Raw genomic sequence first — 114,342 nt, 5'->3', positions numbered from 1 at the left:
GGTCCTGCGGGTCGAGCGGCGCCGCGGTGTGCGGCCCGCCCGGCTGCAGCCACCACTGCACGTCGTGCTCCAGGCCGAAGACGGCGAGCGCTTTCAGGTCCGCCGCGGCGAGGGGTTCGAGGTGGCGCAGCACGAACACGGTTTGCGCCTCGCCCACGGCGAGTTCGATCTGCGGCAGCCGATCCGGGCAGGACAGGCCGGCGATGAGCGCGCGCAAGGGCAGCAGCAAGGCGGACACATGCGGCGGCAGGATGGCGCAGGAGCGCATGTCGGCCACGTAGGTGGAACCGCGCTCATGAAAGCCCACCAGCACGCCGCCCTTCTTGTGCACCAGGCGCACGGTGAGGCGGGCCCGGTGCCGGTAGCCCCAGCTGGGACCGGCCAGCGGACGCAGCATGGTTTGCGGACGCACCTGGGCGAGGTGCCAGAGGTCGTCTTCCAGGGTGCGCTGCTTGAAGGCGACCTGCGCTTGCGGATCGATGTGCTGCATGCTGCAGCCGCCGCAGACACCGAAGTGCGGGCAGCGCGGCTGCACGCGGGTGAAGGCGGCGCGGCGCCATGCCACAGCCTCGCCCTGCTCCCATTTGGCCTTGCTGCGGGTGATGCGCACGCGCACCTCCTCGCCGGGCAGGGCGCCGGCGGCGAACACCACCTTGCCGTCGGCCCTGTGGGCCACGCCACGTGCTTCGAGGTCGAGCGCTTCGATGCGCAGCCATTCTTCGGAATTCGTCGTCGTGTTCATGGGCCATGCAAGTTCGCCGCGCCAGCCTGGGCGAGCCGGGGCGCGTCGGGGTGGAAACAAACCGTCAAGCCTTGGAGGGTTCCGGCGGGTGCCAGGCCTGGAGGTATTCGGCCCAGTGCGGCTCGGTGGCGCCCCATTCGGCCAGGGTCTGGCGCACGAGGGCGATCTCGTCGTCGTAGGCCTGCGGGGAGGCGATGCCGCCGCGCATGAGCTGGAAGCGGCAATACAACAGGTAGGTGTTGAGCACGTCGGTTTCGCAGTAGCGGCGCACCGCGTCCACCTGGCCCTGCCGCCAGGCGTCGTAAACCTGGCTGCCGTCCATGCCGAGCTTGCCGGGCAGGCCGCAGAGCTGGGCCAGCACGTCCATGCCCGCGTTGGCGCGCGGCTGGTAGAGCGCGAGCAGGTCCATCAGGTCGAGGTGGCGGGTGTGGTAGCGCGAGATGTAGTTGTTCCACTTGAACTCGCGGTCGTCCTCGCCCATGTCCCAGTACTTGTTGGCCTGCACGCCGTGCACCAGGCCGCGATAGTGCAGCACGGGCAGGTCGAAACCGCCGCCGTTCCAGGACACGAGCTGGGGTTCGTGCTTGTCGACGATGCGGTAGAACCCCTGCACCACCGCCCCCTCCTGGCCGCCGTGGTCGACGAAGGAGTGCACCTTGAGGCCCTTGTGCGGATCGCGGAACAGGCAGGAGACGACCAGTACGCGCTGGCAGACGACGGGGAGGAAGTCGCTGCCGGTCTGCTCCTTGCGCCGCACCTGGGCTTGGGCAATGGTGGCGTCGTCGTCCAGCCCGGGGTCGGCCAGGCCGGCGGCGCGCACGGCCTGCGCGTCGGGGATGGTCTCGATGTCGAAGACGACGACGGGCGCGGCCATTCAGAGCACCGAGGACTTGTCGACCCCGCCCTTGGACAACCTGCGCTTGAGCTTGAGCAGGGCTTCCTGCTGAATCTGGCGCACGCGCTCGCGGGTCAGGTCCAGGCGCTTGGCCAGGGATTCGAGGGTTTCGGTGTCGCGCCCGTAGAGACCGAAGCGCGCCTCGATGACCTCGCGCTCGCGCTCGACCAGGGTTTGCAGCCAGGTGTCGAGCAGATGCGCGACTTCATGCGCCTGGGTGGTGTCCTCGGGGCCCGGGGCCTGCTGGTCGGCGAACTGTTCCTGGTAGCTGTCGCCCGCGCTGCTTTCGTGCATGAGGTCGAGCGAGGCAGGCAGCTCGCCGAGCGTGAGCAGGTCCGACACCTCGTCGGCGGTGCGGCCGATGAGGCTGGCGATGTCTTCCACCGAGGCCGTGCCGTTGGGGCTGGACTCCTCCAGGTGGCGGCGCGCGCGCAGCACCTGGTTGAGTTCGCGGATGACGTGCACCGGCAGGCGGATGGTGCGCGCCTGCTGCATGATGGCGCGCTCGACGTTCTGGCGGATCCACCAGCTGGCATAGGTGGAGAAACGAAAACCGCGTTCGGGCTCGAATTTTTCGATGGCGTGCATCAGCCCCAGGTTTCCTTCCTCGATGAGGTCGGCCAGCGCCACGCCGCGGCCGGCATAGGCCTTGGCGATGCTGACCACCAGCCGCAGGTTGTGCTCGACCATGGCCTGGCGGGCTTCGAAGTCGCCCTGGCGGGCGCGGGTGGCGGTGTCGAACTCCTGCTGCGGAGTCAGCAACGGCTTGATGCGGATCTGGTTGAGATAGGCCTGCAGCACGCTCTGGCTGGCGGCGTCGACACTGTCACCAGCCAGGTCGGCGAGATCGCGCACCGGGGCCGTCTCGGGCGCCTCATCGTCGCGCCCGCCGCCTGCATCCTCGGCAGACGACGGCGGCAACGGCTTTCTGGGCGGGCGCGGCATGGCGGCGGAGCTAGGGCTGCGCGCTTCAGCGCGGCGGGAGGACCTGCATGGGGTCGATGGGCTTGCCGCGCAGGCGCACCTCGAAATGCAACTCCACGCGCGGCGCATCGGTCGCGCCCATGAGGGCGATCTGCTGCCCGCGCTTGATGTCCTGCCCGTCCTTGACCAGCAGTTTTTCGTTGTGCGCGTAGACGGAGATGTAGTCGGCGTTGTGCTTGATGATGACCAGATTGCCGAAGCCGCGCAGTTCGTTGCCGGCATACACGACCTTGCCGCTCGCCGCGGCGAGGATGGGATCGCCCTGCTTGCCGGCGATGTCGATGCCCTTGCTCGTGCTGCCGTTGTAGACCTGGATGACCTTGCCCTGCGTCGGCCAGGACCACGCCAGGCCGCCATTCTCGGCCACCGCCTTGGGCGGCGTGACCGCCGTGGTGGCAGGTCCCGCCGCCGGCTGGACCTGCGGCGCGACGGGCTTCGCCACCGAAGCCGGCGCGGCCGAGGAAGCGGGAGCAGACGTGGCGGCGGGAATGGGGGCCAGCGGATAGGCCTGGACCACCTGGCTTGCGGCCGGCGCGGCCGGGAGTGCCTGCGGCGCAGCGGGCGATGCGGCGACGGCGCCGGGGTTCGCGCCAGGCGGCGCAACCCGCAGCACCTGACCGACCTCGATCACATTGGCGTCGCTCAGATTGTTCCAGCGCACGATGTTGTGCCAGTCCTGCCCGAACTGGAGCGCGATGCGCCGCACCGTGTCGCCGGGCTGCACGGTGTAGTAGCCAGGCTGCCCGGCGTAGGGGGCGTTGGGCCCGGCTGCCGCCGCGCCCGAGGCCGATTGCGCTGGCGTGACAGCAGACTGCCCCATGATGGAGCCGACGGGCGTGAAGTTCTTGCTGACCACGGGTGCCGGGGACAGCGAAACGGTCGAACAGGCGGCAAGCAGCGAAGTGAGCAGGAGCGGCAGGATCAGTCGCATGGTGGTGCCGAGGCGTCCAGGTGGCGTCAAAGAACGCCCGATTTTAGGGGGACGAAGCGCGCATCCTCCACGCACCAGGACTCGACCCTGCCCGTGCCGAGCTTGCGGTAGGCCATCAGCCGCTGGGGTTGCCCGACCGGCGCCAACAGCACGCCGCCTGGACGCAGTTGCTCTAGCCAGGCCTGCGGCGGCTCGTTGCAGGCCGCGGCGCTGAGCACGGCGTCGAACGGCGCGCCGGAGGATGCGCCGGCCGAACCGTCGCCAAGCAGCAGGCGCAGATTGGCCAGCCGCAAGGCGCGCAGATTGCGACGCGCCAGTTCATGCAGGGCACGGATGCGCTCGACGCTGTAGACCTCGCCCGCAACGCGGCTGAGCACCGCCGCCTGGTAACCGCAGCCGGTGCCGATTTCCAGCACGCGCGCGGGCTTCGCGCCCAGGCTTTGCAACAACACGGAAGCACAGCGCGCCACGACCGAGGGCTTGGAAATGGTCTGGCCGTGGCCGATGGGCAGGGCATTGTCGAGATAGGCCTGCGCCGCCAGACCGGGTTCGAGAAAGATGTGCCGTGGGACCGCGAGCATGGCGTCGAGCACGGCCGGCTCGATACCGCCCAGTGCGCGCAACCGCTCCACCATGCTGGCGCGCACGGCCTGCGAATCCATGCCAATGCCCGTTGGCCTCGCGGGCGCAAGGGCTTGCGCGGCCTTGGGCGCCCTGCTTCCCGCAGCGCGTCGTGTCGCGTCACTGGCAGGCCGCGCGCCCGATGCCGCAGTACCCGGCAAGCTTGCCGGAAAGCGCGCACGCGGCGGGCGGGACGGATCAGCGCTCACCGGCCATGCACGCAAAGCGCGCCTTGCAGTCGTCCAGCATCTGGTAGTGGGTCAGGTCCAGTTGCAGCGGCGTCAGCGACGCATAACCCTGGGCGATGGCGTGGAAATCGGTGCCCGGCTGGTCGTCCAGCGCCTCGCCCGCGGAGCCGATCCAGTAAATGGGCTCGCCATGCGGGTTGCGCTGCACGATGACCGGCTGGCTGGGATGGCGCTTGCCCAGACGCGCCACCTGCACGCCACGCAATGCCGCACGCGGCACGTTGGGCACGTTGAGGTTGAAGAGCGCGGGCCGCGCCGGGGGTTGCTGCAGCAGGTTGCGCGCCACGTCCACCGCCACCTGCACGGCGGTGTCGAGATGCTCCCAACCCTTGTGCACAAGGGACACGGCCAGGGCCGGCATGCCGAACAGGTAGCCCTCGGTCGCGGCGGCCACGGTTCCCGAGTAGATGGTGTCGTCGCCCAGGTTCGCGCCGTTGTTCACGCCGCTGACCACCAGGTCCGGCCTGAAGTCCAGCAAGCCGGTCAGTGCGATGTGCACGCAATCGGACGGGGTGCCGTTGATGTAGAGAAAACCGTTGTCGGCCTTGTACACCGTCAGCGGCCGGCTGAGCGTGAGCGCATTGGACGCCGCGCTGGCATTCTGTTCGGGCGCCACCACCGTCACGTCGGCCAGGCGGCTCAAGCCGGCATGCAGAGCGTGCAAACCGGGAGCGAGATAACCATCATCGTTGGCGAGCAGGATGCGCATCATGGCTGCATCTTATCGGGGTCCAGGCGCCGCTCCGGCAAACCGTGCCAAGCGCCGTCGCGCCGAACATCGCCGCATGCCGCGGCAAAAAGGCCTCCGCGCGTCGATGCCGCAGCGCAGCGCGTTTGACAGGTCCGTTGAATCCTGCGCGGTCTCTTCGATGCAGGCGAGCAGCGAAGCTCAAGACCCGGCGTGAGGCCCTGCTGCGCGACATCGGCGGCGCCAAGCCGCCGGGCAAGACGGGCTGGACACGCTGAGCCCAGCCACGATGGACGCCTTTGCCAAGGTCGTGCGCAAGCGCCTGCTCGACCCCGACGGCTGGCCAAAGCACCACTTGCACGGTGGCGACCGAGATCCCCTTCGACGGGCAGGTGATGCCCATGCAAGGCCGCAACGCCGCGCTGCTTGCGGCCGCTGCGGGCAAAAAAGTGGGCACCGCTCGGGTGCCCACTTTTTTCATTGCTTGGGGTGGCTGATGGGACTCGAACCCACGACGACAGGAATCACAATCCTGGACTCTACCAACTGAGCTACAGCCACCGCAGAACTGGACATTATATGCGGGATGACGCGCGCATCATTCCGCATCCGATGCGGCTGCTCAAGAGTTGGCCTGTGCCGGGATCTTGTAGAGAACCTCGACGCCGTAGTGCTTTTTCAGGCTGTCGATATAGGCGTCGGTCACGGCCTGGGACAGCAACTGGTTCATCGTGCCCTGCTGCGCGCGCAGTTGCTCGGGGTCGGGCTGGCCGTTGGTGACGCCGTCGAGCGAGACGACGGCATAGCCCTGGTCGGGCAGCACCACACCGGTCAGCGCAGGCAACTTGTCGGTGGGCAGATGAAAGACCGCATTCACCACGGCGGCCGGAACGCCATTGGCTTGTGCGGCCTGGGTCTGGCTCACCTCGACCGGCGCGCCCCATGCCGGCTGCGCCTTGCCCTCGCGCGCGGCTTGAAGCGCGTCCTCGCCGGCCTTCGCCGCGAGGGCTGCGGCCTGCTGCTGCACCAGCAGTTCACGGGCCTTGTCCTGGGCCTGCGCGAAGGGCAATGTGCGCGCGGCCCGATAGCTGACGATGCGGCCTGAAGCCATCACGTTGGGGGCAATCTCCACGGCGGCGATATTGCGTTTGTCGCGGATGCTGTTGTTGCTGAACAGCGCTTGGAGAAAGCGCGCGCTGGCGAGCGGATCGAGCTTGGGATTGCCCGACGCGTCGGGCGTGGGGGTCACGTTCTGCGCCGTTTCAACCTTGAGGTGGAGCTTGGCCGCCACCTGGTCGAAACTGCGGCTGTCTTCGTAGACCATGCTGCTGAACTTGTCGGACAGCTCGGGAAAGCGCTTCTGCGCCTCCTGGTTCTGCAGCTGCGCCTGGATCTCGCCTTCGACCTGCGCAAAAGGTTTTTGCTCGGCGGGCTTGATGCCGGTGAGTTCGATGATGTGGTAGCCGTACTGCGACCGCACGGGGCCGACGATCTCGCCGACCTTCTTCATGGCGAACACCGCATCGGCGAACGGCTTGACCATGCCGCTGCGCGTGAAATAACCGAGGTCGCCGCCCTGGGGCGCCGAGCCTGGATCCTGCGATTCGCGTCTGGCGATGGCGGCGAACTGCGCCGGATCCTTGCGCACTTCGGCGAGGATGGCTTCGGCCTTGGCCTTGGCGGCCTGCTCCTGGGCCGGCGTGGCTTGCGGGGGCAGCGCGATCAGGATATGGCTGGCCTTGCGTTCCTCGGGCGTACCGAACTGCGCGATGTGCTGCGTGTAATAGGCCTTGGCCTGCGCCGGTGTGACAGTGATGCCCTTGCGCACGGCGTTCATGTCCAGCACCACGTACTGGATGTCGGCCTGCGGCGGGACCTGGAACAGCTTGGCATGGTCCTTGTAGAACGCTTCGACCTGGGCCGGCGTGGGTTGCACCTGCGCGGCAAAATCCTTGGCCTGATAGAGCGCCACGCGCACCCGGCGCTTCTGGTTCTGCCATGCGTAGAGTTGAGCCGCGATGGCCTTGCTCTCGATCACGGGCTCGCCGATGCCGCTCATCGCCTGCTGCAGCAGCAGTTGCTCGCGCACTTGCGCTTCGAACTGGGCGGTGGTCATGCCTTGCGCGGCGATGAGCTGGCGGTAGGCCTCCACGTCGAAGCTGCCATCGGGCTTGCGCAACGCGGCGATCTGCGGAATTTGCAGAATGGCCTGCTGCACCTGGCTGTCGCTCACCATCAGGTGTTGCTTGCGCACGGCCACCTGCAGCAGGGTCTGGCGAATCAGCCCGTCGAGCGTGCGCAGCTTGGCCTGCGGCGTGTCCAGGGACTTGACGTCGGCGGCCGGGCCCAGGATCTGCTGCATGCGGGCCACTTCGTTGCGCTGGGCCTCGTCGAGCTGCTGCATGCTGATGGGGACGCCGTCGACCTTGGCCGCCAGGCCGCCGTTGCCGCTGAAGCGGTCATAGCCCTGGATGCCGAACAGCACGAAGGACGGGAAGATCAGCAGGAACAGGATGACCTGCAAGAGCTTGGTGTGCTTGCGGACGAAATCAAACATGGAGCGGCTCGTCGTGTGCGATCACATCGCGGAATAAAGAAAAATACCGGAAAAACAAAAGGCGAACAGCGTAACCGTTCGCCTTTGAAGACCGTTGCACGGGTTTCGTGCTCCGGCATGCAACTGGTGGGTGCTGAGGGGTTCGAACCCCCGACCTACGCCTTGTAAGGGCGCCGCTCTACCAACTGAGCTAAGCACCCGCAAACCTAGTCTGAATGCCGTGCTATGGGCGCCGCTTAGTTCAAAGCGTCTTTCAAGCCCTTGCCGGGACGGAACTTGGGCACCTTGGCCGCCTTGATCTTGATCGACGCGCCGGTGCGGGGATTGCGTCCGGTGCGGGCCGGGCGCTTGGTGACGGCGAAGGTGCCGAAGCCGATGAGGGTGACGGTGCCGCCCTTCTTCAGGGTGACCTTGACACCCTCGATCATCGAATCCAGAGCGCGCGCAGCGGCCGCCTTGGAGATGTCGGACTTCTTGGCGATGTATTCGATCAATTCTGTTTTGTTCACTCTAGCCCCCTGGAGAGGATCATGCAAAAAAGGAAACGCCGGCTTGCCGAATGGCGCAGGCCAGCTCGCAAGTGTCAAACGCGGGCAGGCGCGCCTGCCGGTGGGTGTACTGCTGGGTTCGCAACCGCCCAGATCTTACCGGCGGCAGCTGGATGCCATTAGAACGATGCGCCCAGGCCATGTCAATCAAGGTTAGCTGCAATCACGGCCTGGGCCACGGCCCGGCCCATGTCCTGGGTGCTGGCAGAGCCGCCCAGATCGGGCGTGCGCGGGGCGCCGCTGCGCGGGTCGAGCACGCCCTCGATGGCCTGCACGATGGCGTCGTGCGCCTTCGGGTGACCGAGGAAATCGAACATCAGCGCGGCGCTCCAGATCTGCCCGATCGGGTTGGCGAGGCCGCGCCCGGCGATGTCCGGCGCCGACCCGTGCACCGGCTCGAACAGCGAGGGATGCAGGCGCTCGGGGTTGAGGTTGGCGGACGGCGCGATGCCCAGCGTGCCGCACAGCGCGGGAGCCAGATCGCTCAGGATGTCGCCGAACAGATTGCTGCCGACGATGACGTCGAACTCCTGCGGACGCTGCACGAGCCGGGCGCACAGCGCGTCGATATGGAACTGGTTCCAGCGCACCTGCGGGTGTTCGGCCGCGACGGCGCGCACGCGCTCGTCCCAGTAGGGCATGGTGATGGAGATGCCGTTGGACTTGGTAGCGGAGGTCAGCAACTTGCGCGGCCGGCGCGCGGCTTGATTGAATGCGTCATGCAGCACGCGATCCACGCCGACGCGGGTCATCACGGTTTCCTGCATCGCCATTTCGCGCGGCGTGCCTGCAAACAGCCGGCCACCGGCGTTCGAATACTCGCCTTCGGTGTTCTCGCGCACGATGAGAAGGTCGATGTCCCCCGGCTGCAGGCCGGCGAGCGGTGAACGCAGCCCGGGCATGAGGCGGGCCGGGCGCAGGTTGACGTATTGGTCGAACTCGCGCCGGAACTGCAGCAGCGAACCCCACAGCGAGATGTGATCGGGCACTTTCTCGGGCCAGCCCACGGCGCCGAAAAAGATGGCGTCGAATCCGTCGAGCTGCTCCTTCCAGTCTTCCGGCAGCATGCTGCCGTGGCGCAGGTAGTAGTCGCACGAGGCAAAATCGAAATGCTCGATTTGCAGGGCGATGTCGAAGCGCGTCGCCGCGGCCTCGATCACGCGCAGGCCTTGCGGGACAACCTCCTGGCCGATGCCGTCGCCCGGGATCACCGCGATGCGCCAGGGTCTTTTCTGTGGGGTTTGCATGGGTTCGTCTCCTGTATTTATGGGTGTGGATCTCGTGTGTCGATGCTGCTTGTCTGCTGCCTCTGTTCCGACTGACTGCTCCGCCCGGATCGGGTCACCGTCAACACGCCTGCGGCCACCAAGGCCATGCCCGCCCAGGTGCCGGGACCGATCCGTTCATCGAACAGCCACCAGCCCATCAGCGCGGTGACGGGAGGAACCCAGTAGATCAGGCTCGTGACCTGCACCGCCGCGCCGCGCTGGATCAGCAGATAGAGCAGCGAGCTGGCCCCCAGGGTGATGGCCAGGACCGACCAGGCCAGCGCACCGATGAGTTGGATATTGAACACCACGGGCTCCGTCTCCCATAAGGCGATCGGCAGACTGACCAGCAAAGCCGCCCCGATCTGCACGGCGGCGGCGGTCCACACCGGAGTGGTGACGACGTAGCGTTTTTGCCACAAGGTTCCGCTGGTGATGCACAGCAGCGCGAACAGCGCCAGCGCGAGATTGACACCGGACAACGTGCCCTGTTCGAGCTGCCGCGCCACCACCAGCCCAAGCCCGAGAAACCCCAGGCCAAGGCCCAGCCATTGCGCCGCCCTCACCTTGTGGCCGGCCAGCGACACCAGCACGGCGGTCAGCAGGGGCTGCAGCCCGACGATCAGCGCCACGGTCCCGGCGCCGATGCCCTGTTTGACGGCGGCCCACACGCCGCCGAGATAGCCCGCCTGCATCAGCACCCCCACGACGGCCAGATGCAGCCATTGCGTGCGCGACTGCGGCCAGCGCACTCGCAAGGCGAACGCCACGAGCAGCAGCAGGATGAGGGAGGCGCCATAGCGCAGGCAGAGGAATTTGAGCGGCGGCGCATACGGCATGCCGTAGCGCGCGACGATGAACCCGGTGCTCCAGATCACCACGAACAGCACAGGCATGAGCCGCAGCCCCAAGAGAGCCAAGGAACTGCGCCTGCTTTCGGCCACGGGCGCATCGGCTTGCGGTTGGGGCGCCCGCGCGCTGTCGGGGTTCATTCGGAGAGGTTGATCCCGCTCAGTGCCAACTTGAAGTAATACAGCATGGACCACAACGTGAGCAAAGCCGCGATGCCGAGCAGCCAACTGCCCCACACCGCCGTCGGCAGCAGCCCGAACAGACGGCCATCGAACAAGAGAAAGGGAATGGCCACCATCTGCGTGGCGGTCTTGACCTTGCCGAGCCAGTTCACCGCCACCTTGCCGGACTGGCCGATGCGCGCCATCCATTCGCGCAGCGCCGAGATGGCGATTTCGCGGCCGATGATGATCAGCGCCACCAGCGCGCCGATGCGCGAGAGCTCCAGCAGCACCAGCAGCGCGGCGGACACCATGAGCTTGTCGGCCACCGGGTCGAGGAAGGCGCCGAAGGCCGAGGTCTGGTTCCAGCGCCGCGCGAGCCAGCCGTCGAGCCAGTCGGTGAGGGCGCTGAGCACGAACAGCGCCGTGGCGAGAAGATTCTTCTCCGGGATGGACAGCCAGGCCGCGGGGATTTGATAGACGCCGAGAATGAGCGGAATCGCCGCCACCCGCAGCCAGGTCAGAAAGGTCGGCACTGTCATGGTGCTTGCATTATTCCATCGGCACCGCGATGGCGTGCGTTCGCGCACCCGTGCGGCCGCGCAAGGCAAATCGGGGGCATCCACGCCGGGGGTCAATGCAGCGCGGCATAAATGGTCTGGGCCAGATCGCGCGAAATGCCGTCGACCGTCATCAGATCCTCCACGCTGGCCGAGGCCACGCCGCGCACGCCACCGAAACGCGACAACAGGTTGGCGCGGCGTTTCGGGCCGATGCCGGGAATGTCCTCCAGTTTCGAGCCCCCGGTGCGCGTGCGCGCCCGCTGCGCGCGCATGCCGGTGATGGCGAAGCGGTGCGCCTCGTCCCGGATCTGCGCCACCAGCAGCAAGGCCGGGCTGTCCGGCGGCAGCGCAACCTTGGGGCGGCCGTCGGCGAACACCAACTCCTCCAGGCCAACCTTGCGCCCCTCGCCCTTTTCCACGCCCACCAGGCGGCCGATGTCCAGGCCGAGTTCCTCGAACACCTCGCGCGCCGCGGCGATCTGGCCGCGGCCACCGTCGATCAGGACCAGATCGGGCAAGCGGGCGTCGGCATCCTCGGCCAGCTTCGCGTAACGCCGGGTCAGAACCTGGCGCATCGCGGCGTAGTCGTCGCCGGGGGTGACGCCGTCGATGCGGTAGCGCCGGTACTGCGCCGACTGCATCGCATGGTGCTGGAACACCACGCAGGAAGCTTGCGTGGCCTCCCCGGCGGTATGGCTGACGTCGAAGCATTCGATGCGCAGCGCGTCCAGATCCTCGATCTCCAGCGCCAGCGCCTCGACCAGGGCGCGCGTGCGGTGATGCTGCGCGCCCTCCTCGGCGAGCAGGCGCGCCAGCGCGAGCTGCGCGCCCTGCACCGCCATGTCCAGCCAGCTCCGGCGCGTGCCGCGCGGATTCGGCACGGCGACGCAGCGCTGCCCGGTGTGCTCCTGCAGGGCGGCGACGAGTTCGGCATCGATCGGCACATTCGTCACCAGCACGGGTGGCAAAGGCAGGTCCAGATAGTGCTGCGCGACGAAGGCATCGAGCACGGCCTGCAGCGCCGGCTGGGTGGATGGTGGCGCCGCAGGCGTTCCTCCCTGCTCGTCCGCGCCGGCGCGCGCCAACCCCGATTCGGCGGCGGCTTGCGGCGCTGCGGGCCACGCATCGGCCGCGCCGACATCCACCGCCTCGGCCCACTGCACATGGCTCGGGAAGTAGGCGCGGTCCCCGAGATGGCGGCCGCCGCGCACCATGGCCAGGTTGACGCAGGCGCGCCCGCCCTGCATGACCACCGCCAGGATGTCGGCATCCTGGTCGCCGCCCACCTCCATGCTCTGCTGGTGCAGCACGCGCGACAGCGCGCCGATCTGATTGCGCACCGCGGCAGCCTCCTCGAAGCGCAGCTGTTCGGCCAGGTCCTGCATGCGCGCTTGCAAGTCCTTCAGCACGCCGTCGTGCTCGCCGCGCAGGAAGCGGGTCGCGGCGTCCACGTCGGCGGCGTAGGCCGCGGCCGTGATGTGGCCGACGCAGGGCGCCGAGCAGCGGTGGATCTGGTGCAGCAGGCAGGGTCGGCTGCGGTTGGCGAACACGCTGTCCTCGCAGGTGCGCAGCTGGAACACCTTCTGCAGCACGGCGATGCTTTCCTTCACCGCCCAGGCGCTGGGATAGGGCCCGAAATAGCTGTGCCTGCGGTCCATCGCGCCGCGGAAATACACCATGCGCGGGAAAGCGTGCCCGGTGGTGAGCTTGAGATAAGGGTAGGACTTGTCGTCCCGGAACAGGATGTTGTAGCGCGGCTGCTGCGTCTTGATCAGGTTGTTTTCCAGCAGCAGCGCCTCCGCCTCCGAACGCGTGACCGTGGTTTCCAGGCGCGCGATGCGCGAGACCATATGGCCCGTGCGCGTGCCGCCATGATCCTTCTGGAAATAGCTGGACACGCGCTTGCGCAGGTCGCGCGCCTTGCCCACGTACAACAGCGTGCCGTCGGCGGCGAAATAGCGGTACACCCCGGGCAAGTGCGGCAAGCCCGCCACCTGCCTGGCCAGGGCTCGCGGGTCCGCCGGCTCCGGCGCCGCGGCGGGTCGCGTGTCGGGCGGCGGAGTCATGAATGGGCCACGCCCGCCTCGCGCGCGGCTTGCGCGAACACGGCTTGGAACATGGCCGGCGTCAGACGGCCGGTGTTCTGGTTGTAGCGGCTGCAGTGGTAGCTGTCGAACAGCGTGAAACCGTCCAACGCATGCCGCGCCCCGTGCGCAAAGGGAACCGCGGCCTGCTTCAGCCCGAGCGCGGTCAGCACCGCGCCATGCGCCACCGTGCCCAGCGCGACGACGACCTTGAGCCGCGGCATGGCGGCCAGCTCGGCCCGCACGAAGCCGTTGCAGGCGCGCACCTCGGCCGGCAGGGGCTTGTTGCCGGGCGGCAGGCATTTCACGCTGTTGCAGATGCGGCAATCCAGCAGTTCCAGCCCGTCGCCGGCGGTGATGCCCGATGGGTGGTCCGTGACGGTCACCGGCGGGTCGCGCCGGGCCAGGCCCAGCGCGGTCAAAGTGCCGTAGAGCAGGGGCCCCGCGCCATCGCCCGTGAACGGCCGGTTGCTCGCATTGGCGCCGTGCAGTCCCGGCGCCAGCCCCACGACCAGCAGCGGCGCCGACAAGGACCCGAACGAGGGCACCGGCAAGCAGGCATAGGTCGGGTAGCGCTCGTGCACGGCATCGCGAAAATCCGCAAGACGCGAACAACGGCGACAATGGCTGTCGTAAACATCTGAACTACCGGCGCATGCGCCGCTTTGCTGATGAGTCAACGCGAAACCTGGGATCTGTTCTGTCATGTCGTGGACAACTTCGGCGACGTCGGCGTGGGCTGGCGGCTGGCGCGCCAGCTCGCGCACGAGCACGGCCGCAATGTGCGGCTGTTCGTCGATGATTTGAACACCTTCCGCATCATCTGCCCGCAGGTCAACCCCCGCCTTGCCCAGCAAAGCGTGGACGGCGTGCAGGTGTACAACTGGGGCCGGCAGCTGCAGCTCGATCCCGGCGACGTGGTGGTCGAGCTGTTCGGCTGCAAGCTCGCGCCGGCCTTCCTGGAGCGCATCCAGCAACGCGGCAGCGAACGCCTGGTCTGGTTCAACCTCGAGCATCTCAGCGCCGAGCCCTGGGTCGAAGGCAGCCACCTCAAGCCCTCGCCGCAGCCCGGCGGCATCAACAAATTGTTCTTCTTTCCCGGCTTCACCCCGGCCACGGGCGGTTTGATCCGCGAGACCGACCTGCTCGCGCGGCGCGATGCCTGGCAGGCCATGCCGGCGGCACGGCGCATCGCCCTGCGGTCGCTGGGCCTGCCGCCGCCGCCCGAGCATGCCACCACTGTAGCCCTGTTCAGCTATGCGCGCGACAACCTCGACACCTGGCTGCAAGGCCTGGCCGCGGCCGACCGGCCGACCGTACTGTGGATCTGCCCCGGCCCCATCCTGGAGTCCGTCAACCATTGGCTGCACATGGAACTGCTCACCGGGCAGACCACGGTGCGCGGCAGCCTGACCCTGTGCGCCCTGCCCTACATGCCGCAGGAACGCTTCGACGAACTGCTCTGGGCGGCCGACGTCTGCATCGTGCGGGGCGAAGATTCGTTCGTGCGCGCGCAATGGGCGGCACGCCCCATGGTCTGGCACGTCTACCCGCAGCACGATGGCGCCCACCTCAAGAAACTGGAGGCGTTTTTCGATGTCTACCTGGCCGACGCCGCAGCGGAGGTGCGCGACACCATCATTGCGCTGTGGACCGCCTGGAACCGCGGCCTGGACCTGGACGCGGCGTGGACCGACTTCGTGACCGCGCTGCCCCAGCTGCGCCGCCATGCCCGCACCTGGTGCAACCGCCTGGCCAGCCAGCCCGATTTGGCCAACCAGCTTCTGGCAGCGGTACGGGCGCACAAACCCCAGGGCTTGCCGATCTAGGCCGGGCCAGGGCCCGGCCGGGTAAAATGGCGCGTTGACTTTCCAACAGATCCAGATCTCCCCCGATTTATGAAACTCGCTCAAGAAATCCGCGCCGGCAATGTCATCATGGTGGGCAAGGATCCCATGGTCGTGCAAAAGACCGAATACAGCCGCGGAGGCCGCAACGCCGCCACGGTGAAGATGAAGCTGAAGAACCTGCTGACCAGCGGCGGCACCGAGGTCGTCTACAAGGCCGACGACAAGCTCGACCCCGTCATGCTCGACCGCAAGGAATGCACCTATTCCTACTTCGCCGACCCGATGTACGTGTTCATGGACACCGAGTACAACCAGTACGAAGTGGAAAAGGACAATCTCGGCGACGCCCTCAACTACCTGGAAGACGGCATGTCGGTCGAAGTGGTGTTCTACGACGGCAAGGCCATTTCGGTGGAAATGCCCAACAGCGTGGTGCGCGAGGTCATCTACACCGAGCCCGCCGTCAAGGGCGACACCTCGGGCAAGGTGCTCAAGCCGGCCAAGATCTCCACCGGCGTTGAAATCCCGGTGCCCATCTTCGTCGCCACCGGCGACCGGATCGAAATCGACACCCGCACGGGTGAATACAAGGGCCGGGTCTGAGCACCGCCGACATGCCCCGATAAAAAACCGCCCAAGGGCGGTTTTTTATCGATGGGTTCGGCGTTCCATCTCACTGCGGTAGCGCTTGACCCCGGGTCTCCATGGCGAAGGGGATGACGGCGATGCCGGCCAAGAAAGCCAGCGCCGTATAGGCCACCGGCGTGCCGAGTGTTCCGGAACTGGCGATCGCCGCCGCGAGCAGGAAGTTCACGCCGGCGCCGATGAAGCGTCCGATCGAGGTGTTGAAGGCGAAGGCGGTGGCGCGCACGCGGGTCTCGTACTGCTCCGGCAGCCAGAGGCTGAACATGGCGAAGTTGCCGCCGAAAAAGCCGAGGAAGAACAGCACGGTGATGAAGGTGTCCAGGCCGTTGGGCAGGTAGAAGGCCCAGCCGAAGCCGAGGGCGATGCACACCGCCATGCCGAGGAAATAAAACGCCAGGGTGCCCTTGCGGCCGATGCGCTCGGCCATCACCGGCAGCGCCAGGCAGCCGAGGATGGTGCCGATGGACAGGATGCCGGTGCCGATGGAGGCCATGTGCACGGCCTGGATGTGGGTCATGCCTTCCTTGAGGGCGAGCTGGATGATGGCCGCCGGCTCGTACACGGCACCCGCCCACAGACCGATGATGGCCACCGTCAGCAGCACGGAATTGACCAGGGTGCGCCGCGCATATTCGGCATTGAAAATGGTCCTCAAGGGACTGCGCTGCACCGGCTTGTCTTGGATTTTTTCCCAACGCTCGGGCTCGCGCACCTTGAGCAGGGTGAAGATGGACACCACCACCGGCACCAGGCCGCAGAGGAACATGGCGCGCCAGCCGTAGTGCGCCCCCACCGTGTAGTTGAGCGCGGCGGCGATGAAGAAACCCGCGTAATACCCGGTCTGGAGATAGCCGGCGCCCATCTTGCGCCGGTCCTCCGGCCAGGCTTCGGCCACATACGTTCCGGCCAGCGCCCATTCACCGCCGATGCCCACGCCGGCCAGCAGCCTGAACACGGCGAGTTCCCAGACGTTCTGCGACATCGCCGCCAGGCCGGTGAACAAGGCATAGCCGAAGATGGTGGCGGCGAGCACGCGGGTCCGTCCGAAGCGATCGGCGATCGGCCCCCAGATGAACGACAGGCCCCAGCCCACCAGGAACAGCGCGAAGAGGATGGAGCCCGCCAGGCCGATGTGCGCGGGCGTGGCGGTGAAGCCGGATTTCGGCAGCAGCTCGGTGAGCGCGGGCACGAGGACCAGGGCGTAGATGATCGAATCCATGCCGTCCAGGGTCCAGCCGAACCAGGCGGCCCAGAACCCGGTGATCTGGTTGCGGTTGAGTGGCGTGCGGGCCGGTCGGTCCGCTGCCGTCAGTACATTGCTCTGCATCTTGATGTCTCCTTCGGTGTGTCGCGGGGCATCGGCCCCACGAGTCGTTGCGCATGGCGGCGGGGGTCGCGAGACCTGCCGGTTCACGCCGCCAACCGGCGTGCTGTCTCATTCAAGGTTGCGGTCGTTCTCCTCATGTCGTTGCGCGCGGCGCGCGGACAGGGCGAGCGAAGCCAGATCGGCCTGCTCCGCCGCGAGTGCGTGCGCGTCGCAAAAAGCCGAACGGGCCAGTTGCGTCAGCGCCTGTCCGGGCGGCAGCTCGATGAAATGCCGCACCCCGTTCTCGAACAGCACACGGCTGGCGTCGTGCCAATGCACGGGGGTCATGACGTTGTCGGCCAGATCCGCCGCCACGGCGCGTGCCGAGCGCAGCAGACGGGCCGTGGTGTTGCCGGCATACGGCAGCTCGGGTTCGGCGAGGCGCTCGCCGGCCAGCGCCTCGCGCAATGCCGTGGCGACGCCGGCCAGCAGCGGGCAGTGCGAGGGCACGGCGACATCCAGGCGCTCGGCGCGGCGCGCGCCTTGCATCCTCGCGGCTTGCAGCACGCGCTCCAGCGCCTCGTCGGCGCCCGCGATGGCGAACTGCGCCGGCGCATTCAGATTGGCCAGATATGCGCGCCGCCGCGGTTCGAGCCCGGTGCAGGCGGCCTCGATCATGGCTTCCACCGCGCGCTGCGGCAGGCCGCCGATCACGGCCATGCCGTAGCCCTGCGGGTAGGCCTGCTCCATCAGCGTGGCGCGCAGGCGCACCAGGCGCAGGCACTGCTCGAGGGTCAGCACGCCGGCGATGACCGCCGCCGTGTAGGCGCCCACGGAAAGTCCGGCCACGGCGTCGGGGCGCACCCCCTCGTCGCGCAAGGCGCGGGCCACGCACACGCCGGCGACCACGACGGCCAGTTGCACCGCCACCGTCGAGCGCAGCGCCTCGGCGCTATCGAGCTCGCTGACATCGCGCCCCAGAACCCCGCTCGCCTCGTCCAGGGTTCGCGCCACCGCGGCGTGCTTCGGCAGGCGGTGCAGGAAACCGGCAGTCTGCGCGCCTTGCCCGGGGCATAGATAGGCCAGTTTCATGTGCCCTCGCCTACTGCGGCCGGTCCGCGGCAATCCAGTCCCACGGGTCGCGCACCAGGTGCGGGCCATGCCGGCCGCGCAGCAGGATGGCGCCGTCGCCTTGCCCGGCGAACTCCGCGAGCGCCACGACCCCGGCGGGGGTTTCCATCTGAACGTCGATGCGCGCACCGAGCGCCGGCAAGGCGTCGAGCCGCCGACGTGCTTCGGTGCGTGAGAGGGGGTTGCGGGCGTGGACGACGAGGTCGAGGTCGCTGTCCCGTCCCACCGTGGGCCAGCCCGTGGCCAGTTCGAAACCCAGACTGCCTCCCGGCCCCCAGGGCAAGGCCCAGGTCGCCCAGGCCCGTTCCACCGCGACCAAGGCCCTGGCCGCCGGCAGCGACATCCTGGCCGCGCTCAGGCAGGCGATGCGGCATCGCAGGGCGTGCGGCGACAAGACGCGATCCACGTCCTCCGGCGCCACCCATGCGGCGCAGCGCAAGTCGCGCGTCTCGCCACGAATGCCCACCGGCAACAGACCGTCGCGCGCCGCGGCGCGGCGCACCACGACCCACGGCACATGGCGCAAGGCGAGACCCACCCATGGCGGCGGTGGCGCGTCGAACTGCACCGCGTCGGGCCGGCGCAGGTGGAGCAGATCGTGCGGCTCGACACCGGACCACGGCGCCCGCCCCGGAACGGGCGAACGCGGCGGCGCATGCAGCGCAAACGGGGTTTCAGCCATCGGATTCGCCCTCTGCCGCAATGCTCCCGACCATGGCGCTCACCACTGCGCGGCGAGCCGCCGCCGCACCTCGCGCGACGCCGCGCGGCCGTCGCGCGCCTGCGCCGACTCCAGCCGCACGCCGAGTCCGCGTTCGTCGGCGCCGATGTCGGCCAGCGCCTCCAGCACGGCCTGCCGCACGACGCCGAGAGCGTTCACATCGGGGTTGTCGGCGTTCACCCCGCTCAGCAGCCTGTGCAGCAAGCCCAGGCGCGCGTAGTCGGCGAGGCGGTAGGACATGGGCGGATTCGCCGCCCCCAGCGCGTCGAGTTCGTCGACCGGGCGCCGCGTGACCCGCGCCGCCGCCTCGCGTCCCATGGCATGGACCATGACGCGCGGATCGTCCAGCGCCACGATGCGGTGCGCCTGGTAACCGTGGGCCAGGAAGGCGCCCGACATGGCCGCGCCGACCAGCAACGCCACCACAGGGTGCCCGGCCCAGCGCGCGGCGGCGTAGGCGTCCACCGCGGCGGCGCAGGCCAGGTGGATGCCGAGCATCTCCTCGCGCCGGCCGTAGGCCTGGCTCGGCACGTCGACGATGGCGAGCAGCGCGCGCTTCGGCCCCGCGGCGTCCTGCTCCATGGCCTCGCGCACGGCCTGGGCCAGGCCCCAGCCTTCGCGCAGGCCGACCTCGCCGCGCCGGGCGCGTGGATAGGGGCTGTCGGGATCGGGCACGACGGCCAGCAAGCGCGCGCGGCGGTTTCCGATCAGGCCGTCGGCCGCGCGCACCGAAGGCGGCAAACCAGGCAATGCCGGGGCTTCACCGCGCAAGGCGTCGAACCAGGCGCGGCCGCGTGTCGAAATCGTGTCCATGGGTGTCATGTCTCGCGTGGCCACAATGCCCGCAAAGCAGGGCCGTCCAGCTCGGACATGGCCGCCGCCTGTTCGATGCGCAGACGATAGACGTCGACCTGCGCGCTGCGCGGCCACGCGGCATCGGGGGCGTCGAAGGCGCCGAGCACCGCGTCGCGCACTTGGTCGGCATCGTCATCCACCAGGGCGTCGGCCAGCCCGGTGGCCCAGCGCTGCTCGCCACCGATCAGGCTCCAGATCAGCCGGCGGTCGCCGGCGTCGAGTTCCTCCAGCCCCGCTTCCTGCTCGATGACCTCGGGGCCGTTCATGCCCAACCGGCCCTGGCGGGTCATCACCAGATGACTGCACAGCGCGGCCACCAGCGACATGCCGCCGAAACAGCCGACCATGCCCGCCACCACGGCCACGACAGGCACATGGCGACGCAGGGCCACGACGGCGGACTGGATCTCGGCGATCGCCGCCAGGCCGAGATTGGCCTCCTGCAGGCGCACGCCGCCGGTCTCCAGCAGCAGCACCGGCCGCACCGGACGACCGGCCTCGCAGTCGCGCAAGGCCAGTTCCAGCGCACCGGCGATCTTGGCGCCCGAGACTTCGCCGATGCTGCCGCCCTGGAAGGCTCCCTCGATGGACAGCACCACGGCGGCCCGGCCGCCCAGGGTGCCGCGCGCCACCACCACGCCGTCGTCGGCCTGCGGCACGATGCCCTGGCGCGGCAGCCAGGGCGAGGTCAGACGGTCGAAAGGCCCGACCAGCTCGCGCAGGCTGCCGGGATCGAGCACGGCGGCGGCGCGCTCGCGCGCGCCCAACTCGACGAAGCTCGGACGGTCCAGCGCCGCATTCATGCCTGACTCGCCTCCACCGCCTGTTCCAGGCGCAGCGCGACGACGCCGGGCGTGGCGCCGAAGTCGTTGATCTCGATCCTGGCCGCGCATCGATGGCGGGCATGAAACCGCTCCAGCACCTTGCGCCAGATCGCGCCGTAGCCGTCCACGCTGGTGCGCACGCACACCGTCGTCGTCGCGCCCGAAGCCGGTTCGAGCAGCACCTCGAGATCGCCCGAGCCGACCACGCCGACATGGGCGCGGTGCGCCACCGGACGCTCGGCCTCGAATGTGAAATTCAATGTTTCCATCGTGCCCGTCCGATTTCCCCGTCCGCGCCACCGTCCTGCCGTGCGATGCCGTCGAGAAACAGCGTGACCGCCAGCAGGTCGGCGCTGCCTCCTGGCGAGGCGTTGCGCTCCAGCAGGTCGGCGTCCAGGCGCATCAATCCTTGCCAGCCCCGGGCCGTGGCCGCGCCGCCGGCATCGAGCACGGCCCACGCGCCGTGCTGCGCCGCGCGCAGCGCGGCCAGCCCGCCGCGGTGCAGCAAGCAAGTGTCGGGCAAGCGGGCCATGATGGCCAGCAGCGCGTCCAGCCTGGCGTGGCTCTCGCCGTAGCCCTGGGCGCGTGCGCGGCGCAAGGCCGGCAGGCCCAGCCGCACGGCGTGCGGAAAACCGGCGCAGGCCTCGGCCCTCGCGCCTCCCAGCCCGAAGCGGCGGCACACCCGGGCACCGTGGGAATCGAGGCCCGGGGCGTGCCGGTCCGGATGACGCGCGATCGCGGCGGCGGTCGCTGCAAGCTGTTCCGGCCCCCCGCCGTCGAGACGCATGGAGCCCGCCGCGACCAGCAGGCCAAGCGCCCAGATGGCGCCACGGTGGGCATTGCTGCCGTCGGTGGCCATCATCATGCGCTGCTCGGCGACGCGGCCGATGGCGGCCAGGCGCGCGCGCAGATCGGGCGAAGGCCTGGCACCGGCCGCCGCGCGCGCCATGTCGGCGAAGGGCAGGCGCAAGGCCTCGGCCGAGCGCAGCATGCGCGCCAGGTCGAGATCGCGATGCGCGCCGCTGCCGCGACCATCGACAAGCGCGGGCTTGGGCGTGAGCAGGGCCTCGTCGCGCAGCGCCTGCACCGCGCGGTCGGCCCAGTCGTCCGCCGTCGCCAACGCGGGGGTTTGCAAAGCGGGCCGCATCGAAGTCGCCATGACCATGCTCACCAGCTCCGAAACCGCGCCGGGGGACGATACAGGCCGCCCGACCAGGTGACGAGATCCTCGATGCTGCGCGCCGCGAGCAGGGAGCGCTTGGCCTGCAGCGGGCTGACGCCGAGATCTTCCGGATAGGCCACGATGCCGCGTTCGCGCAGGCCCCGCGTGCGCGCGGCGTCGGCGCGCTGGCCGATGGGGGTGACGCCCGCCACCGCGGCCAGCGCGGCGCGGCGTTCCTCCTGCCCCTGCGCCTTGTAGAGGTAGGCGATGCCTTCCTCGGTGACGACGTGGCTGACGTCGTCACCATAGATCATGATGGGCGCGATCGGCATGCCGCTCTTCTTGCCGACCTCGACGGCGTCCAGCGAATCGACCAACGCCGGCACGCCGCCCTTCTGGTAGGTCTCCACCAGTTGCACCACCAGCTTGCGCCCGCGCACCACCGGCGCGTCCTCCGTGATCAGCGACAGCCAGGCCGGCGACGGATGGCGACGGCCGCGCGGATCGTGCCCCATATTGGGCGCGCCGCCGAAGCCGGTCAACCGCCCCAGCGTGACGGTGGACGAATTGGCGTCGGCGTCCATCTGCAGCGTCGAGCCGATGAACAGATCCACACCGTACTGGCCGGCCAGCTGGCACAGCACGCGGTTGGAGCGCATGGAGCCGTCGCGGCCGACGAAGAACACATCCGGACGCGCCGCGATGTAGTCCTCCATGCCGACCTCGCTGCCGAAGCAATGCACGCTCTCCACCCAGCCGCTCTCGATGGCCGGAATCAGCGTGGGGTGCGGGTTGAGCGCCCAGTTGCGGCAGATCTTGCCCTTCAGCCCGAGCGATGCGCCGTAGGTCGGCAGCAGCAATTCGATGGCCGCGGTGTCGAAGCCGATGCCATGGTTCAACGCTGTGACCTGGTAGCGTTCGTAGATGCCGCGGATGGCCATCATCCCCATGAGCACCTGCAGGTCGGTGATGTGGCGCGGGTCGCGCGTGAACAGCGGCTCGATGGCGAACGGGCGATCCGCGACCACGACGAAATCCACCCAGGAGCCGGGAATGTCCACCCGCGGCAGCGCGTCCACCAGTTCGTTGACCTGGGCGATGACGATGCCTTGCCGGAACGCCGTGGCCTCGACGATGGTCGGCGTGTCCTCGGTGTTCGGTCCGGTGTACAGATTGCCCTGCGCGTCGGCCTTGTCGGCGCAGACCAGCGCCACATGCGGCGTCAGGTCGATGAACATGCGCGCATACAGCTCCACATAAGTGTGGATGGCGCCGATCTCCAGCTTGCCGTCCTCCAGCAGCTGGGCCACGCGCAGGCTTTGCGGACCGGCAAAGGCAAAGTCCACGCGCCGGGCGATGCCGTCCTCGAACAAGGACAAATGCTCGGGCCGGCTGATGCTGGAGATGAGCAGGTGCAGACCGTGGATCCGGCCCGGGTCCACCCGCGCCAGGCTGCGCGAGAGGAAGTCAGCCTGCTTCTGGTTGTTGCCTTCCAGCGCCACGCGGTCGCCCGGCGCCAGCAACAGTTCCAGTGCCTCGACCATGCGCGAGGTCGGCAAGACGCAGCCGTCCGCCAAATGCGCCACGGCGCTCAAGCGCCGCGCCTTGTCGTCGCGGCGCTGGTTCCAAACCGGCGCGCGAACGCCAGCTTGGTGTGGCGTGGCGGTGGAAGTCAAAGGTGCAAGTCTCCGAAAAATACATAAATCTGTTTTTTGTATTTTTGTTTTATTGCATTGCATGCGCAATCTGGGGTTTACCAGGACACATAACATGCCCACCGCGTCGCGCGAAGTCCAAGTAGTATTGGCGCATGGACGAACCCCTCTCCCTCGCCGACCGGCTGCGCGAGTCCATCGAAGAAGACATTGCCACCGGGAAACTGCCACCTGGGGCGCCTCTGGACGAAGCCGAACTGACCCAGCGCTTCGGTGTCTCGCGCACCCCCGTGCGCGAGGCGATGGTGCAGCTGGCCGCCGCCGGCATGGTCGACATCCGGCACCGACGCGGCGCGACCGTGGCCCAGCTCAGCCCCCAGCGCCTGATCGAAATGTTCGAGGTCATGGCCGAATTCGAGGCCATGTGCGGCCGCTACGCCGCCCGGCGCATGCAGGCGGACCAACTCGCCGCCCTGGAAGCCGCGCACCTGGCCTGCGAAACCGCGCGCAACGCCGGCGACGCCGACACCTACTACCACCTCAACGAAAACTTCCACCACCAGATCTACGCCGGAAGCCACAACGGCTTCCTGTGCGAACAGGCAACCACGCTGCATCGCAGGCTGCGCCCATATCGCCGGCTGCAGTTGCGCGTCAAAGGCCGGCTGCAGGCCTCGTTCGGCGAACATCAGGCCATCGTCGACGCCATCAAGGCGGGCGACGGCGAGCGCGCTGCGCAAGCCTTGCGCGGGCATGTCATGGTGCAAGGCGAAAGGTTCGCCGACCTGATGGCTGCGCTCTCGCAACTGCGGACCGCGACGGAACAAGCCTGACGAATCCCGACCATGCAATTCAACTGGCAGAACCCCTACCCCACCCTGCGCAGTCCGCTGATGGCGCGCAATGTCGTCGCCACCTCGCAGCCGCTGGCCGCGCAGGCCGGGTTGCGCATGCTGCTCAAGGGCGGCAACGCGGTGGATGCGGCGATTGCCACGGCCGCGGCCATGACCATCGTCGAACCCGTGTCCAACGGCCTGGGCAGCGACCTGTTCGCCATCGTCTGGGACGGCACGCAACTGCTCGGCCTCAACGCCTCGGGCGTGGCGCCGGCGGCGTGGAATCCGGACTACTTCGCCCGCAGGCACGGCGCCGCGTTGCCGGTGCGGGGCTGGGATACGGTGACGACGCCGGGGGCCATCGCCGGCTGGGTCGCGCTGTCGCGGCGCCTGGGCAAGCTGCCGTTCGCCGATCTGCTGGAGCCCGCCATCGAACTGGCCGAGCGCGGCCACGGCGTGGCCTGCATCGTGGCCGACAAATGGGCGCGGCAGGTGCCGTTGTTACAGGAACAGCCCGGTTTCGCCGAAGCCTTCATGCCGCACGGACGCGCGCCCCGGCCCGGCGAGCGTTTCGTGTTCAGCGCGGCGGGCGCCACGCTGCGGCAGATCGCGCTGACGCAGGGTGAGGCGTTCTACCGCGGCGAGGTCGCGGAGAAGATCGTGGCACACGCCAAGAACCATGGCGGGAGCATGACCCTGGCCGATCTCGCCGGCTACCAGCCCGAGTGGGTGACGCCGATCGCCAAGGATTACGCCGGCCATACCGTGCACGAGATTCCGCCCAACGGCCAGGGCATCGCGGCGCTGATGGCGCTGGGCATCGTCGACAAGCTCGACATCGGCCAATACGCGGCGGACAGCCTCGAGGCGCAGCATCTGCAGATCGAGGCGATGAAGCTGGCCTTCGCCGACACCTACCGCTGGGTCGGCGACGCGCGCGCGATGACTGCGGTGACGCCGGCCGACCTGCTCAGCGACGCCTACCTCACCGAGCGCGCCAGGCGCATCGACATGCGCCGCGCCACCGCGTTCCAGCACGGCACCCCGCCGCGCGGCGGCACCATCTACCTGAGCGCGGCCGACGAGGGCGGCATGATGGTCAGCCTGATCCAGTCCAACTACATGGGCTTCGGCAGCGGCGTGGTCGTGCCCGGCACCGGCGTCAGCCTGCAGAACCGCGGCCATGGCTTCACGCTGCAGCCCGAGCACCCCAACCTCGTGCAAGGCGGCAAGCGCCCCTTCCACACCATCATTCCCGGCTTCGTCACCAAGGACGGCAAACCGCAGATGAGCTTCGGCGTGATGGGCGGCAATATGCAGCCGCAGGGCCACTTGCAGACCCTGGTGCGCATGCTGACCTATGCCCAGCAGCCACAGGCGGCCTGCGATGCGCCGCGCTGGAAGGTCGGCACGGGACTGTCGATCGACTGCGAGGCGACGACGGCCCGGGACCGGGTCGAAGCGTTGCGCGCCATGGGCCACGCGGTCACGGCCGATCCCGACGTCTACATGGATTTCGGCGCGGGGCAGTTCATCTGGAAGCTCTCGGACGACCCGCTGGACGGCTATGTCGCAGCGAGCGACTCCAGGCGCGACGGGCAGGCCGTAGGGTTCTGACATCCACCCGCACGGAATGCGACGATGCCGCGCGGCGACGCGCAGGCGCCGGATGCTTCCCCATGCGCGAAGGGGATGTTGGGCGCACTTGCAGCGCAAGTTCTTCGAGGCGCGCAAGCTCGTCGGCAGCACCATCTCAGAAGGCTCTTGGGCGCATCGGGGCCTTGTATGGCCTTGAGCAGACCCTTCGGGAGCATTCGCCCGATACGCGCACCGCCATGCGCCAGCACAAAAGCCAACCCTTGCTCGATGCCTTGCACGCCTGGCTGGTCAGGCAACACCCGTTCCGGTCCAAGGCCGACGCCACGGCGCGGGCCATCGACGACACCCTGGGCCGCTCGAGGGCCTTGTGTGTGTTGCCAGCGATGAGCGCGTGCCAATCGAACAACCCCGTGGGAAACGCCATCCGTCCCCTCGCCCTGGGCTGTTGATTCATCGGCACAACTGAGCCAGTGATCACGTCGAATGCTGAGCCACTGGGTTGATGGATGTTTTGGCTACTCGGTTGTGGATAAGTCTATCGGGTCTGCTGTTTTTCGATCTCCTTTCTGCGCTTTGCCGCGTGGCTTTGGTGGTGCCGCGCCAGCGGCACTGGAATGCTTGAATCGCCAGCTCTCATTGCCGGTCTCCACGATGTGGCAGTGGTGCGTGAGGCGGTCGAGCAAAGCCGTGGTCATCTTGGCGTCGCCGAAGACGCTGCTCCATTCCGAGAAGGTGAGGTTGGTGGTGATCACCACGCTCGTTCGCTCGTACAGTTTGGAGAGCAGGTGGAACAGCATCGCGCCGCCTGATTGCGTGAACGGCAGGTAGCCCAGTTCATCCAGGATCACCAGATCGACGTACATCAGCCGGTGTGCCATTTGCCCAGACTTGTTCTGCGCCTTCTCCAGCTCCAGGGCATTGACCAGCTCCACCGTGGAGAAGAAGCGCACCCGCTTGCCATGCATGCGGATGGCCTCGATTCCCAGGCTCGTGGCCAGGTGGGTTTTGCCCGTTCCGGGGCCGCCGACCAGCACCACGTTGTGCGCCGAGTCCACGAAGCCAAGGGTGTGCAGCTGGCGCACCAACGCCTCATCGATTGGCGTGTGAGCAAAGTCAAAGCCAGCGAGATCGCGGTGCGATGGGAACCGCGCCACGCGCATCTGGTAAGCCATGGAGCGCACCTCGCGCTGCGCGGTCTCGGCCTTGATGAGCTGGTGCAGCACGGCCTCGTGATCAAGCGACTTCATGCGGGCGGTTCCCAGCACCTCCGGCCATGCACTGGCCATGCCATGCAAGCCCAGCGCCTTGAAGGCATCCATGACGTCATGCATGGTCGGACTCCGGTGAAGCCTCGTGAAGCGGGAGGCTGCGCAGTGCGTCGTAACGCTGCAGGTTGGCCAGTGGCGGCGTGTTGAGCGTGAGCCTCGTGGCCACAGGTGGCTCGGGCATGCGCTGCTCCTGCAAGCGCGATAGCACGTTGAGCACATGCTCGGCACTCACCCGCCCGGACTGCAGCGCCAGCTCCACCGCCACCAACACGGCCTCCAAGCCGTGCAGGCTCACGCCCATGAGCACCTGCGCCATCACCCTGTCACCACCGCTGTGGCGCAGCAACTGGCGCTGCAGCTCCTGCAGGGGTTCGGGCATGGTCTTGAAGGGTGCGCCGTTACGCAGCCCGCCGGGCTTGCGCTCGATCAGCGCGATGTAGTGCATCCAGTCGTAGAGCGTCTGATCCCGCTCGAAGCTGCGCGCCAGGCGCACCTGTCGCCCGTCAGGCCCGACCACCAGCAGACCATCGGCATAGGCCCGCAAGCTGACCACCGCGTGGATCCATTCGCACGGCACGCTATAGCGGTTGCGCTGGAAGTGGATCAGCGAAGTGGCAGAGACCCGAACCGGCTGCTCCACATAGCCATCAAACGCTCGGGGGTTGGGCATGAGGCGAACCCGTTCGTCCTGCCAGACATCGGCCACCGTGAGCTGCGTCCATTCAGGGTGGCTCATCTCGGCCCAGGCCTTCACACAGGCCTGCTGCAACCAGTCGTTGAACTCGCCAAGCGATCCCCAGCGCCGTTCACTGGCCTCGCGCCAGATGTCCTTGCGCCGATCCTGAACATTCTTCTCGACGACCCCCTTCTCCCAGCCGGCGGCCCGGTTGCAGAACTCCGGCTCGAACAGATAGTGCCCGGTCATGGCCTCAAAGCGCGCGTTGACGCTGCGCTGCTTGCCCTGGCCGACCTTGTCCACCGCCGTCTTCATGTTGTCGTAGATGCCCCGCCGGGGCACGCCACCGAAGAGAGCGAACGCGCGCGCGTGCGCATCGAACAGCATCTCGTGCGCCTGGCTGTAGTACGCCACCAGGCAGAAGGCACGACTGGCCGCCAGCTTGGTGTGTGCCACCTCCAGGCGGCGACGCAGCCCACCGATGAAGAGGTACTCGCAGCTCCAGTCGAACTGGAACGCCTCGCCCAACTCGAAGCTCAGCGGTATAAACCCCGCGCCGCGTGCCGCGTTGCCTTGCTCTTGCTGCCAGCGCTGGGCAAATGTGTACACCGGCCCCCGGCTGCCGCTGTAGCCCTGCGCCCGCAGCGCTTCAAACATCGCCTTGATCCCGCGCCGATCGCGTTTGCTGCGATGGCTATCGGCTTTGAGCCACTGGCTCAACTGCTCCTTGTACGGATCCAGGATGCTGGGACCTGACACCCGTTGAGGGTATCTGGGCTCGGTCATCTGACCATCTTTGAGCCACTTGGTGGCTGTGTTGCGCGAGATGCCCAGCCTGCGGCTGGCCTCGCGCACCGACACGTCCTGCCTCAGCACGAGGCGGCGCAACTTGCTCAATGTGCTCACGTTGATCACTCCTGCTCCCCTGTGCTGAAAAACTCAGCACGATAGAGCGGCAACGTGGCTCAGATTTCAACGTGAACGCGTCCCCAAATGGCCCAGTTTTGGAAATGAATCAACAATTGCGGATCTCAAAGGGGTGAAGAAAGGGCGACTGCGGATCGCTGCAGTGACCACGACCAAATACTTCATGCCCCGGTTGCTTGGCCCCTTCTGCGCACAATATCCAGGCATCGACATTTCTTTGGAAGTCATCAATCGCGACCGGCTGCTCGAACGCCTGGCGCGCAATCAGGACGACATCTATGTCATGGGTGTACCGCCAGATGGCATGGATATTGAGTGCGAGCCTTTTCTAGACAACTCGCTCGTCGTCTTGGCCCCCGCGTCACACAAACTGGCGCATTTGGGACGTACCGTTCGCTTCGCTGAAATTGCTCGGGAGGACTTTCTTGTTCGCGAACGTGGTTCCGGCACTCGTTTGACGATGGAACGCCTGTTTGAGGAACGCGGCGTACCTCTGCGCGTTCGCATGGAATTGGGAAGTAATGAAGCCATCAAACAGGCTGTGGTCGGCGGCTTGGGCCTCGCCGTCCTTTCGGACAGCACGATCGGCGACGATCATCTGCGTAACGAGGTCTGTATTCTTGATGTGGAAGGTTTTCCCCCGATGGTCAGGTCAAACTGCTCCACCTTTGGCCGGTCAAACTGCTCCAGGCAGGACGGCTGGATTATGAGGCATCGGCGGTGACGGCGATGCGTGCGGCGGCCTCCTTGAGGCGGTAGCTGCGACCCTCGAACTCGAGCATGGTGGCGCGGTGCATGAGGCGGTCGAGGATGGTGGTGGCCATGGTGGCGTCGCCGAGGTAGCGGCCCCAGTCCTGCACGACGCGGTTGGAGGTCACGACGATGGATCGGCGATGCTTGTAGCGCTGGTGGACGATGGCCTGCAGCAGCTCGGCCGCGGCGTCGCCGATGCGCCGGGCGAGGAACAGGTCGTCGAGCACGAGCAGGTCGGGCTCGACCCAGGCGCGCAGCAGCGCGGCCTGCTCCTGGGTGCTGGCCAGGGCGTAGTGGGCGAACTCGGTGTCGGCCTCGACGTAGCGCACGTCGAAGCCTTGCAGGGTGGCCTGGTAGGCCACGGCCTTGGCGACGTGACTCTTGCCGGTGCCGGGCTTGCCGACGATCAGGGCGTTGGCGCCGTCGCCGATGAACTTGAGGGTATGCAGCTCGAAGCAGGCCGCGCGCGGCAGCTTGGGGTTGAAGCGCCAGTCGAAGTCGGCCAGGGTGGCCTTCTCGTCGAGACGCGATTGTTTGAAGCGCCGCTCGGTCAGGCGCGAGTGGCGCCGGTCGAGCTCGTCCTGCAGCATGGCGCCCAGGGTGGCCAGGAACGGCTCCTGGCTGCTCTGCGCCTGCAGCACGCGGGTGGACAGGGTGTCGGCGATGCCCGAGAGGCGCAGCTCGCGCAGGGTGCGTTCGATCTCATTGAGGGTCATGCTGGGGGCTCCGTTCATGGTTGAGGGATTCGGCGGCGGCGCGGGCGAACAGATCGGCGTACTCCTCGGCCGGGCGGATCAGTTCGTGCTGCTGGGTCAGGGGCTCGGCGGTCGGGCCGCGGTCGAGGGCCTGCAGGGCCTCGGTGACGAGGCGCTCGGTCAGCGCCTTGACATGGCGGTAGCTGTAGACCCCGTCGGCCAGGGCGGCGGCGCAGGCGGCATCAACGAGGCGGCGCGGATAGCGCCCGGCCAGCGAGACGATGCCCCAGAGCTTGCGCTGGCCCACGCGGCCTTCGACGGCGAACAGCAGCTCGCACAGGCGCAGGGCCTCGGCCCCGATGGCGCGCGCCTGGGCCAGGATGCGGCGGGTCTCGCGCGAGGGGTTGAACACGCGCTCCTCGGCGGGCAGGACCACGGTGCCGGGGTGCTCGGCGCGGTCATGGGTGCGCAGCAGCTCCTGGGTCTTGAGGTCGCGGATCTCGATGCGCCGGGCATAGATGCGCACCAGCACCTGGGTGCCGATGCGCGCCGGACGGGCGGCGTAGCTGCAGTGGTCGACGCGCACGCAGCTGTCGTCGGCGACGGTGCGCTCGACCTCGGTGAAGTACTGCATGCCCAGCACCGGCAGCGGCTGCAGGTGGGCTCTCTCCTCCTCGAACATGGCCTGCACCTGCCGGCGCGCGCTGCCGTGGATGCGCGGCGCCGCCCACTTGGTCTCCCAGTGCTCCAGAAAGGCGTTCTGCTCCTCGATGCTCTCGAAGCGCCGACCCTTGAGGGCCGTGGCCTGGGTGTGGCCGATGGCGTTCTCGACGCTGCCCTTGCGGTTGGGGTCGCGCACCCGCGCCGGGTCGGCGACGACCCCGTAATGCGCCAGCGTGGCGGCGTAGACCTTGTTGAGCTCGGGCTCGTACAGGTCGGGCTTGAGCACGCCCTCCTTGAGGTTATCGAGCACGACGTAGTGGGCCGAGCCTCCGAAGTAGCGCCAGGCCTGCTCGTGCAGCTCGGCCCAGACCTGCTGACTGGACTTCCAGACCACGCGGCGGAAGCTGCGCCGGGAATAGCGCAACGTGGCCACGAACAGGCGCGGGCGGCGGTAGCGGGCGGTGCCGGGCACGCGCGTGAGGGCGCCCTCGCCGTAATCGACCTGCATCTCCTCGCCGGGGGCGAACTCCAGGCGGTCGAACTGCTCGGGCTCGCGGACCTTGAGCCGGGCGACGAAGCGCTTGACCGAGTTGTAGTGGCCGGCGAAGCCGAACTGGTCGACCAGGTCCTGGTAGATCGCGGTGGCGTTGCGCTTGAGGCGCAGCTGGGCCTCGATGAAGGTCCGGTGCGGCTCGCACAGCGACGTCGTCGTGGCGGTCGGCGCCGGTGGCCGGGGTGGAGCAGTTTGCTCCTGCGAGCCGGTGGCCACCCCGGAGCAGTTTGCCTCGGACTCCTCGGTGAATCGATGCTGCCAGGCCCGGATGGTGTGGCGCGAGATGCCGGTGACGCGCTCGATCTCTCGCTGCGTGGCGCCGGCCTCCAGCAGCGTGCGAATGGTGGTTTGCAGATGCGGCTTCAAGACGTTCACTCCCGTGCCTCTCCCTCGACGTTGAGGGAGTGGAAAGTAACGTCCTGCCGGCTGGCCCCGAGGTGGTCGCCGTCGCCGCGATCAGCGGCTCAGATCACCCCGGCCAGGTGGAGCAGTTTGGGTGGCCAGAAGTGGGGCAGTTTGGGTGGCCGCCGGGGGGTTTTCCAATCCGACGGTCCTGGTACCTCGTCAGATCGAAAGAAAAGCGACCATCCGTGGTGGCATCGGCATTTCTCGAGTTTCTGAGGGCTCACGTCAACCTGTTTGCGCACCACATCAGGCCAGGGCGACCAAGCGCGTGAACCGCTGTGGATGGTCGGAGACCGTGCGTGCGATTCGCCTCGTATGCGTTCAGCGACACACACGTCAAATGCGCCGCCTGAGACTGTTTAAGAGCCCAATCAATAGCCCGCGCGGCCGTTGTCCACCCAGTCCCGGCTGAGCCTGGTGATGAGCTCCTGGCGCGTGCGGCGGTACATGGAGCTCTTCGCGCCCTGCACCGCGCATGCCCGGTTGCGCTCCAGCAGGGCAACCAGTTGCGGGGCGGGCGGATCGAGCCGATCCAGGTAGTTCCGCAGCGTGCATGGCGTGCGCACGAAGGTTTCCACCATGTCCGGCCACCCGCTGAGCGCCGTGAGCTGGCGGTCCCACAGCAGGCAGCTCGCCAGAGCCCCCAGCGCCGTGCGCGGCTGGCGGATATTGATGGCCGCCTCGAAATCACGGCGCCAGGCGTAGAGTTGTTCCCCCGGCATGGGCTGGGCAAAGCCGTAGCCCTGGCCGCGGTCGGCGCCGAGTATCGCCACCGCTTCGATCAGGCCTTCGTTCTCCAGGCCTTCGACGGTCACGGGAATGTCGAAGGCGTGCGCAAGCGCGGTGAGATGGTGGATGAACTCCAGCGCGCGCATGGGTTTTTCCAGCGCGTTGCGCACCAGGCCCTGGTCGATCTTCACGGCATCGAACGGCACCCGGTGCATGCGCAGCAGCGAACTGTGCCCGGACCCCAGATCGTCCTGCGTGATCTGGATGCCGCAGCGCTGAAACTCCGCGATGCGCGCGTCGCGCTTGAGGGTGTCCGCGGGATCCTGCGTCTCCAGAATTTCCAGCATCACATGCGTCGGCGGCAAGTCCCAGCGCGACAAGGTCTCGAACAAGATGTCCCGGTACGCGTCCTGGGTCAGCCCGTCGGGCGGCAGATTGATGGCCACGGGAATGTCCAGCCCCATGTCCAGCCACGCCCGCCTGTCGCGGCAGATCTGCTCCAGGCCCGCCTGGAACAGGCTGAGCAGGCCGGCCTTGCCGAGCGCGGGAAGAAAATCGCCCGGCATGATGAGTTCGCCCTGCGCCGACTCGATCCGCGCCAGCGCCTCCACGTGATGCACCTGGCCGTTGCGCAAGTCGATGATGGGCTGGTACAGCATGCGCACCGCCCCCTCCTCGACCCGCTGCCGGTACTTGCGGCGCAAGTCCGCCGGGATCACCAAGCCCTGTTCGCAGCGCAGCACCGCATGGCTGAGAACCTGTTGCACGTGCCGCAGCAGCAACTGCCGCTGGGGTGCGCGAAAAAAACCCGGCCAGCGGCTGTAGACGGCCATGACGGCGAAAGACTGGCCGTCGTCATCAAGCAGCGGTAGCGCAGCGGTCGATCGAAATCCAAGGCGTATGCCGTCGGCCTGCCAGGGGCGCAAATGCGCATCCGCCCCGTAGGTATCCGCGATTTGAATCTCCGCCGTTTGCCAGGCGCGCCCCGCCGGCCCCTTCCCCGATACCGTATCCACCGAGGTGTTCACCAGGGGCGCCTGGTGCCTTTGCATGGCGTCGGCATACTCCCGGCCCGCTTCGCCGCCGAACGCCTCGATCTGCAACAAGCCTTGCGCATCGGGGCGCGAAAACACGCAGGCCAGAATGCCGTCCAACGTGGACAACGCGCCGATGGCGCCGTGCAGCAAATCCGACAAATGGCTGGCCTCGCGGATGGCCTTGCTCACGGCGATCAGGGTCGCCACCGTTTCGGCCTCCACGCTCGAGTGGCTGACCAGGCGCGCTTCGGTGTCGAGCGACAAGCGCTGACGCAGTGCCTCGGCCAGGCGCTTTTGTTCGCCGACATCAAGCCCACACCCCGCCAGCGCCGCGTGCATACTTTGGTGATACAGGCCGTAGCCGTCGATCAACGAAGGCAGATCGACACCCACCATCTCATGCACGCGACCGACGTGCAGCGCACGTTCGTAATGAACCTCGGGTGTCAGCGTCGGCGACAGCAGCATGTCCCAATGCTCGGCTTGCTTGCGCCTGACGCTGGCGAGTTCCTCGCTGTTCAGACAACCGAGAATTGTGCCGCCCGGCGACGCCTGCGTCAGCCCTTGGTGGAACTCCTCGACGAAGGACGCGACCGCCTCGTGAAGCCGGCCCTGCGCCTTGCGCAGCAGCGCGGCGACCTCGTCTCCGTAAGCCTGGGACACACGCGCAAACGACAGCCTGGGCGCGGATTTCAAAATATCCGCCTCATGAAAAAACCTCTTGGATTGTTGTTTTGATCTGGTGAACAACCATGCGCCCTGAACTCCACGGTTCAGGCCGCAACCATCAAACCTCACCCTTCTTGGCGCCATAAGGGACATCACCTGAGCCGCCGAAGACAAAGGAGGCTCTGTATCCATTTTTTCCGCAACGCCACAAGGCCGCTACCGATTTCATCACACTTTATGTTGTTTTTTTAAATTAATGATCAATTTAAATCCAACGATATGAATTTTTTCCATTTAACTAACAACAAGAACACATGAGACAACGACGCATCCAGCCAGAACTTGAGCCCCTGGAACACACAGCCTGGCTAGCAGGGCGTGCGCTCACAACTCTTCACATTTGCGCGCGCTGGAGACGCCGATCTTGAATCCAGCGCCGCTCGCCGTGCGTATGCCCAACATCGTGCTCGGAAACAAACCCTCGAGCGGTTATCGCGCACGGTCCACTTCCCTGCCGGGGGAGGGCAACCACTGACAATTAGGAGCGGGAATATGGAAGCAAATCGCTGGAAGAAAACCCTGGCCGCCACGGCCATTGCGGGACTTGGCGTGTTCGGGATGTCGAGTTTTGCGCACGCACAGGGTAGTCGCTTGTTGGCCACCAGCGGCGTCACCGAAGTTGGCGGATCGACCGGCGGAGGCATCGTGCCATGGGCGGTAATTTCCGGCTACGACACGGGGGACGAAATCGGCGGTTCGGCCTCTGGCACCTTCGTGCGCGTGCCCAACTACTCGTTGAGTTCGCTGGGCGCCTCTGTGGGCATCCACAACCGCCTAGAAATCTCCGTGGCCCACGAAGTGCTCAACGTCAATCTGGGCGGCCTGTCAAACCTCAGCGTGCTGGGCAACCAGGCTGGCGGCCTTGGTGTCGTAGCCACTCCAAGCCCCATCATCAACTTGGGCAACCAGACCATCAGCATGGATGTGCTGGGCTTGAAGGCCCGACTGTTCGGGGACATCCTGTATACGCCTTACCCCCAGGTCTCAGTGGGCATCAAGTACAAAAAAAACAATGATTTCAACAGCAACTTCTCCGGTCTCGGGCCGATCGGCATCCCCAAATTCCTGGGTGCCGCGAGTGACTCCGGCACCGACTTTTACGTCGCCGCCACCAAGGTGTTCTTGAACGGCGTCTTCCACCGCGTCACCCTGGTCAACCTGACCGTGCGAGGCACCAAGGCCAACGCCATGGGTCTGCTGGGCTTCGGCACGAACAGCAATAACGGCATCGCCGGCGCGCTCGGCACCAAGAGCGACAACAGCTACCACGCCGAACTCGAGGCTTCGGCGGCTGTATTCCTGCGCCCCAACGTAGCCCTGGGCGGTGAGGTCCGCCAGCAGCCCGACAGCATGAGGTACCCCACCAACGCCGCGGCGACCACCATCGGATCGCCCGGCACGATGAAAGACGTGTTCATCGCCTACTTCCCCAACAAGAGCCTGTCGCTCACCGCCGCCTACGCCGATCTGGGGCCGTTGCCCTTCCAGGCTAGCAATAAGGGCGTGTATTTGTCGCTCAACGCCACATTCTGATCCATGGCGTGTATGCCGCGTACGCATCACACATGCCTACGAACTCACTCTGCATCTGACGTCTTCCAGGAGTTATCCCCATGAAACTGCAATCACCCCACCTCACCCGCCATCTTGCCGGCGTGGTCCTGACTTGCGCCATGGCGCTGCCCACCTTCGCGCATGCCGAAATGGCCTCTGGCCCCACGCTGTATGAGCAGCTCGGCGGCAAGCCGGCCATCGTCATGATCGTGCATGACATGCTCGCGAACGTGGTGGCCGACAACCGCATCAACCACTACTTCGCCAAGACCAACATTCCCCATCTGCAAATGGAGCTGGTCAGCCAGATCTGCGAACTCACCGATGGCCCATGCAAGTACACCGGCCTGAACATGCAACAGGCGCACAGAGGCATGAATTTGAAAACCGCCGATTTCAATGCCCTGGTGGAAGATCTGCAAAAGTCCATGAACAGCAACAACGTGCCCCTGGGCCTGCAAAACCAGTTGCTCAACATTTTGGCGCCCATGGAGCCGGATGTGGTGCACAAGTAACCCGACCGGGCCGGCGCATCCGCCCCGGCCCGGCCCACTCCATCCAGGAGCCGATGTATGAAACCCACAGTTCCACACCCTCAAACCGACAATCCGCAGCGCCGCACTTTCTTGCGCGGCGGCGGCTTGTTCCTGGCTGTTCTAGCGACGGATGCCATGCCGGCCAACCATCAGGCACGGGCGGAAGACGGCATGCTCAGTCAAGCTTCGGTGCATTACCAGAAAAAGCCCCATGAAGGCCAAAAATGCAGCGACTGCGCGTATTTCATCCCCGGCAAAACACCTCCTGGCACGGGCAGCTGCCGCCTGGTAGCCGGCACCATCGATCCCAACGGCTGGTGCATGCGGTTCTCGTCGTGAAGCCCATTGCGCACGTCTCGCAAGGAGGCCGAGCCACGGTTCTCCTTATCACAATTTCATGCCTTGGCCCATCAGATCGCGCAGCGAGAGACCGACGAGGTGAATCGCGCAAATAACCCACGACTTGTTCGATGCGCCGATCACCCACAGCTCCCCAGATAACCGCAGTTGTCGCAGCGGTCGCAGCCGTCCACGCGGCGCAGGAAGGGGCCGCCGCAGTCGGGGCAGATGCGCCCGCCGGGCAGCAGGTCGGGGGCGCCACCCGGGGTTTCGAGGTCGATGCACCGCGAGTCGGGAGCCTTGGCGCGCTGCGCCAGCGCCGCCAGGGTCTGCTCGCGGCCCTGTTCGTCCAGGAAACCGCGGCGCATGAGCATTTCCTGCAGCGCGTAGGCGATGGCCGCGACTTCGGACTGGTGAAAGCGCGGCGCCCGGCTGCCGTCGGCCTTGATGACCTCGCCGCAGCGCACCGGGCCCTTGTCCCACACCACCTCGCGCATGTTCTGCAGGGACTTGGCCACCGAGCCGCCCGAGCGCGCCACCAGCGACAGCAGGCGCATATTGGAGGCGATCCACTGCTGCCCTTCGTCGCGCTGGCCGGCCGGCATGAAGAACTCGATGGGCCGCTCGATGCGCACAGGCTGGCCGCCGACCACGCCCTCCACCTCGGCGAAGGAAATCGACAGGTACACGGTTTTGCGCCCCTCGGGCGTCATGTAGCTGACCTTGCCGGTGACGGCCTGCAAATCGCCCTGCGGCCGGCCCTCGATGCGGCGCGTGAGCGGGTCGATGTCGGGCGGCAGGCCGGTGGCGGCAGAGGCGGCGCTGGGCGCGGCCTGCAGCACGGCGCCCAGCACGGTGTTGGGGCGGTAGGTAGCCAAGCCCTTGAGGCCGGATGTCCAGGCGTCGAGATAGAGGTCCTTGAATTCGGCGAAGGGGTAGTCGGCCGGCACGTTGACCGTCTTGCTGATGCTGGTGTCGATATAGGGCTGCACCGCGGCGAGCATGCGCATGTGGTCCTGCGCCGACATCTCCAGCGCAGTGACGAACTGCGGCGGCAGCGCGTTGACGTCGCCGCCCTGCTCGCGGTACAGGCGCCAGGCGTGGTCGGCCACCTCATAGTCGCGGGTGGTGTCGTCGGCCATGCGTTTCTTGCGCGTGTAGACCCAGGAGAACGCCGGCTCGATGCCGTTGCTGGCGTTGTCGGCGAAGGCCAGGCTGATGGTGCCGGTGGGCGCCACGGCCAGCAGATGCGAGTTGCGCAGGCCGTGCGCGGCAATGGCTTCGCGCAAGGGGCCGGGCAGGCGGCGGGCGAAGCTGCCGGCGAGGAATTTGGCGGCGTCGAACAAGGGGAAGGCGCCCTTCTCGCGCGCCAGTTGCACCGACGCCGCGTAGGCGGCGTCGCGCAGCACGCGGGCCACCTCGGCGGCGAAGTCGCGCGCGGGCTGGGTGTCGTAGCGCAGGCCCAGCATGACGCAGGCGTCGCCCAGGCCGAGGAAGCCCAGCCCGATGCGACGCTTGTTGCGCGCTTCCTCGTGCTGCTCGGGAAGCGGCCAGTAGGTGGCGTCGAGCACATCGTCGAGCATGCGCACGGCGGTGCTTGCCACGGCGCGGAACCCGTCGAAGTCGAAACCGGCCTGCGGCATGAAGGGCTGGCGCACGAAGCGGGTGAGGTCGATGGAACCCAGGCAGCAGCAGCCGTAGTCCGGAAGGAACTCCTCGGCGCAGGGGTTGGTGGCCTCGAAGGTCTCGCAGTAGTACAGGTTATTCTCGCGGTTGGCGGTGTCGAGGAACAGGATGCCGGGCTCGGCGTGGTCGTAGGTGGAGCGCATGATGGCGTCCCACAACTCGCGCGCCGGTACGCTGCGGTAGACCCACAGGCCGTCGCCGCGCTGGTAGGCGCCTGCGGCGCGCTGCTCGTCGCCGGGACGGGCCTTGTGCACCAGGTCGACCTGCGCGCCGCTTTGCAGCGCGTGCATGAAGGCGTCGCTCACACCCACCGACAGGTTGAAGTTCTTGAACGCCCCGGCGTCCTTGGCGTGGATGAAGGCTTCGATGTCGGGATGGTCGATGCGCAGCACGCCCATCTGCGCGCCGCGCCGGCTGCCGGCGGACTCCACCGTCTCGCACGAGGCGTCGAACACGCGCATGAACGACAGCGGCCCGCTGGCGTGCGAACGCGTGCTGCTCACGTAGGCGCCGGACGGGCGGATGCGGCTGAAGTCGTAGCCGACGCCGCCGCCTCGGCGCATGGTTTCGGCCGCCTGCGCCAGCGCCTTGTAGATACCGGGCTTGCCGTCCACGTCGTCGGACACCGAGTCGCCCACCGGCTGCACGAAGCAGTTGATCAGCGTGGCCTGGATGTCGGTTCCCGCCGCCGACATGATGCGCCCGGCCGGCACGAAACCTGCCTCCATGGCGGACAGGAACTCCGCCTCGTGGCGCGCCGGATCAGCCTCATGCGCCGCGAGCGCGCGCGCCACGCGGGCCTGGATCTGGGCTGCGCTGCGCTCGTCGCCCTTGGCGTATTTCTCCGCCAGAACGTCGAGGCTGATGGATTGCGGCTGCATGCATGTCTCCTCGTGACGGGCTTCAGCCCGAGTACGGGAGTTATAGCGCGTCGTCGGCGTCCTCGGGGTCGACCTCGGTCAAACCCAGCAGAGATTGGGACTGCTCGACCGGCAAGGCCTCCACCTGCCGAAGCTGGCGATGCATGGCGCGGGTGCGGGTTTCCGCCGCGCCGATGGTGTTGCTGGCTTCGTCGAGCTTCTTGCGCGTCTTGGCCAGCACGTCGCCGAATTTCGCGAATTCGGTCTTCACCGCACCCAGCACCTTCCACACCTCGGTGGAGCGCTGCTCCAGCGCCAGGGTGCGGAACCCCATGTGCAGGCTGTTGAGCAGGGCCAGCAAGGTGGTGGGACCGGCCAGCATGACGCGGTTCTCGCGCTGCAGCGCCTCCACCAGGCCGGGGCGGCGCAAGGCCTCGGCGTACAAGCCCTCGGTGGCGAGGAACAGAATGCCGAAGTCGCTGGTGTGGGGCGCGGCGATGTATTTGTTCTGGATGGTGCGCGCCTCGTCGCGGATGCGCTGCTCCAGCGCCTTGGCCGCGGCGTCGGCGGCGGGCTTGTCGACGCGCTCCTGCGCGTCGAGCAGGCGCTCGTAGTCCTCGCGCGGGAATTTGGCGTCGATCGGCAGCCACAGCGGCCCGTCGCCCTTGCCCGGCAGGCGGATGGCGTATTCCACCCGTGCGCCGCTGCCCGGCACCGTCTCGACGTTGACGCCGTACTGCTCGGGCGTGAACACCTGCTCGATCAGCCCGGCGAGCTGGATTTCACCGAACACGCCGCGCGACTTGACGTTGGAGAACACGCGCTGGAGGTCGCCCACGCCCTGCGCCAGGGTCTGCATCTCGCCCAGGCCGCGGTGCACCAGCTCCAGGCGCTCGGCCACCTGCTTGAAGCTCTCGCCCAGGCGCTGCTCCAGGGTGGCGTGGAGTTTCTCGTCCACCGTGGCGCGCATCTGTTCCAGTTTTTTCTCGTTGTCGGCCTGCAGTTCGCGCAAGCGCTGCTCCACCGTGGCGCGCATTTCGGCCAGGCGCTGGTCGCTGGCGTTGCGCAGCTCGACCAGGCGCGCGTCGAGCCGGGTCTGCAGGGTCTGCAGGCTCTGGGTGTTGGATTGCGTCAGGCCGCCCACCTGCTGCACCAGGGTGTCGCCGACGAATTTCTGCAGCGTGAGCAACTGCTGGCTCACGGCGTCGAGCTGGGTGTTCTGGGTGCGCGCGCTTTCGGCCTGCTGGTTGAGCAGGATCTGCTGGAACTGCGCGAGCTGCCCGGCCTGTTCGGTGCGCAAGCCCTGGCCGCTGGCCTGCACGGCGCCGCGCAATTCGCGCTCCAGGCGCTCGAGCTGGGGAGCAAGCTCCGCGCCCAGCGCCTGGCGCAGGCCTTCCAGCGCCCGCAACCGCCCCAGCAGGACCCAGCCGAGCCCGATGCTGACGACGAGCAGCAGGAGCATGGCCAGCAGGAGCACGAGATCGAGCGGCATGGCTTGGCTTCAGGCGGAAATGGGCGTGATGGCGGACCGACCCTGCAGCACGGCGATCAGGTTGTCCACCGCGAGCTGCACCATCGCGCGCCGTGTCGGAATGGAGGCGCTGGCGATGTGCGGGGTCAGCACCACGCGCGGGGCGTCGAGCAGAACGGGGTTGATGGCCGGCTCGCCCTCGAACACATCCAGGCCCGCCGCGCCCAGGTGGCCGCGGCGCAAGGCGTCGGCCAGCGCGGCCTCGTCGACCACGCCGCCGCGGGCGATGTTCACCAGCGTGCTGCCGGGCGGCATGAGTGCCAGTTCGCGCGCGCCGATCAGGTGGCGGGCGGCCGGACTGTAGGGCAAGGCGAGCAGCACATGCTGGCTCTGTGCCAGCAGTTCGTCCAGGGTGCGGTAGGCGGCGCGGCAGTCCTGCTCGATGCCGGCCGCGAGGCGGCTGCGGTTGTGATACAGCACGCGCATGTTGAAACCCAGCGCCGCGCGCCGCGCGATGGCCTGACCGATGCGCCCCATGCCGACCACGCCCAGCGTGGTGCCGTGCACGTCGCTGCCGGCGAACAGGTCGTAGCGCCATTTGCGCCACTGGCCCGCGCGCAGGTAGCGCTCGGCGTCGCCCATCTGGCGCGCGGCGGCCAGCAGCAGGGCCATGCCGAAGTCGGCCGTGGTTTCGGTGAGCACGTCGGGCGTGTGGGTGACGACCACGCCGCGCGCCGCGCAGGCCGCGAGGTCGATGTGGTCGACCCCCACGGTCATGGTGCTGACCACGCGCAGGTCCGGACAGGCATCGAGCAATTGCGCGTCGATGCGCTCGCTGTTGGTGATGAAGGCCCCGTGCTTGCCGCGCAACCGCAGGCGCAGTTGCGCGGGGGTGTGGATGGCGTCGTCCGGCGTGGCCTCGACCTCGGCGACCCGCGCCAACTGCGTGACGATGTCCGGAAATACCGCGCGCGTCACCAGCACGCGCGGACGCTGCGTTTCGGTTGTGAGGGCACTCATCGGAAGAACACCAGGTCGAGGATGGCGAAGGCGGGCAGCAACACGGCGAAGGACCAGCCCATATAGCCGAAAAACGAGGGCATGCGCACGCCGCGATGCTCGGCGATGGCCTTGACCATGAAATTGGGCGCATTGCCGATATAGGTCATCGCGCCCATGAACACGGCGCCGGCGGAAATGGCCACCAGGGTGGTGGCCTGCGCCATGAGGTGGGCCGCGTCGCCGCCGGCCAGATTGAAGAACACCAGATAGGTCGGCGCGTTGTCTAGAAACGAGGACAGCAAGCCGGTGAGCCAGAAATACGCGGCGCTGACAGGCTGGCCTTGCGCATCGCTGGTCAGGCGCACCAGCCCGGCCAGCGCCCCGTCGCCGCCCGCGCGCAGGATGGCGATGACCGGGATGATGGTGAGGAAGATGCCCAGGAACAGCTTGCCCACCTCGATCATCGGCCCCCAGTTGAAGTGGTTCTCCTCGCGCGCCTCCACCGGCGTGGTGCGCAGGGACAGCAGGGCCACGACCACCAGCGCAACGTCGCGCACGAGGTTCTGCAGCTCCAGCGTCTGGCCGAACACCGGCACGCCGACGCCGGGTTTCCAGACGCCGCTGAGCAGCACCGCGGCGACGATGGCAGCCAGCCACAGCACGTTCCAGGCGCCGATGATGCGGATGGGGCTGTCGGGCGAGGGGTCGACCCGTTTGCGTTCGTCCTCGCGCCGCCAGGACCAGCGGTCGAGCAGATAGAACACCGCCAGCAGCAACGCGCAGAGCAAGGCCGTCGGCGCGAACAAGTGGCGCAGGGTCCAGAAAAAGTCCACGCCCTTGAGAAAGCCGAGAAACAAGGGCGGATCGCCCAGCGGCGTGAGCGCGCCGCCCGCGTTGGCCACCAGGAAGATGAAGAACACCAGCACGTGGGCGTTGTGCTTGCGCGCGTCGTTGGCGCGGATGACCGGGCGCACCATCAGCATGGCCGCGCCGGTCGTGCCCATGACACTGGCCAGCACGGTGCCGATCGCCAGCAGCGCGGTGTTCTGCGCCGGGCTGCCGTGCAGATTGCCGCGCACCGCGATGCCGCCGCTGACGGTGTAAAGCGCGGTGAGCAGCAGCACGAAAGGCAGGTATTCCTGCAGCAGCGTGTGCAGGGCCGCGTCGGCGGTGACGCCTGCGCCGTAGATGGCGGAAAACGGCAGCAGGAACAGCAACGCCCAGCCGCCGGCGATCTTGCCTTGATGATGGTGCCACAGTCCGGGCGCGAACAGCGGCAGCAAGGCGATGGACAGCAGCATGGCGGCGAAAGGCAGGCCCCACCACAGGCTCAGCGCGGCGGCATCGACGCCATGCGCCACGGTCGCGGCGGCTTGCGACAGGCCCGGCGCGAGCAGCAGCGCGCCCAGAAGGCACAGCCGCGAACCCCGGTCAAGCCGCATCGACGATCACCACATGCACACGGTACGGACCGTGGGCGCCCAGCACGATGGTCTGCTCGATGTCGCCGGTGCGCGACGGCCCGGACACGATGTTGAGCGCGCGCGGCACGGCGCCGCGCTCGGCCCGCAACAGCGCGAAGGCGTCTTCCAGCGTGGGCAGGATGCGGCTGCGCGGCACCAGCGCGACATGGGTTTCCGGCAGGAGGTGGACCGAAGCCGGAGTCTGCGGGCCCGAAGCCAGCACCAGGGAGCCGGTTTCGGCCACGGCGCAGAAGCAGGCGGTCACGCCCACCGCGTCCGCGTCGTGCGCGCGGCGCAGCTGCGCCGCCAGCCCAGCCTCGGCCCAGGGCAGCTGGCCCAGCTCGGGCCAGACCGCCGCGGCCAGCGGCAGCGCCCCGGTGCGCAGGTAGGCCGCCACCGCGGCTGGCGCCGCCGCCCAATCGGCCACATGCTCCAGCGTGGTCTGCAGCGCCTGGGCCTGCTGCGCGAAACGCTGCACCATGTCGTCACCGAGCGCGGGCTGCGGACCGCGCAGGTGGTTGGCGATGTCGGCCTCGGCGGCGCGGTGCTCGGTGGGTTTGAGCCGTGCATCGCGCCGCTGGCGGGCGCGTATGCGGTCGAGAATGGCTTGTCGTGCTGTGGTGGTCTCCATGGGGTTGATGATAGGAGTTCGCACGGCCCGCGCGCCTCGGCCCGGCACGAAACCGGCTTCAACCGCCCTCGGGCTCGGCCTCGGGCAGCACCGCCTGGGGCGGGATGTCGAACACTTCGCGCAGGTAGGCGATGTAGGCCGGGTCCAGCACCTGGTTCTTGCCGGGCGAATCGCTGATCTTGGCCACCGGCTGCCCGTTGCAGCGCACCATCTTGATCACCATCTGCGCCGGGGCGTGGCCCAGGTCGTGCGTGAGGTGGGTGCCGATGCCGAAGGCGACTTGGGCGCGGCCGTGGAAGAGCCGGTACAGCTCGATCACCCGTTCCACGGTGAGCGCGTCGCTGAAGACGAGGGTCTTGGTGCGCGGATCGATGCGGTGCCGCTGGTAGTGCGCGATGAGCGCCTCGCCCCAGGCGACGGGGTCGCCGGAGTCGTGCCGGGCACCGTCGAACAGCTTGCAGAAGTACAGGTCGAAGTCGCGCAGGAAGGCCTGCAGGCCGTAGACGTCCGACAGCGCGATGCCCAGGTCGCCGCGGTATTCCTGCGCCCAGGTCTCGAGGGCGAAGGTCTGGCTGTCGCGCAGGCGCGGACCCAGCGCCTGGCAGGCCTGAAGGTACTCGTGGGCCATGGTGCCCAGCGGCGTAAGCCCGTGGCGCATGGCGTACATCACATTGCTGGTGCCCGCCAACTGCGCGCCGAGGCTGCTTTTGAGCGTGCGCAGGACCTCGTCGTGCCAGTGTTTCGAATAGCGCCGGCGCGTGCCGTAGTCGGCGATGCGCACGCCCTCCAGGCCCGGCTGCCGCAAGGCGGCCGCCTTGTCCTGCAGGCGCTTGCGGCCAAGATCCAGATCCGGCTCGGGCACGGCGTGGCGAAAGTAGACCTCGTTGACGATGGCCAGCAACGGCACCTCGAACAGGATGGTGTGCAACCAGGGGCCTTGGATGCGCAGGTCGATGCCGCCGGTCTCGCGCCCCGCCGCGTCGCGCGCCGGCGCCAGCAGCACCGCCTTGCGGTTGAGCTGGAACAAGCCGAGGAAGTCGATGAAATCGCTCTTGATGAATCGCAGGCCGCGCAGGTAATCCAGTTCGTTCGCACGAAATCGCAGGCTGCACAGATGGGCGATTTCGCGCTCGATGGCGTCGATGTGCCGCGCCAGGTCCAGCCCCGGCGTGCGGCAGGTGAAGCGGTATTCCACCTGGGCCGCCGGAAAGTGATGCAGCGCCACCTGCATCATGGTGAACTTGTACAGATCGGTGTCGAGCAGCGAGTCGATGATCATGGCTGCACGTCTTGTCGCGGCACGCGCCGGCGTCCGCTCGCCTCGGTCCTGCGCGTCAGCGCGGCGGCCCACAGCAGGCGCAGCTGCATGCGCTCGCGCTGGCGCTCGGCCGACGTGCCGCGCAGCTTGCCGGCACGCTCGAGCAGGTCCAGCGCGAGCCGGCTCTGCGCGTCGAGCAGGGCGTCGCGCGGCTGCACGTCCAGCGGCCGCCCCGCGCCGGGCAGGTGGTCGAACGCGCCGTCCTGGATAGCCTGGGCGATACGGGTCTCGCCGATCCACGCCAGCGCGTTCATGCCAGGAATCTCGCGAATTCGGCCACCGGAACACGATCGGTCACCAGGGTGTTTTCGATCGCCGCCGGGTCCGCCCAGCCCAGCGACATGCCGCACACCACCTGCTGCTGCGGACCCAGGCCCAGTTCGTCCTCGATGATGCGGTGGAACTGGCAGAACGCCGCCTGCGGGCAGGTGTCCAGCCCGCGCGCCCGCGCCGCGACCATGATGTTCTGCAGGAACATGCCGTAGTCCAGCCAGCTGCCCAGCTCCATGACGCGGTCGATGGTGAAGATCAGGCCCACGGGGGCGTCGAAGAACAGGTAGTTGCGCCGATGCTGGGCGTGCATGGCGGCCTTGTCGCCCTTCTTGATGCCGAGCAGGCCGTACAGATCCCAGCCGACCTTGCGGCGCCGGTCGATGTACGGCGACACCCACTGGCGCGGGTAGTAGGCGTACTCCTCGGTGTGCTGCGCCTCTTGCGCGGGATCGTCGTAAGCGGCCGCGATGCGCGCGCTCAGGCGCTGGCGCGCCGCGCCGGTGAGCACGTGCACCTGCCACGGCTGGGTGTTGGTGCCCGACGGTGCATGCGAGGCCACGCGCAGGATCGCTTCGAGAACCGTGCGCGGCACCTCGGCCGGGAGGAAACGGCGCATCGAGTGGCGGCCGGTGATGGCCGCGTCGACCCACGCGGCGCTTGCGGCATCAACCGCCTTGGACATGGATGACTCCTGTGAGCCGGGCGGCAGCGCGCGGACCCTCGGCCTGCAAGGGTTGGGGCTGGCGCCAGCGACGTGTTGCGAACGGGGGGAACATGCGAATCGAGTGTATTGCCCATGGCCCGTTACCGTGGAAAGCTCCCGTGGCCCCGGCTTGCCCGGGCTCGGCACCCTGCGTGGTGCGCCACAGCAATCGCGGCCACGCTGGCACCCGCCGCAACCCTGGTGCCAGCGAATTCCCGACATTCGGGAACGGCCAATCCCGCATCGGCAACCCTTTGTTTTATTTTGGCTTTTTCTGGATTCCAGAAAATTGTTGCATTGCACCAAAAAAGTTCTTGACTTTCACTTTTCTCCCCCTAGAATTTGTCTTGTGCAATGCACAACTCGCATGCCAAGCACGGGGATCAGTGTCACGGATTTGACTTGATCACAGACCAGAATCGGGCATGCAGTCCTGTTCAACTTTGGAAGCCTAGGAGCCCATGATGATGACCCCGGAACAAATGATCGCTGCGCAGAAGTCCCAACTCGAAGCCATGTTCGCCCTAACCGGCAAGGCCGTTGACGGTCTGGAAAAAATGCTCGAACTGAACATGCAGACCATGAAAACGGCACTGAGCGAATCGTCCGAGGCCGCGATGGCCGCGCTGTCGGTCAAGGACATGCAGGAATTCGCCGCGATGCAGCCCAACCTGGCCCAGCCCATGGCCGAGAAGATGCTGTCCTACTCCCACCACCTGTACGAAATCGCTTCGGGCACGCAAGCCGAATTCGCCAAGGCGATCGAAGCCAACGCCGCCGATGCGCAGAAAAAAATGCAAGCCATGGTCGAAACCGTGGTGAAGAACGCCCCGGCCGGCACCGAAACCGCGGTGGCGATGATGAAAAGCGCCATGAGCGCCGCCAACAACGCCTACGACTCGGTGCAAAAGGCCAGCAAGCAGGCTGCCGAAGTGGTCGAGGCCAACTTCAACACCGTGACCAACACCGCGATGAAGGCCGCCCAGACCACGTCCAGCCGCGGCAAACGCGCCGCCTGAGCCCAGTATCAAACCGATTTCAGGCTGCGCCCGCGGCCTTTTCGATTGTCTCCTCGGTACTTCCCAGTACCTTCCAGCCGGTCCATCCCGACCGGCTTTTTTTTGGCTGGCGCCGACGCCCGGGAACCCTGCCGGCTGCCACCGCCGCGCCGAATCAGCTTCTGACCGGCCCCTCGCCCGCGACTTCCGCAGCCGTCAGCGTGAGCAGGATGTCGGCATACCAAGCGCAATTCAACCCGAGCGACTCGTCCAGTTGCCGATCCCGGCTGCCCATGTCGATGCGGCTGGAGTGCACGCCGAGAAGCTTCCAAGGTAGCGGCATGTCATCCCCCGCGATGCGCATGACGACTGGCGCTCCGCTGGTGCCGCGGTGCGTTCGCGCATCAGTCAGGAAATAGCCCTGGCCCTGGAAACGCAGACCGAAGGACGACGCAATCACGGCTTGGCGCACGACAGGAAGATGATGCAGGGCATCATGAAACCCCAGTGGGAAACCGACGATGAGGAGCGAGCTTCCCACCTCGATTTCTTGAAGCGAATCCTGCAGATGGTCGGGCGTAAAACACTGCAGCGCGACGGATGCCGGCAATGCGGCGCGGTCGAGTTCGATCACTGCCACGTCGATTTCCCCAGCAGAGTCCCGCCCCTGGTGCCAGACACTTTGACCGTCTTTGTAGAGCAGAACCGAAAGGCCCGTTGACCGCGTGAGGTTATCGGCGTCGGTATGCAGTTCGATTTCGAGCCGATTCGGGAAGTGGTTGCTCGGCTTGTCGATCACGACGTGTCGGCTCGTCACCAGAAACAGGCGCTCGTCGCGCTCGAAAAAGAAACCGCTGGCTCCCGTCAATGGGCGGTTGTTATCGAAGGTGGAAACGCGCGCGGTGGTCAGCAGCAAGGGTTCGATCATGGTCATCCTTCCTTTTTCTAGGGATCTTCCCTACGAAGCTTCGGCGTCGCATCCTAGCCATGATTGTCCAATGACCAGCGCGCGAAAAGCCGAGCGCCATCACGCCCGTCAAGGTTACACGACCATGGGCACAGCGGCGCCGTCCACGGCCAGCACGGCACCGCTGATATAACCCGCCCGCCGCGAAGCGAGGAACACCACGGCATCCGCCACGTCCTGCGGCTCGGCGACGCGCCCCAGCGGTAGGGCGCGCAACTTCTGCTGCAAAATCTCTTCAACCGTCTTGCCCGCCAGCCGGGCCTCGGCCTCCAGGCCCTCCTGCATGCGCTGCGTCGCGGTGATCCCGGGGTTGACCACATTGATGCGCACACCGTATGGCGCGAATGCGTTCGCCAGGCCGGCGCTGGCGAGCATCAGCGCGGCGTTGGCGGCGCCACCGGGCAGGTGCGTGGGGGACGCCAGCTTGCCGCCCGTGCCGACCACGTTGACGATCACCCCGCCGCGCAGCGCCATGCCGGGCAACACGGCGTCCATGGCGTGGATATAGGTGAAGTATTTCGCCTCCATCGCCGCACGCCAGTGCGCCGCGGTGAGTTCGGCCGGCGGCGTACGCCTGGCCGCGCCTGCGGAATTGACCAGCACGCCGACAGGCCCGAGCCGGGACTCGACTTCCCGCACCATGCGCGCTGCCTGCTCCGGATCGCCGAGATCGGCGGCGACGACCATCGGTTGCACGCCCACGGCCTGCAGCGTCGCGGTCGCCTGCTCAAGATGCTCGCGCCGGCGTGAGGCGATGGCCACGCGCGCACCCTCGGCGGCGAAGCCCTGGGCACACGCCAGGCCGATGCCCTTGCTGCCGCCGGTGATCAACACCACGGTGTCTTTCAAACCCAGATCCATCTCCCTGCTCCTTGCATGCATGTCATACGAAACGAACGCGGCGGCGTCGCCGTCCTATCGAGGCGATGCGGCCCTCAGGAAATGGCTGCAGGCCCCGCATCAACCAAGCCCTCGGCGCCCGGACCGCAGGCCCTGCGCATCCGACACGACGCGCCGGTCGAGTTCGGCTAGCAAGGCCAGCATCGCCTCGGTCAGCGGCATGGCGAGGCCCGCTCGGCGGGCCAACTCCACCGGAGCGCCGAGCAGGGGATCGACTTCCAGCGCATGGCCGCGCTCCAGGTCCTGCAGCGTGGAGGGTTTGACCGGGCCGATGCCGCGACCGATGGCGATGCGGGTGTCGGCATCCACCTGCGGGTCGCAGCCGTAGGCATGCGTGAGGGCGATGAGTTCGAGCATGATGCCGCGCACGAGACCCAGCAGGCCGGGGCTGGCGCAAATCTGGTCCATGCGGGCGCGGGTGAGCGCGGCCACCGGGTTGAACGCGGCATTGCCGATGAGCTTCATCCAGATGGCGTCGCGGATGCGCGCGGTGGGCTGGGGATCGCAGCCGGCGGCGCGCAGCGCGTCGGCCAGCGCGTCCACCCGTGCGCTGGGCTCATGCCGGGGTTCGCCGATGACATAGCGGTACTGGCCGTTGGCGGTGATCGTTCCGGGCGCCGTGACCTCGGCCGCACCGTGCACCACGCAACCGACGATGTGCGCGGCGTCCAGCGCCGCATCCATGTGGCCGTCCGGGTCCAGGCAGGCGATGCGGGCAGGGCTGCCGGCGGGTTGGCGAGCGCCGACGTCGCCATGAAAATACCACCAGGGCAAGCCATTGATGGCGGGAAGGACCACCGTATCGTGCCGCAACATGCTGCGCAGGCGCGGCAGCAAGGGACCGATCTGGTGCGCCTTGACGCCCAGCACGATCAGATCCTGCGGACCGAAATCCTCCGGACGGTCGCTGGCCTGCAAGGGCACCGTGACAGCGCCCGCCGGATCGTACAGCGTCAAGCCCTGCGCGCGTATGGCCTGCAGGTGCGCGCCGCGCGCCACCACCCCCACCGTATGGCCCGCATCGGCCAGCTTCACCGCCATGCTGCCGCCCACGGCCCCCGCGCCCACCACAACCACCTGCATGCCATTCCTCCCGCCGCGTGTCCCGAGTGCCGCGGCACCCTGGCGCATGGTAGGAGGGCTGCGGGCAGCCTGCTCGCGGCCCGGTTTTGTCGCCAGATGAAAATTCACCGCAGACCCCCTAAGCTGTCGTCCAGTTCCTCCTCACTGTCCGCCCACCCGCCCATGCCATCCATGAACCCCATGGCCTCGCTCAGCCGCGTCGTGCTCGGTCACTACTTCACCAGCGGCCTGGTTTCGGCGGTCGGGGTTCTCGTCCTTGGTGTTCTCGGCAATGCGCTGGGCGGCATGGCGCTGGCGGTTCCGCTGGCAAGCGGTGCGCTCACCATCTGTTTCGCGGACAACCCGGCGCCCATCAAGGTCAAGGCGGTGGAACTGCTGTTTGCCACCTTCGCCAGCGGGCTGTGCTTCGCGCTGGTCTGGGCCAGCGTCGGCCATCCCTGGGTGGAATTCCTGCTGGTGCCGGCGCTGGGTTTCGGCGCCGGGCTTGTGAGCCTGTGGGGCAAGCGCGCGCTCGCGATCAGCTTCAGTCTGCTGTTCATCACCATCATCACTCTCGGTTCGCCCGCGGCGCCGAACCTGCGCGCCTATGCCTCGAGCGTGGGCGTATTCGTGCTGGGCGGGCTGATCTTCACCGGCTATGCGCTTGTGCTCAGCCATCTGCTGCGCTCGCGCACCAAGCAGCAGGCGCTGGCCGAACTGCTGGTCGCGCTGGCCGCCTATATGCGCTGGCAAAGCCAGTTCTATGGGCAAAGACAGGCCGACGACGCCTACGGGCGCGCGGCGATCCTGCAGGGTGCGGTGAACGACGCGCTGCAGTCGGCGCGCGACCTGGTGCTGCGCGAAAGCCGGCTGGCGCACGATGCCGTCTGGACCCGCATGCTGCTGGAGGCGTTGGATCTGTTCGAAGCCCAACTGGCCGCGCAAACCGACTCGACCCTGCTGCGCAGCCAGTTCGAAGGCACCGAAGTGCTCGATGCCCTGCAAGACGGCACCGCGCGCACGGCCGACGCGCTGCAAGACCTGGCGCTCGCCCTGCTGCGCCGCCGCCCGGTCGGCGCCCCGCCGCCCGACCCTGCGCGCTGGGCGGCGCTGGAGCGGCAGGCCGACAGCCTGGTGCGGGCCGCGCCGGCCGAGCTGTCGCAGGCGCGCAGTGCCCTGACATCGCTCTTGCACACGCTGCGCGAGATCGACAAGCTGCTGGCGAACCTGCAGAACAGCTTCGCCACGCGCGACGCGGACGCGAAGCTGCCGGAATTGCCGGACCTGGCCCAGTTCGTCAGCCCCTGGCGCTACGACCCGCATCAGGTGCCCGCGCACCTGCGCCTGGGTTCGCCCATTTTCCGGCACGCTGTGCGGCTCGCGCTGGCGCTGGCCTGCGGGTTTGTGGTGTCGCGCGCGCTGTTCACGCACCAGACCCATGACTACTGGGTTCTGCTGACGATTGCCGTCATCCTGCGGCCGAACTATGGCGTGACCCGCCAGCGCCTCAAAGACCGGCTGCTCGGAACCCTGCTGGGCTGCCTGCTCACGGCCGGGCTCTTGAGCCTGCATCTGGGCCTGGCGGCCGAGCTGGCCACGATGTTCCTGGCGCTGGCGGTGGCGCGCGCCTTCGTCACCACCAACTACCGCTTCACGGCCATGGCCGCCAGCGTGCTGGCGCTGCTGCTGGCGCGGCTGCTGGAAGGCGACCCACGCTTCCTCGTCGACCAGCGCCTCATCGACACCGCGCTCGGCGCCGCCTTGGCCTGGGGCTTCAGCTACGTGCTGCCACGCTGGGAATACCAGGACGTGCCGCGCCAGCTGTCGGCGTTGATGCGGGCGCAACACGACTATGCCCGCGCCGTGCTGGCCACCGAATTGCAGGACGAAGGCGCCTTCCGCCTTGCGCGCAAGCGCCAGTTCGACGCGCTGGCGGCCATCACCGGCGTGTACAGCCGCATGCTGGAAGAACCGCCTTCGCGACGCCGCGCCCTGAACGAACTGGCGCAGCTCATCACGCACAGCTATTTGCTGGCGGCCCATCTGGCCTCGATGCGGGTGCAGCGCGCCTTGCGCGCAAAACGGCTGAGTCCGCAGAGCATCGAGGCCATGATCGCCCCGACCCGGGACTGGGTGCTGCGGCGACTCGGCCGCCAGTCTCCGACCACGCGCGGCTCGGCTTTGGCCGTGGATCCCGCCCCGCCGCCGGCCGAGTCGGACACCGCCGGCTCGCCGCCCGACCCGCTGCTGCGGCGCCTGGCGCTGCTCAGGCACGAGGCGGCGCAAATCGCCGCCATCGGGCCGCGCGTCGAGCGCGAACTGCATACCCCCGCCCGCGCGGGGGCAACGGCTTGACATCTGCTCACACTGGGCTTGAACGCTAGGCTGACGCCTGCGCTCCAAGATCGTCCCGCCGTCATGTCCTCGTCATCGCCCGCCGCGAACCCACGCGTCGCTGCCCTGCCCCGCGCCTTTCTGCCCCTCATGGCGCTGGCCTGCGGCGTCGCCGTGGCCAATATCTACTACGCCCAGCCCCTGCTGGAGCGATTCGCACTGACCTTTCACACCACGGTGGCCGGCATCGGCGTGATCCCCACGGCCACCCAGGTGGGCTTCGCCTGCGGCCTCATCGGCCTGGGACCGCTGGGCGACCGCTACCCGCGCCACCGCGTCATCCTCGGCATGGGCGCGGCGCTGGTGCTCATGCTGCTGCTGGCGGCGGCGGCGCCTACGGTGGCGGTGCTCGCGACAGCGAGCTTCGGCCTGGGATTGATGTCCTCGATCGCGCAGCAGATCGTGCCGCTGGTGGCGCATCTGGCACCGCCGCAGCAGCGGGGTCGCGCCGTGGGGCAGGTGATGAGCGGCTTGCTGGTCGGCATCCTGGGCGGGCGGGTGCTGGGCGGCCTGGTGGGACAGGCCGGCGGCTGGCGCATGGTGTTCCTGCTCGCCAGCCTGCTCAATGCGGCCTCGCTGGCCATGCTCTGGCGCACGCTGCCCCGCTTGCCGGCCGACGACACCTCGGCGCAGAGCTATGCCCGGCTCGTGGCCTCGACCCTGGCGCAGTTCCGCAAGCATGCGGAACTGCGCGCGGCGGGCATCACCGGCGGCTTGTTCTTCGGCGCCTTCAGCGTGTTCTGGGTCGGGCTGACGCCGCTGCTGGGCAGCCCGGCCTACGGCCTGGGGCCGGCCGCGGCAGGGCTGTTCGGCATTCTGGGCCTCACCGGCGCGATGGTGGCGCCCCTATCGGGCCGGCACTCCGACCGGCCGGGCGGTCCGCGCCGGGTCCTGTTCCTGGCGCTTGCCGCGGTGCTGGCGGCCTGGGGACTGTTCGCCTTCGGCACCCATGGCCTGATCTGGTTGATTCTCGGCGTGGTGGTGCTCGACGCCGGCGCGCAAGGCGCCCAGATCGCCAATCAGACCCGGATCTACGCACTGGACGCGGCTTCGCGCAGCCGCATCAACGCCGTCTACATGACCCAGTTCTTCATCGGCGGCGCGCTTGGCACCTTCGCCGCAAGCCACGCCTGGGTCCTGGGCGGCTGGCCGGTGGTGGTGGCCACCGGCGCGACCTTCTCGGCCCTGGCGCTCGGACTGCACGCGATGTGGAATCCCGGCCGCGCCAAGACCCTGCCCGCCTGAGCAGGCGTGCGCGCCGAGAAGCAGCGCGCCTCTACGCCGGTGCCGCCCCCTCAGATCTGCCCACCGGATGGGTGCGCCAGAAGTTCCAGCAAGGCCTGGCGAACCCCCTCGGTGGCCTCCTCCATCAATTCATGTCCGCTATCGAGCAGGGTCACGCTGGCCTGCGGCCACGCCGCCCGCAAGCGCTGCGCGGCCTTGACCGGGGTCATGCGATCGTGCTCGCCGAGAATGAAGGCCACCGGGGCGTCGATGCGCGCGGCGGCCGCCTCGGCTTCGGCATAGGCGTCGCACAGGGCCAGATCGGTGGCCAGGAGGTCGCCCGCGGGCCAGCCCGCCTGCACCGCATGCATGCGCGCGTAGGTTCGCTGCGCGCATTCCGGGCACAGCGGCTGACCGTCCCGCTGTCGGTATGACCACATGACCATGTTGCGCAGCGCCGTGTCGGGCTGCGTGCGCGCCAGATCCAGCAGCGCCGGCGCCACGCGCATGGGCCAGGCCGTGCCGACCAGCGCCAGATGGCTGATGCGCCGGGGCGCCAGGCCGGCGGCGTGCAAGGCCACGAGCGAACCCATGCTGTGCCCGGCCAGCGCGCAGCGGTCGATGCCGCAAGCGTCCAGCATGGCCAACAGCCATGCCGCCATTTCGCCCACGCTGCGCAGCAGGGGGCCTTCGCTGGCGCCATGCCCGGGCAGGTCCGGGGCGTAGACGGCCAGGCCGGCTTGTCCAAGCCCATGCAACAAGGGCTGCCAGGCGCGATGGTCGTTGCCCGCACCATGCACCAGGACCACGACGTGAGCTGCCGACGCCGCCTGCGGCGCGACGCACGCGACATGGACGGCGCGGCCGTCGATCAGGCATTGCATAACTGTGAACCTCGCTGGCCATGGCGTAAAAATTGGCTATGGCGGGCTTGCCGTGGCACGACTGTCGACAGATTGGTCATTGAAGCGAATCCTTGGTGATGGACTATATTTGTTACACAGGCAGCCGGCCGATGCAGCCTTGAGGAGACAGCCATGCAAGTCAGCGATATTTTGCGCGTCAAGGGAAGCGCGTTGTTCACCGTGTCGCCCGATACCCCATTGCTCCTGGCCGCGCAGACCATGGCTCAAAACGATGTGGGCTCGTTGGTGGTGATGCAGTCCGGCATGCTTGCGGGCATGCTCACGTTTCGCGAAGTGATCGCCGCGCTGGCCGGCACCGCCCCGGCCCAGACCCGGGTCGGCGATGTGATGCAGCGCAACCCTGTGCATTGCACGCCGCTGACCAGCCTGGACGAATTGCGCCGCCTGATGCTGGACAGCCGCACGCGCTACATCCCGGTCATGGAGGACACCACCCTGCTCGGGGTGATTTCCTTCCACGACGTCGCCCGCGCCGTGGTGCAGGAGCAGGATTTCGAGAACCGCATGCTCAAGGCCTACATTCGCGACTGGCCGCAGGATGATGCGCAGACGGCGGCCAACCAGTCCCTGTCGCACCGCATCTGAGCCGCGCAGGCGGGTGAAACCCAAGCTGGCCGGTCGGGACCCAGCCAGCCGCTAGCATTGCGGGTTGCACGCGCCCTCCATCGGGCGCCGATTCTGCCTGCATGCCCACGCCCACCCATCTGCTTTACCTGCACGGTTTCCGCTCCTCGCCCCACTCGACCAAGGCGAGACAGACGCAGGCGCGCCTGCACGCCATCAATGCCCGGCGCGCCGCTGCCGGCAGGCCGGCGGTGCACTGGCTATGCCCGCAGCTTCCGCCCTCGCCCAGGCAAGCCATGGACGAGGTGCTACGCAGCGTGGAAGGCGTCGAGCCCGCGCGGCTGGCCCTGGCCGGCAGTTCGCTGGGCGGCTTCTACGCCACCTACCTGGCGCACCGCCTGGGTTGCCGCGCCGCGCTGCTCAACCCCGCGGTGAACCCGGCGCGCGACCTGCGTGCGCAGATTGGCGTGCTCACCGCCTGGCACGATCCCGGCACGTCGTTCGCCTTCACGGCCGAGCATGTGCATGAATTGCGCGATCTGGAGGTCGGCGACCTGTCGCTGGCCGTCCCCGATCCCTGGCGCTATCTGGCCGTCATCGCGCGCGACGACGAAGTCCTGGATTGGCGGGAAATGGCCGCGCGCTACGCTGGAGCGCAATGCTGCATCGTGGACCACGGTGGTCATGCGCTGGTCAACTACGCCACCGAACATCTCGATGCGGTGCTCGATTTCCTCGGCGTCGGCGCACCGGCCTGAACGGGCACCTTCCTCGTCACCATTCCAGGAACCATTCACCATGCGTCTATCGACCAAGATCGCCATCGTCACGGGCGCCGCACAAGGCATCGGCCTGGCCACGGCGCGCAAATTCGCCCAGGAAGGGGCGAACGTCGTCATCTGCGACCGCGACGCCGCTGCCGTGGCTGCCGCGGTGGCCGCGCTGCAGGGCTCGGCAGGCGAAGTCTGGGGACAAGCCTGCGACGTGACCCAGCGCGCCCAGGTGGACGCGCTGGTGCAGGCCGTGCTGACGCGCCATGGCCGGCTCGATGTCCTGGTGAACAACGCCGGCATCACGCGCGACGCGCGCCTGGTGAAAATGACCATCGAGCAATTCGACGCGGTCATCGACGTCAACCTGCGCGCCGCCTTCCATTGCGCCCAGGCCGTGGCGCCGACCCTGATCGCCCAGGGCAGCGGCGTGATCCTGAACGCCTCCAGCGTGGTGGGCATCTACGGCAATTTCGGCCAGACCAACTACGCCGCGAGCAAGGCAGGCATCATCGCCTTCACCAAAACCTGGGCGCGCGAACTCGGCCCCAAGGGGGTGCGCGTGAACGCCGTGGCGCCAGGCTTCGTGCGCACCCATATGCTCGACACCATACCCCCGGAAGTCATGAAACTGATGACCGAACGCGTGCCCCTGAAGCGCCTGGCCGAGCCCGAGGAACTGGCCAATGTCTACGCCTTCCTCGCCAGCGACGAAGCCAGCTACGTCAACGGCACGGTCATCGAAGTCTGCGGCGGCATGACGGTCTAGCCGCCGGGCAGGTTCCGCCATGCTCACCGCTCCCACACACCCCGAACAAGCCATGCTTGCCAGGCACAATCCGCCGCCAGCATCGCACCAGGAAACATCCAGCGAGACTCCGTGACCTACATCCTTTTCGAAGACGCCGGCAAGCTCGCTGCCGGCCGCATCCTGAGCCAGGCCGAGTCCTCGCTGCAGGTCGAGCTGGCCAGCGGCAAGCGCCAGAAGATCAAGGCCCAGCAGGCCCTGCTGCCGTTCGACGCGCCCACGCCCGACGAGCTTCTGGCCTGGGCGCAGGAACAGCAGGAGGGCATCGATCTCGACCTGCTGTGGGAATTCGCCCCCGGAGAAGAGTTCGGCTTCGGCCACGTGGCGGCCGATTACTACGGCGGCAAGCCCGACCCCCGCCAGCAGGCCGCCGTGCTGCTGCGCCTGCACGGCGCACCGCACTACTTCCAGCGCCGCGGCAAGGGCCAGTTCCGCAAGGCCAGCCAGGAGACGGTGCAGGCAGCTCTGGCGGCCATCACCCGCAAGGAAGCGCAGCAGCAGAAAATCGAGGCCGATGCGCGGGCGCTGCTCGAAGGGCGCTGCCCGGAATCCATCGCGGCCAAGCTCTACACGCTGCTGTTCAAGCCCGACAAGAACAGCGTGGAATACAAGACCCTGGCCCTGGCCGTCAAGCAAAGCGGCCAGGGCGCGCTGCACCTGCTGCGCGCCGCCGGGGCCATCGCCTCGCCGTGGCATTTCCACATGCAGCGTTTCCTGCTGGAACACTTCCCCAAGGGCACCGGCTTTCCCGACCTTGCGCTGCCCGCACGGGACGCGCAGGATCTGCCGTTGGCCGACGTGCAGGCGTTCAGCATCGACGACTCCGCGACCACCGAGATCGACGATGCGCTGTCGGTCCGCGCGCTGGCCGACGGCGGCACGGTTCTCGGCATCCACATCGCCGCGCCGGCCCTGGCCCTGGAACGCGACAGCCCCTGGGATCAGACCGCCCGCGCCCGCATGTCCACCGTCTACATGCCGGGCGACAAGATCACCATGCTGCCGGACGCGCTGGTGGACACGTTCACGCTGGCCGAAGGCAGCAGCCGACCCGCGGTCTCCATCTATTTCACGCTCGACGCGGAACTTGCGATCCAAGGCCATGAGACGCGCGTGGAGCGCGTGCCCATCGCCGCCAACCTGCGCCACGACCGACTCGACGCGCAGGTGACCGAGGCATCGCTCACGGCGCCCCCCAGCGAAGGCGAAGCCGCCGCCTACCCTTTCGCCGCCGAACTTGCGCTGCTGTGGCGCATCGCGCAGAAACTCAAGTCCGGGCGCGAAGCCGTGCGCGGCCGGCCCGAACGCCTGGGCGGGGTCGACTACACCTTTCGCGTCGCCGGACTGGAGCAGGGCGAGGAACAGGCCCGGGTCGACATCGTGCCGCGCCGCCGGGGCGCGCCGCTGGACCTCATCGTCGCCGAGCTGATGATCCTGGCCAACGCCACCTGGGGCGGATGGCTGGCCGAACTCGGGCTTCCCGCCATCTACCGCAGCCAGAGCGGCATGGGCGCCAACCTGCGCACCCGCATGGGCACCAAGCCCGCGCCGCACCAGGGCCTGGGCGTGGCGCAGTATGCGTGGTGCACATCGCCGCTGCGGCGCTACACCGACCTGCTCAACCAGGGCCAGATCATCGCCGCCGCCCGCCATGGCCGCACCGCCCTGCTGGCGGCGCCCTACAAGCCGAAAGACGCGCAGCTCTACGCCGTGGTCGGCGCCTTCGAGGACGCCTACAAGGCCTATGCCGACTTCCAGAACGGCATGGAGCGCTACTGGACGCTGCGCTACCTGCGGCAGCAGGGCATCGGCCAGGCCGATGCCGCCGTGCTGCGCGAGGGCCTGGTGCGCGTGGACGGTCTGCCGCTGGTGCTGCAGGCGCTGGGCGCGCAGGACCTGCCGCGCAACACGCGGGTGCGCGTGCAATTCGGCGAAGCCGATCTCATCACTCTGGAACTGCCGTGCAAGGTCGTGGAGGTGCTCACCGACGCCGGCGCTGCCGCCGCCGACACGACGCCGGCCGACGAGGCTCCCGACGAGCACGATCCCGCCACGCTGGCCACAGGGCTGCACCTGGCGGTGGACGACGCCGAAGCCGCGCCCGAAGCCGGCGCCGAGCCATCGCCCGCGCCCCCTGGCGATGCGAACCCGCCCGCCTGACCCGCGCGCGCCGACCCGACACCAGCCAGCCCCAGCTTGCGCATGCATTCCCTCCGCGCCCCCCATCTGAGCACGTTGCAGTGGGCACTGACCATCTCGGTCGCGGTGCATGTGGCCGTGCTGGCGCTGCGCCTGGGCGCACCGGAAACCTTCAACCGCGTGTTCCAGGACACGCCGCTGTCGGTCGTGCTGGTGAATCAGGCTTCCACGCAAGCTCCGGACAAGCCCCAGGCGCTGGCCCAGGTCAACCTGGCCGGCGGCGGCGATGCCGCGAAGGGCATGGCCGCCACCCCGCTGCCGGCCACTGCGACGCTGGCCGACGGCAATGCGCTGCACGACCAGCGGCGCTCGCTAACGCAGGCCGAACGGCAGCAGCGCGAGCTCATCACCCGCGTGCGCAGCCAGATCGTGCAGTTGCAACACCTGGCCGCCCAGCAGGCCAAACCCGAAGTCGCGCAGGAACTGCAAGAGCAACGCAAACGCCTGATCGACCTGCTGGGAGCGATCGAGCGGCGCATCGACCAGCAAAACGCCAAGCCGCGCCGGCGCTTCGTCGGGCCGAACACGCGCAGCGTGCCGTATGCGCTGTATTACGACCGCATGCGCCAGAAGATCGAGCACCAGGGCACGGTGGACTTCCCCGAGAGCGGTGGGCGAAAGATCTATGGCAAGCTCATCATGGCCATCACCGTGGACGCGTCGGGCCGGCTGGTCAAGACCGAGGTGGTGCGCAGCTCGGGCAATGCCCAGCTGGATCGCATGGCGCGCGCCATCGTGAGCGCGGCCCAGCCCTTCGGCCATTTCAATGCCGCGATGCGCCGCGACGCCGACCAGATCGTCATCGTCGCCGGTTTCGATTTCACCCGCGAGCAGAGCCTGGAAACTCAGCTGCAGGCGCAGCCCGACGCGAACCCGCGAACGAACCCATGAGCCCAGGTCCGGACATGTCGACCGATCTCTACGCCGTGCTGGGCAATCCGGTGGAGCACAGCAAGTCCCCGCGCATTCATGCGCTGTTCGCCGCCCAGTGCGAACAGCGGCTGCGCTACGAAAAGCGCCTGATCGCGCGCGATGGCTTTTCCCAGGGCCTGCATGCCTTCCGCGCGGAGGGCGGGAAGGGCTGCAACGTCACCGTCCCGTTCAAGTTCGAAGCCGCCGCCGCCGCTGCGCAGCGCCTGTCGCCGCGCGCCGCGCTGGCCGGAGCGGCCAACACCCTGGGCTGGGACGACGCCGGCGTGCTCTGGGCCGACAACACCGACGGCATAGGCCTGGTGCGCGATCTCGCGCGCATCCTGGGCCGCCCCGCCCCGCGGCTGCTGGCCGGGTTTCACGTGCTGCTGCTGGGCGCCGGCGGCGCCGCCAGCGGTGTGCTCGGCGCGCTGATCGAGGCGCGCCCCGCCGGTCTGGACATCTGGAACCGCAGCGCCGATCGGGCCCGGGACCTGGCCGCCCGCCACGCCGAATTCGCCGCCCGCCACGGCGTGGCTCTGCGCGCCGTCGCCGAGCCCGAAGCCGGATACCGGCTGCTCATCAACGCCACGGCGTCCAGCCTGGACGGAATGGCCCTGAGCTTGCCGAACGCAACGCTGCACCCCGGCGTGCTGGCCTACGACCTGATGTATGCCGCCCGGGCCACCCCCTTCATGGCCCAGGCCCGTGCCGCCGGTGCCGCCGCCGAGGACGGGTTGGGCATGCTGGTGGAACAGGCCGCCGAGAGCTTCGCGCTGTGGCGCGGCATGCGTCCCGACACGGCGCCGGTGCTCGCCGCCATGCAGACCGAGTTGCGCGGTCCGCGCGACTGAACCCCGGCTGCGCGCACACGCAATCCCGACTCCCGTTTCAAGACCCCATGGCCAAGCCGTCCGCCCGCCCCAGTCTGCGTTCCATTGCCTGGCTCTGCTTCTGGGCCGCCGTCATCCTCCAAGGCTATTTCGCGTTGCGCGTGCTGGCCTGGACCGTGACCACGCCGTCGAGCACGGCCTTCATGCGCGCCGCGCAGCTGCGCATCCTGCGCGGCGGGCAAGACGTTGCCTGGCAGCACACATGGACGTCCTACGACCGCATCAGCCCTTGGCTCAAGCGCGCCGTCGTGGCCTCGGAAGACGCCACCTTCCTGACCAATGACGGCGTGGACTGGGACGCGATCCGCGACGCCTGGATCAAGAACCACAGCCGGCGCGACGAGCGCCTGCACCGCGTCGTCGGCGGCTCGACCATCACCCAGCAACTGGCGAAGAACCTGTTCCTCTCGCCGCAGCGCAGCTATGTGCGCAAGGCGCAGGAGCTGATCATCACCTTCATGCTCGAGGGCATTCTGGGCAAGCGGCGCATTCTGGAGATCTACCTCAACAGCGTGGAATGGGGCGACGGCCTCTACGGCGCCCAGGCCGCGGCACAGCATTACTTCCACGTGCCTGCGGCGCGGCTCTCACCGTGGCAGGCCGCGCGCCTGGCGGTGATGCTGCCGGCGCCGCGTTTTTTCCAGCGCCACCTCTATGGCCCCTACATCAACAGCCGCACCGGGGTCATCGCGGCGCGCGCCTACGACGTGCAGATCCCGCGTTGAGCCCCGGGGCGCTCAGGCCTTTGCGAGCTGCGCGAAGGCCGCATCGGCGGCCTCCAGCGTGGCGGCGATGACGTCGGGGCCGTGCGCGGCCGAGACGAAACCGGCCTCGTACATGCTGGGAGCGAGATACACCCCCCGATCGAGCATGGCGTGGAAAAAGCGCTTGAAGGTCTCCACGTCGGCGCGGGCGACATCGGGATAGTTGCGCGGCAGCGCGTCGGAGAAATAAAAGCCGAACATGCCGCCCTCGCTGTCGGTCTTGAATCGCACGCCGTGGCGCCCAGCCGCAGCCTCCAGGCCCCGCATGAGCTGGCCGGTGGCGGCCGAAAGCTGGGCGTAGAACCCGGGGCGCTGGATGATGCGCAACTGCGCCATGCCGGCGGCCACGGCCACCGGGTTGCCCGACAGCGTGCCGGCCTGATAGACGGCGCCCAGCGGCGACAGCCTTTCCATCACGTCGCGCCGGCCGCCGAATGCCGCCAGCGGCATGCCGCCGCCAATGACCTTGCCCATCACCACGAGATCGGGCCGGATGCCATACACCTGCTGGGCCCCGCCCAGCGCGACGCGAAAGCCGGTCATCACCTCGTCCCACACCAGCAGCGCGCCATGTTCGGTGCACAGCTCCCGCAGGCGGCGGTGCCAGGCAGCGTCGCCACGGATGAAGTTCATATTGCCGGCGATGGGCTCGACCATCACGCACGCAATCTCGTGCCCGCGCGTCGCGAACAGCGCCTCGATCTGCGGGATGTTGTTGAACTCCAGCACCAGGGTGTGCCTGGCGAGATCGGCCGGCACCCCGGCGGAACTGGGGTTGCCGAAGGTCAGCAGGCCCGAGCCCGCCTTGACCAGCAGGCTGTCGGCATGGCCGTGGTAGCAGCCCTCGAACTTGACGATGGCGTCGCGTCCGGTGTAGCCACGCGCCAGGCGAATGGCGCTCATCCCGGCCTCGGTGCCGCTGGAGACCAGACGCACCATTTCCACGGCCGGCATGAGCTGGCAAATGGCCTCGGCCATGTCGATCTCGTCGGCGGTGGGCGCGCCGAAACTCAGCGAACGCGTGGCGGCGCGCTGCACCGCCTCGGTCACCTCGGGATGGGCGTGGCCGGCGATCATCGGCCCCCAGGAACCGATGTAGTCGATGAAGCGCGTGCCCTCGGCGTCGATCATGTAAGCGCCTTCGGCGCGGTCGATGAAGCGCGGCGTTCCGCCCACCTGGCGGAAAGCGCGCACGGGGGAGTTGACTCCACCAGGGATGACGCGCTGGGCGCGTTCAAAGAGTTGGGCGTTGCGGGTCATGGTGATGTGGTGTGGCTGACTGCGTGAAAAGACCGTCTGTCCGAAGCGGCTGCGCGTGGCGGCCAGAGGTGCCGGGCGCCTCCGCAGCCGACGACTCCGAGCCCGACGGACCTACTGCAGGCTGACCGGGGAGATCGAGTCGTCATCCGCCTCCGGCCCGGTCTGGGCCCAGAAGAAGCGGTCCGGCACGAGATGCCCCATGCCGGGTCGATACGCAAAATCAAGGCTCTGGTCGAGAAATTCCAGCGCCTCGTGCACGGCCTGGTCGAGCTTGGCGCCCGTGCCGAGCAGGGCCGCCACAGCGGCCGACAGCGTGTCGCCGGCTCCGGAGAAACCCGCATCGAACATCTCGAAACGCTCGCGCAGCAACTGGCGGCGGGGGCTGAGCAGCACGTTTTCGACATGGTTCTCGGGCACCAGAATGCCGCTGACCAGCAGATACTGCACGCCCAGGCCCTGGGCCTGCTGCATCAGCGCGTCCGGCGTGGGCGGTTCCTCGCGCTCGACGTCGGGAAACAGGAACTGGGTGAGCGCGGTGATATTGCCGCACAACACGCGCGTTTGCGGCAACACGAGTTCGTGCATGGCCTTGATGTATTCCTCGGCCTGCGACTCGTCGAAAGCCTGCAGATTGCCGATATAGGTCACCAGCGGGGCCTGGGCGTAGTCCGCCAGCAGTTCGGCGACCGCGCTCACCACCTCGACGCTGCCCAGGAAGCCGACCTTCCACGCCGCCAGTTCCACGTCCTCCAGAACGGCGCGGGCCTGCTCGACCACGGCGTCGGCCTCGATTTCCACGATATCGAAGATCTCGGCGGTGTCGCGCACCCAGATCGAGGTGGTCACCGGCAGCGCATGGCAGCCCACCGCAGCGCACACGGCCTGATCCGCGGCCAGGCCGGCCGCCCCGCTGGGGTCGGCCGCGTTGAAGGACATCACGGCTGGCGGGGATTCGGGGGCTTCGGTCGAGTTGGGCATGATGGGTCGGAAGTAGGGAGAGGTCATCGAAGAGCGGCCATACCCGCTGCCGCGCTTGGTATGCAGGACGCCACAGCCGGGGCGGGCCTGTTCATAGAATGATTGAATCTTATGCCAGAGGACGATACGCTGTGACGCAAATCGAATACAAAACGTGGATGTGCCTGATCTGCGGCTTCATTTACCAAGAACAAGAAGGCCATGCTGAAAGCGGTTTGGCACCTGGCACACGCTGGGCGGACGTCCCGATGAACTGGACCTGCCCGGAATGCGGGGCGCGCAAGGACGATTTCGAAATGGTGCAGATTTAGCCGAATCAGCGTGCCGCGTGCGCCATTTTTTGTAGCCTCGATCCTTCCCCTTTTCTGGAGACTTTGCTTGAGCACGGCCAACGGTTCGTTCAAGGTGTTGGTGATCGATGACAGCAACACCATCCGCCGCAGTGCGGAAATCTTCCTCAAGCAAGCCGGCTACCAGGTGCTGCTGTCCGAAGACGGCTTCGATGCGCTGTCCAAGGTCAACGACGCCATGCCCGATATGATTTTCTGCGACATCCTGATGCCGCGCCTCGACGGCTATCAGACCGTGGCGATCATCAAGCGCAGCCCGCGCCATGCCGATATTCCGGTGATCATGCTCTCGTCCAAGGACGGCGTATTCGACAAGGCGCGAGGCAAGATGGTCGGTGCCGAAGCCTATCTCACCAAGCCGTTCACCAAAGACCAACTGCTCCAGACGGTGGATCAATACCGCCACTCCTCCTCAAACCGAACTGCCGCAAACCCATGAGTATCCGAAAAATCCTCATCGTCGACGACTCCCGCACAGAGCTCTACTTCCTGTCCGACCTGCTCAGCAAAAACGGTTACACCGTCAGCACCGCCGAAAACGGCGAACAGGCCCTGGCCTCGCTGAACGCCAACAAGCCCGACCTCATCCTGATGGACGTCGTCATGCCGGGCCAGAACGGTTTTCAGCTCACCCGCCAGATCACGCGCGATCCCAATTTCAGCGCCGTGCCCATCATCATCTGCACGAGCAAGAACCAGGAGACCGACAAGCTTTGGGCCAAACGCCAGGGTGCGCGCGACTACGTCACCAAACCCGTCGATCCGCATGAATTGCTGAGCAAGATCATGGCGCTGTCCTGAGCTGCTCGCCCCGCTCCTCCATGCCCAGTTTCTCCGCTTTCTTGCACCCCATGCCATGGCACGCAGCAGTCTGATCGAATTCCAGGGTCGTCTCGCCTCGCGCCTGCAGGCTGCGCAGCAGGCGCAAACCGAATCGCGCTGGCTGGCCGTGGTGGCCGGCAGCCAGCGCATCCTGCTGCCGCTGTCCCAGTCCGGCGAGATCTCGGCTTACGAAGCGCCCGCCGGATTGCCCCATGCCCAGCCCTGGTTCATCGGACTGGTCAATCTTCGCGGCGTGCTGTGCGGTGTGGTCGACCTGGCCGCCTTTCTTGGCGCACGTCAACCTGGTACGGCACGAACCGGACCCCAGAGCCGCCTCGTGCAGTTTTCCCCGCGCCTTGAAATCAACGCCGTGCTGCTGGTCGACCAGCTCGCAGGTTTGCGCACGGCCGGCCAGTTCGTCGTCGACGAAGACGCTCCGCCCGCCCCCGAACCCTGGCTCGGCCTCGGCTTGCGCGATACGGCCGGCCTGAGCTGGCGCGAATTGAACCTCGCCGCCCTGGCCGACGACCCGCGCTTCCTCGCCCCTGTGGTGTAGCCTCGCGGCGCGAAACGAATTCATCGCTTCATCTTCACCCATTCATCACTACAGACGTTCGCCGGAGTCCCCATGGCCCTGTTTCCCCTGTTCGGTTCCAAACACCCCGTCGAGGCACCCACCGCCATCGCCGAAACCAGCGGCTCTTTGTCATCCACGGTGCAAATGGAGCAGGACTCCCAGGACATCGCCCCGGCGGCATCCACCAGCCACGTGACCAGCCTGCCCCTGATCGGCAAGTACCCCCTGGCACAACAGCAGCGGATGCTGCTCGTTCTCCTGATCATTGCGGTGATCCTGGTCGGCCTGGGACTCACCGTCACGCTGCGGCTCGCGGCGAACTCGGCCAAACGACTTGACGTTGCGGGCGATGCGCTGATGCAGTCGCAACGCGTGGCCAAGTCCATCAGCGCCGCGCTGCTGGGCTCCAATGAATCGTTCAGCGAGCTCAAAACGAGCGCCGACAAGCTGAACTCCGACATCCAAGAACTCGGCGGCGGGACCTCCAGTTCGACCAACGCGGATCTCGCCAAGGTGGTGCCGCTCGTGGCCAGCACGGTGAAAAACGCCGAATCCGTGGTCAAGCTCGAGCCGGTGCTGACGCAGACCAACAAGGCTTTGCGCGACGTCAACCGGCAATCGGACAGGCTGCTGGAAACCACGGAAACCATCACCTCGCTGATGCTGCAGCAAAACGCGCCGGCGACCAATCTCGCTGCCGCCAGCCAGCTCAATATGCTGACGCAGCGCATCGGGAAATCGGCCAACGAATTCCTCTCCTTCGAAGGCGTCAGCCCCGAGGCCGTCTTTGCCCTGGGCAAGGATCTGAACACCTTCAACACCCTGTCCAAGGGTCTGCTCGACGGCAACCCGGGCATGCAGCTCAGTGCCACCAAGGATCCCCAACTTCGCAGCCAGCTGCAAAACCTGGTGAACAGCTTCGCCGAAACACGCAAACTCAGCGCGATCATCCTGGCCAACCTGCAAGGCCTGAGCAGCGCGCGTGTCGCCCAGGCCTCGGTGGTGGATAACTCGCTGCCCCTGCTCAACGCGCTGCAAGCCCTTCAACAACGATACTCGGCTCAAGCCGGCGTCAGCAAGCCTGCCCTGCTCTTCATCGTCCTGATGGCTCTGCTGGCCCTGCTGGCGTTGGCCGGACTGGCCCAGCTGTACGTGCAGGAAACCCGCAGCCGCACCCAGCAGTCCGAGCTGCAGCGGCAGCAGGCGGAGCGCCAGGAACTGGAGGCAAGACGCACCAACGAAGCCAACCAGTCGGCCATTTTGCGGCTGATGAACGAACTGCAAAACGTCGCCGAGGGCGACCTGACACAGCAAGCCACCGTGACCGAGGACATCACGGGCGCCATCGCCGACTCGGTGAACTACACCGTGGAAGAATTGCGCAACCTGGTGTCGCAGGTGCAGTCCACGGCCGACCAGGTGAGCCGGGCCACCTCCCAGGCCCAGACCACGTCGAGCAACCTGCTCAAGTCGTCCGAACAGCAACTGGTGGAAATTCGCGAGACCGGCCAATCGGTGCTCGACATGGCCGAACGCATCAACGCCGTCTCCTCGCAGGCGCAGCAATCGTCACTGGTCGCGCGCCAATCGCTGGCCGCCGCCGAGCAGGGCCTGCATGCCGTGCGCGATTCCATCGACGGCATGAACGCCATCCGCACGCAGATCCAGGACACCTCCAAGCGCATCAAGCGTCTCGGCGAATCGTCCCAGGAAATCGGCGAAATCACCGAGCTGATTTCCGATCTGACCGAGCAAACCAACGTGCTGGCCCTCAACGCCGCCATCCAGGCCGCCTCGGCTGGCGATGCCGGCCGAGGGTTCTCGGTCGTTGCCGAAGAAGTCCAGCGTCTCGCCGAGCGTTCGGCAGAAGCCGCCAAGCAGATCGCCGCGCTGGTGCGCGCGATTCAGACCGACACGCAGGACGCCGTGGCCGCCATGGAGAAAAGCACCCAGGGCGTGGTCGAGGGGGCCAAGCTGTCGGACAATGCCGGCGCCGCGCTGGCCGAGATCGACCGCGTTTCACGCCAACTCGCCGAGCTGATCCAACGCATTTCCGAACAGACCCTGACGGAAGCCCAATCGGCCAACAAGGTGGCCGGCAGCATCCAGCACATCTTCGCCGTGACCGAGCAGACCAGTCAGGGAACGCGCTCCACCGCAGACCTGGTGGGTGAACTGGCCCGCGTTGCCGAGGCCCTGCGCGAATCGGTCTCCCGATTCAAGATTGCCTGACCCGCAACGCTCTCGCCTGTCCTCCCGCCCCGCCCGCCCGCACACTTCCGCCGCCCCGCGCGCCACACGGCATGAACCTCGCTGTTTCGACACCGCCATCACCACTGCAGCCGGACGCCGGGCCCCTGGCCTGGGTCATCGAACAGGTGCGCGACAACCTGCTGGCCGCCCAGGCGGCGGTGCGCAAGCATCTGCAGTTGCGCCTCCTGAGCGAAGCCGACGAAGCCCAACCCACGGCGGGCAACTTGCTGCAGGCGCGCCACCAGGTACACCAGGCCGCCGGAGCCATCGACCTGCTCGGCTACTTCGCCGCGGCACGCCTGGCCCTGGCTGCGGAACGCGCGCTCACCCGGTTCATCGATCAACCAGATGGTTTCGACGCCGCCGCGCAAGCCTCGCTGGAATCCGGGCTGCACGCGCTGCTCGACTATCTCGACGCCCAGCGCAGCGGCAAGCAGGAGCCGGCGCTCAAGTTGTTCCGTCAGTACCGCGAACTCATGGACCTGGGCGGCGGCGAAGCGCCCCACCCGGCCGACCTATGGGATTTCGACTGGGCCTGGCCGCAACTCGACGAGGCCGAGACCTCTGCGCCCCCGCTTCAGGCAAGCGACCGAGCCGACTACGAGCGCGCCCTGCTCGACGTGCTGCGGGTGCGCGACGTCTCGCATGCGGCGGCCTCCATGCAGGTTATCGCACGGCGCGCCCAAGCCGCCGCGGACGGAAACGAGCGCGCCCTGTGGTGGATGGCCGGAGGTTTGTTCGAAGCCATGGCCCAGGGTCTGTTGCCGGCCGACATCTACGTCAAACGCCTGTGCAACCGCCTGAACCTGCAACTCAAGGGTTTGTTGGCCGGCCAGCCGCAGCCCTCCCAGCGCCTCGCGCACGAATTGCTGTTTTTCTGCACCCAGGCACTGGCCCGCTCTCGCGAGCAGCAAGCCGTGGCGCCCGCGCTGCATGCCATCCAGACGCATATGCGCCTGGCCACCATGCCATGGGTGGACTACCAGCGTGCCTATTTCGGCCTGGTCGACCCCGCCCTCGTCCAGCAGGCTCGCAAACGCATTTCGCAGATCAAGGATGGCTGGTCGCAACTGAGCGACGCCGACTTCAGCCGCATCGGCAAGCTGGTCGAGAGCACGCAGCAACTCGCGCAGACACTGCGCGAAGTCGCGCCCGGATCCGAAGCCCTGGCCGCCGCCATCGAACGCATGGTGCGCGCCGCCGCCGAGGATCGCCAACTCCTGACGCCCGAGCGCGTGCTCGAAGTGGCCACCGCCCTGCTCTTCCTCGAGGCCTCGTTCACCCACTTCCAGTCGGACGATCCCCTGTTCCTGCAGCGCGCCACCGAGCTCGCCCAGCGCCTGGAACGCAGCGCCGAAGGCGCCTCCGCCGGGAACTTCGCCCCCTGGATGGAAGAACTGTATCGCCAGAGCTCGGAAACGCAGACCCTGGGCAGCGTCGTGCAGGAACTGCGCCATGACATGAGCACGGTCGAGCGCCTGCTGGACGCCTACTTCCGCGACCCCGCCACCCAAGCGGAACTGGCGCCCGTCCCCAAGCTGCTGTCGCAAATGCGCGGCGTGCTGTCGGTCCTCGGCGTCGACCTGGCTGCGCAGGCCCTCAACCATATCCGCCAGAGCGTGGACGATCTGCTCAACGAGCCGCCCGACGAAGCGACGGCGCGGCAACCCGGCGGCGTGTTCGACCGTCTCGCCAGCAACATCGGCACGCTGGGTTTCCTGATCGACATGCTGGGCTACCAGCCTGAACTTGCCAAATCCTTGTTCAGCTTCGATCCGCAAACCGGGGAATTGCGCCCCATCGTGCCGAGCACGCCGCGCACCGCACCGCCGAGCACGCGCCAAGACCTGCAGCATCAAGCCGAGCGGCTGGCCAGCGCCATGGAGCAGGGCCTGGACGTCGACCAGGCCGCCGGCCAACTCGACCGTCTTCGGCTCGAGGCCGCCCTCGCGCAGGAGAACGATCTGTCGGCCCAAGTGGTGCAGGCACGCGCGCTGCTCGGCACGGAACACGATGCGGGGGCTGCCGCCCGCCTGTTGCGCGAATCCTTCGCCGCCCCCGCCGACAAGACCCGAGAGGCGCCGACGGCGCCTCCCGCCACCCAAACCCCTTCGCCGGGATCTGCAGAACCGCAGCCGATGCCTGCCGCGCAGGCCGCTCAGCCGGACGATTCCGGCGACGACGAACTGCTCGACATTTTCCTGGAGGAAGCCGCCGAAGTCATCGCCGCCGGCCACGCGGGGCTTGCCCAACTGCGCGCCGATCCGGCCGATGCCGATGCCCTGACCGGCGTGCGCCGCGCCTTCCATACCCTCAAGGGCAGCTCGCGCATGGTCGGCCTGACCGATTTCGGTGAGGCCGCCTGGGCCCTCGAGCAAGTATTCAATCAAATCCTGGCCGAGCAACACCCGGCTTCACCCGCCGCGCTCGATCTTGCCGCGAAAGCCTTCAAGGACCTGGAAGCCTGGACCGGCGCCTTGCATGCGGGCGATGCCAGCCAGCACAACAGCGCCGCGCTGTGTGCCGCCGCCCGCGCCCTTCGAGGCCTGCCCCCCATCGAGACGCCTGTCTCGCCGATGGCCACCGTCGCCGCAACCGCGCCCGAATCGCCCGTGCCTGTGCCCGCGGCGCCGCAAAATCCTCCGTACGAACCCGATTTCGTCGACACCTGGACCACGGATCCTCCGCCTGTCGCCATCGAAAGCCCAGCCCCCAGCGCGCCCTCCGCCGCGGAACGCGCGGATGCCGAAACCTCCGCAACTCTCGACTGGAGCTTGCCCACGGCCCCCGCGCCGTCGGAGCCTGCGGACGCGCAGGTGCATCTTGAACTGGAATTGCCGCCGCTGGATGTTCCCGCGCAGGCAGCTCCCGCGCTCGACCTGCCCGCGGCTTCCCTGCTCGACCTCGATTCGACGCCAGAACTCGACATGCCTTCCGGGGATTCGACGGCGCCGTCCAGCGCCGCCGATGAGATCATCGGCCCGATGGAATCCACCCAAGCCGCGCCGGGCGAGGCCCCGGTGGAAATCGTCAGCGACGCTGGCGCCGTCGAATTTCAGGAACTCGACGCCCGGGCGTTCGATCAGTTCTTCCTGGACGCTGGCGCCGAGGCCCCCCACCCTGCCGCCCAAGGCCCCGACGCAACCGCGGATGCCCAGCCCGAAGCCGAGCCGCCGCAGGCCACGGATCCATCGACCCTCCCGCATGAAACACCGGGAGCCGCCCTCCCCGAACCGCCTGCGCACCTGGAAGTCCCGTCGCTCGCGCAGGTCTATACCCTCGATGTCCATCGCCCATCCCAGCCCACCCCCGACGAGAACATCAAGGTCGTAGGCGATCTGCGCATTCCCATTCCGCTCTACAACATCTACCTCAACGAGGCCGACGAGCTGGTGCGCCGCTTGGGCGCCGACATCGCCGCCTGGTCCCTGCAGCCAGGCAACCCCATCACCGAGGAAGTCCCGTCGCTCGCCCACCAACTGCGCGGCAGCTCGCGCACCGTGGGACTGCAAACGGTGGGCCAGCTGGCCGAACTGCTCGAAGAAGCCCTGCACCTGCAGCGCGAGAACCCCGCCAACCTCGAGCCGCAAGATATTGGCCTGCTCGTCGAGGCGGCTGAAGACATCCGCCGTTTGCTGCACCAGTTCGCCGCCGGCTTCCTGCGGCCAGCCCAACAGGATCTGACCGACGCCCTGCAATCCCTCGTCTACCGTCTGCAGCACCACAGTGTGCGCGCCGGCGTGAAGTCGGCTGATGTCGATCAGGCGCTTCTGGCCACAGACTTGAAACCGGACGAAGCAACGGAGCCGCAAGCCGCGGCTCCAGCTCCCGCGCAAACGCCCGAGATGCAAGACGCCGCGCCGTCTTCGGGCTGGATTGCCGCACCACATGCAGCTTCCGCCTCGACCGCGGTGCCGGCGCCATCCCCGAGCCAGGATGCCGCGGCCGCGGATCCGACGCTGCGCGACAGTATCGACCCCGAACTGTTCCCGATTTTTGAAGAGGAAGCCGCGGAACTGCTGCCCGGCCTCTCGGCCGCGCTGCGCCAATGGGAAACCCACCCGCGCGACACCGCGGCGCCCAAGCAGGCCATGCGCCTGCTGCACACGATCAAGGGCAGCGCACGCATGGCCGGCGCGATGGCGCTGGGCGACCAGGCCCACAGTCTGGAGTCGGACATCGAATCGCTGCTGGCTGCGGATGCCGAAACCCCGCGCGAGCAAGATCTCATCGACCTCATCGCCCGGCACGACGCCCTGAACACCCGGTTCGAACGCCTGCGTGAAGCCAGCAGCCGCGGCGAAACCGAACTCGGTGAGCTCCATATCGAACAAGGCCTGCAGGAGGAGGCGGCTCGCGCAGCGGCCGTCGCCGACCATCCCACCGAGGCACAGGATCACACACCGCTACCTGTCGAGCCCCAGCCCGAGGCCAGCACGGGCGCTCCGGCGCCGCAACCCCTGACGCTGGCGCCTGCAACGGGTGCGGCAAGTCGTGTCGCGTCCCAGCCTGTCCGTGTGCGCGCCGCGCTGCTCGACCGCCTGGTCAATCAGGTGGGCGAGGTCAGCATCGCCCGCTCCCGTCTCGAAAACGAGTTCGGGCTGATTCGCTCCAGCACGAGCGATCTGGGGGACAACCTCAATCGTTTACGCGCCCAGGTCCGCGACATCGAGCTGCAGGCCGATGCCCAGATGGCGGCGCGAGCCCAGGCTGCGCGCGAAGACGGTCGCGATTTCGACCCGCTCGAGTTCGACCGCTTCACGCGGTTCCAGGAACTCACCCGCATGATGGCCGAGTCGGTGAACGACCTGGCTCTGGTGCAAACCACGCTCAGCCGCACGCTGCAATCCACCGACGACAATCTGGCCCGCCAGGGCCGGCTCACGCGCGAATTGCAACGTGACCTGCTGCGCACCCGCATGGTCGAATTCGACAGCATCTCGGAGCGCCTCTACCGTACGGTGCGGCAGGCCGGCAAAGACGCCGGCATCCCGGTGCGCCTGGACATCGAGGGCGGCACCATCGAGATCGACCGTGGCGTGCTCGACCGCATGGCCGGTACCTTCGAGCACATCCTGCGCAATGCCGTCGCGCACGGTCTGGAAAGCGCCGCCGCGCGCGAAGCCGCCGGCAAGCCGGCCACGGGGACCATCACCCTCAAGCTGCGCCAGGAAGGCAGTGAAGTGGTGGTCTCGATTGCCGATGACGGCGCCGGCCTGGACTACGCCGCCATCGAGCGCAAGGCGCGCAGCACGGGCCTGCTCGGGCCCTCCGACCAGGCCGACGAGGCCTTGCTGCGCGAACTCATTTTCCGGCCCGGCTTCAGCAGCAAGGAACAAACCACCGAGATGGCCGGGCGCGGTGTCGGCCTCGACGTGGTGCGCACCGACACCCGCGCCCTGGGCGGCCGCGTCGAGCTCGCCTCGGTGCCCGGCCAAGGGACGACCTTCACCCTGGTCCTGCCCCTGACCACGGCGGTCACGCAGGTCGTCCTGCTGCGCGCAGGCAGCAAGGTCTACGCCGCCCCCGCCAGCCTGGTCGATCTGGTCCTGCGGCTCAAGCCGGCACAAGTCGCCGCGGCAGCCCAACAAGGGGTTCTCGAGCACGCGGGTTCATCGCTGCCCTTCTACTGGCTCGGAGCCCTCACGGCCGAATCGGGCGCCAGCAGCGAAACCCCCGGCCGCACGATCCCAGTGGTGCTCATTCGCAGCGCAGCGCAACGGCTCGCGCTGCAGGTCGACGAAGTGCTCGGCAACCAGGAAGTGGTGGTCAAGAACCTTGGCCCTCAGCTCTCACGCGTGCCTGGCCTGGCCGGCATCTCGGTCCTGCCCACCGGCAACCTGGTCCTGATCTACAACCCCGTGGCCCTGGCCGCGGTATACGGTGAGGAGGCGACGCAGCGCATGGTGCGCGCGGCGGAGCAGTCCCAGGCGGCTCAGTCGGCCGCGCTGCCGCATGCGCCTCAAACCGCCATGCAGGAACCTCCGCACTCGCTGACTGCCGGCAACACCGTGCTGGTGGTGGATGATTCCATCACGGTCCGCCGCGTGACCCAGCGTTTCCTGACCCGCAACGGCTACGCGGTGCTGCTGGCCAAGGACGGACTGGACGCGCTGGAACAGCTTCAGAGCGCCCTGCCTGACGTCGTGTTGACCGACATCGAGATGCCCCGCATGGATGGTTTCGACCTGACACGCAACATCCGCGCCGACGATCGCACACGCCACCTCCCGGTGATCATGATCACCTCGCGCATTGCCGACAAACACCGCAACTACGCGCGGGAGCTGGGTGTGAACCACTATCTCGGCAAACCCTATTCGGAAGATGAGCTGTTGGGTCTGATCAAGAGCTATATGACATCGGGACAGCTGCACTGAACTCACCGCACGCGGGCCGGGCCCCAGCGGGGCGCCGTCCGGGCCGAACCGCAGCCCGCGCTACACGTCATCGGCCACCTCCTTCACCACCGCATAACGCCGCAAGGCGCGGGCTCGTGCTTCGGCATGGTCGATGACCGGTAACGGGTAGTCCAAACCCAGCCGCACACCGGCATCCCGCAACAATTGCGGGGAGGCCAGCCAGGGGGCATGAATGGCTGCATCCGGCAAACCCGCCAGTTCCGGAACGTAACGTCGGATGAAGCGGCCTGCGGGATCGAATTTCTCGCTCTGGGTCACCGGATTGAAGATGCGAAACCAGGGCTGCGCATCGCAGCCGGTGGAGGCCGCCCACTGCCAGCCGCCATTGTTTGCCGCCAGATCGAAATCGTTGAGCTTGAGTGCGAAGTAGCGTTCGCCAAGACGCCAGTCCAAGCCCAGATCCTTGGTGAAAAAACTCGCCGCCACCATGCGCAACCGGTTGTGCATATAGCCGGTGGTGTTGAGCTGACGCATGGCCGCGTCCACGAATGGATACCCCGTGCGGCCATCGCACCAGGCGATGAACAGCTCGGGGGCATCGTCCCAGCGAATGCGGTCATATTCGGGCTTGAAGGCGCGACCCACCACCTGGGGATGGTGGTGGAGAATCTGGATATAAAAATCACGCCAGATCAGTTCCGACAACCAGCTCGCCGCTCCCGCGCTACCGTCCAGCGACCGCTGCCAGGCATGACGCGCCAGTTCTCGCACGCTAATCGTCCCGAAGCGCAGATGCACGGAGAGATAGCTGGTGCCCTTGATGGCCGGGTAGTCCCGCGCCGAGGCATAAGCGTCGATGCGCCGCATGAAATCGGCGAACAAGGCCCGGGCGCCGTGAGGGCCAGGCGGCAGGCCCGCGGGCAATGCAACGGGTTCGAACCCCAAGTCATGCAGGGCTGGCAAGCCGGGCGCGGATGCATCTGGCAAAACCTGTTGCGGCAAGGCAGAACAATCGAGATGCGCCAAGTCTGCCGCCCCGATACGCTTGAGCCAGGCATTCTTGTAGGGTGTGTAAACGCTGTAAGGCTTGCCCAGGCCGGTTCGAAGCGCGTTGGGCTCGAGCAGCATGTGGTCCCAAAACCCATGGAACTCGACGGCTTGTGCCGCCAGCACTCCGGCGACATCGGCGTCGCGCCGCATCGTATCGGGCTCCACGTCGCGGTTGAAAAACACCGCCTGCGCCCCCAGGCGCGCCGCCAGCCGGGGGATGCAATCCACCGCTCGCCCGATTTCGACGAACAGGGCCGACCCCATCCGACGCAGGACCGCATCGAGTTCCCGCAAGCTCTGCTGGATGAAGGTCAAACGTCTGTCGGCCCGCGCCCCCTGGGCCAGCAGAGGCTGCAGGAAATCCGGATCGAACACGAAAACCAGCGCCACGCGGCGCGACCGGCGCAAGGCCTGGTGCAACGCCGCATGGTCGTCCAAACGCAGATCGCGCCGCAACCAGACCAGGCTGATCTCGAAAGGTGCAGGGTCCGCGCGGTGTGAGGGCATCGTTTTCAACGGGAGGGGTCTGCCGCGAGGAGAGTGCGCCGCGATAATATGGCGTTATGAACCCTCGTGCCGACGCCTCGAACCTGAGCAACCAGTTTCTCATTGCCATGCCGGGCATGGTCGACGCGTCGTTTTCCGGCGCCTTGATCTACGTGTGCGAACATTCCCCGCGAGGCGCGCTGGGCCTGGTCATTAATCGGTCGACGGATATCACGCTCAAGGATCTGTTCGACCGCGTCGACCTGCCGCTGGACCAGCCCCAACTGGCGATGCAGACGGTGTACTACGGCGGACCGGTACAGACCGAGCGCGGCTTCGTGCTGCACGACACGACGGATAAGGTTTACGCCTCCACCCTCAGCGTCCCAGGAGGACTGCAGATGACCACCTCGAAGGATGTGCTTGAGCACATCTCGTCGGGTGATGGGCCGGCGAGATTTTTCGTCGCCTTGGGTTATTCGGGCTGGAGCGCCGGACAACTCGAGGACGAGATCGCGCACAACGGCTGGCTCACGGTCGAAGCGGACGCGGGGATTGTGTTCGACATTCCAGTGGAACATCGCTTCGAAGCCGCCATGTCCCTCATGGGCATTTCCCCCCTCAGCCTTTCGCAAACAGCCGGACATGCCTGAGATTCAGGCTTCGCACGCCACGGGCCGCCACGGTGCCGGGCAGCCCACCATTGGCGTGGTGATGGGGTTCGATTTCGGCGAGAAGCTCATCGGGGTCGCCATCGGCAACACCCTCACCGCCAGCGCCCGTGCGCTGCAAAGCGTACGGGCCGAGCGGCGCGAGGCCAAATTCGAGGCCATCGCCCGCCTCATCGCGCAATGGGAGCCGGTACAGCTCGTCGTTGGACTGCCCCTGTCCCGGGAAGGCGAAGAACAGTTGCGCTCGACCCAAGCGCGGCGCTTCGCCAACCAGCTGCACGGCCGATTCAAACTGCCCGTGGCGCTGGTGGACGAACGCTACACCTCTCGCGCGGCCGAAGACGCAGGCGCCGCCGATGTCGATGCCGAATCCGCGCGGCTGATCCTGGAACAATATCTCCATACCCATCACTGACCATGCTGATACCCCCGGACGCCGAAGCCCTGTACACCCGGTTGCTCGAGCTGGTGCGCTCGTGGCTGGCTGAACAAGCCGAAGAACCCGCTGTCGTCGGCATCTATGCCGGCGGAGCGTGGCTGGCAGAACGCCTGCATGCGGACCTGAAGCTGGCCACGCCATTCGGGGTGGTTTCATCGACCTTCCACCGTGACGACTTCGCCACCCGCGGCCTGCACCCGAGCGCCAACCGCACCGCCTTGCCGTTCGAGGTCACGGCGCGCGGCATCCTGCTGGTGGACGATGTGCTCTACACCGGACGCACCACGCGCGCAGCCATCAACGAGCTGTACGACTTCGGCCGGCCGGCGCGTGTCGATCTTGCCGTGCTGGTCGATCGGGGTGGGCGCGAACTGCCCATCTGCGCCAGCCTCGTTGCCGCTAAAGCCCAGATCCCGGTCACGCATATGCTGGCGCTCGAGCGCGACGAAGCCGACACCATGCGACTGGTTTTCCGCATGGAGAAAAAAACCGCATGAATCGGCCGCATGGCCTATGGAAGGCAAACGAACGCCCCAGCCGCGGGTGGCATGCAGTGCCGAGAGCTGAGCCATCGACATGACCCCACATCCCCAACTCAACAGCAACGGCGAGCTGCGCCACCTGCTCACCACGGAAGGACTGCCGCGCGACGTGCTGCTGCACATCCTCGACACCGCGCAAGGTTTCGTCAGCTTCGGCGACCGCGAGGTGAAGAAGGTGCCCTTGCTGCGCGGCAAGAGCGTGTTCAACCTGTTCTTCGAGAATTCCACGCGGACCCGCACGACCTTCGAGATCGCCGCCCAGCGCCTCTCGGCCGACGTGTTCAACCTCGACATCCAGCGCTCCAGCACCTCCAAGGGCGAATCGCTGCTCGACACGATAGCCAACCTGGAGGCGATGGACGCCGACATCTTCGTCGTGCGCCACGCCCAGAGTGGCGCGCCCTATCTCATCGCCCAGCACGTACCGCCGCACGTGCATGTGGTCAACGCCGGCGACGGCCGGCACGCCCACCCCACGCAGGGGTTGCTGGACATGACCACCATCCGCCACTACAAGCCCGACTTCTCGGCACTGACGGTCGCCATCGTCGGCGACATCGTGCACTCGCGCGTGGCGCGCTCGGCCATCCACGCCCTCACCACCCTCGGCGTGCCCGAGGTCCGGGCGGTCGGCCCCAAGACCCTGGTTCCCGGCGACATGCGGCCCATGGGCGTGCGCGTGTGCCACGACATCCGCGAAGGCTTGCAGGGCGCCGACGTGGTGATGATGCTGCGCCTGCAAAACGAGCGCATGTCGGGCGGGCTCCTGCCCTCGGCCAGCGAGTTCCACATGATGTACGGCCTCACCCCCGAGCGCCTGGCGCTGGCCAAGCCCGACGCCATCGTCATGCACCCCGGGCCGATCAACCGCGGCGTGGAAATCGACAGCAGCGTGGCCGACGGGGCGCAAAGCGTCATCCTGCCGCAGGTGCGCTTCGGCATCGCTGTGCGCATGGCCGTCCTGTCCATCATCGCCAACGCCAATGCCTGACATGAGCCATCCGCAATCCATCCTCATCCGTGGCGGCACGATCATCGACCCCGCCAGCGGCATGCACGCCGTGGGCGATGTGGCCATCGCTGGAGAAATCATCACCGCGGTCGGGCAAGCCCCCGAACACTTCGTCCCCGATCTCACCGTCGACGCCTCCGGCTGCCTGGTCATGCCCGGCCTGGTCGACCTGTGCGCCCGCCTCGGCGAACCCGGAGGCGAGGCCGCAGGGCTGCTGGACTCGGAACTCGCGGCCGCCGCGGCCGGAGGCGTGACCCGTGTCGTTTGCCCGCCCGACACCGACCCCGTGCTCGACGAGCCCAGCTTGGTCGAGATGCTGCGCTGGCGGGCCCGTCGCATCAAACGTTCGCGGGTCTATCCGCTCGGCGCCCTCACCGTCGGCCTCAAAGGCGAGCGTCTGGCGGAAATGGCCTCGCTGGTGAAGGCCAGCTGCATCGGTCTGTCGCAGGCGGATACGCCGGTGGCCGACACGCAACTGCTCTACCGCGCGCTGCAATACGCCAGCACCTTCGGCTACAAGGTCTGGCTGCGCCCGCTGGATGCCCACCTCGGCCGCGGCGTCGCCGCGAGCGGCGCCTATGCCCAGCGTCTGGGCTTGGCCGGCGTGCCGACGATGGCTGAAACCATCGCCTTGCATACCCTGTTCGAGCTGGTGCGCGCCACGGGTTGCGCCGTCCATGTCAGCAAAATGTCCAGCGCCGCCGGCGTCGAGCTGGTGCGCCGCGCCAAAGCCGAAGGCCTGCCCGTGACGGCAGACGTGTCCATGCACAACATCCTGCTGACGGACCTGGACATCGGCTACTTCGACGCCCGCATGCGGCTGGACCCTCCCTTGCGCCAGGAGGCCGACCGCATCGCGTTGCTCGGTGGCCTGGCCGACGGCACGATCGACGCCCTGTGCTCCGACCACACCCCGGTCGGCAGCGACGACAAGATTCTGCCTTTCGCCGAAGCGGCACCTGGGGCCAGCGGCCTCGAGCTGCTGCTGCCCGCAGTGCTGGAGTTTGCCCGGCAAAGCGGACTCGCCCTGCCCAGGGCACTGACCGTGGCCACCAGCCGCGCCGCAGCCGCTGCGGGGCTTGCGCCGCTGCAATTGCGGGCCGGCGCGGCCGCCGAACTCATCGTGGTCGACCCTGAAGCGCGCTGGTCGGCCACACCAGAACAACTCGGCAGCCGCATCAAGAATACCCCCCTGGCCGGCCTGGAACTCAGCGGCCGCGTGCGCGCCACCATCATCGACGGGCGCGTCATTTATCAGCGTGCCGATGGCGCCAGTCCGGCGGACCTGGCACGCGCCGAGGTTTCACGCAATCCACAAGCCCCAGGCATCGGCACGGCTCCATGATGGGAGTGCTGCGCCTGATGTGGATGCTCTTGCGCATCGGCGTGCTGGTCGCGCGCGGCCTGCTGACCCTGCGCCGTTTTTCCTTGCGCACCCCCCGGCAACGGCAAGACGCGATCCGGGAATGGTCTCGCCGCCTGCTCCGCATCTGCCGGGTGCAACTGACCGTCGAAGGAGAGATCCTCGCCCCGCCTGCCCTGCTTGCCATCAACCACGTGTCCTGGCTGGACATCATCGCGCTCAACGCCGCCCACCCCACACGCTTCGTCGCCAAATCCGACATCGACCGCTGGCCGCTTCTGGGCGCCCTGGCCCGCGGCGCCGGCACTCTGTTCATCGAGCGCGAACGTCGGCGCGACGCCATGCGGGTGATGCACCACATGGCCGATGCCCTGCGCCAAGGCGAGCATGTCAGCGTCTTCCCCGAAGGCACGACCTCCGACGGCCGCGCCATCCTGCCCCTGCATGCCAACTTGTTCCAGGCTGCCGTGAGCGCCGAAGTGCCCGTGCAGCCGGTGTTGCTGCGCTACGTCAGCGCCAAAGATGGCCGATACAGCCGCGCTCCTGCCTACGTGGGCGATGAAACCATGCTCGGCACCCTGTGGCGCATGGCCTGCTCACCTCCGCTGCTGGTCCGCGTGGCCTATCTTGAATCGATCTCGCTACGCGACCGCCGCGACCTCGGCCGCGCGGTGCAGGCCGCGCTGGAAAATGCGCTCTTGGATGGCGGCGCAAGGACGTAGAGGCCTTCTCGCCATCTACAATCGCCATCCCGCTCGCCGTAGTTCAATGGATAGAACGCGTGCCTCCTAAGCGCGAGATACAGGTTCGATTCCTGTCGGCGGGACCAACTCAAAATCCACGTTCGCGCTTGATCCCACCCGCACGCATTCGGATGAACGCCCAGCCTTAGGCCCGGCTTGTCCCGGCGATCGGTGGCACGTCATGCCTGACGTCGCCGCATTGCGCGCGGTGACGTAAGGCATGGTCCATCAGCACGACCGCCAACAAGGCCTCGGCGATCGGCGTGGCGCGTATGCCGACGCAGGGGTCATGACGGCCGAAGGTTTCGACCATGGTCGGCTCGCCGGCGCGGGTGACCGAACGACGCGGCAGGCGGATGCTCGACGTGGGTTTGATCGCCAGGGACACCGTGACGGGTTGACCGCTGCTGATGCCGCCCAGGACGCCACCCGCGTTGTCGCTGGCAAAACCTTCCGGGGTGAGTTCGTCCCCATGCTCGCTGCCCTTTTGGGCAACACTGGCGAATCCGGCACCGATTTCAACGCCCTTGACGGCGTTGAGGCCCATCATGGCGTGAGCGATGTCGGCGTCGAGCTTGTCGTACAGCGGTTCGCCCCAGCCCGCGGGCACGTTGGTCGCCTCGACGTACAGCCGCGCGCCGCAGGAATCGCCGGCCTTGCGCAGGCTGTCCATGTATGCCTCCAGTTGCGGCACGATGGCCGCGTTCGGGGCATAAAAGGGATTGGCGGGAACGTCGTCCCAGGACGCGAAGGGAATCGCGACCTCGCCCACCTGCTGCATGCAGCCGCGGATGACGATGCCGTGGTGCCGATGCAGCCATTTCTTGGCCACGGCGCCGGCGGCGACGATGGGCGCGGTCAGGCGGGCCGAGGACCGGCCGCCGCCGCGAGGATCGCGCAGGCCGTACTTGCGCCAGTAGGTGTAGTCGGCATGCCCGGGGCGGAAGGTGTCGAGGATATTGCCGTAGTCCTTGCTGCGCTGGTCCGTGTTGCGGATGAGCAAGGCGATGGGCGTACCGGTGGTCTGGCCCTCGAACACGCCCGAGAGGATTTCCACCTGATCGGCCTCCTGGCGCTGGGTCACGTGGCGCGAGGTGCCGGGACGGCGGCGGTCGAGGTCGGGCTGGATGTCGGCTTCGGACAGCGCCATGCCCGGCGGGCAGCCGTCAATCACGCAACCGATGGCGGGGCCGTGGGATTCGCCGAAAGTGGTGACGGCGAAGAGCAAACCGAGGGTGTTTCCTGACATGCGACGGATTGTAGGCGGCCCCCTCGAGGACCTGCCGCCAACTTCACTCAGGCCCAGCCGAGGATGCGCGTTGCCTGATAGAAGACGAGCGACACGGCCCATGCCAGGCCGAGCGACCAGACCAGCGACAGCAGGGTGTAGGCGTTGCTGCGCGATTCGCTGCGCAACGTGGCCACCGTGGACAGGCAAGGGGTGTAGATGAGCGTGAACAGCATGAAGCTGTAGGCTGCGGCCGGGGAGATCTGTGCCGCAATGGCATGCTGCAGCGCGTCGCCCTGCAAGCCGTAGATCACCGCCAGCGAGCCGATCACGATCTCCTTCGCCACGAAGCCGAAGATCAGCGCGATGATGAGTTCGGGCGGGATACCCAGTGGCGCGAACACCGGATGCAGGGCATGCCCGACCCAGCCGGCGATGGTGTGCGGCCCTGCCGTCGGCTGGCCCGGCGGCAGGTTGGTCAGCATCCACACCAGCACCACGCCGATGACGATGAACTTGGTGGCGCGATGCAGAAAGTGATGAATCTCGCCCCAGGCGCGCAGCACGATTTGCCGCAGCGTCGGCAGGCGGTAAGGCGGCAGTTCCAGCACGAAGGGTTCGCTGCTGGGGTAGCGCCGCTTGAACAACAGCGCACTGGCGAAGGTGGCGGCGAAACTCACGCCGTACAGGCTGAGCAGAACCCAGGGCGCCACGCGCGGCGAGAACAGGGCCGCGATGATGAACAGAAACACCTGCAGCCGCGCCGAGCACAGCGAGAACGGGATGATGAGCATGGTGAGCAGGCGCAAGCCGCGCGAGCGCATCACCCGCGTGCCCATGAGCGCCGGCACGTTGCAGCCGAAACCCATCAGCAGCATGACGAAGCCGCGCCCGTCCAAGCCCATGCGCGACATCAGGCTGTCGGTGAGAAAGGCGGCGCGCGAAAAATAACCGCTCTCCTCGATCAGGGTCATGAAGACGAAGAACAGCATGATCACCGGCACGAAGGCCGCTACCGTGCTCACGCCGTTGTAGATGCCATCGAGCAACAGGCCCTGCACCCAGGCCGGGGCCCAGGCCAGTGCCGGCTGCAACGCCAGCACGCGCGCCTGATCGAACGCCCAGCCCAGGCCGTCCTGCAGCGGCGCGCCCAGCGTGAACACGGCATTGAACACCAGGGCCATGAACACGAGAAACAGGGGCGGGCCGATCCAGGGATGCATCACCCAGTGGTCGACGCGGTGGGCCCAAGTCTGCGGCAAACGCGTGGGCATCTGCACCGCGGCGGCCAGGGCCTCGCGCGAGGCGGCTTCCCCATCGTGGCGCTGCTCGAGACCGGCCCGGGCCTGCTCCAAGGGCAAGGCCTGAGAGGTGTCCAAGGCCTGTCCCAGCAATTGCAGCGCCTGCTGGTAGCCCTGACCATATTTGGCGCTGAACTCCGCCAAGGGAACGCCAAGCGCCTCCCGCAGCCTGGGCACATCGATGCGCACACCGTAGCGCTGGGCCTCGTCGGCCATGTTGAGCAGGATCACGCAGGGGAACCCACTGTCGCGAACCTGAACGGCCAGCGCCAGTTGCCGGTCGATCTGCGTGGCATTGAGCACGATGGCGACGAGGTCCACGCTTTGGCTCTGCAGAAAGCGCTGTACCACGCTTTCATCCTCGGTCAGGCCTTGCAGGTCGTAGATCCCCGGGAGATCGACGACCTGCGCCATGTGACGGCCCAGCGGGATGCGCGCCGACGACAACTCCACCGTCAATCCCGGCCAGTTGCCCACGCGGGCGGATGCCCCGGTCAGCCGGTTGAACAGCGTGGACTTGCCCGTGTTGGGCATTCCCACCAGCGCGATGCGCTTCATGCCTGATGCGCGTGAACCTGCGCGATTTCCACTTGCCTGGCGTCCGCCCTGCGCAGAAACAGCTCGGTGGTCCCGATGCGGACATGGATCGGGCCACGAAAACGCGCCTGGCGCAGCACCTCAAGCTCGTTGCCGGCACGCAGGCCCAAGGCCGCCAGCCGGTGCTGAAGCGCGCCTTCGGCGCGCACCTGGGTGACGATGGCGTGTGTGCCTGGATGCAGGGATGCAAGCGTATTCATGGAAGCGGTGGCTGCGACAGGCGATCAGGTCACTCGAAGCGTTTGGGCGCAAGCCACAAGCGCGAATTCAAGTCGAGGCGGCAAATGAAATGCGAATGATTCTTATCTTATCAGGAACGCCGTGTCCCGCCATGATCCAGGTCAAACGCAAGGGGCTTTCGTCCAACCCCGTGTCGAACCGCCGACAAGCCCGGCTCAAGCACCCAAGCCAGGATCGGGTGTCTCGAACCGCGCCGACAAGGCCGCGAGCAGTTTGGCGTGGATGCCGCCGAAACCGCCGTTGCTCATCACCAGCACATGGTCGCCGGAGCGCGCCTCGCGGGCAACATCGGCCACCAACGCATCCAGATCGGCATGCACACGAGCGCGTGCCCCCATGGGCGCCAGGGTCTCGGCCAGATCCCAGCCCAGCCCCCCCGCGTAACCGAAACTGATGTCGGCCTGCTGCAGCGCGTCTGGCAGCCGGTCCTTGATCGAGCCCAGCTTCATGGTGTTGGAACGCGGCTCGAACACGGCCAGGATGCGGCCCCGGTTTTGCGACGACTGCCGCAAGCCCGCGAGCGTCGTGGCGATGGCGGTCGGATGGTGGGCGAAGTCGTCGTACACCGAAATGCCCGCCACCTCGCCGCGCCATTCCATGCGACGCTTCACGCCACCGAAGGCACTCAGGGCCTCGCAGGCGAGTTGCCCCGGCACGCCGGCATGGCGTGCCGCGGCGACAGCCGCCAAGGCGTTGGCACGGTTGTGCGCGCCCATCAGGCGCCAGCGCACCTCTCCTTGCGGCTGCCCCTGCCAAGTCACATGGAAGGACTGCTCGTCGCCGTGCGCGCACCAACCATCCGCCACAGGCGCATCGAAATACTCCACGGCACTCCAGCAACCCCGCGCCAGGACACGCGCCAAAGCTTCGCTGCCGGACTGCACCACCAGCTTGCCACTGCCCGGAACGGTGCGCACCAGATGATGAAACTGGGTTTCGATGGCGCCGAGATCGGGAAAGATGTCGGCATGGTCGTATTCCAGGTTGTTCAGCACGGCAGTGCGTGGACGGTAATGCACGAACTTCGACCGCTTGTCGAAAAAGGCCGTGTCGTACTCGTCGGCCTCCACCACGAAAAAGCCGGGCTCGCCCAAACGTGCGGAAGCCTCGAAATCCACCGGCACGCCGCCGATCAGAAAACCGGGGTTCAGTCCCGCATGCTCGAGGATCCAGGCCAGCATGGACGACGTCGTCGTCTTGCCATGGGTGCCCGCCACGGCCAAGGTCCACCGCCCTGCAAGAACATGCTCGGCCAGCCACTGCGGCCCGCTGACGTAGGGTTGGCCGGCGTCCAGAATGGCTTCCATCAAGGGGTTGCCGCGCGAGATTGCATTGCCCACCACCCAGAGCTCGGGTTTGAGCGCCAGTTGATCGGCACCATAGCCCTCGATCAGGCGGATGCCCAGGCGCTCGAGCTGATCGCTCATCGGCGGATAGACCTGGGCGTCACAGCCCGTGACCTGATGCCCGCAAGTCTGGGCAAGTGCTGCGATTCCACCCATGAAGGTGCCGCAGATTCCGAGAATGTGGATATGCATCGGCCCATTGTAGAAAACCGGCAATGGAAATCTGAAGCCGCGCCAAGCGCGTCTTCCATCCTTGGGGCTGCGCCGCGACGCCCGGGCGGCCGGAATTCATCGCGCGCCCATCCACCGGGCGATGTCAAGCCTCAGCAGCGAATCTTGGCCCCTTTGCGCGAGTAAAACAGCCAAGTCACGACTATGCAGGATAGATAAAACAGCACGAATGAAAACAGTGCCGCATCCGGGGCACCCGTCAGCTTGATCGACGTGCCATAACTCATGGGAATGAAAAACGCGCCGTAGGCCGCTATTGCGGAGATGAATCCGAGTACCGCCGCACTCTCTTTGTTGGCGTCGGCCCGCGCCAACTGAAGCTGCGCGCTGTCGCCGTTTTCCACGGTCTGCTCTTTTAGTGCCAGGAAGATGAGAGGCACCATCCTGAATGTTGATGCATTACCCACGCCAGTCGCGACGAACAAAATCATAAATAATAGGAAGAACATCCAAAAATTCCCTGCATAATCTGGATGCGGCAGGAAAAGAACGACCCCAACCGTCGCGCAGGCCATGACAAGAAAAGCCCCAAGCGTTACACAAGCCCCACACAATTTATCCGACACCCATCCACCGCCGACGCGGGCAAGTGCCCCCACCAAAGGGCCAAGAAAAGCGAACGCCACGACATTGACATTTGGAAACTGTGTGCGGATCAGGAGCGGAAAGCCGGCGGAAAATCCGATGAACGATCCGAAAGTCCCGAGATAAAGCCAGCTCATCACCCAGGTATGCCGCTGGCGAAAAATCACGAACTGATCCATCAAAGACGCTTTCGCGACACCCACATCATTCATCTTGAACCATGCGAACAATGACGAGGCAACGATGAGTGGCGCCCATATAAAACCGGCATTCTGCAACCACAACTGCGTTTCCACGCCTCCTCTCCACCAAGCCTGAGGGCCGCCTCCAAATCCGCCGAAAAGAGGAACTGTAATCACAAAAGGCACCACCAATTGCATTGCTGACACGCCAAGATTGCCCAGCCCCGCATTCATGCCCAAAGCGAAACCTTTCTGCGCCTTAGGAAAAAAGAAGCTGATATTCGCCATGCTCGACGCAAAATTACCTCCACCGAAACCACATAGCAGTGACAGCACCAACATGGTGCTGTAAGGGGTGGTCGGATCTTGCACCGCATATCCAATTCCCACGGCGGGAATGAGCAGCGTCGCCGTCGAAAAAACCGTCCATCGCCGCCCGCCAAAAATTGGCACCATGAACGCATAGAAAATACGTAGCGTTGCTCCCGATAAGCCCGGCAGCGCGGCCAACCAAAAAAGCTGATCCGTGCTAAATTTAAAACCGACCTTAGGTAGATTGATAACTACCATACTCCAAACCATCCAGACGCAGAAAGCTAGGAACAATGCGGCGATTGAGCCCCACAGGTTCCGGCTCGCCACCCTTCGACCCTCCCGCTGCCACTGGGCAGGGTTCTCGGGATCCCAGGACTGAAGCACGTAGGACATGTCAACACCCTCTTTTCGACGTTGTCGTTTCGAATGGTCATTGCGCTCAATGACCATCCCCGAAAACGTCTTTAATTATTCTTGGGTTTCACGCCTATCCTCAACGCAGTAGCAGTCCGTCTCGCCTTGGGCGCCCAATTCCAGATCACTTGCTGGTAGGGCCTCCAGGTGTAATTCAAGGGGAATACGGTGAAGTGTATAAGTCGAGTAAATGGAATCAAACCAAAAATGAGGAACGCTGAGATGATATGCAGCTGCACCAAGCCCGGCATTGCCACGATCACATCGACTTTAGGGTTCAAAAGAAAAATCGAGCGCAGATAGGGCGTCACAGACGAGGCGAACCACGAACTTCCCCAATTGTTGAAATAAGCAATCAGGATGCCGGTTAACAGCTGGAACGTCAGCAATGCGTAAAGAAGAACATCCATGCGGCTTGTCACTACGCGCAGACGCGCATCGCGCAAGCGTCGAACCATCAGGGCTCCGAGCCCGAACAGCGCGCTTAGTGCGAACGCGAACATCGTCCATTCCAAGGCCAGAAGACGCCAAGGTTGCCCATTCCATGCCAACACACCACTGGGGATGGCGAAGGCTGCGAGATGACCAAGAAAAACGACGAGGATGCCCCAATGAAACGGTTGCGTACCCCAAAACAAATTTTTACCTTCAAGGAATTGTGATGAGAGTGACGTCACCTTAAAACCGAGCATGCGATAGCGATAAATTGATCCCACCAATAATGTCGTCAATGCAACATAGGGAAGAATCGTGAAAAGTGCCTGTCGAAAATTCATGTTAATCTCCTTGCACCAACTCAGCGGGTGGGCGGGCCAATGCGCACACTGAAATTTCACCCCCTTCTGCACGATGAATCGGAATAAAATTTCCGGCTGCTTGATCCTGCCGCCCCTCGGGAACACCAGGGAAATCGGCTTCCAGCGCCTTCAATAGTGAATCAAGTGCGTAACGGTAGGGATTTCCGTAATTCAACTCTTCTTGCACAATAGCTTCCTGCTTCTTCTTCAGCAGTTCGAGGCGGCCTCGGATTTGCTTTTCGTCGAACGCAGAGAGCATCGCCCGTACGCCAGGAATCAGCGCAAGTTCAGCAATGTCCTTCACCAGCTCTTCATCATCCATGCCAGAAAGCAAATCCAAGACATTCGAAAGATGGTCGGGCAACTCCAAACCACAATCGTGGTCTCTTTTACGGTGCTCCTCTTTCATGCCAGCCAGAAAGAGCCCGCGCTTATAATCTTCCCCAAACAGAACATATCCGATCTCAAGATGGCAGATTGCCTGGATTTCAAAAGTTTTAAGAAAAATCTCTTCTCTTTCCTGGAGATTCAAAGCCAGCATGTAGTTCGCATATTTTTCAAACTCGATCAAATCACCCAGATGCAGCATTTCAAGTTGATTTCTCAACTCGACTAGCTCCTCGACAAAATCCGCTCGTGGATAGCGGAACAATCCGGCGAACTGCTGATAGATTTCGAGATTCTTAGTCATCAAAGACCCCGCGCTGGTTTTTCTCGAAAGCCGAAACCTGCATTGCCTTTACGGTCATCGGTGGCTTCAAGCAATTCACTCGCTTCTTCTCGATGAGCAGCTGGGATCACGAAGCGCTCCTCATTCAACGCAAGCGTCGTCAACCTAAATATTGCATCAGCCATCTCCTCGCTGACGCCGGCCTCTTGCAATGCATCCTCAACCTCTTGTGCGGGCAGATCACCAACCGTCACACGCCGGCGATGAATCTTGACGGCCATCATCTTCTTCAGCACGACCTCAATCTGTTTGACGTTTCCCGCAGAAAAGAGTGATGCCAGATATTCGAGAGGCAGACGCGAGTTTTCGATTCCACCCCAGAATGATTTCGTGGCCGTGTCGTAAAGACCCTCAGTGACCTTGCCCATGGTCGGCAGGAGCGGTGGAACATAAAATAAATTAGGAAGTGTTCGAAATTCAGGATGAAGTGGCAATGCAATTTTCCACTGCTTCACAAATTTATAGACGGGTGATTTTTGTGCGGCCTCGATCGTCGAATCGGCGATGCCGCACTCCTTGGCCTTTTTTATGATCTCCGGATCGAAAGGGTCAAGATAAATATCAAAGTGTTTGTCAACAAGATCCCGCTCTTCGCACGACGCGGTCGCCTCAATTTTCTCCGCGTCATAAAGCATGACACCCAAATAGCGAATTCTGCCGACGCAGGTATGGAAGCAAGCTGGGGCCATGCCTGCCTCGAGTCGAGGATAGCAAAGCACGCATTTTTCTGATTTCCCGGTCGACCAGTTGTAATATGTTTTCTTGTAAGGACACGCCGTGACACACATGCGCCAACCACGGCAACGCTCTTGATTGATCAGAACAATTCCATCCTCCCCCCTCTTGTATAGGGCCCCTGATGGGCATGATGCAACACAGGTCGGATTGAGGCAATGATTACAAATACGCGGCAAATACATGAACGTCAGACGCTCGAGTTGAAACATGGCCTCCTGCTCTTCAGGGCTCAGTTTTTCTAAATTGACATCTTTCCGCGCATAATCCTTGGTTCCGCCTAAATCATCATCCCAATTTGGCCCGGCTTTGACATCGATGGGATGGCCTGTCACCAGCGATATCGTTCTCGCCGTTGGCTGATCATCCCCTTCCGGCGCTTCGAATAGATCAGAATATTTGTAGGTCCAGGGCTCATAATAATCATCCATGACCGGCATGTCGGGGTTGTATGTAATATTTTTCAAAGTAATAACTTTGTTTTTATTACTTTTGGGCTGGATCCCATCCCCAGTTTTTGTCCACCCCCCCTTATATACCTCCTGGTCCTCCCAACGGGTCGGATAGCCAGTGCCGGGCTTTGTTTCGACATTGTTCCACCACATATATTCTGCGCCTTTGCGATCGGTCCAGATATTTTTGCAGGCCACCGAACAGGTATGGCAGCCGATACATTTATCGAGGTGGAAAACCATTGAAATTTGAGATCTGATATCCATGATTCTATGCCTTTAGAAGTTGACCGTTTCCATTTTCCTGACCAATACATGAGTATCCCTGTTTACACCAACCGGGCCCCAATAATTCAGATGGTAGGTAAATTGGCCATACCCCCCCACACAGAGGTTGGGTTTCAGATGCACGCGAGTAATACTGTTGTTCATGCCTGCTCGCTTTCCGCCACGGATCTCAGATTTCGGCACACTATAGGTGCGTTCGACAGCGTGATAAACGATACAAACTCCCGACGGAATTCTGGCGCTCACGGCCGCGCGAGTGCAGTACACCCCGTGATCGTTATAAACCTCGACCCAATCATTATCTTGAATTCTAAGGCTTTCAGCGTCCGACTCACTCAGCCAGCAAGGCTCCATGCCACGTGAAAGCGTGAGCATCCGCAGAGTATCGCCATAGGTCGAATGAATATGCCATTTCCCATGCGGGGTTAAGACATTCAGCATCTTCGCTTTGCCATCGTTCACCGACTGCCGTAGATCACCGTAGGCTTCCGGTGTCGGCGACGGCTTGAATGTCGGGAAATTTTCACCAAAGGCAATGTATCCGTCATGATCCAAATAGAAATGTTGACGGCCCGTCAAGGTGCGCCAAGGGATGTTGTTTTCAATGTTGTAAGTAAAGCCAGCATAAGCTCTCCCGCCATCCATCAACCCCGACCAAATCGGTGTATTAATTAGACGGCGCGGCTGTGTCTTCAGGTCTCGATTATTAATCAGGACCCCTCTTGAGGCCTCTGAAAGATGAGCCAGCTTCACACCTGTTTTGATTTCCGCATTTTTATACGCGCGCTCGGCAAGAGCGCCATTCGTGGCAGATGAGAGAAGCAGAACAGCCTCGATGGCTTCGGTATCCTCCTTGAGTGAGGGGTAGCGTTGCCCTTGAATCGTCTGCACATGATCGGCATTCTCGAGCATCCTGTCATAGAAATCAGCGCAGTCGTATTGATTGCCATGTGCCCCCAGACCCTTTTCGCGCACGTTGGGGCCGAGCGCGATGAACTTGTTATAAATTTGCGTATAGTCGCGCTCTTCCAGCGCAAGTTTATGCATGGATTTTCCGAGAACCGCTTCACATTCACCTTTTGCCCAGTCGAGCATCCGGGGTTGGGAAATTTCATCAGCGCTATCATGGGAAAGTGCTGCTGTCACGACATCCGTGATCGGCAGCGGCATATGTTTTCGCGCCATGTCGCTGACCATTCCAGCAAGATCCCGAAAAATATTCCAATCCGTTTTTGATTCCCAGACCGGGGGTATTGCAGCACTCAACGGATGGATGAACGAATGCATGTCCGTCGAGTTCAAATCATCCTTTTCATACCATGATGCCGTGGGTAACACGATGTCTGAATAAAGCGCCGAAGTATCCATCCTGAAATTCAAATCGACGATCAAATCCATTTTTCCGCGGGCGGCGGCGTCGCGCCATTTGACATCCTTGACTTTGCCTTTGGCAGCCTCGTCGGCGATATGATTATGGTGCGTACCAAGATAATGATCTAAAAAATACTCATGCCCTTTGGCACTCGTGCCGATAGCATTGCCGCGCCAGATAAACCATACGCGTGGCCAGTTGACCTCGGCGTCCGGATCAGTCACGGAATATCGAATTTCTCCCGACTTTAACTTCTCCAGGATGTAATTCTTGATTTCATCATCCGTCTCGGCTCCAGCCTGACGCGCCTGCTCGACCAACTCGAAATTGTTGACATTGAATTGCGGGAAGAATGGCAACCAGCCATTCCGCACGGCCTTTACAATAAAATCCGCCGTATGCAGCTTGGTCGTGCTGTTGCTGGGCGCCGCGTTATATTCATTTTGATTTCCATCATACCGCCACTGATCTGAATTCATATAATGCCATATGGGTGCTTGCTGGAGCCTCGTCGTGCTCTGCCAGTCGCGCGCTGACATAATGCTACCCCATGAATCGGTAGGCGCGAGTTTTTCCTGCCCGACGTAATGATTCATCCCACCGCCATTGACCCCGACACAACCTGTCAGCATGAGCGCCATCATTCCGGCGCGGTAGATCAAATTGCCGTGGAACCAATGGTTTATGCCAGCCCCCACGATAATCGTGCATTTACCGCCCGTCATTTCCGCGGTGCGCGCCCATTCACGTGCGAATTGCAGCACCGTTTCTGAGCCTATCCCAGTAAAAATCTCTTGCCACGCCGGCGTGTAAGCGGCGTCTTTATTACTGTAATTCTCAGGATAATCGCCGCCCAGCCCACGATCAACGCCATAATGCGCCATGATGAGGTCATAGATCGTGGCCACTGCAACCTGTTCTCCGGTCTTGGTCGTCACATACTTGACAGGCACTCCGCGGAGGGCTTTGCGATTCAATCCATACTCTGTGAACTCAACAGGCAGTACGGCATCGCTCTTGCCGAGGAGGGTAAGCAACGGGTCATAACTCTGGTCCCCAAGCCCGTCTTCAAGTTTGGTGTTCCAGTTTCCCTTCACCTTGTCCCAGCGGTGGCCGACGCTACCTTTCGGCATGACCAATTCCCCTGTGCTCTCGTCAATATTGAGGAATTTCCACTCGCCGTTCTCTTGATCTTTGTATTTTTCAATCCTGTTTGCACGCAGCAATTTACCCGCGACATAACTTCCGGATTGGGCATGTAATTCGACCAGATAAGGGCTGTCTGTTGTTTTCTTTGCGTAATTTATGAAATACGGCGTTTGTTTTTCATAATGCCATTCTTTGAGGATGACATGGGTTACGGCCATCCAAAATGCCCCATCACTTCCCGCATGCACAGGAACCCATTGGTCTGCGTATTTCGCCACCATACTGAAGTCTGGCGAAAATACGACCGTCTTCGTCCCGTTATGGCGCGACTCCGAGAAAAAGTGCACATCGGGCGTGCGTGTCATTCCCAGGTTGGCGCCCATAACCGCCGTGAACTTGGAGTTGTACCAGTCTGCGCTTTCAGCCACGTCAGTCTGCTCACCCCAAACTTCGGGGAAAGCCGGGGGCAGATCGCAATACCAGTCGTAAAAACTCAGTAATACTCCTCCCATCAATTGCAGGAAGCGCGCGCCGGCGGCAAAGCTCAGCATCGACATCGCGGGAATTGGGGAGAACCCGACAAGTCGGTCGGGACCATATTTTTTGACCGTATGCAACGACGCGGCGCTGATCAACTCCATCGCCTCGTCCCAATGCACGCGGCGGAAACCGCCCTTGCCACGCGCCTGTTGATAACGCTTGCGCTTGGCTGGATCGTCTTGCAGATTCCGCCAAGCCAGCACGGGATCGCCAGTTTTTTCTTTTTCCTCGCGATACAGATCGAGCAAGGCTCCGCGCATCAACGGGTATTTGACGCGGATCGGGCTGTATAGATACCAGGAATAGGAAATCCCCCGTTGGCAGCCACGCGGCTCGTAGGGCGGAAGCGATTTTTCGAGCAGCGGATAATCTAGCGCCTGGGTTTCATAAACGACGATCCCATCTTTGACATGCACATTCCAGGAGCAACCACCTGTGCAATTGACGCCATGCGTACTGCGGACGACTTTATCGTGCTGCCAACGATTACGATAAAACTCTTCCCAAGATCTTGTTTTTGGCGAAATGATGTCTTTGATCCAGCTCATGATGTCCTCGTGTCTTGTCGATGATGGGGTGTCTGACTCAATGCGTCTTGATCTGGCGCGCGTAAATCAAATGCTTGGTGCTGAATTTTTTCCGCCTGATCCAGATCAAATTCATGGCTGCCAGGATCACCAGCATCCCCACCCCTCCTGCAACCAGCATGTCGCTCGAGATGCGCGTTCCCGCTTGCGCTGCTTTGGACAAACTAGCGGCCTGCAGAAATGCGATTAATTGCGCTGTTTCAGCATCGGTCACTGGATGGCCTTCATAGGCCATGGCCATAGGCGCAAACGGAGGTGTGGTGACCATGGCCTTGATGCCGTCGGCACCGATGGTTGCATAGACCCCAGTTAAGCCGACGGCAAGCTTTCCGCCAGCAATGCCGACAGCGGAGTTGTTGACGTCATGACAGGAAATGCACGCTGCACCGCCATGGGTAAACCGTGTTTGTCCGGTAAAAAGCCGAGCGCCTGCGATGACCTGCGCTGGGCTTGGCTGTGCGACCGCAGCTGGTACGACCACTGGCGGAGCCGAGACTGTGTTTGCTCCCCGGGAGGCTTGGGAAATGTAAGTCAGGATGCCATGGATTTCTGCACTGGACAGCGCTTGATCGGGCATCACCATGCCGTATTGGGCAACAAGCGTTTTTGCCGTTGGATCACCACTCTGAATCACCCGTTGAGGGGATTGAATGAACTGCAGCAGCCAGTCTGCCTTGCGTTGGGTCCCGATATCCTTCAGATCCGGCCCGACCAGTTTTCCGCCGCCGATCGTGTGACATTGTGCGCAGCGCTGTTCGAAAAGGGCCTTGCCGTCGGCGTAAGCTTGCTTCATATTTACCAAATACACCGCCAGCAACAATAGAAAGGCTCCGCCTATCCATAAATGCCGGTGAGGCCCAGCCTTGGCGCAAACCACCTGTTGATGCAACGACCCTCTCATGAGTTTCCCCTGCTGCGGACTTGGATGACCAGGACAATAGGCCTTAGCCACCGCGTTGCCTACTGCCGACAAAGCTCCTGAAATGCGTCGATATACCTCTAACGAGGTAGGGTGGTAGTGATGTAAGCCTTTGATCCGACGGTATTTTCAAAATCATGTCCGCGCATTCGGCCCCGGCGGGGTTTTTCGGAGTACCACCTTCGCAATGGTCTGTCTCCTCAGGCGCTGAAACGCAAGACATCAAATCCGCCCGCGGGCGGTGGATGCAACCCATGATCGCCACCCGGGAGGCGTCCCGACGGAGCCATGCCTATGGCCGTGGGAGTACAGATACGCGATGGGGCATGTCTGCGAAGTTGCTCGGCGGGCTCATAATGAGCTCGGTTTCCTGGTGCACACGACTAATTGCGTCGCCTGCCTAGCCCTTCGATCGGCCCGCCATCGGCGCAACATTCATCTCTGTGAGAATCATGATTCGCTTGTATCGGCGGTTCTGGGGCCAGTCGTTGTTGGCGCGGCTGACGCGCATGCTCGTCCTGATCGCGCTGCTGTCCCTGACGAGTTTGATCAGTTCCCTGGTCATTGCGGACGGCGCGCGCGGCGAAGCTTCGGCTATCAACATGGCGGGTTCCTTGCGGATGAAGATCTACCGCGCGGTCGCAACGCTCAATGCGATACCGACGCGCAGCCGGCCCGATCAGATCAAGGCGCTGGAGGGCTCGCTCAACGATTTCGAAGCCACTTTGGCATCCCCGACCCTGACCCAATTCATTCCGTCTGACGAACTGGACCGGCGGGCGCGTGTTTACCGAGACATGCTCGACGCCTGGCAGCAGCGGGTACGCCCCTTGCTCGTTGCCGAGGCCGACACCTCTCGGTTCAACCCGGAAGCCCGGGTTGCGCTTTTGGCGCAAGCGCAAAATCTCGTGACGACGATCGATGAACTGGTCACCTTGCTGCAGGAGAACGTTGAGGCGAAACTTGCCTTGCTGCGGCTCATACAAGGTCTTGCCATCACTGCGATTTTTGTCGTCATTGCGATCACGATCTACGTCACGCGCGCAGACGTTCTCGTCCCACTGAAAGAGCTTCAGGAAGCCACCCAAAAGATGCGTAGGCAGGATCTCTCGGTGCGCGTGGCCCAGTACGCGGCGAACGACCTCGACGGGCTCGGCCTGTCGTTCAATTTGATGGCGGAAGATCTCGACAAGCTCTATCAGAACCTCGAACACAAAGTCGCCGAGAAGACGGAATCCCTGGCGCGCAGCAACAAGTCGCTCGAATTGCTTTACAGGTCGATCGGGCGTCTTTACCCGAGCGCGATCAATTCAAGCACGCACTTGTCTCTGCTGAACGACTTCGAGAAGGCCATCGGCGTCGGCCATGGACTCGTCTGCCTTGCCAGCGACAGCACGCACGGCGGTACGCCAGCATCGCCGCAGTTCAGTTCCGGCGACCGCCAGCTATGCCAGGTTTCGAATTGCTCCGACTGCCACGCGTCAAGCGCCATACGCTGGCGCGAATTTGAACACTTGCGCGCACTGACGCTCCCTCTCCACGATGTCAACTCCAGCTACGGCGTTCTGCAATGGGTCGTCCCTTCCGGGCAGGACCTCGATCCCTGGCAGATTCAATTGCTGGAGGCCCTCGCGACCCACATGGGCATCGCCATCGGCGAAGCCATGCGCGCCGAACAGTCGAAACGATGGTCCGTTTACGAGGAGCGTGCGATTTTGGCCCGTGAACTTCACGACTCCCTTGCGCAATCGCTGTCGTACATGAGAATCCAGGTATGCCGGCTCAAAACGGCGGTGCAGGCCAAGGAACCCGCGCAAACCGAGCTCATCATGTCCTCGCTCGACAACGGTCTGACCAATGCCTATCACCACCTTCGCGAACTGCTTTCGACCTTCCGCATGAAGGTCGAAGACAATCTGACGATCGCGCTCGAGAAGTCTGCCGCCGAGTTTTCCCTGCGCGGTTCGATCCCCGTGCACACCCAAGTGACCCCGACCACTTCGCGTCTGAGTCCGAACGAGGAAATCAACCTGCTGCAGATCACGCGAGAGGCGCTCGCGAATGCGATTCAACACGCAAACCCGAGCCATATCGAGGTGAGTTTTTATGAGAGCGAGGGCGGCGGCGTTCATCTTGCGATTGATGACGATGGCATCGGCATAGGCGAAGAGCATGGCCGGATCGGCCATCATGGCCTGCTCATCATGCATGAACGCGCCAACCATATCGGAGCCCAGCTATCCATCACGAACAAACCGGAGGGCGGCACACGGGTTGCCGTGCAATTGACGCCGCGCGCCCTCAGCACGTCGATCCGCATCGCGCCAGGCACGAAACATGAACTCCATGCATGAAGTCGTGATCATCGATGATCACCCATTGTTCCGCCAGGGACTGAAAGACCTGATTGCCATGGCGAGCGACCAGCTCGTCCTCGTTGGCGAAGCCGACAACGGCAAAGACGGGTTGGATCTCGTGCGCCGGTTGGAACCCTCCGTCGTCTTGCTCGACCTGCACATGAAAGGCATGAGCGGCCTCGATACGCTGAAGGAGATCAAGACCCACCACCCGGGCATCACGACGATCATGATCACGGTGTCCGATGACGCCGAGAATCTGACCGCATCGCTGCGCGCTGGCGCTGACGGCTACCTGCTCAAGGACATGGCGCCAGAAGCCCTCCTTGCCGGCATCCTCAAAACATCCGAGACCGGCGCAATGGCTTTGAGCGACAACTTGGTCAATTTATTGGTCGTGTCGCTGAGGGAAGATCCGCTGCCGAAAACAAAAGAGGCCGCGAATTTGACGCCACAGGAAGCCAATGTTCTCGCCCACCTCAAAGAGGGCAAGAGCAACAAGCAAATTGCGCGGGACCTTCATATCGCCGAGGGAACCGTCAAGATCCACGTCAAGCGCATCCTCAAGAAAATCCACGTCAATTCACGCACGCAAGCCGCCGTGTGGGCGGTCGGAAACACCTGAGCGGGGCTCGATTGCCCAATTCACATCAATGATTGAAGGACAACATGGACATTCAGACTTTTGACGATCTTCTTGTCTTGAGTCGTCGCCAGACCAAGCCGCAGCATCTTTTGTTCGTCTTCGTCGGCGCCACGCTTCCCGAGAACGCCAGCGGCGAACAGCGCGCCGAATTCAATGCCGGCAACGGTGGCGAGCTCGAGCCCGTGATGGTCGTCGACAAGGGTCCCGACGAGCTCGCGGATTTCCAGACCCTGATCGAGGAAGCGGCTCGCTTCGGGCCGCCTTGGTCGCTCGTATTCGCGTCATCGGTATCCTGGCATGATGGCCTGCCCCCCACCAGCGAAGAAACCGAGGCATCGCTGCAACACATGGTCGACAGCATCAGGAACGGCTCATTCGAAGGCATGCTGCCCTTCGACCGCAACGGAGATCCCGTGCATCTCGCGAATCCCGGCGCCGCGAAACCATGAGGCATCGGGGTCCAACCCGTCTCGCCTGCGGGACTGTTCCGCGGCCGGCGTGAGGCCGTTACCGGCTGCCACGCTGCCTTCGGAATCGGGTCCCGCAGCCAAGCCGGATCGAGCCGACACTGCCGTACGGTCGGCATGCATCAGACGGATACACTCCCCTTGATGAACGCTTTACGGGAAGAACTCGCCGCCATGGCGGCCCGGCTCATTGTCGAGGACGGCCTGGATTACGCAACGGCCAAGCGCAAGGCAACGCACCAGATGCTTGGCCCAGGCGCGCACCCCGAGGTGCAGCCCGACAACACGGATGTCCTCACCCAGGTCCGGCTCTATTTGTCCTTGTTCCACGGTGACGAACACCCCTCGCTGCTTTGGAATTTGCGCCGCGCCGCACTGGGGCTGATGGAAGAATTCGCCGAATTCAGGCCGCATCTTGCGGGCGCGGTGTGGAACGGAACGGCGACGGCGCACTCTGCCTTGCATGTCCTGCTATTTGCCGACGATACCAAGGCGGTGGAAATTCACTGCATCAACCGGAACCTTGCCTACCGTGCCAGCGAAGCCCCGCATTACGCGGGCAAGGCCCCCGTGGAGCGCCTCGAGTTCGAGTGGCCGATGCCAAGCGGGGCCACCACCCGACATCCGACCGTGATCGCCTCGCTCAGCCTCTATCCGCTCAAGGACGAACGCGGCGTGCTGCTGCGCGCGCCTCGCAGCTCCGGAAAACCGGCCGAGCGCGGCAATATGCAGGCGGTGCGTGCCTTGGTCGAAGCCGGCCCGGCGGCATCACCCCCTATTGGAGTTTCACTTTGAAAAGCACAACATCTTGGATTCTGGTTCTGCTCATCGGCGCCATCGGGGCCGCCGGGGGTTTCTGGTTCGGCTCCCGCGCGTCGACCCGCGCCGATGCCGAGCGTTTGATCACGGCGGCAACACAGCCCTCGAGACCTCCAGAGGCAACGATGACGCCGGCACCCAACGCGGTGCAGACGCTGTTCGCCACGTCGCTGGACGATCTCGGCGGCCACAGCGTCAAGCTGGCCCAGTACAAAGGCAAGATCTTGATCGTCAACTTCTGGGCGAGCTGGTGCCCGCCGTGCATTGCTGAAATGCCCGAGCTGTCACGTTTTTACAAGGATCATGGCAGCAAAAATCTGCAAATGATCGGCATCGCCATCGATAATCCAACATCCGTGCGCAATTTCCTGAAAGCCCGCGCTGTCAGCTATCCTGTGCTATTGGGTGGCATGGGCGGCACGGAACTCAGCGCGAAACTCGGCGACAACCAAGGCGGGCTCCCATTCACGGTGATCATTGCGCCCGACGGCTCCATCGTCTTTCAAAAATTGGGGCAAACCTCGTATACAGAACTCCTGAAACACCTTTCTGGAACAACCTGAACACGTCCCATCCATCCCATGAATCCGCTACGCGTTCTCGTCTTGCATGGTCCGAACCTCAATCTTCTCGGCACGCGCGAGCCAGAAGTCTATGGCCGCACCACGCTCCAAGACATCGACCAAACTCTTGTGGCGCTCGGCGCCGAACTCGGCCTGGACGTGCAATGCCACCAGAGCAACCACGAGGGCGCGCTCATCGACCGGATCCATGCGGCACGCGAAGACGGTACCCGCTTCGTCATCATCAATCCCGCCGCGTACACCCACACCAGCGTTGCGCTGCGCGACGCCTTGGCCGCGCTGGGCCGGCCTTTCGTTGAAGTGCATCTGTCCAATGTTCATCGCCGCGAACCTTTCCGGCAAAACTCCTATTTCTCCGATCTCGCCGAGGCGGTAATTAGCGGTTGCGGCGCCGCCGGATATGGGTTCGCACTTCGCTATGCAGCTGAAAAATTGGCCGCAATAACTAGAACTTGATAGAATTTAAGACCCAATTCGACTCAATTCACATCGATACCATGGATTTGCGAAAACTCAAAACCTTGGTTGACCTCGTTTCGGAATCGAATATTTCCGAGCTTGAGATCACCGAAGCGGAAGGCAAGGTCCGCATCGTCAAGACGCCCCCGCCTCCCGCCCAAGCCGCCGTGCAATATGTGGCTGCGCCTGCTGCCGCGCCTATGCCCATTCCCATGGAAGCGAGCGCCGCGACGCCTGCCGCCTCAGCCGCGCCGAGCGGCAAACTGATCAAGTCCCCCATGGTCGGCACGTTCTATCGCGCTTCAGCGCCTGGAGCCAAACCCTTCGTCGAGGTGGGCGATGTCGTGAAACAAGGCCAGGCCGTGTGCATTGTCGAGGCCATGAAGATTCTTAACGAGATCGAATCCGACATCGACGGCATCGTCAAGGAAGTCCTGGTCGAGAATGGCCAGGCCGTCGAATACGGCCAGCCCTTGTTCGTGCTCGAGTGACGCGAGCTAACGGCATGCCCTGGTCTTGCCGAACCGCCTCCCCCTTTCCGGGCCCACCTCTTGAACGCCGAGGCTGCGCGCCGAGGCCCGACCCGCCATGTTCAAAAAAATTCTGATCGCCAATCGCGGCGAAATCGCGCTGCGGATTCAGCGCGCCTGTCGCGAATTGGGCATCAAGACCGTGATGGTCTATTCCGAGGCCGACCGCGACGCCAAGTATGTGAAATTGGCCGACGAGGCCGTCTGCATCGGGCCGCCGCCCTCAGGCTTGAGCTATCTGAATATGCCCGCCATCATCTCGGCCGCCGAGGTGACGGACGCCGAGGCGATTCACCCGGGCTACGGCTTTTTGTCGGAAAACGCCGATTTCGCCGAGCGCGTCGAGCGCTCGGGTTTTACCTTCATCGGTCCGCGCCCCGACTCCATCCGCCTGATGGGGGACAAAGTGTCGGCCAAACAGGCCATGATCAAGGCCGGCGTGCCCTGCGTGCCCGGCTCGGACGGCGAATTGCCCGACGACCCGCGTGAAATCACCCGCATGGCCCGTGCCGTGGGTTACCCGGTCATCATCAAAGCCGCGGGCGGGGGCGGGGGGCGCGGTATGCGCGTCGTTCATACCGAGGCCGCGCTGCTCAACGCGGTGGTGACCACCAAGGCCGAAGCCCTGGCGGCTTTCGGCAACGGCGCGGTGTACATGGAAAAATTCCTCACCAATCCGCGTCATATCGAAATCCAGGTTCTCGCCGACGAACACGGCAACGCCCTGTGGCTGGGCGAGCGCGATTGCTCGATGCAGCGCCGCCACCAGAAAATTCTTGAGGAAGCGCCCGCGCCCGGCATCGCCCGCCGGCTGATCGAGCGCATTGGCATCCGCTGCGCCGATGCCTGCAAGAAGATTGGCTACCGCGGCGCCGGAACATTCGAGTTCCTCTACGAAAACGGCGAGTTCTACTTCATCGAAATGAACACCCGGGTGCAGGTGGAACACCCGGTGACGGAACTGACGACAGGCGTGGACATCGTGGTGCAGCAAATCCTCGTGGCTGCCGGCGAAGCGCTCACGCTGCGGCAGCGCTCGATCGTCTGCAACGGCCATGCCATCGAATGCCGCATCAACGCCGAAGATCCGGTCAAGTTCACGCCCAGCCCCGGCCGCATCACGACCTGGCATGTACCGGGGGGGCCGGGCGTGCGCGTGGACTCCCATGTTTACGCCGGCTACTTCGTGCCGCCGAACTACGATTCGATGATCGCCAAGATCATCGTGCATGGCGCCACGCGCGAACAGGCCCTGGCCCGCATGCGCACCGCCCTGTCGGAAATGGTCGTGGACGGCATCTCGACCAATATCCCCTTGCATCGCGAGTTGCTGGTGGACGCCCGTTTCATGGAAGGCGGCACCAACATCCACTACCTGGAAGAGTACATGGCGGCACGGCACGGCTGAGTGGATGCGTTCGTCCGCCCAGTTCCAGCCCGCCCAGCCCCGGCACGCAACCATGCCCTACCGTGAAGTCACCATCCCCGCCGACGACGCGCGGGCCGAGGCACTGTCCGATGCACTGATGGAACTGGACGCCCTCAGCGTTTCGGTCGAGGACCGTGAAGCAGGAACCGAGGCGGAGCAAGCCCTGTTCGGCGAGCCGGGCCTGCCTGCGCCACGGAGCGCGTGGCAGCACAGCCTGGTGCACGCCTTGTTCAGCACCGAAGCGCAAGCCGATGCCGCTTTGCTCGCCCTGCTCGGTACCGGGCTGCTGAACGACCTCGCCGGTGTGCAGCAAACGGACGTCCCTGAGCAAGACTGGGTTCGCCTGACGCAATCCCAGTTTCAGCCGGTGTGCATCGAAGGCAGGCTGTGGATCGTGCCAAGCTGGCACAGCGCGCCCGAGAACGCACCGCTGGTCATCCAGCTCGACCCGGGCCTGGCCTTCGGCACCGGCACCCACCCGACCACCCAGCTCTGCCTGGGCTGGCTGGTGCAACAGTCCCCATGGAACGGGCGGGATCTGCTGGACTATGGTTGCGGCTCGGGCATTCTCGCCATCGCCGCGGGCTTGCTCAAGGCACGCAGCGTCAGCGCGGTGGATATCGACCCCGACGCCGTACGCGCAAGCCAAGCCAATGCGCAGGCCAATGGCGTCGAGCTGGCGCATTGCTGCCATGTCGACATGCTGCCCGAGCAACGCTTCGACGTGGTGCTGGCCAACATCCTCGCGGCACCGCTCAAGCTGTTGGCGCCGATGCTCTCGGCCCGCGTCAAACCCGCGGGCCGGCTCGTTCTGTCAGGCATCCTCGACCGGCAGGCTGAAGAACTCATCCAAGTCTATGCGCCCTATGCCAACTTGCATGTGCATGCCGAGCAAGACGGTTGGGTCTGTCTGGCCGGAACCACGTATGCCCGACCCTGACTTGCCCACCGCCCCCAGCGGCCGCAAGGCCACGCATGGGGTTCGCCGCCTTGACCCATGATCCCGGCGCCCTGACTTTTATACTTGTGCGCCATGCCACTCGCCACCCGCTGCCCGCACTGCGGCACCACGTTCAAGCTGGTGCGTGATCAGCTTTTGTTGCACCGTGGCTGGGCGCGCTGTGGGCGTTGCGGTGAAGCGTTCAATGCTGCGGATCACCGCTTCGAGCTTGCATCCACCCCACCCCCCGAACCCAATCACCCGGCTGGAGTTCCAGCGGCCGCAACCGGTGGCTGGCCTGGCACGCAACCCTCTTCCGTCGCCACGCAGGCCGACGTGGTTTCGGAAACGTCCGAGACACGCCCGAACCCCATCCCTGCTCAACCCCCGAAGACGGAGACAGGGCCGAAGCCGATCTGGACAACAGGCGCTTTTGCCTATGCGCCGCCCAAACCCATGGCTGGCGTTGCAGCCGACGCAGCGCCGAATCCGGCACGCGCGGCCGTGGGCCCCGCCAGCCTCAAGGCGGCGCCCCCCGTGCAGCAGCCCGACGCGGCGGCCACCCACGCGGGCGGCCTCGAGGATTCGGATGGCTTTCCGGATGATCCGGCACCGCTGCCGCCTGGCGCCGAAGCGTTCGATCTGGCCACCAGCCTGGACGCCACGTTGCCCGCGGGGATTCCCGAACTGCGTCAAGCGCAGCCTGCACCGCAGGCTCGATCCGATCTTCCACAGCCCGACTCTCTGGACATCGATCTTGCCACGTTCTCCCCCGAGGCCGAGGCCGCTTTGCGTGGCGACGACGCGGGCCCCGCCATGGGTGAGCCGGCGAGGGTCGAGGCAGAACGCTTTCGTGCCGCGCTCGAAGACGCGTGGCTGGCGGACGCGCAATCCCACGACGGCAAGGCAGACCCAGCCTGGACCGAGGCCATCGAGACGAATCCGGCCGCCGAAAAACCGGCCCGCCCGCTGCCAGTGGCGAAAACCGCTCGGGATACCGTTGAGGCCGCCGCCCCCGCATCGCCGCCGGTCGAGAATCATGCGCAAGAGGAGAGCGACTCCGAGTTCGATCTCGGTGCCGTTCTGCACTACCAATTCGAGTCCGAACCTCAGGATTCGGCTGCAAGCCCCCTTGAAGCTGCCGCCGCAGCGCCACACAGCGGAAAGGAGCCCGGCCCGGCCTTACCCCTGTTCGACCACGAAGCTACGGTCAAAACGGAAACTGAGTCCGCGACATTGCCCGAACCGCAGTTCCTGCGCCAGGCGCGCGCCCAGGAACGCTGGCAGCGGCCCGCCGTCCGCGCAGTGCTCGGTCTGTGCGCCGTCCTGCTCCTCGCCTTGGGCGGTGTACAGGCGGCATGGACCTGGCGCAACGCCCTCGCCTCGCGCTGGCCGCAGACCCGCCCCGCTTTGACCCAGCTCTGCCGGCTGGCCGGCTGCACGCTGGCTGCGCCGCGCAGGCCGCAGGACCTTGTCATCGACACGTCGGCCATGTCGCCTGCGACGGACGGCCACCTGCTGCTGACCGCGACGTTGCGCAATCGAAGTTCCGAGGCCGTCGCCTATCCGGCCCTGGAACTCACACTCACGGGACAGCAGGAACAGATCGTGGTACGCAAGGTGATCGAACCTGCTCAATACCTCGCACTCGTCACGCGCCCAGCGCATGCCGGCGCAATACGGCAACAGATGCTGGGCGGCCTGGCTCCGGGCGCCGAATTGAACATACGGCTCAATCTGGATTTGAACGCAGGCGAGGCCAGCGGCTACACGCTGTACGCCTTCTATCCTTAATTTGCTGATCGCTGCTGCGCACCGCTGCACCCGGACGTTTACCGGGCCGCGGAGGCTCGTCCCCTTGGCGAGCCGGACGCCATTCAGATCCGAGTGAGGTCCTGCAGTGCGCTGACGTATTCGGCGCTGCGCATCCATGCGTCCCATGGAACCGGCGGATACGACGCCAATAAGGCCAGACGTCTGTGCTCGCTAGATGGATCGGGCTGCCAATGACCCGACTCCAGCGCCTCCTCCAAACCCTGCAGCACGACATCGAGGGAGCGGCCTTGCTCGAGCGGGCTGCGGTTGCACAACAAGGCCAGATCGCAGCCGGCGTTCAGGGCCATCAGCACCGCAGCCGTGTCACCTGGGGCGGCCGCGCGCGCACCCTGCATATTCAGATCGTCGCTGAAAATGGCGCCCGTGAAGCCCAGCCGATCGCGCAAAATCTCCTGCAGCCAGCGCCTGCTGAAACCGGCGGGCAGCGTATCGACCTTCGGGTACACCACATGCGCCGGCATCACGGCCAGCAGGCTGTGGCGCAGCCAATCGTATGGCGCGGCGTCGTGTTCCAGGATCGTTCGAAGACCACGTGTGTCCCGCGGCGCGTCGACATGCGAATCGGCATTGGCCCAGCCGTGGCCTGGGAAGTGCTTCGCACAATGCGCCAACCCGGCACGCCGCATGCCCGAGATCAGGCTTTGCGCGAGCACGCTGACCACGCGCGCGTCGGCATGGAAGGCGCGGTTGCCGACAACCCCGGAGCGTCCCCAGTCCAGGTCGAGCACGGGGGCGAAACTCAAATCCACGCCGCAGGCGCGCAACTCGGCCCCCATGACATAGCCGCACGCCGTCGCGGCCCGTACCGCGCGCATCGCGTCGCGCATCCACAAACGACCGAGTTCGGCCATGGGGGGCAAGACGGTGAAGCCGTCCTCGCGAAAGCGCTGCACCCGCCCGCCCTCCTGATCCACGGCGACCAACAGATCAGGCCGCACGGACTTGATGGACGCGATGAGGCCGGCCAACTGCTCGCGGGATGCCCAGTTGCGGGAAAACAGGATGACGCCGCCGACCCCGGGTCTTTTGAGGCGGCGGCGCTCATGGCTGCCGAGTTTGGTGCCGGCGACGTCGATGATCAGGGGGTGCACGGCAAGGGGAACAGGTGGCATCGTCTGGTCGCGCGCTTCAGTTGAGATGATCCGACTCCGCGACGACGAAGGCCACGGCCGTGAGCACTTCGTCCGACACGGACACATGAAAACGCAGGCTGCGTGCCTCGCACCAGCGAGCCAACTCGCCGCTCAGCGCGATATGCGGGCGCCCGGCCTCGGCGTTGAGGATTTGGCAGGAGCTCCAGGTCATCGGGGCATGAATGCCCAGCCCGATGGCCTTGGAAAATGCCTCCTTGGCGGCAAAGCGGGTTGCCAGATAACGCTCGCCGCGCATCGCGGCGAGCGATTGCCGCAGCGTGAAGACCTCGAGTTCCCGCTCGCCGAGAATGCGTTGCGCGAAACGCAAGCCGTGACGCTGCCAAGCGGCGCGGATGCGGGCGATGTCGCAGATATCGGTGCCGATGCCGAAGACGCGGCTCATGGCCTGGCGGTCAGAGCCGGTGCGGCGGCGCGTGCGATGACGGCCTTGAAATCGCGCACGGACTGCGCCATGCCGACGAACAGGGCGTGGCCAACCAGGGCATGGCCGATATGGAGTTCGCTCACCTGCCCCATCGCAGCAATCTGCGGCGTGCTGGCCAGCGTGAGCCCATGTCCGGCATTGGTCTGCAGGCCCAGGCCGCGAGCCACTTCGATGCCCGCATGAAGGCGCCGCAACTCTGCCTGGGCGAGCGCATCATCCCCGGCCTCGCAAGCATTGGCGTAAGCGCCCGTATGCAATTCGACGCAAGGCGCGCCGGCGCGTGCCGAGGCTTCGATCTGAACGGGGCTGGCCTCGATGAACAGCGACACCCTGCAGCCGATCGCGCCCAGCCGCGCGCAAGCGTTGCGCACGCGCTCGAGCTGTCCTGCGACATCGAGGCCGCCCTCGGTGGTGATTTCCTGGCGCCGCTCCGGGACCAGACAGACCATCTGCGGACGAATGCGCTCGATGATGCCGAGCATCTCGTCGGTCACTGCGGATTCGAAATTCAACGGCACGCGGATGTCGGCCTTGATGCGCTGGACATCGGCATCGCGGATATGGCGGCGGTCTTCGCGCAGATGGAACGTGATGATGTCGGCACCGCCGTCCACAGCCACCTGCGCCGCGTGCACCGGGTCGGGAAAGCTGCCGCCCCTGGCATTGCGCAGCGTGGCGATATGGTCGATGTTCACGCCCAGCAAGGGGCCCGGTGCAACGCCGCTGACAAGAGGATTCATAGCTGATGGAGGTCGATCAGCAACTGACGCGTACGCAGCGGCTGTGTGCCGAGATGATAGTGAAGCAGTTCGCGCATCAAGGTCTTGGCCGCGCGCGCCGCGCCCGGCTGCGACCAATCTCCAGACTCGATGGCCAACAGGTGGGCACCGCCATAGACGCTGACCGCGCCGCCATCCTGATCCGCACGCCATGGCAGCACACCCAGCTGTGGATCGACCCGATAACGGGCCTCGACGTTGACACGCGCATCGGACTGGCTCTCGCGGTCCAGCGGCGGCAGGTAGCCGAGTTCGCGCAGCAGGCTGATCTCGAATCGACGCAGCATGGGCTCCACCCCGGCGGCCAAGCCATGCGGGTCCGCCCCCAGTTGCGCCACGGCGGCGTGATACGCGTCGAACAGGGCTTCGTGCGCATCTTCGCGCGCAAGCAAACGCACCAGCAATTCGTTGAAGTAGAAACCGCAAAGCAGCGGCAGGCCGGCCAGCGGCGCCACGCCGCCGCTCCACTCGGCGCGCGTGAGCGTGCGAACCTCGCCGCGCCCGCTCCAGCTCGCCGTGAACGGCTGAAAACCCAGCAACACGGTACGAAGCTGCGACGTGGGTCGTTTCGCGCCCTTGGCCACCAATGCCACCCGTCCGTGGTGACGACTGAACACGTCCAGGATCAGGCTTGTTTCCTTCCAGGGATGGGCGTGCAGCACATAAGCCGGCTCATCGTGCGCGCGTTCGATGCGAGCAGCGACCGGTCGTTTACGCGGACTTGCCGCGCGCGCGTCGGGCGCGGCGTGCATGAAGGCCGACGGCGCCGCCGGCGGCGAATTCGGCATGGCCTGCGTCTCCATGATGCGTGTCGAAGGCTGGGGGGCGCCGCAACCGGGCTGTGCGTTCAGGCCTGGACCTAGTCTTCGTAGCCGAAGGCTCGCACGGCGCGCTGGTCGTCCGCCCAGCCCGAACGGGTCTTGACCCAAACCTCGAGAAAGACCGGCGCGTCGAACAGGCGCTGCATTTCCAGGCGTGCCTCGGTGCTGATGCGCTTGAGGCGCTCGCCACCGGCTCCGATGACCATGGCCTTGTGACCATCGCGCTCGACGACGATGGCCGCCGCGATACGGCGCAACGTGCCCTCCTCCTCAAAGCGCTCGATCAGGACCGCGCTGCTATAGGGCAGTTCGTCGCCCGTGAGGCGGAACAGCTTCTCGCGCAGAATCTCCGCCGCCAGAAAGCGCTCGCTGCGGTCGGTCAGAGCTTCGGCGTCATAGCCCCAGTCCCCCTCGGGAAGATAGGGGGCGATGATGCCCAGCAAACGCTTCGCATCGGCCGGCTTGCGCGCCGACAGCGGCACGATTTCAGTCAATGCCTTGTTCGCTCCAAGCCCTTGCAGCCAGGGCAGGAGGCGCTCGCGCGAATGCACGCGGTCGAGCTTGTTGGCCACGAGTATCGTGGGCTTTCCTGGCGGGATGAGCGCGCCCACGCGCGCATCGTCGGCGTTGAGCTGACCGGCCTCGACCACCCACAAGACCAGGTCCACCTCGGCCAGGGCCGCGGTGACGGTCCGGTTCATCGCGCGGTTGAGCGCGCGGGTATGGCGCAACTGAAAGCCCGGCGTATCGACGAAAGCGAATTGCACCGGCCCCTCCGTGAGCAGGCCCAGAAGGCGGTGACGCGTGGTCTGGGCCTTGTCGGATGTGATACTGATTTTCTGTCCGACCAGCGAGTTCAGCAGCGTGGATTTACCCACGTTCGGCCGCCCGACGATGGCGATGGTGCCGAAACGCTTGACCCCCGGCGGGTGCAAGTCTTCAGCCGGCGTGCCATTCATGTTCACGACTCCTGCGGTGAGGTGCCAAGACGGCTCGGCTTGCGCGCAGTCCTGTGATGAGCCTGCAACTGCACGATCATGTGTTCGGCCGCCTGCTGCTCGGCAGCGCGCCGGCTGGACCCCTCGCCATGCGTCTGCATGCCCAGTTCCGCGACCTCGCACCGCACCCGAAACAGCTGCTGATGCGCCGGGCCGCTGATCGCCGTGACGGCATATGCGGGCACTTTGAGCTTGCGGCCCTGCAGGATCTCCTGCAAGCGTGTCTTGGCGTCCTTGGCGCTGGCCCGCGTATCCAGGGCGCGTAGCCTGTCGCGGTACAGACGCCCTGCCAGTTCCTGCGCCGCGTCGAAACCGCCATCCAGATAGACGGCGCCCATCACGGCTTCGAGCGCGTCGGCGAGAATGGAAGGCCGCGCGCTGCCGCCGCTGCGCAGTTCGCCCTCTCCCAGCCGGATACAGTCCCCGATACCGAGTTCTTGCGCCAGACTGGCCAGGGTTTCCTCGCGCACGAGACTGGCGCGCAGATAAGACAACTGGCCTTCGCTGGGTTCGCCCTCGGCATACAGCAGCGAAGCAACCGCCAGGTTCAGCACCGAATCGCCGATGAATTCGAGCCGCTCGTTGTTCGTGGCGCCGAAACTGCGGTGTGTGAGCGCCTGCCGCAGCAAAGCCTGATCATGAAACACGTAGTGCAGACGCGCCTGCAAGTCGGAATAGGAAGACACGCGATTGGGTCGAAGCTCGGTCGAACAGAAATGCGCGCTGCTGTGCGGCGCGTTCAGTGAGATTTGCCTGCGAACTTCAGCAACAGGTAAGCGGGGCCGAACAGGTGGATTTCCTTGTTATAGGCATAGGACACGACCACTTGGCCGTTGACCTTGGTGATATCCAGATCCTTGCCGCTCAATGTGCTGATGTAGTCGACCGAAGCCGTCTTGTCGAAAGCGGTGCGAATGTCGCCCACGGTGGGACCTGCTTTGGCGGCCTTGTCCACGGCGCGCTGGATGGCAAAGGATTCCTGCACGGCAGGCACGGCCTGCATGCCGACGACCACCAGGAAGGCAATGATGGCTCCCCAGAAAAGCAGACCAATCAGGGTGATGCCGCGTTGTTGTGTCGCACGGGTCATGAAAAGCACCTCATTGGAAATACGAAACCAGAAAGAATCTGCGCCCCACGGTTCTGCGCTCAATGAATCGGGCCGATGTTCTTCAGGCCCCCGAAATTCATCCAGACGAAAAAGGCCTTTCCGACGATATTGCGTTCGGGGACAAAACCCCAATAGCGCGAGTCCTCTGAATTATCGCGGTTGTCGCCCATGACGAAATACATGCCTTGCGGAACCTTGCAGACGAAACCTTCGGTGTTGTAGTGACAATTCTCGCGGTGCGGGAAATCGCCCGGCGGGCCGCCGAGGACATAAGCAGGCGCCTGAGGGTTGATCAGGATGCGATGCCGGGTCTTGCCCAGCATCTCTTGGTATTGCTGGTAATACACCATCGAATTCGGGTCGAACCACTCGCCATCGGGTTTTTCGGCCACCGGCACCCCGTTGATGACCAAGTGCTTGTTCTCGTACGACACCGTGTCGCCGGGTGTCCCGACGATGCGTTTGATGTAGTCGATGGCGGGGTCCTTGGGCAAGCGAAAGACGATCACATTGCCGCGCTGCGGCTGCTCCCCGGAAGTCAGGCGGTCATGCACCAGAGGTAGACGCAGGCCGTAAATGAATTTGTTGACCAGGATCAGGTCGCCCGGCACCAGCGTCGGCTCCATCGAGCCCGATGGAATCTTGAACGGCTCGGCCACGAACGAACGCAGCAAGAACACAAAGGCGATGACCGGGAACAGTCCTGCCGTCCACTCCAGCCACCAGGGCTGGCGCAAGAGGTTTTCACGCGCCGCGGCGATGTTCTCGTCGCTCAGGCTGGCATCGGGCGCGATGCCCTGCTTGGCCAACTCCTCGCGGCGAGTGCGCAGTGCGTGCGCCGCCGCGTTGGCGGCAGCGATGCGCTGACGTGAAAAACGGAATTTCTCGACGACCCAGAATGCGCCGGTGACGAGCAAGAGGATGAAAAGCAGCAGGGTGAAATTGACGGCTGGGGCTTCCATGTGGTCAGGGTGTGTGGTTTTAGTCTTCGACTTTGAGAATGGCCAGGAACGCTTCCTGAGGGACCTCGACCGTGCCGATTTGTTTCATGCGCTTTTTGCCAGCCTTCTGCTTTTCCAGCAGCTTGCGTTTGCGCGAGATGTCGCCGCCATAGCACTTGGCCAGCACGTTCTTGCGCATGGCTTTGATTGTCTCACGCGCAATGATGTTCGCCCCGATCGATGCCTGGATGGCGACATCGAACATTTGACGGGGGATGAGTTCGCGCATCTTCGCCGTCACCTCGCGTCCGCGATACTGACTTTGCGCCCGATGCACGATGATGGACAGCGCGTCGACACGCTCGCCGTTGATCAAGATGTCCACTTTCACCACGTCCGCGGCACGGTACTCCAGGAAGGCGTAGTCCATCGAGGCATAGCCGCGCGAAATGGATTTGAGCTTGTCGAAGAAATCGAGCACGATTTCGGCCAGCGGCATCTCGTACACCAGCTGTACCTGCCGCCCCATGTAGGCCATGTTTTTTTGTACGCCGCGCTTGGCATTGCACAACGTCATGACCGGGCCGACGTAATCCTGCGGCATGAACAGCTTGACCTCGACGATCGGCTCGCGAATATGCTCGATACGTCCGACTTCGGGCATCTTCGACGGGTTGTCCACGGTCATCAGCGTGCCGTCGCGCAGCAGCACTTCATACACCACCGATGGCGCGGTGGTGATGAGATCCATGTCGTACTCGCGCTCCAGGCGCTCCTGCACGATGTCCATGTGCAGCAGACCGAGAAAACCGCAGCGAAAGCCGAATCCAAGCGCAGAAGACACCTCGGGCTCGAACCGCAGCGCGGCATCGTTGAGCTGCAGCTTCTCCAGCGCGTCCCGCAGGGCATCGTAAGCGTTCGACTCCACCGGATACAGGCCCGCGAACACCTGGGGCTGGACCTCCTTGAAGCCGGGCAGCGGCGCGGCCGCGGGGCGCTGGGCCAGGGTGACGGTGTCGCCGACGCGCGCACCCTTGAGTTCCTTGATCGCGGCGATGACGAAGCCCACCTCCCCTGCCGCCAACTGCTGGCGGGCAAGCGACTTGGGCGTGAACACACCGAGCTGCTCACACTGATACTGGGCGCCGGTGGCCATGAGCAGGATCTTGTCCCGCAGCCTGAGGGTGCCGTCGACTACCCGCACCAGCATCACCACCCCGACGTAGCTGTCGTACCAGGAGTCGATGACCAGGGCCTTGAGCGGAGCATCCGGGTCGCCCTTGGGGGCTGGGATGCGCGCGATCACGGCCTCCAGGATATCGTCGATGCCCATGCCGGTTTTGGCGCTGGCGAGCAGCGCCTCGGACGCGTCGATGCCGATGACGTCCTCGATTTCCTTGCGCGCCCCCTCCGGGTCGGCCTGCGGCAGGTCCATCTTGTTGAGCACAGGCACCACTTCCACGCCGAGATCGAGAGCGGTGTAGCAGTTGGCGACGGTCTGCGCCTCCACGCCCTGACTGGCGTCGACCACCAGCAGCGCCCCCTCGCAAGCCGAAAGCGACCGGCTGACCTCATAGCTGAAATCCACATGACCGGGCGTATCGATCAGGTTGAGCAGATAGGTCTGCCCGTCCCTGGCCTTGTAGGAAAGCGCGGCGGTCTGCGCCTTGATGGTGATACCCCGTTCGCGTTCCAGGTCCATGGAATCCAGCACCTGGCTGTCCATCTCGCGGTCGGAGAGGCCCCCGCAACGCTGGATGAGACGGTCGGCAAGCGTCGACTTGCCGTGATCGATGTGGGCAATGATGGAGAAATTGCGGATTTGTTGCATGCGCTCGTGTTCGACTCGCTGGCGCGCTTCGGCTCGGAAAGGATCGCGCAAACCGCGCCCCAGCTGCGAACTGGCAACGCGGATGCGGCCTTGTGTGGGTTTGCTGAATGGGCAGGCCAAAAAAAAGGCGCGGCAAATCGAGTCGCGCCTTCCAACAAAACGTTTGGCAACTGCTTGTTGGGCCTCTATTTTAAGTCAGCACTCCGGCTGCGCCAGTTCGATCCCCGGCACACCCAGTTAAAATTAGAATATAATTTCATTAATTTTCGATTCAATAAAACAAAATACGAGAAATCGTGCATAAAAAATGGCTTGATTCATAAAAAATCACCGCCGCTCGGGTTTACGTCACTTTCCCATGGCATGCGGCCTGACCAAGATGAACTGCGCCGCGTTTCCACGATGCACCAGCAGGGCCACGGGCTTGCCGGGCGGCAAACCCGCTGCGAGTTCCTTGAACTGCTTCGCACTCAGGATTTCCGTGTTGTTGAGGGTTGTGACCACGTCTCCGACCTGCAAGCCATCTCGGCTGGCGAACGGCTCCAGGGCTTCGACGAGGACGCCCGATTTCACGCCCAACTCCTTTTTCTGCGCGTCGCTCAAGTCCACCACGGCCAGGCCGATGGGACTTGTCTCGGCACCCGACTTGGGCGGGGCGGCAGGCTTCTCGGCAACGGTCTTTTGCTCCTTGGCCCATTCGCTCACGGTCACTTGAAGGGTGCGCTCCGAACCGCGACGGAACACCTGCATCGCGACACGCGTGCCGGGTTTCACATCGCCCACGATGCGAGGCAGATCGGTCGCGCGCTCGATGGTCTTGCCGTTGAACTTGGTGATGATGTCCCCCGCCTGCACGCCGGCCTTGTCGGCGGCACCGCCCGTCTCCACGCTGCGCACCAGCGCACCGACGGGTTTGCCCAGCCCGATGGATTCGGCCAGCTCGCGGCTGACCCCGTCGATGGCGACGCCGATCTTGCCGCGGATCACATAACCGGTCGCCTTGAGCTGGTCGGCAACGCGGATGGCTTCGTCGATGGGAATGGCGAAGGAAATCCCCATGAACCCCCCCGTGCGGCTGTAGATCTGCGAGTTGATGCCGATGACCTGGCCCTGCATATTGATCAGCGGCCCTCCCGAGTTGCCAGGATTCACCGCCACGTCGGTCTGGATGAACGGGGTGTAGTCGCCGGTATCACGCCCCTTGGCGCTGATGATGCCCGCCGTCACGGTGTTCTCCAAACCAAAGGGCGAACCAATGGCAACCACCCATTCGCCAACCTTGATTTTTTTGGAATCCCCGAGTGTCACGGCCGGAAGGTTCTTGGCCTCGATCTTGACCACGGCCACGTCGGTACGCTTGTCGGCACCGACCAGCTTGGCCTTGAATTCCCGCTTATCGGTCAACGTGACTACGATCTGGTCCGCGCCATCCACCACATGCGCATTGGTCAACACATACCCGTCGGGGCTCAGGATGAACCCGGACGCCACGCCGGTCGGCTTTTCCTCGTCCTCGCCCTTAGGCGCCGAGCCGCCTCCCGGGGGGGCCGTAGGCGGCACGGGAATACCGAAGAATCGGCGCAGGAATTCCCGAGTCTGGTCATCCATCTGCGGCCCCTGGTCAACCGCCACCTTCCTGTAGGTACGGATGTTGACCACGGAAGGGCCAACTTTCTCCACCAGGCCGGTGAAGTCGGGCAGGCCGCAAGAGCCGGGACAACTCGCTGGAACAACTGGCGCGGCCAGTGCCGGCACAGAGGCCGAGGTCAGCAGGCCGAGACACAAAGCCAACGCTGCGAAACGTGTGTTCACGAAAGACTCCATCACAATAGGCGGATCGAAAGGACTGTGCGCAGCATAAGCCACGCAACGGGATGCAACGTATTGTGAAGGAAGCCGCGGCTCAATGAAGCCTGGTCAGCGAA

At 65.4% G+C, this 114,342-nt stretch carries 104 protein-coding genes, 3 tRNA genes and 1 pseudogene (2 of these 108 running past the window's edge); 44 read left to right on the top strand and 64 right to left on the bottom strand.

All coding sequences use genetic code 11. The annotated features are described in order from the left end of the window. The 6 genes from rlmD to surE form a co-directional block, all read right to left on the bottom strand. Positions 1 to 742, bottom strand: partial view of a 23S rRNA (uracil(1939)-C(5))-methyltransferase RlmD gene (gene rlmD, locus THIARS_RS11375; RefSeq protein ID WP_094161042.1) — the 5' portion only. Its footprint begins 596 nt before the window's first position; 742 of the gene's 1,338 nt are visible here — the first part of the coding sequence; the start codon lies at positions 740 to 742; its stop codon lies beyond the left edge, outside the window. A gap of 64 nt (positions 743 to 806) precedes the next feature. Continuing rightward, positions 807 to 1,616 carry a 3'-5' exonuclease gene (locus THIARS_RS11370; RefSeq protein ID WP_094161041.1) on the bottom strand — a complete coding sequence of 270 codons (810 nt, stop codon included), beginning with the start codon at positions 1,614 to 1,616 and terminating at the stop codon, positions 807 to 809. Next, positions 1,617 to 2,582: an RNA polymerase sigma factor RpoS gene (gene rpoS / locus THIARS_RS11365; RefSeq protein ID WP_094161040.1), complete on the bottom strand. Its 966-nt coding sequence runs from the start codon at positions 2,580 to 2,582 to the stop codon at positions 1,617 to 1,619. Positions 2,583 to 2,607: 25 nt separating this feature from the next. Continuing rightward, positions 2,608 to 3,552: a peptidoglycan DD-metalloendopeptidase family protein gene (locus THIARS_RS11360; protein ID WP_094161039.1), complete on the bottom strand. Its 945-nt coding sequence runs from the start codon at positions 3,550 to 3,552 to the stop codon at positions 2,608 to 2,610. A gap of 26 nt (positions 3,553 to 3,578) precedes the next feature. Further along, positions 3,579 to 4,214: a protein-L-isoaspartate(D-aspartate) O-methyltransferase gene (locus tag THIARS_RS11355; protein ID WP_094161038.1), complete on the bottom strand. Its 636-nt coding sequence runs from the start codon at positions 4,212 to 4,214 to the stop codon at positions 3,579 to 3,581. 157 nt (positions 4,215 to 4,371) lie between these two features. Further along, complete coding sequence (surE, locus tag THIARS_RS11350) at positions 4,372 to 5,130, bottom strand: 5'/3'-nucleotidase SurE (RefSeq protein ID WP_094162091.1); 759 nt, start codon at positions 5,128 to 5,130, stop codon at positions 4,372 to 4,374. Positions 5,131 to 5,471: 341 nt separating this feature from the next. On the opposite strand from surE, the gene THIARS_RS19115 reads away from it, so the two are divergent. Continuing rightward, positions 5,472 to 5,606, top strand: coding sequence for a hypothetical protein (locus THIARS_RS19115; protein WP_281254205.1), 135 nt, complete (start codon positions 5,472 to 5,474; stop codon positions 5,604 to 5,606). Here the strand turns inward: THIARS_RS19115 and THIARS_RS11345 are convergent. The 9 genes from THIARS_RS11345 to THIARS_RS11305 form a co-directional block, all read right to left on the bottom strand. Further along, a tRNA-His gene (locus tag THIARS_RS11345) sits at positions 5,595 to 5,670 on the bottom strand. The two genes, THIARS_RS19115 and THIARS_RS11345, sit on opposite strands and share 12 nt — an antisense overlap. A 61-nt stretch (positions 5,671 to 5,731) precedes the next feature. Further along, positions 5,732 to 7,666, bottom strand: a complete 1,935-nt coding sequence (locus THIARS_RS11340) for a SurA N-terminal domain-containing protein (RefSeq protein ID WP_094161037.1) — start codon at positions 7,664 to 7,666, stop codon at positions 5,732 to 5,734. A 124-nt stretch (positions 7,667 to 7,790) separates the two neighbouring features. Next, positions 7,791 to 7,866: transfer RNA gene (locus THIARS_RS11335), tRNA-Val, on the bottom strand. A gap of 36 nt (positions 7,867 to 7,902) precedes the next feature. Then, positions 7,903 to 8,202, bottom strand: coding sequence for an HU family DNA-binding protein (locus THIARS_RS11330; RefSeq protein ID WP_281254204.1), 300 nt, complete (start codon positions 8,200 to 8,202; stop codon positions 7,903 to 7,905). A 155-nt stretch (positions 8,203 to 8,357) separates the two neighbouring features. After that, complete coding sequence (locus THIARS_RS11325; RefSeq protein WP_094161035.1) at positions 8,358 to 9,461, bottom strand: tartrate dehydrogenase; 1,104 nt, start codon at positions 9,459 to 9,461, stop codon at positions 8,358 to 8,360. Positions 9,462 to 9,478: 17 nt separating this feature from the next. Beyond that, positions 9,479 to 10,378, bottom strand: a complete 900-nt coding sequence (locus THIARS_RS11320) for a DMT family transporter (RefSeq protein WP_094162090.1) — start codon at positions 10,376 to 10,378, stop codon at positions 9,479 to 9,481. Between the two features lie 92 nt (positions 10,379 to 10,470). Then, a complete protein-coding gene (pgsA, locus tag THIARS_RS11315; RefSeq protein ID WP_094161034.1) occupies positions 10,471 to 11,037 on the bottom strand; it encodes a CDP-diacylglycerol--glycerol-3-phosphate 3-phosphatidyltransferase in 567 nt (188 codons plus the stop codon). 92 nt (positions 11,038 to 11,129) lie between these two features. Further along, entirely contained in the window at positions 11,130 to 13,124 is a 1,995-nt protein-coding gene (gene uvrC / locus THIARS_RS11310; RefSeq protein ID WP_094161033.1) for an excinuclease ABC subunit UvrC, read from the bottom strand. Continuing rightward, complete coding sequence (locus THIARS_RS11305; protein ID WP_245845896.1) at positions 13,121 to 13,726, bottom strand: uracil-DNA glycosylase; 606 nt, start codon at positions 13,724 to 13,726, stop codon at positions 13,121 to 13,123. Before THIARS_RS11305 ends, uvrC begins: the two co-directional genes overlap by 4 nt. A gap of 87 nt (positions 13,727 to 13,813) precedes the next feature. Here THIARS_RS11305 and earP point away from each other — a divergent pair, with 87 nt between their 5' ends. Together earP and efp are read left to right on the top strand one after the other, a co-directional pair. Beyond that, the gene (gene earP, locus THIARS_RS11300) at positions 13,814 to 14,971 is read left to right on the top strand and encodes an elongation factor P maturation arginine rhamnosyltransferase EarP (protein WP_094161031.1); all 1,158 of its coding nucleotides are present in this window, start codon (positions 13,814 to 13,816) and stop codon (positions 14,969 to 14,971) included. A gap of 69 nt (positions 14,972 to 15,040) precedes the next feature. Then, the gene (gene efp / locus THIARS_RS11295; protein WP_094161030.1) at positions 15,041 to 15,595 is read left to right on the top strand and encodes an elongation factor P; all 555 of its coding nucleotides are present in this window, start codon (positions 15,041 to 15,043) and stop codon (positions 15,593 to 15,595) included. A gap of 70 nt (positions 15,596 to 15,665) precedes the next feature. Here efp and THIARS_RS11290 read toward each other — a convergent pair whose 3' ends face one another. The 8 genes from THIARS_RS11290 to mdcA all read right to left on the bottom strand — a co-directional run bounded on the left by THIARS_RS11290 (position 15,666) and on the right by mdcA (position 23,375). Then, a complete protein-coding gene (locus THIARS_RS11290) occupies positions 15,666 to 16,964 on the bottom strand; it encodes an MFS transporter (protein WP_094161029.1) in 1,299 nt (432 codons plus the stop codon). Between the two features lie 108 nt (positions 16,965 to 17,072). After that, positions 17,073 to 18,035, bottom strand: a complete 963-nt coding sequence (gene mdcH, locus THIARS_RS11285) for a malonate decarboxylase subunit epsilon (RefSeq protein WP_094161028.1) — start codon at positions 18,033 to 18,035, stop codon at positions 17,073 to 17,075. Positions 18,036 to 18,045: 10 nt separating this feature from the next. Then, positions 18,046 to 18,756, bottom strand: a complete 711-nt coding sequence (locus THIARS_RS11280; RefSeq protein WP_094161027.1) for a malonate decarboxylase holo-ACP synthase — start codon at positions 18,754 to 18,756, stop codon at positions 18,046 to 18,048. A 39-nt stretch (positions 18,757 to 18,795) separates the two neighbouring features. Beyond that, positions 18,796 to 19,608 (bottom strand): biotin-independent malonate decarboxylase subunit gamma, encoded by an 813-nt coding sequence (mdcE, locus tag THIARS_RS11275; protein ID WP_094161026.1) that lies wholly within the window; start codon positions 19,606 to 19,608, stop codon positions 18,796 to 18,798. 5 nt (positions 19,609 to 19,613) lie between these two features. Then, complete coding sequence (locus THIARS_RS11270) at positions 19,614 to 20,453, bottom strand: biotin-independent malonate decarboxylase subunit beta (RefSeq protein WP_094161025.1); 840 nt, start codon at positions 20,451 to 20,453, stop codon at positions 19,614 to 19,616. Beyond that, positions 20,450 to 20,743 carry a malonate decarboxylase subunit delta gene (locus THIARS_RS11265; RefSeq protein WP_094161024.1) on the bottom strand — a complete coding sequence of 98 codons (294 nt, stop codon included), beginning with the start codon at positions 20,741 to 20,743 and terminating at the stop codon, positions 20,450 to 20,452. The genes THIARS_RS11270 and THIARS_RS11265 overlap by 4 nt, the downstream gene beginning before the upstream one ends. Next, the gene (locus tag THIARS_RS11260) at positions 20,731 to 21,633 is read right to left on the bottom strand and encodes a triphosphoribosyl-dephospho-CoA synthase (RefSeq protein ID WP_425444245.1); all 903 of its coding nucleotides are present in this window, start codon (positions 21,631 to 21,633) and stop codon (positions 20,731 to 20,733) included. Before THIARS_RS11260 ends, THIARS_RS11265 begins: the two co-directional genes overlap by 13 nt. An 8-nt stretch (positions 21,634 to 21,641) precedes the next feature. Then, positions 21,642 to 23,375: a malonate decarboxylase subunit alpha gene (gene mdcA / locus THIARS_RS11255; RefSeq protein WP_094161023.1), complete on the bottom strand. Its 1,734-nt coding sequence runs from the start codon at positions 23,373 to 23,375 to the stop codon at positions 21,642 to 21,644. A gap of 71 nt (positions 23,376 to 23,446) precedes the next feature. On the opposite strand from mdcA, the gene THIARS_RS11250 reads away from it, so the two are divergent. From THIARS_RS11250 to THIARS_RS11240, 3 genes are all read left to right on the top strand, one after another. Further along, on the top strand, positions 23,447 to 24,124 hold the full coding sequence (locus THIARS_RS11250) for a GntR family transcriptional regulator (protein WP_094161022.1): 678 nt from the start codon (positions 23,447 to 23,449) through the stop codon (positions 24,122 to 24,124). Between the two features lie 12 nt (positions 24,125 to 24,136). Further along, a complete protein-coding gene (locus THIARS_RS11245) occupies positions 24,137 to 25,744 on the top strand; it encodes a gamma-glutamyltransferase family protein (protein ID WP_094161021.1) in 1,608 nt (535 codons plus the stop codon). Between the two features lie 62 nt (positions 25,745 to 25,806). Continuing rightward, positions 25,807 to 26,175, top strand: a complete 369-nt coding sequence (locus THIARS_RS11240) for an IS66 family transposase (RefSeq protein WP_094161020.1) — start codon at positions 25,807 to 25,809, stop codon at positions 26,173 to 26,175. A gap of 66 nt (positions 26,176 to 26,241) precedes the next feature. Here the strand turns inward: THIARS_RS11240 and istB (THIARS_RS11235) are convergent, their stop codons facing one another. After that, positions 26,242 to 27,057, bottom strand: coding sequence for an IS21-like element helper ATPase IstB (gene istB, locus THIARS_RS11235; RefSeq protein ID WP_094158948.1), 816 nt, complete (start codon positions 27,055 to 27,057; stop codon positions 26,242 to 26,244). Further along, positions 27,050 to 28,576 carry an IS21 family transposase gene (gene istA, locus THIARS_RS11230; RefSeq protein ID WP_094158949.1) on the bottom strand — a complete coding sequence of 509 codons (1,527 nt, stop codon included), beginning with the start codon at positions 28,574 to 28,576 and terminating at the stop codon, positions 27,050 to 27,052. The genes istB (THIARS_RS11235) and istA (THIARS_RS11230) overlap by 8 nt, the downstream gene beginning before the upstream one ends. A 133-nt stretch (positions 28,577 to 28,709) precedes the next feature. On the opposite strand from istA (THIARS_RS11230), the gene THIARS_RS11225 reads away from it, so the two are divergent. Further along, on the top strand, positions 28,710 to 29,321 hold the full coding sequence (locus THIARS_RS11225; protein WP_281254203.1) for a LysR substrate-binding domain-containing protein: 612 nt from the start codon (positions 28,710 to 28,712) through the stop codon (positions 29,319 to 29,321). Here the strand turns inward: THIARS_RS11225 and istB (THIARS_RS11220) are convergent. The 3 genes from istB (THIARS_RS11220) to THIARS_RS11210 all read right to left on the bottom strand — a co-directional run bounded on the left by istB (THIARS_RS11220) (position 29,302) and on the right by THIARS_RS11210 (position 34,095). Further along, positions 29,302 to 30,066, bottom strand: coding sequence for an IS21-like element helper ATPase IstB (istB, locus tag THIARS_RS11220; RefSeq protein WP_094158950.1), 765 nt, complete (start codon positions 30,064 to 30,066; stop codon positions 29,302 to 29,304). The genes THIARS_RS11225 and istB (THIARS_RS11220) overlap by 20 nt on opposite strands. Next, positions 30,053 to 31,636: an IS21 family transposase gene (istA, locus tag THIARS_RS11215; RefSeq protein WP_094158951.1), complete on the bottom strand. Its 1,584-nt coding sequence runs from the start codon at positions 31,634 to 31,636 to the stop codon at positions 30,053 to 30,055. Before istA (THIARS_RS11215) ends, istB (THIARS_RS11220) begins: the two co-directional genes overlap by 14 nt. A 401-nt stretch (positions 31,637 to 32,037) precedes the next feature. Beyond that, positions 32,038 to 34,095, bottom strand: coding sequence for an EAL domain-containing protein (locus THIARS_RS11210; protein ID WP_186436665.1), 2,058 nt, complete (start codon positions 34,093 to 34,095; stop codon positions 32,038 to 32,040). Between the two features lie 558 nt (positions 34,096 to 34,653). Between THIARS_RS11210 and THIARS_RS11205 the strand changes: the two genes are divergently transcribed. From THIARS_RS11205 to THIARS_RS11195, 3 genes are all read left to right on the top strand, one after another. Next, positions 34,654 to 35,694, top strand: a complete 1,041-nt coding sequence (locus THIARS_RS11205) for a DUF3034 family protein (RefSeq protein WP_094161018.1) — start codon at positions 34,654 to 34,656, stop codon at positions 35,692 to 35,694. 80 nt (positions 35,695 to 35,774) lie between these two features. Further along, positions 35,775 to 36,230, top strand: coding sequence for a group I truncated hemoglobin (locus tag THIARS_RS11200; protein ID WP_094161017.1), 456 nt, complete (start codon positions 35,775 to 35,777; stop codon positions 36,228 to 36,230). A 57-nt stretch (positions 36,231 to 36,287) separates the two neighbouring features. Next, positions 36,288 to 36,590 carry a high-potential iron-sulfur protein gene (locus THIARS_RS11195; protein WP_094161016.1) on the top strand — a complete coding sequence of 101 codons (303 nt, stop codon included), beginning with the start codon at positions 36,288 to 36,290 and terminating at the stop codon, positions 36,588 to 36,590. A 140-nt stretch (positions 36,591 to 36,730) separates the two neighbouring features. Here THIARS_RS11195 and THIARS_RS11190 read toward each other — a convergent pair whose 3' ends face one another. The 8 genes from THIARS_RS11190 to THIARS_RS11155 are packed head-to-tail and all read right to left on the bottom strand — an operon-like array spanning position 36,731 to position 45,976. Further along, positions 36,731 to 39,157 (bottom strand): adenosylcobalamin-dependent ribonucleoside-diphosphate reductase, encoded by a 2,427-nt coding sequence (locus THIARS_RS11190; protein ID WP_094161015.1) that lies wholly within the window; start codon positions 39,155 to 39,157, stop codon positions 36,731 to 36,733. 40 nt (positions 39,158 to 39,197) lie between these two features. Next, on the bottom strand, positions 39,198 to 40,628 hold the full coding sequence (locus THIARS_RS11185; protein ID WP_094161014.1) for a DNA recombination protein RmuC: 1,431 nt from the start codon (positions 40,626 to 40,628) through the stop codon (positions 39,198 to 39,200). 9 nt (positions 40,629 to 40,637) lie between these two features. Then, the gene (locus THIARS_RS11180; RefSeq protein ID WP_094161013.1) at positions 40,638 to 41,627 is read right to left on the bottom strand and encodes a 2-hydroxyacid dehydrogenase; all 990 of its coding nucleotides are present in this window, start codon (positions 41,625 to 41,627) and stop codon (positions 40,638 to 40,640) included. After that, positions 41,624 to 43,051 carry a sodium:proton antiporter gene (locus tag THIARS_RS11175; RefSeq protein ID WP_094161012.1) on the bottom strand — a complete coding sequence of 476 codons (1,428 nt, stop codon included), beginning with the start codon at positions 43,049 to 43,051 and terminating at the stop codon, positions 41,624 to 41,626. The genes THIARS_RS11180 and THIARS_RS11175 overlap by 4 nt, the downstream gene beginning before the upstream one ends. Then, positions 43,041 to 43,703: a LutC/YkgG family protein gene (locus tag THIARS_RS11170; protein ID WP_094161011.1), complete on the bottom strand. Its 663-nt coding sequence runs from the start codon at positions 43,701 to 43,703 to the stop codon at positions 43,041 to 43,043. The genes THIARS_RS11175 and THIARS_RS11170 overlap by 11 nt, the downstream gene beginning before the upstream one ends. Before the next feature lie 58 nt (positions 43,704 to 43,761). Next, on the bottom strand, positions 43,762 to 44,982 hold the full coding sequence (gene pncB / locus THIARS_RS11165) for a nicotinate phosphoribosyltransferase (RefSeq protein WP_094161010.1): 1,221 nt from the start codon (positions 44,980 to 44,982) through the stop codon (positions 43,762 to 43,764). Beyond that, positions 44,979 to 45,275, bottom strand: a complete 297-nt coding sequence (locus tag THIARS_RS11160) for a DnaJ family domain-containing protein (RefSeq protein ID WP_094161009.1) — start codon at positions 45,273 to 45,275, stop codon at positions 44,979 to 44,981. Before THIARS_RS11160 ends, pncB begins: the two co-directional genes overlap by 4 nt. Next, complete coding sequence (locus THIARS_RS11155; RefSeq protein ID WP_094161008.1) at positions 45,272 to 45,976, bottom strand: nitroreductase; 705 nt, start codon at positions 45,974 to 45,976, stop codon at positions 45,272 to 45,274. The genes THIARS_RS11160 and THIARS_RS11155 overlap by 4 nt, the downstream gene beginning before the upstream one ends. A gap of 482 nt (positions 45,977 to 46,458) precedes the next feature. On the opposite strand from THIARS_RS11155, the gene phaP reads away from it, so the two are divergent. Then, positions 46,459 to 47,016, top strand: a complete 558-nt coding sequence (phaP, locus tag THIARS_RS11150; protein WP_094161007.1) for a TIGR01841 family phasin — start codon at positions 46,459 to 46,461, stop codon at positions 47,014 to 47,016. A gap of 154 nt (positions 47,017 to 47,170) precedes the next feature. On the opposite strand, the gene THIARS_RS11145 is transcribed toward phaP, so the two are convergent. From THIARS_RS11145 to THIARS_RS11135, 3 genes are all read right to left on the bottom strand, one after another. Further along, positions 47,171 to 47,923: a S1 family peptidase gene (locus THIARS_RS11145; protein WP_094162088.1), complete on the bottom strand. Its 753-nt coding sequence runs from the start codon at positions 47,921 to 47,923 to the stop codon at positions 47,171 to 47,173. Between the two features lie 114 nt (positions 47,924 to 48,037). Then, a complete protein-coding gene (locus THIARS_RS11140; protein WP_094161006.1) occupies positions 48,038 to 48,823 on the bottom strand; it encodes an SDR family oxidoreductase in 786 nt (261 codons plus the stop codon). Positions 48,824 to 48,922: 99 nt separating this feature from the next. Further along, positions 48,923 to 49,945, bottom strand: coding sequence for a ketopantoate reductase family protein (locus THIARS_RS11135; protein ID WP_094162087.1), 1,023 nt, complete (start codon positions 49,943 to 49,945; stop codon positions 48,923 to 48,925). Between the two features lie 171 nt (positions 49,946 to 50,116). On the opposite strand from THIARS_RS11135, the gene THIARS_RS11130 reads away from it, so the two are divergent. After that, positions 50,117 to 52,279: an FUSC family membrane protein gene (locus THIARS_RS11130; protein WP_186436664.1), complete on the top strand. Its 2,163-nt coding sequence runs from the start codon at positions 50,117 to 50,119 to the stop codon at positions 52,277 to 52,279. 63 nt (positions 52,280 to 52,342) lie between these two features. Beyond that, a complete protein-coding gene (locus tag THIARS_RS11125; protein WP_094161004.1) occupies positions 52,343 to 53,563 on the top strand; it encodes an MFS transporter in 1,221 nt (406 codons plus the stop codon). 50 nt (positions 53,564 to 53,613) lie between these two features. Here the strand turns inward: THIARS_RS11125 and THIARS_RS11120 are convergent, their stop codons facing one another. Beyond that, positions 53,614 to 54,426, bottom strand: a complete 813-nt coding sequence (locus tag THIARS_RS11120) for an alpha/beta fold hydrolase (RefSeq protein ID WP_094161003.1) — start codon at positions 54,424 to 54,426, stop codon at positions 53,614 to 53,616. A gap of 153 nt (positions 54,427 to 54,579) precedes the next feature. On the opposite strand from THIARS_RS11120, the gene THIARS_RS11115 reads away from it, so the two are divergent. The 7 genes from THIARS_RS11115 (at position 54,580) to mtgA (ending at position 61,336) form a co-directional block, all read left to right on the top strand. Next, positions 54,580 to 55,053, top strand: coding sequence for a CBS domain-containing protein (locus tag THIARS_RS11115; protein WP_094161002.1), 474 nt, complete (start codon positions 54,580 to 54,582; stop codon positions 55,051 to 55,053). Positions 55,054 to 55,154: 101 nt separating this feature from the next. After that, entirely contained in the window at positions 55,155 to 55,790 is a 636-nt protein-coding gene (locus THIARS_RS11110) for a YqiA/YcfP family alpha/beta fold hydrolase (protein ID WP_094161001.1), read from the top strand. A 40-nt stretch (positions 55,791 to 55,830) separates the two neighbouring features. Beyond that, the gene (gene fabG / locus THIARS_RS11105; protein WP_094161000.1) at positions 55,831 to 56,571 is read left to right on the top strand and encodes a 3-oxoacyl-ACP reductase FabG; all 741 of its coding nucleotides are present in this window, start codon (positions 55,831 to 55,833) and stop codon (positions 56,569 to 56,571) included. Positions 56,572 to 56,682: 111 nt separating this feature from the next. Next, complete coding sequence (locus THIARS_RS11100) at positions 56,683 to 58,770, top strand: ribonuclease catalytic domain-containing protein (protein ID WP_094160999.1); 2,088 nt, start codon at positions 56,683 to 56,685, stop codon at positions 58,768 to 58,770. Between the two features lie 42 nt (positions 58,771 to 58,812). Beyond that, positions 58,813 to 59,700, top strand: coding sequence for an energy transducer TonB (locus tag THIARS_RS11095; protein ID WP_094160998.1), 888 nt, complete (start codon positions 58,813 to 58,815; stop codon positions 59,698 to 59,700). Then, a complete protein-coding gene (gene aroE / locus THIARS_RS11090; RefSeq protein WP_245845893.1) occupies positions 59,697 to 60,572 on the top strand; it encodes a shikimate dehydrogenase in 876 nt (291 codons plus the stop codon). The genes THIARS_RS11095 and aroE overlap by 4 nt, the downstream gene beginning before the upstream one ends. A gap of 47 nt (positions 60,573 to 60,619) precedes the next feature. Next, positions 60,620 to 61,336, top strand: coding sequence for a monofunctional biosynthetic peptidoglycan transglycosylase (gene mtgA / locus THIARS_RS11085; protein ID WP_094160996.1), 717 nt, complete (start codon positions 60,620 to 60,622; stop codon positions 61,334 to 61,336). Positions 61,337 to 61,348: 12 nt separating this feature from the next. Here mtgA and hemL read toward each other — a convergent pair whose 3' ends face one another. Both hemL and thiD read right to left on the bottom strand, forming a co-directional pair. Further along, a complete protein-coding gene (gene hemL / locus THIARS_RS11080) occupies positions 61,349 to 62,635 on the bottom strand; it encodes a glutamate-1-semialdehyde 2,1-aminomutase (protein ID WP_186436663.1) in 1,287 nt (428 codons plus the stop codon). 111 nt (positions 62,636 to 62,746) lie between these two features. Next, the gene (thiD, locus tag THIARS_RS11075; protein WP_245845892.1) at positions 62,747 to 63,613 is read right to left on the bottom strand and encodes a bifunctional hydroxymethylpyrimidine kinase/phosphomethylpyrimidine kinase; all 867 of its coding nucleotides are present in this window, start codon (positions 63,611 to 63,613) and stop codon (positions 62,747 to 62,749) included. A 140-nt stretch (positions 63,614 to 63,753) separates the two neighbouring features. Here thiD and THIARS_RS11070 point away from each other — a divergent pair, with 140 nt between their 5' ends. The 6 genes from THIARS_RS11070 to THIARS_RS11045 all read left to right on the top strand — a co-directional run bounded on the left by THIARS_RS11070 (position 63,754) and on the right by THIARS_RS11045 (position 73,995). Continuing rightward, entirely contained in the window at positions 63,754 to 63,924 is a 171-nt protein-coding gene (locus tag THIARS_RS11070; protein ID WP_094162085.1) for a rubredoxin, read from the top strand. Between the two features lie 67 nt (positions 63,925 to 63,991). Beyond that, positions 63,992 to 64,402: a response regulator gene (locus tag THIARS_RS11065; protein ID WP_094160994.1), complete on the top strand. Its 411-nt coding sequence runs from the start codon at positions 63,992 to 63,994 to the stop codon at positions 64,400 to 64,402. After that, entirely contained in the window at positions 64,399 to 64,764 is a 366-nt protein-coding gene (locus THIARS_RS11060; RefSeq protein WP_094160993.1) for a response regulator, read from the top strand. The genes THIARS_RS11065 and THIARS_RS11060 overlap by 4 nt, the downstream gene beginning before the upstream one ends. A 55-nt stretch (positions 64,765 to 64,819) precedes the next feature. Further along, positions 64,820 to 65,341 carry a chemotaxis protein CheW gene (locus THIARS_RS11055; RefSeq protein WP_094160992.1) on the top strand — a complete coding sequence of 174 codons (522 nt, stop codon included), beginning with the start codon at positions 64,820 to 64,822 and terminating at the stop codon, positions 65,339 to 65,341. Between the two features lie 72 nt (positions 65,342 to 65,413). Next, complete coding sequence (locus THIARS_RS11050; protein ID WP_094160991.1) at positions 65,414 to 67,594, top strand: methyl-accepting chemotaxis protein; 2,181 nt, start codon at positions 65,414 to 65,416, stop codon at positions 67,592 to 67,594. A gap of 71 nt (positions 67,595 to 67,665) precedes the next feature. Further along, positions 67,666 to 73,995, top strand: a complete 6,330-nt coding sequence (locus THIARS_RS11045) for a hybrid sensor histidine kinase/response regulator (RefSeq protein WP_094160990.1) — start codon at positions 67,666 to 67,668, stop codon at positions 73,993 to 73,995. Between the two features lie 60 nt (positions 73,996 to 74,055). Here THIARS_RS11045 and THIARS_RS11040 read toward each other — a convergent pair whose 3' ends face one another. Beyond that, positions 74,056 to 75,534, bottom strand: a complete 1,479-nt coding sequence (locus THIARS_RS11040) for a cryptochrome/photolyase family protein (RefSeq protein WP_094160989.1) — start codon at positions 75,532 to 75,534, stop codon at positions 74,056 to 74,058. A gap of 56 nt (positions 75,535 to 75,590) precedes the next feature. Between THIARS_RS11040 and THIARS_RS11035 the strand changes: the two genes are divergently transcribed. From THIARS_RS11035 to THIARS_RS11005, 7 genes are all read left to right on the top strand, one after another. Next, complete coding sequence (locus THIARS_RS11035) at positions 75,591 to 76,166, top strand: YqgE/AlgH family protein (RefSeq protein ID WP_094160988.1); 576 nt, start codon at positions 75,591 to 75,593, stop codon at positions 76,164 to 76,166. Next, positions 76,159 to 76,599 (top strand): Holliday junction resolvase RuvX, encoded by a 441-nt coding sequence (gene ruvX, locus THIARS_RS11030; protein WP_245845891.1) that lies wholly within the window; start codon positions 76,159 to 76,161, stop codon positions 76,597 to 76,599. The genes THIARS_RS11035 and ruvX overlap by 8 nt, the downstream gene beginning before the upstream one ends. Positions 76,600 to 76,601: 2 nt before the next feature. Then, positions 76,602 to 77,120: a bifunctional pyr operon transcriptional regulator/uracil phosphoribosyltransferase PyrR gene (pyrR, locus tag THIARS_RS11025; protein WP_094160987.1), complete on the top strand. Its 519-nt coding sequence runs from the start codon at positions 76,602 to 76,604 to the stop codon at positions 77,118 to 77,120. 79 nt (positions 77,121 to 77,199) lie between these two features. After that, positions 77,200 to 78,156: an aspartate carbamoyltransferase catalytic subunit gene (locus THIARS_RS11020; protein WP_094160986.1), complete on the top strand. Its 957-nt coding sequence runs from the start codon at positions 77,200 to 77,202 to the stop codon at positions 78,154 to 78,156. A gap of 1 nt (position 78,157) precedes the next feature. Next, positions 78,158 to 79,522 (top strand): dihydroorotase, encoded by a 1,365-nt coding sequence (locus THIARS_RS11015; protein ID WP_094160985.1) that lies wholly within the window; start codon positions 78,158 to 78,160, stop codon positions 79,520 to 79,522. Then, positions 79,519 to 80,262: a lysophospholipid acyltransferase family protein gene (locus THIARS_RS11010; protein WP_094160984.1), complete on the top strand. Its 744-nt coding sequence runs from the start codon at positions 79,519 to 79,521 to the stop codon at positions 80,260 to 80,262. Before THIARS_RS11015 ends, THIARS_RS11010 begins: the two co-directional genes overlap by 4 nt. A 32-nt stretch (positions 80,263 to 80,294) precedes the next feature. Further along, positions 80,295 to 80,369, top strand: a tRNA-Arg gene (locus THIARS_RS11005). A gap of 59 nt (positions 80,370 to 80,428) precedes the next feature. Here the strand turns inward: THIARS_RS11005 and aroC are convergent. The 10 genes from aroC to THIARS_RS10955 all read right to left on the bottom strand — a co-directional run bounded on the left by aroC (position 80,429) and on the right by THIARS_RS10955 (position 94,261). Continuing rightward, a complete protein-coding gene (aroC, locus tag THIARS_RS11000) occupies positions 80,429 to 81,532 on the bottom strand; it encodes a chorismate synthase (RefSeq protein WP_094160983.1) in 1,104 nt (367 codons plus the stop codon). 47 nt (positions 81,533 to 81,579) lie between these two features. Further along, complete coding sequence (gene feoB / locus THIARS_RS10995) at positions 81,580 to 83,370, bottom strand: ferrous iron transport protein B (protein WP_094160982.1); 1,791 nt, start codon at positions 83,368 to 83,370, stop codon at positions 81,580 to 81,582. Then, complete coding sequence (locus tag THIARS_RS10990) at positions 83,367 to 83,609, bottom strand: FeoA family protein (RefSeq protein WP_094160981.1); 243 nt, start codon at positions 83,607 to 83,609, stop codon at positions 83,367 to 83,369. The genes feoB and THIARS_RS10990 overlap by 4 nt, the downstream gene beginning before the upstream one ends. Positions 83,610 to 83,804: 195 nt before the next feature. Next, positions 83,805 to 85,187: a UDP-N-acetylmuramate:L-alanyl-gamma-D-glutamyl-meso-diaminopimelate ligase gene (mpl, locus tag THIARS_RS10985; protein ID WP_094160980.1), complete on the bottom strand. Its 1,383-nt coding sequence runs from the start codon at positions 85,185 to 85,187 to the stop codon at positions 83,805 to 83,807. Positions 85,188 to 85,318: 131 nt separating this feature from the next. Beyond that, on the bottom strand, positions 85,319 to 86,701 hold the full coding sequence (locus THIARS_RS10980; RefSeq protein ID WP_094160979.1) for an MFS transporter: 1,383 nt from the start codon (positions 86,699 to 86,701) through the stop codon (positions 85,319 to 85,321). Between the two features lie 71 nt (positions 86,702 to 86,772). Then, positions 86,773 to 87,498, bottom strand: a complete 726-nt coding sequence (narI, locus tag THIARS_RS10975) for a respiratory nitrate reductase subunit gamma (RefSeq protein ID WP_141202390.1) — start codon at positions 87,496 to 87,498, stop codon at positions 86,773 to 86,775. Between the two features lies 1 nt (position 87,499). Continuing rightward, positions 87,500 to 88,210, bottom strand: a complete 711-nt coding sequence (locus THIARS_RS18270; protein WP_141202389.1) for a hypothetical protein — start codon at positions 88,208 to 88,210, stop codon at positions 87,500 to 87,502. Then, positions 88,210 to 89,703 (bottom strand): nitrate reductase subunit beta, encoded by a 1,494-nt coding sequence (gene narH / locus THIARS_RS10965; RefSeq protein WP_094160976.1) that lies wholly within the window; start codon positions 89,701 to 89,703, stop codon positions 88,210 to 88,212. The genes THIARS_RS18270 and narH overlap by 1 nt, the downstream gene beginning before the upstream one ends. Positions 89,704 to 89,715: 12 nt before the next feature. Beyond that, positions 89,716 to 93,333, bottom strand: coding sequence for a nitrate reductase subunit alpha (locus tag THIARS_RS10960; RefSeq protein ID WP_186436662.1), 3,618 nt, complete (start codon positions 93,331 to 93,333; stop codon positions 89,716 to 89,718). A 37-nt stretch (positions 93,334 to 93,370) separates the two neighbouring features. Continuing rightward, positions 93,371 to 94,261: a c-type cytochrome gene (locus tag THIARS_RS10955; RefSeq protein ID WP_186436661.1), complete on the bottom strand. Its 891-nt coding sequence runs from the start codon at positions 94,259 to 94,261 to the stop codon at positions 93,371 to 93,373. A 482-nt stretch (positions 94,262 to 94,743) separates the two neighbouring features. Between THIARS_RS10955 and THIARS_RS10950 the strand changes: the two genes are divergently transcribed. The 11 genes and pseudogenes from THIARS_RS10950 (at position 94,744) to THIARS_RS10905 (ending at position 104,316) form a co-directional block, all read left to right on the top strand. Continuing rightward, a complete protein-coding gene (locus tag THIARS_RS10950) occupies positions 94,744 to 96,645 on the top strand; it encodes a histidine kinase (protein WP_094160973.1) in 1,902 nt (633 codons plus the stop codon). Next, positions 96,638 to 97,273 (top strand): response regulator, encoded by a 636-nt coding sequence (locus THIARS_RS10945; protein WP_222423066.1) that lies wholly within the window; start codon positions 96,638 to 96,640, stop codon positions 97,271 to 97,273. The genes THIARS_RS10950 and THIARS_RS10945 overlap by 8 nt, the downstream gene beginning before the upstream one ends. A gap of 44 nt (positions 97,274 to 97,317) precedes the next feature. Next, entirely contained in the window at positions 97,318 to 97,743 is a 426-nt protein-coding gene (locus THIARS_RS10940; RefSeq protein WP_094162083.1) for a hypothetical protein, read from the top strand. Between the two features lie 162 nt (positions 97,744 to 97,905). Then, a complete protein-coding gene (locus tag THIARS_RS10935) occupies positions 97,906 to 98,556 on the top strand; it encodes a hypothetical protein (RefSeq protein ID WP_094160971.1) in 651 nt (216 codons plus the stop codon). Beyond that, positions 98,553 to 99,143, top strand: a complete 591-nt coding sequence (locus tag THIARS_RS10930; RefSeq protein WP_245845890.1) for a redoxin family protein — start codon at positions 98,553 to 98,555, stop codon at positions 99,141 to 99,143. Before THIARS_RS10935 ends, THIARS_RS10930 begins: the two co-directional genes overlap by 4 nt. Before the next feature lie 18 nt (positions 99,144 to 99,161). Continuing rightward, positions 99,162 to 99,620, top strand: coding sequence for a type II 3-dehydroquinate dehydratase (aroQ, locus tag THIARS_RS10925; RefSeq protein WP_094160970.1), 459 nt, complete (start codon positions 99,162 to 99,164; stop codon positions 99,618 to 99,620). A 41-nt stretch (positions 99,621 to 99,661) separates the two neighbouring features. Further along, positions 99,662 to 100,114, top strand: a complete 453-nt coding sequence (gene accB / locus THIARS_RS10920; protein WP_094160969.1) for an acetyl-CoA carboxylase biotin carboxyl carrier protein — start codon at positions 99,662 to 99,664, stop codon at positions 100,112 to 100,114. A gap of 97 nt (positions 100,115 to 100,211) precedes the next feature. Next, complete coding sequence (gene accC, locus THIARS_RS10915) at positions 100,212 to 101,561, top strand: acetyl-CoA carboxylase biotin carboxylase subunit (RefSeq protein ID WP_094160968.1); 1,350 nt, start codon at positions 100,212 to 100,214, stop codon at positions 101,559 to 101,561. A gap of 52 nt (positions 101,562 to 101,613) precedes the next feature. Continuing rightward, on the top strand, positions 101,614 to 102,522 hold the full coding sequence (gene prmA, locus THIARS_RS10910) for a 50S ribosomal protein L11 methyltransferase (RefSeq protein ID WP_094162081.1): 909 nt from the start codon (positions 101,614 to 101,616) through the stop codon (positions 102,520 to 102,522). A gap of 93 nt (positions 102,523 to 102,615) precedes the next feature. Continuing rightward, positions 102,616 to 102,720, top strand: a pseudogene (locus tag THIARS_RS19110) (zinc-ribbon domain-containing protein); the annotation flags it as partial. Between the two features lie 258 nt (positions 102,721 to 102,978). After that, positions 102,979 to 104,316 carry a DUF3426 domain-containing protein gene (locus tag THIARS_RS10905; RefSeq protein WP_245845983.1) on the top strand — a complete coding sequence of 446 codons (1,338 nt, stop codon included), beginning with the start codon at positions 102,979 to 102,981 and terminating at the stop codon, positions 104,314 to 104,316. Between the two features lie 83 nt (positions 104,317 to 104,399). Here THIARS_RS10905 and nagZ read toward each other — a convergent pair whose 3' ends face one another. From nagZ to THIARS_RS10850, 11 genes are all read right to left on the bottom strand, one after another. Further along, positions 104,400 to 105,470: a beta-N-acetylhexosaminidase gene (gene nagZ, locus THIARS_RS10900; protein ID WP_094160966.1), complete on the bottom strand. Its 1,071-nt coding sequence runs from the start codon at positions 105,468 to 105,470 to the stop codon at positions 104,400 to 104,402. Positions 105,471 to 105,486: 16 nt separating this feature from the next. After that, positions 105,487 to 105,894 carry a holo-ACP synthase gene (acpS, locus tag THIARS_RS10895; protein ID WP_094160965.1) on the bottom strand — a complete coding sequence of 136 codons (408 nt, stop codon included), beginning with the start codon at positions 105,892 to 105,894 and terminating at the stop codon, positions 105,487 to 105,489. After that, complete coding sequence (locus tag THIARS_RS10890; protein ID WP_094160964.1) at positions 105,891 to 106,676, bottom strand: pyridoxine 5'-phosphate synthase; 786 nt, start codon at positions 106,674 to 106,676, stop codon at positions 105,891 to 105,893. The genes acpS and THIARS_RS10890 overlap by 4 nt, the downstream gene beginning before the upstream one ends. Beyond that, positions 106,673 to 107,503 (bottom strand): DNA repair protein RecO, encoded by an 831-nt coding sequence (gene recO / locus THIARS_RS10885; protein ID WP_245845889.1) that lies wholly within the window; start codon positions 107,501 to 107,503, stop codon positions 106,673 to 106,675. Before recO ends, THIARS_RS10890 begins: the two co-directional genes overlap by 4 nt. Positions 107,504 to 107,574: 71 nt before the next feature. Continuing rightward, a complete protein-coding gene (gene era, locus THIARS_RS10880) occupies positions 107,575 to 108,495 on the bottom strand; it encodes a GTPase Era (RefSeq protein WP_094160963.1) in 921 nt (306 codons plus the stop codon). A 2-nt stretch (positions 108,496 to 108,497) separates the two neighbouring features. Beyond that, positions 108,498 to 109,220, bottom strand: coding sequence for a ribonuclease III (gene rnc / locus THIARS_RS10875; protein WP_094160962.1), 723 nt, complete (start codon positions 109,218 to 109,220; stop codon positions 108,498 to 108,500). Between the two features lie 53 nt (positions 109,221 to 109,273). Next, positions 109,274 to 109,687: a DUF4845 domain-containing protein gene (locus THIARS_RS10870; protein ID WP_342747753.1), complete on the bottom strand. Its 414-nt coding sequence runs from the start codon at positions 109,685 to 109,687 to the stop codon at positions 109,274 to 109,276. Continuing rightward, on the bottom strand, positions 109,684 to 110,607 hold the full coding sequence (gene lepB, locus THIARS_RS10865) for a signal peptidase I (protein WP_094160961.1): 924 nt from the start codon (positions 110,605 to 110,607) through the stop codon (positions 109,684 to 109,686). The genes THIARS_RS10870 and lepB overlap by 4 nt, the downstream gene beginning before the upstream one ends. Before the next feature lie 19 nt (positions 110,608 to 110,626). Then, entirely contained in the window at positions 110,627 to 112,417 is a 1,791-nt protein-coding gene (gene lepA, locus THIARS_RS10860) for a translation elongation factor 4 (protein ID WP_094162078.1), read from the bottom strand. A 348-nt stretch (positions 112,418 to 112,765) separates the two neighbouring features. After that, positions 112,766 to 114,241: a DegQ family serine endoprotease gene (locus THIARS_RS10855; RefSeq protein WP_094160960.1), complete on the bottom strand. Its 1,476-nt coding sequence runs from the start codon at positions 114,239 to 114,241 to the stop codon at positions 112,766 to 112,768. A 79-nt stretch (positions 114,242 to 114,320) separates the two neighbouring features. Beyond that, positions 114,321 to 114,342 carry the 3' end of a MucB/RseB C-terminal domain-containing protein gene (locus THIARS_RS10850; protein ID WP_094160959.1) on the bottom strand. The gene runs 1,052 nt beyond the window's last position, so only the last 22 of its 1,074 coding nucleotides appear in the window; the start codon falls outside the window, past its right edge; the stop codon is at positions 114,321 to 114,323.

It is taken from the genome of Thiomonas delicata (genome assembly GCF_900088825.1).
Classification (GTDB): domain Bacteria; phylum Pseudomonadota; class Gammaproteobacteria; order Burkholderiales; family Burkholderiaceae_C; genus Thiomonas_A; species Thiomonas_A delicata.
The sequence above is the reverse complement of the archived record's forward strand: the minus strand, read 5'-3'. Positions and strand labels throughout refer to the sequence as shown.

Coding starts and splice junctions, on each gene's coding strand:
- THIARS_RS11320 (WP_094162090.1), bottom strand. CDS start 10,378: ATGCCTGTGCTGTTCGTGGTGATCTGGAGCACCGGGTTCATCGTCGCG.
- THIARS_RS11050 (WP_094160991.1), top strand. CDS start 65,414: ATGGCCCTGTTTCCCCTGTTCGGTTCCAAACACCCCGTCGAGGCACCC.
- THIARS_RS10945 (WP_222423066.1), top strand. CDS start 96,638: ATGCATGAAGTCGTGATCATCGATGATCACCCATTGTTCCGCCAGGGA.
- fabG (WP_094161000.1), top strand. CDS start 55,831: ATGCGTCTATCGACCAAGATCGCCATCGTCACGGGCGCCGCACAAGGC.
- THIARS_RS10940 (WP_094162083.1), top strand. CDS start 97,318: ATGGACATTCAGACTTTTGACGATCTTCTTGTCTTGAGTCGTCGCCAG.
- THIARS_RS11035 (WP_094160988.1), top strand. CDS start 75,591: ATGAACCCTCGTGCCGACGCCTCGAACCTGAGCAACCAGTTTCTCATT.
- lepB (WP_094160961.1), bottom strand. CDS start 110,607: ATGGAAGCCCCAGCCGTCAATTTCACCCTGCTGCTTTTCATCCTCTTG.
- THIARS_RS11185 (WP_094161014.1), bottom strand. CDS start 40,628: ATGCCGCTCGATCTCGTGCTCCTGCTGGCCATGCTCCTGCTGCTCGTC.
- THIARS_RS10980 (WP_094160979.1), bottom strand. CDS start 86,701: ATGTCCTACGTGCTTCAGTCCTGGGATCCCGAGAACCCTGCCCAGTGG.
- THIARS_RS11060 (WP_094160993.1), top strand. CDS start 64,399: ATGAGTATCCGAAAAATCCTCATCGTCGACGACTCCCGCACAGAGCTC.
- pyrR (WP_094160987.1), top strand. CDS start 76,602: ATGCTGATACCCCCGGACGCCGAAGCCCTGTACACCCGGTTGCTCGAG.
- lepA (WP_094162078.1), bottom strand. CDS start 112,417: ATGCAACAAATCCGCAATTTCTCCATCATTGCCCACATCGATCACGGC.
- THIARS_RS11370 (WP_094161041.1), bottom strand. CDS start 1,616: ATGGCCGCGCCCGTCGTCGTCTTCGACATCGAGACCATCCCCGACGCG.
- THIARS_RS11115 (WP_094161002.1), top strand. CDS start 54,580: ATGCAAGTCAGCGATATTTTGCGCGTCAAGGGAAGCGCGTTGTTCACC.
- THIARS_RS11160 (WP_094161009.1), bottom strand. CDS start 45,275: ATGAACGCGCTGGCGTGGATCGGCGAGACCCGTATCGCCCAGGCTATC.
- narH (WP_094160976.1), bottom strand. CDS start 89,703: ATGGATATCAGATCTCAAATTTCAATGGTTTTCCACCTCGATAAATGT.
- ruvX (WP_245845891.1), top strand. CDS start 76,159: ATGCCTGAGATTCAGGCTTCGCACGCCACGGGCCGCCACGGTGCCGGG.
- accC (WP_094160968.1), top strand. CDS start 100,212: ATGTTCAAAAAAATTCTGATCGCCAATCGCGGCGAAATCGCGCTGCGG.
- THIARS_RS11360 (WP_094161039.1), bottom strand. CDS start 3,552: ATGCGACTGATCCTGCCGCTCCTGCTCACTTCGCTGCTTGCCGCCTGT.
- THIARS_RS11355 (WP_094161038.1), bottom strand. CDS start 4,214: ATGGATTCGCAGGCCGTGCGCGCCAGCATGGTGGAGCGGTTGCGCGCA.
- THIARS_RS11170 (WP_094161011.1), bottom strand. CDS start 43,703: ATGGAGACCACCACAGCACGACAAGCCATTCTCGACCGCATACGCGCC.
- phaP (WP_094161007.1), top strand. CDS start 46,459: ATGATGATGACCCCGGAACAAATGATCGCTGCGCAGAAGTCCCAACTC.
- THIARS_RS11120 (WP_094161003.1), bottom strand. CDS start 54,426: ATGCAATGCCTGATCGACGGCCGCGCCGTCCATGTCGCGTGCGTCGCG.
- THIARS_RS11245 (WP_094161021.1), top strand. CDS start 24,137: ATGCAATTCAACTGGCAGAACCCCTACCCCACCCTGCGCAGTCCGCTG.
- THIARS_RS10855 (WP_094160960.1), bottom strand. CDS start 114,241: ATGGAGTCTTTCGTGAACACACGTTTCGCAGCGTTGGCTTTGTGTCTC.
- feoB (WP_094160982.1), bottom strand. CDS start 83,370: ATGAAGCGCATCGCGCTGGTGGGAATGCCCAACACGGGCAAGTCCACG.
- THIARS_RS10890 (WP_094160964.1), bottom strand. CDS start 106,676: ATGAATCCTCTTGTCAGCGGCGTTGCACCGGGCCCCTTGCTGGGCGTG.
- efp (WP_094161030.1), top strand. CDS start 15,041: ATGAAACTCGCTCAAGAAATCCGCGCCGGCAATGTCATCATGGTGGGC.
- pncB (WP_094161010.1), bottom strand. CDS start 44,982: ATGATCATCGACTCGCTGCTCGACACCGATCTGTACAAGTTCACCATG.
- mtgA (WP_094160996.1), top strand. CDS start 60,620: ATGGCCAAGCCGTCCGCCCGCCCCAGTCTGCGTTCCATTGCCTGGCTC.
- istB (WP_094158950.1), bottom strand. CDS start 30,066: ATGACCCTCAATGAGATCGAACGCACCCTGCGCGAGCTGCGCCTCTCG.
- nagZ (WP_094160966.1), bottom strand. CDS start 105,470: ATGCCACCTGTTCCCCTTGCCGTGCACCCCCTGATCATCGACGTCGCC.
- THIARS_RS11135 (WP_094162087.1), bottom strand. CDS start 49,945: ATGCAGGTGGTTGTGGTGGGCGCGGGGGCCGTGGGCGGCAGCATGGCG.
- THIARS_RS11280 (WP_094161027.1), bottom strand. CDS start 18,756: ATGGCTGAAACCCCGTTTGCGCTGCATGCGCCGCCGCGTTCGCCCGTT.
- THIARS_RS11340 (WP_094161037.1), bottom strand. CDS start 7,666: ATGTTTGATTTCGTCCGCAAGCACACCAAGCTCTTGCAGGTCATCCTG.
- THIARS_RS11055 (WP_094160992.1), top strand. CDS start 64,820: ATGGCACGCAGCAGTCTGATCGAATTCCAGGGTCGTCTCGCCTCGCGC.
- THIARS_RS11195 (WP_094161016.1), top strand. CDS start 36,288: ATGAAACCCACAGTTCCACACCCTCAAACCGACAATCCGCAGCGCCGC.
- THIARS_RS10905 (WP_245845983.1), top strand. CDS start 102,979: ATGGCTGGCGTTGCAGCCGACGCAGCGCCGAATCCGGCACGCGCGGCC.
- pgsA (WP_094161034.1), bottom strand. CDS start 11,037: ATGACAGTGCCGACCTTTCTGACCTGGCTGCGGGTGGCGGCGATTCCG.
- THIARS_RS11110 (WP_094161001.1), top strand. CDS start 55,155: ATGCCCACGCCCACCCATCTGCTTTACCTGCACGGTTTCCGCTCCTCG.
- mdcH (WP_094161028.1), bottom strand. CDS start 18,035: ATGAAACTGGCCTATCTATGCCCCGGGCAAGGCGCGCAGACTGCCGGT.
- THIARS_RS11095 (WP_094160998.1), top strand. CDS start 58,813: ATGCATTCCCTCCGCGCCCCCCATCTGAGCACGTTGCAGTGGGCACTG.
- THIARS_RS10935 (WP_094160971.1), top strand. CDS start 97,906: ATGAACGCTTTACGGGAAGAACTCGCCGCCATGGCGGCCCGGCTCATT.
- THIARS_RS11010 (WP_094160984.1), top strand. CDS start 79,519: ATGATGGGAGTGCTGCGCCTGATGTGGATGCTCTTGCGCATCGGCGTG.
- THIARS_RS11040 (WP_094160989.1), bottom strand. CDS start 75,534: ATGCCCTCACACCGCGCGGACCCTGCACCTTTCGAGATCAGCCTGGTC.
- THIARS_RS11325 (WP_094161035.1), bottom strand. CDS start 9,461: ATGCAAACCCCACAGAAAAGACCCTGGCGCATCGCGGTGATCCCGGGC.
- mdcA (WP_094161023.1), bottom strand. CDS start 23,375: ATGCAATGCAATAAAACAAAAATACAAAAAACAGATTTATGTATTTTT.
- THIARS_RS11265 (WP_094161024.1), bottom strand. CDS start 20,743: ATGGAAACATTGAATTTCACATTCGAGGCCGAGCGTCCGGTGGCGCAC.
- aroQ (WP_094160970.1), top strand. CDS start 99,162: ATGAATCCGCTACGCGTTCTCGTCTTGCATGGTCCGAACCTCAATCTT.
- mdcE (WP_094161026.1), bottom strand. CDS start 19,608: ATGGACACGATTTCGACACGCGGCCGCGCCTGGTTCGACGCCTTGCGC.
- earP (WP_094161031.1), top strand. CDS start 13,814: ATGAGTCAACGCGAAACCTGGGATCTGTTCTGTCATGTCGTGGACAAC.
- THIARS_RS11155 (WP_094161008.1), bottom strand. CDS start 45,976: ATGTCCAAGGCGGTTGATGCCGCAAGCGCCGCGTGGGTCGACGCGGCC.
- THIARS_RS10960 (WP_186436662.1), bottom strand. CDS start 93,333: ATGAGCTGGATCAAAGACATCATTTCGCCAAAAACAAGATCTTGGGAA.
- THIARS_RS11180 (WP_094161013.1), bottom strand. CDS start 41,627: ATGAGTGCCCTCACAACCGAAACGCAGCGTCCGCGCGTGCTGGTGACG.
- THIARS_RS11200 (WP_094161017.1), top strand. CDS start 35,775: ATGAAACTGCAATCACCCCACCTCACCCGCCATCTTGCCGGCGTGGTC.
- THIARS_RS11140 (WP_094161006.1), bottom strand. CDS start 48,823: ATGGATCTGGGTTTGAAAGACACCGTGGTGTTGATCACCGGCGGCAGC.
- THIARS_RS11015 (WP_094160985.1), top strand. CDS start 78,158: ATGAGCCATCCGCAATCCATCCTCATCCGTGGCGGCACGATCATCGAC.
- era (WP_094160963.1), bottom strand. CDS start 108,495: ATGAATGGCACGCCGGCTGAAGACTTGCACCCGCCGGGGGTCAAGCGT.
- THIARS_RS10950 (WP_094160973.1), top strand. CDS start 94,744: ATGATTCGCTTGTATCGGCGGTTCTGGGGCCAGTCGTTGTTGGCGCGG.
- hemL (WP_186436663.1), bottom strand. CDS start 62,635: ATGACCCGCAACGCCCAACTCTTTGAACGCGCCCAGCGCGTCATCCCT.
- THIARS_RS11145 (WP_094162088.1), bottom strand. CDS start 47,923: ATGATCGAACCCTTGCTGCTGACCACCGCGCGCGTTTCCACCTTCGAT.
- THIARS_RS11270 (WP_094161025.1), bottom strand. CDS start 20,453: ATGAATGCGGCGCTGGACCGTCCGAGCTTCGTCGAGTTGGGCGCGCGC.
- rpoS (WP_094161040.1), bottom strand. CDS start 2,582: ATGCCGCGCCCGCCCAGAAAGCCGTTGCCGCCGTCGTCTGCCGAGGAT.
- THIARS_RS11240 (WP_094161020.1), top strand. CDS start 25,807: ATGCGCGAAGGGGATGTTGGGCGCACTTGCAGCGCAAGTTCTTCGAGG.
- acpS (WP_094160965.1), bottom strand. CDS start 105,894: ATGAGCCGCGTCTTCGGCATCGGCACCGATATCTGCGACATCGCCCGC.
- accB (WP_094160969.1), top strand. CDS start 99,662: ATGGATTTGCGAAAACTCAAAACCTTGGTTGACCTCGTTTCGGAATCG.
- THIARS_RS10990 (WP_094160981.1), bottom strand. CDS start 83,609: ATGAATACGCTTGCATCCCTGCATCCAGGCACACACGCCATCGTCACC.
- aroE (WP_245845893.1), top strand. CDS start 59,697: ATGAGCCCAGGTCCGGACATGTCGACCGATCTCTACGCCGTGCTGGGC.
- THIARS_RS11205 (WP_094161018.1), top strand. CDS start 34,654: ATGGAAGCAAATCGCTGGAAGAAAACCCTGGCCGCCACGGCCATTGCG.
- thiD (WP_245845892.1), bottom strand. CDS start 63,613: ATGCCCAACTCGACCGAAGCCCCCGAATCCCCGCCAGCCGTGATGTCC.
- THIARS_RS11290 (WP_094161029.1), bottom strand. CDS start 16,964: ATGCAGAGCAATGTACTGACGGCAGCGGACCGACCGGCCCGCACGCCA.
- THIARS_RS11045 (WP_094160990.1), top strand. CDS start 67,666: ATGAACCTCGCTGTTTCGACACCGCCATCACCACTGCAGCCGGACGCC.
- THIARS_RS11125 (WP_094161004.1), top strand. CDS start 52,343: ATGTCCTCGTCATCGCCCGCCGCGAACCCACGCGTCGCTGCCCTGCCC.
- THIARS_RS11190 (WP_094161015.1), bottom strand. CDS start 39,157: ATGCAGCCGCAATCCATCAGCCTCGACGTTCTGGCGGAGAAATACGCC.
- THIARS_RS11260 (WP_425444245.1), bottom strand. CDS start 21,633: ATGGCGACTTCGATGCGGCCCGCTTTGCAAACCCCCGCGTTGGCGACG.
- recO (WP_245845889.1), bottom strand. CDS start 107,503: ATGCCGAATTCGCCGCCGGCGGCGCCGTCGGCCTTCATGCACGCCGCG.
- THIARS_RS11130 (WP_186436664.1), top strand. CDS start 50,117: ATGAACCCCATGGCCTCGCTCAGCCGCGTCGTGCTCGGTCACTACTTC.
- istB (WP_094158948.1), bottom strand. CDS start 27,057: ATGCATGACGTCATGGATGCCTTCAAGGCGCTGGGCTTGCATGGCATG.
- surE (WP_094162091.1), bottom strand. CDS start 5,130: ATGCGCATCCTGCTCGCCAACGATGATGGTTATCTCGCTCCCGGTTTG.
- THIARS_RS11020 (WP_094160986.1), top strand. CDS start 77,200: ATGACCCCACATCCCCAACTCAACAGCAACGGCGAGCTGCGCCACCTG.
- aroC (WP_094160983.1), bottom strand. CDS start 81,532: ATGTCAGGAAACACCCTCGGTTTGCTCTTCGCCGTCACCACTTTCGGC.
- uvrC (WP_094161033.1), bottom strand. CDS start 13,124: ATGACTCCGCCGCCCGACACGCGACCCGCCGCGGCGCCGGAGCCGGCG.
- THIARS_RS11175 (WP_094161012.1), bottom strand. CDS start 43,051: ATGCGGCTTGACCGGGGTTCGCGGCTGTGCCTTCTGGGCGCGCTGCTG.
- THIARS_RS18270 (WP_141202389.1), bottom strand. CDS start 88,210: ATGACTAAGAATCTCGAAATCTATCAGCAGTTCGCCGGATTGTTCCGC.
- mpl (WP_094160980.1), bottom strand. CDS start 85,187: ATGCATATCCACATTCTCGGAATCTGCGGCACCTTCATGGGTGGAATC.
- THIARS_RS11250 (WP_094161022.1), top strand. CDS start 23,447: ATGGACGAACCCCTCTCCCTCGCCGACCGGCTGCGCGAGTCCATCGAA.
- narI (WP_141202390.1), bottom strand. CDS start 87,498: ATGAATTTTCGACAGGCACTTTTCACGATTCTTCCCTATGTTGCATTG.
- prmA (WP_094162081.1), top strand. CDS start 101,614: ATGCCCTACCGTGAAGTCACCATCCCCGCCGACGACGCGCGGGCCGAG.